At 68.2% G+C, this 82,820-nt stretch carries 91 protein-coding genes and 4 tRNA genes; 67 read left to right on the top strand and 28 right to left on the bottom strand.

The features are described from left to right. The first annotated feature begins 129 nt into the window (after positions 1-129). From P3H15_RS29255 to P3H15_RS29245, 3 genes are all read left to right on the top strand, one after another. Positions 130-885: a phosphoglyceromutase gene (locus tag P3H15_RS29255; protein WP_276140415.1), complete on the top strand. Its 756-nt coding sequence runs from the start codon at positions 130-132 to the stop codon at positions 883-885. A 149-nt stretch (positions 886-1,034) separates the two neighbouring features. Then, positions 1,035-2,243 (top strand): cell wall metabolism sensor histidine kinase WalK, encoded by a 1,209-nt coding sequence (locus P3H15_RS29250; RefSeq protein ID WP_095862546.1) that lies wholly within the window; start codon positions 1,035-1,037, stop codon positions 2,241-2,243. After that, positions 2,240-2,929 (top strand): response regulator transcription factor, encoded by a 690-nt coding sequence (locus P3H15_RS29245; protein WP_072939844.1) that lies wholly within the window; start codon positions 2,240-2,242, stop codon positions 2,927-2,929. Before P3H15_RS29250 ends, P3H15_RS29245 begins: the two co-directional genes overlap by 4 nt. 102 nt (positions 2,930-3,031) lie before the next feature. Here the strand turns inward: P3H15_RS29245 and P3H15_RS29240 are convergent, their stop codons facing one another. Both P3H15_RS29240 and P3H15_RS29235 read right to left on the bottom strand, forming a co-directional pair. Beyond that, positions 3,032-3,367: a hypothetical protein gene (locus P3H15_RS29240; protein ID WP_072939847.1), complete on the bottom strand. Its 336-nt coding sequence runs from the start codon at positions 3,365-3,367 to the stop codon at positions 3,032-3,034. A 69-nt stretch (positions 3,368-3,436) separates the two neighbouring features. Further along, positions 3,437-4,222, bottom strand: coding sequence for a hypothetical protein (locus tag P3H15_RS29235; RefSeq protein ID WP_095862547.1), 786 nt, complete (start codon positions 4,220-4,222; stop codon positions 3,437-3,439). 66 nt (positions 4,223-4,288) lie between these two features. Here P3H15_RS29235 and P3H15_RS29230 point away from each other — a divergent pair, with 66 nt between their 5' ends. The 10 genes from P3H15_RS29230 to P3H15_RS29185 all read left to right on the top strand — a co-directional run bounded on the left by P3H15_RS29230 (position 4,289) and on the right by P3H15_RS29185 (position 12,796). Continuing rightward, complete coding sequence (locus P3H15_RS29230) at positions 4,289-5,242, top strand: Ppx/GppA phosphatase family protein (protein WP_276140414.1); 954 nt, start codon at positions 4,289-4,291, stop codon at positions 5,240-5,242. Continuing rightward, on the top strand, positions 5,239-6,516 hold the full coding sequence (locus tag P3H15_RS29225; protein WP_276140413.1) for a hypothetical protein: 1,278 nt from the start codon (positions 5,239-5,241) through the stop codon (positions 6,514-6,516). The genes P3H15_RS29230 and P3H15_RS29225 overlap by 4 nt, the downstream gene beginning before the upstream one ends. Positions 6,517-6,523: 7 nt before the next feature. Continuing rightward, positions 6,524-7,465 carry a sugar phosphate isomerase/epimerase gene (locus P3H15_RS29220; RefSeq protein WP_276140412.1) on the top strand — a complete coding sequence of 314 codons (942 nt, stop codon included), beginning with the start codon at positions 6,524-6,526 and terminating at the stop codon, positions 7,463-7,465. 84 nt (positions 7,466-7,549) lie between these two features. Continuing rightward, on the top strand, positions 7,550-8,185 hold the full coding sequence (locus tag P3H15_RS29215) for a MerR family transcriptional regulator (protein ID WP_072939861.1): 636 nt from the start codon (positions 7,550-7,552) through the stop codon (positions 8,183-8,185). Then, positions 8,182-9,024 carry a thioesterase family protein gene (locus P3H15_RS29210; protein ID WP_276140411.1) on the top strand — a complete coding sequence of 281 codons (843 nt, stop codon included), beginning with the start codon at positions 8,182-8,184 and terminating at the stop codon, positions 9,022-9,024. The genes P3H15_RS29215 and P3H15_RS29210 overlap by 4 nt, the downstream gene beginning before the upstream one ends. 36 nt (positions 9,025-9,060) lie before the next feature. Continuing rightward, a complete protein-coding gene (gene proC / locus P3H15_RS29205; RefSeq protein WP_124395126.1) occupies positions 9,061-9,876 on the top strand; it encodes a pyrroline-5-carboxylate reductase in 816 nt (271 codons plus the stop codon). 125 nt (positions 9,877-10,001) lie between these two features. Then, the gene (locus P3H15_RS29200) at positions 10,002-10,238 is read left to right on the top strand and encodes a helix-turn-helix domain-containing protein (RefSeq protein ID WP_005258384.1); all 237 of its coding nucleotides are present in this window, start codon (positions 10,002-10,004) and stop codon (positions 10,236-10,238) included. A gap of 200 nt (positions 10,239-10,438) precedes the next feature. After that, positions 10,439-10,540, top strand: coding sequence for an AURKAIP1/COX24 domain-containing protein (locus tag P3H15_RS29195; RefSeq protein WP_003402602.1), 102 nt, complete (start codon positions 10,439-10,441; stop codon positions 10,538-10,540). Between the two features lie 196 nt (positions 10,541-10,736). Then, on the top strand, positions 10,737-11,780 hold the full coding sequence (locus P3H15_RS29190; protein ID WP_083395791.1) for an NAD-dependent epimerase/dehydratase family protein: 1,044 nt from the start codon (positions 10,737-10,739) through the stop codon (positions 11,778-11,780). Continuing rightward, positions 11,777-12,796, top strand: coding sequence for a lysophospholipid acyltransferase family protein (locus P3H15_RS29185; RefSeq protein ID WP_072939868.1), 1,020 nt, complete (start codon positions 11,777-11,779; stop codon positions 12,794-12,796). The genes P3H15_RS29190 and P3H15_RS29185 overlap by 4 nt, the downstream gene beginning before the upstream one ends. 15 nt (positions 12,797-12,811) lie before the next feature. Here the strand turns inward: P3H15_RS29185 and P3H15_RS29180 are convergent, their stop codons facing one another. Then, complete coding sequence (locus tag P3H15_RS29180; RefSeq protein WP_276140410.1) at positions 12,812-13,798, bottom strand: HAD family phosphatase; 987 nt, start codon at positions 13,796-13,798, stop codon at positions 12,812-12,814. A gap of 179 nt (positions 13,799-13,977) precedes the next feature. On the opposite strand from P3H15_RS29180, the gene P3H15_RS29175 reads away from it, so the two are divergent. The 9 genes from P3H15_RS29175 (at position 13,978) to P3H15_RS29135 (ending at position 22,025) form a co-directional block, all read left to right on the top strand. Continuing rightward, positions 13,978-14,238: a glutaredoxin family protein gene (locus P3H15_RS29175; RefSeq protein ID WP_276140409.1), complete on the top strand. Its 261-nt coding sequence runs from the start codon at positions 13,978-13,980 to the stop codon at positions 14,236-14,238. 140 nt (positions 14,239-14,378) lie between these two features. Next, positions 14,379-15,233, top strand: coding sequence for a redox-sensing transcriptional repressor Rex (locus P3H15_RS29170; protein WP_276140408.1), 855 nt, complete (start codon positions 14,379-14,381; stop codon positions 15,231-15,233). After that, positions 15,230-16,666 carry a glutamyl-tRNA reductase gene (locus tag P3H15_RS29165; RefSeq protein ID WP_276140407.1) on the top strand — a complete coding sequence of 479 codons (1,437 nt, stop codon included), beginning with the start codon at positions 15,230-15,232 and terminating at the stop codon, positions 16,664-16,666. Before P3H15_RS29170 ends, P3H15_RS29165 begins: the two co-directional genes overlap by 4 nt. Next, a complete protein-coding gene (gene hemC, locus P3H15_RS29160; RefSeq protein ID WP_276140406.1) occupies positions 16,663-17,628 on the top strand; it encodes a hydroxymethylbilane synthase in 966 nt (321 codons plus the stop codon). The genes P3H15_RS29165 and hemC overlap by 4 nt, the downstream gene beginning before the upstream one ends. Before the next feature lie 75 nt (positions 17,629-17,703). Continuing rightward, a complete protein-coding gene (locus P3H15_RS29155) occupies positions 17,704-19,269 on the top strand; it encodes a bifunctional uroporphyrinogen-III C-methyltransferase/uroporphyrinogen-III synthase (RefSeq protein WP_276140405.1) in 1,566 nt (521 codons plus the stop codon). A 78-nt stretch (positions 19,270-19,347) separates the two neighbouring features. Further along, positions 19,348-20,322 (top strand): porphobilinogen synthase, encoded by a 975-nt coding sequence (hemB, locus tag P3H15_RS29150; RefSeq protein ID WP_276140418.1) that lies wholly within the window; start codon positions 19,348-19,350, stop codon positions 20,320-20,322. A 28-nt stretch (positions 20,323-20,350) separates the two neighbouring features. Beyond that, positions 20,351-20,956, top strand: a complete 606-nt coding sequence (locus tag P3H15_RS29145; protein WP_276140404.1) for a hypothetical protein — start codon at positions 20,351-20,353, stop codon at positions 20,954-20,956. A gap of 254 nt (positions 20,957-21,210) precedes the next feature. Then, a complete protein-coding gene (locus P3H15_RS29140; protein WP_276140403.1) occupies positions 21,211-21,693 on the top strand; it encodes a hypothetical protein in 483 nt (160 codons plus the stop codon). After that, positions 21,690-22,025, top strand: coding sequence for a hypothetical protein (locus tag P3H15_RS29135; protein WP_276140402.1), 336 nt, complete (start codon positions 21,690-21,692; stop codon positions 22,023-22,025). Before P3H15_RS29140 ends, P3H15_RS29135 begins: the two co-directional genes overlap by 4 nt. On the opposite strand, the gene P3H15_RS29130 is transcribed toward P3H15_RS29135, so the two are convergent. Then, on the bottom strand, positions 21,957-23,903 hold the full coding sequence (locus P3H15_RS29130) for an acyl-CoA dehydrogenase (RefSeq protein ID WP_276140401.1): 1,947 nt from the start codon (positions 23,901-23,903) through the stop codon (positions 21,957-21,959). The genes P3H15_RS29135 and P3H15_RS29130 overlap by 69 nt on opposite strands. Positions 23,904-24,127: 224 nt before the next feature. Here P3H15_RS29130 and P3H15_RS29125 point away from each other — a divergent pair, with 224 nt between their 5' ends. Next, on the top strand, positions 24,128-24,436 hold the full coding sequence (locus P3H15_RS29125) for a DUF3099 domain-containing protein (RefSeq protein WP_276140400.1): 309 nt from the start codon (positions 24,128-24,130) through the stop codon (positions 24,434-24,436). A 7-nt stretch (positions 24,437-24,443) separates the two neighbouring features. On the opposite strand, the gene P3H15_RS29120 is transcribed toward P3H15_RS29125, so the two are convergent. Next, the gene (locus P3H15_RS29120) at positions 24,444-24,947 is read right to left on the bottom strand and encodes a DUF427 domain-containing protein (RefSeq protein WP_276140399.1); all 504 of its coding nucleotides are present in this window, start codon (positions 24,945-24,947) and stop codon (positions 24,444-24,446) included. 19 nt (positions 24,948-24,966) lie between these two features. Next, a complete protein-coding gene (locus tag P3H15_RS29115; RefSeq protein WP_276140398.1) occupies positions 24,967-25,809 on the bottom strand; it encodes an alpha/beta fold hydrolase in 843 nt (280 codons plus the stop codon). Positions 25,810-25,887: 78 nt separating this feature from the next. Between P3H15_RS29115 and P3H15_RS29110 the strand changes: the two genes are divergently transcribed. Further along, positions 25,888-26,343 (top strand): MarR family winged helix-turn-helix transcriptional regulator, encoded by a 456-nt coding sequence (locus P3H15_RS29110; RefSeq protein WP_276140397.1) that lies wholly within the window; start codon positions 25,888-25,890, stop codon positions 26,341-26,343. Here P3H15_RS29110 and P3H15_RS29105 read toward each other — a convergent pair. Beyond that, entirely contained in the window at positions 26,340-26,819 is a 480-nt protein-coding gene (locus P3H15_RS29105) for an Lrp/AsnC family transcriptional regulator (protein ID WP_276140396.1), read from the bottom strand. The genes P3H15_RS29110 and P3H15_RS29105 overlap by 4 nt on opposite strands. 115 nt (positions 26,820-26,934) lie before the next feature. Between P3H15_RS29105 and hppD the strand changes: the two genes are divergently transcribed. The 8 genes from hppD to P3H15_RS29065 all read left to right on the top strand — a co-directional run bounded on the left by hppD (position 26,935) and on the right by P3H15_RS29065 (position 35,830). Further along, entirely contained in the window at positions 26,935-28,143 is a 1,209-nt protein-coding gene (hppD, locus tag P3H15_RS29100) for a 4-hydroxyphenylpyruvate dioxygenase (protein ID WP_276140395.1), read from the top strand. 162 nt (positions 28,144-28,305) lie between these two features. Then, on the top strand, positions 28,306-29,631 hold the full coding sequence (gene hemL, locus P3H15_RS29095; RefSeq protein ID WP_276140394.1) for a glutamate-1-semialdehyde 2,1-aminomutase: 1,326 nt from the start codon (positions 28,306-28,308) through the stop codon (positions 29,629-29,631). A gap of 79 nt (positions 29,632-29,710) precedes the next feature. Next, the gene (locus P3H15_RS29090) at positions 29,711-30,370 is read left to right on the top strand and encodes a histidine phosphatase family protein (protein ID WP_043826371.1); all 660 of its coding nucleotides are present in this window, start codon (positions 29,711-29,713) and stop codon (positions 30,368-30,370) included. Next, on the top strand, positions 30,367-30,966 hold the full coding sequence (locus P3H15_RS29085; RefSeq protein WP_276140393.1) for a TlpA disulfide reductase family protein: 600 nt from the start codon (positions 30,367-30,369) through the stop codon (positions 30,964-30,966). The genes P3H15_RS29090 and P3H15_RS29085 overlap by 4 nt, the downstream gene beginning before the upstream one ends. After that, positions 30,963-31,793 (top strand): cytochrome c biogenesis CcdA family protein, encoded by an 831-nt coding sequence (locus tag P3H15_RS29080; RefSeq protein WP_276140392.1) that lies wholly within the window; start codon positions 30,963-30,965, stop codon positions 31,791-31,793. Before P3H15_RS29085 ends, P3H15_RS29080 begins: the two co-directional genes overlap by 4 nt. Continuing rightward, the gene (locus P3H15_RS29075; RefSeq protein WP_276140391.1) at positions 31,790-33,454 is read left to right on the top strand and encodes a cytochrome c biogenesis protein ResB; all 1,665 of its coding nucleotides are present in this window, start codon (positions 31,790-31,792) and stop codon (positions 33,452-33,454) included. The genes P3H15_RS29080 and P3H15_RS29075 overlap by 4 nt, the downstream gene beginning before the upstream one ends. Next, the gene (gene ccsB, locus P3H15_RS29070) at positions 33,451-34,428 is read left to right on the top strand and encodes a c-type cytochrome biogenesis protein CcsB (protein WP_276140390.1); all 978 of its coding nucleotides are present in this window, start codon (positions 33,451-33,453) and stop codon (positions 34,426-34,428) included. The genes P3H15_RS29075 and ccsB overlap by 4 nt, the downstream gene beginning before the upstream one ends. Positions 34,429-34,522: 94 nt before the next feature. Next, a complete protein-coding gene (locus P3H15_RS29065) occupies positions 34,523-35,830 on the top strand; it encodes a MinD/ParA family protein (RefSeq protein WP_276140389.1) in 1,308 nt (435 codons plus the stop codon). Between the two features lie 46 nt (positions 35,831-35,876). Here P3H15_RS29065 and P3H15_RS29060 read toward each other — a convergent pair whose 3' ends face one another. Together P3H15_RS29060 and P3H15_RS29055 are read right to left on the bottom strand one after the other, a co-directional pair. Further along, positions 35,877-36,080 (bottom strand): hypothetical protein, encoded by a 204-nt coding sequence (locus tag P3H15_RS29060; protein ID WP_072939927.1) that lies wholly within the window; start codon positions 36,078-36,080, stop codon positions 35,877-35,879. A 119-nt stretch (positions 36,081-36,199) separates the two neighbouring features. Continuing rightward, positions 36,200-36,433: a BldC family transcriptional regulator gene (locus P3H15_RS29055; RefSeq protein WP_124395103.1), complete on the bottom strand. Its 234-nt coding sequence runs from the start codon at positions 36,431-36,433 to the stop codon at positions 36,200-36,202. 187 nt (positions 36,434-36,620) lie between these two features. Between P3H15_RS29055 and P3H15_RS29050 the strand changes: the two genes are divergently transcribed. Both P3H15_RS29050 and P3H15_RS29045 read left to right on the top strand, forming a co-directional pair. Then, entirely contained in the window at positions 36,621-36,989 is a 369-nt protein-coding gene (locus P3H15_RS29050) for a DUF4229 domain-containing protein (protein WP_276140388.1), read from the top strand. After that, positions 36,986-38,095, top strand: coding sequence for a PLP-dependent cysteine synthase family protein (locus P3H15_RS29045; protein ID WP_276140387.1), 1,110 nt, complete (start codon positions 36,986-36,988; stop codon positions 38,093-38,095). Before P3H15_RS29050 ends, P3H15_RS29045 begins: the two co-directional genes overlap by 4 nt. On the opposite strand, the gene P3H15_RS29040 is transcribed toward P3H15_RS29045, so the two are convergent. Next, positions 38,083-38,628, bottom strand: a complete 546-nt coding sequence (locus P3H15_RS29040; RefSeq protein ID WP_276140386.1) for a GNAT family N-acetyltransferase — start codon at positions 38,626-38,628, stop codon at positions 38,083-38,085. The genes P3H15_RS29045 and P3H15_RS29040 overlap by 13 nt on opposite strands. 127 nt (positions 38,629-38,755) lie before the next feature. Between P3H15_RS29040 and P3H15_RS29035 the strand changes: the two genes are divergently transcribed. The 4 genes from P3H15_RS29035 to P3H15_RS29020 all read left to right on the top strand — a co-directional run bounded on the left by P3H15_RS29035 (position 38,756) and on the right by P3H15_RS29020 (position 40,790). Continuing rightward, positions 38,756-39,508 carry a 1-acyl-sn-glycerol-3-phosphate acyltransferase gene (locus P3H15_RS29035; protein ID WP_276140417.1) on the top strand — a complete coding sequence of 251 codons (753 nt, stop codon included), beginning with the start codon at positions 38,756-38,758 and terminating at the stop codon, positions 39,506-39,508. A 64-nt stretch (positions 39,509-39,572) separates the two neighbouring features. Beyond that, positions 39,573-39,788: a hypothetical protein gene (locus tag P3H15_RS29030; RefSeq protein ID WP_005258323.1), complete on the top strand. Its 216-nt coding sequence runs from the start codon at positions 39,573-39,575 to the stop codon at positions 39,786-39,788. A 6-nt stretch (positions 39,789-39,794) separates the two neighbouring features. Continuing rightward, positions 39,795-40,361, top strand: coding sequence for a Clp protease N-terminal domain-containing protein (locus P3H15_RS29025; protein ID WP_276140385.1), 567 nt, complete (start codon positions 39,795-39,797; stop codon positions 40,359-40,361). Positions 40,362-40,409: 48 nt separating this feature from the next. Beyond that, complete coding sequence (locus P3H15_RS29020) at positions 40,410-40,790, top strand: phage holin family protein (RefSeq protein WP_072939943.1); 381 nt, start codon at positions 40,410-40,412, stop codon at positions 40,788-40,790. Positions 40,791-40,800: 10 nt separating this feature from the next. Here the strand turns inward: P3H15_RS29020 and P3H15_RS29015 are convergent, their stop codons facing one another. Then, positions 40,801-41,670 carry a 1,4-dihydroxy-2-naphthoate polyprenyltransferase gene (locus P3H15_RS29015; protein WP_276140384.1) on the bottom strand — a complete coding sequence of 290 codons (870 nt, stop codon included), beginning with the start codon at positions 41,668-41,670 and terminating at the stop codon, positions 40,801-40,803. Positions 41,671-41,773: 103 nt separating this feature from the next. On the opposite strand from P3H15_RS29015, the gene P3H15_RS29010 reads away from it, so the two are divergent. Further along, positions 41,774-45,076 (top strand): BTAD domain-containing putative transcriptional regulator, encoded by a 3,303-nt coding sequence (locus tag P3H15_RS29010; protein ID WP_276140416.1) that lies wholly within the window; start codon positions 41,774-41,776, stop codon positions 45,074-45,076. On the opposite strand, the gene P3H15_RS29005 is transcribed toward P3H15_RS29010, so the two are convergent. Then, positions 45,032-45,775: an IclR family transcriptional regulator gene (locus P3H15_RS29005; RefSeq protein WP_276140383.1), complete on the bottom strand. Its 744-nt coding sequence runs from the start codon at positions 45,773-45,775 to the stop codon at positions 45,032-45,034. The two genes, P3H15_RS29010 and P3H15_RS29005, sit on opposite strands and share 45 nt — an antisense overlap. After that, positions 45,775-47,289, bottom strand: coding sequence for an APC family permease (locus P3H15_RS29000; protein ID WP_276140382.1), 1,515 nt, complete (start codon positions 47,287-47,289; stop codon positions 45,775-45,777). Before P3H15_RS29000 ends, P3H15_RS29005 begins: the two co-directional genes overlap by 1 nt. A 226-nt stretch (positions 47,290-47,515) precedes the next feature. Here P3H15_RS29000 and P3H15_RS28995 point away from each other — a divergent pair, with 226 nt between their 5' ends. Genes P3H15_RS28995 through tatA form a run of 3 tightly spaced genes read left to right on the top strand, consistent with a single transcriptional unit; the run spans position 47,516 to position 49,969 of the window. After that, entirely contained in the window at positions 47,516-49,096 is a 1,581-nt protein-coding gene (locus tag P3H15_RS28995) for an FAD-dependent oxidoreductase (RefSeq protein ID WP_276140381.1), read from the top strand. Between the two features lie 31 nt (positions 49,097-49,127). Next, entirely contained in the window at positions 49,128-49,802 is a 675-nt protein-coding gene (locus P3H15_RS28990) for a Rid family hydrolase (RefSeq protein WP_276140380.1), read from the top strand. Beyond that, positions 49,802-49,969 (top strand): Sec-independent protein translocase subunit TatA, encoded by a 168-nt coding sequence (tatA, locus tag P3H15_RS28985; RefSeq protein ID WP_012688899.1) that lies wholly within the window; start codon positions 49,802-49,804, stop codon positions 49,967-49,969. The genes P3H15_RS28990 and tatA overlap by 1 nt, the downstream gene beginning before the upstream one ends. 52 nt (positions 49,970-50,021) lie before the next feature. Here tatA and P3H15_RS28980 read toward each other — a convergent pair whose 3' ends face one another. Both P3H15_RS28980 and P3H15_RS28975 read right to left on the bottom strand, forming a co-directional pair. Further along, positions 50,022-50,852, bottom strand: coding sequence for an ABC transporter permease (locus P3H15_RS28980; protein WP_276140378.1), 831 nt, complete (start codon positions 50,850-50,852; stop codon positions 50,022-50,024). Further along, positions 50,849-51,841 carry an ATP-binding cassette domain-containing protein gene (locus tag P3H15_RS28975; RefSeq protein WP_276140377.1) on the bottom strand — a complete coding sequence of 331 codons (993 nt, stop codon included), beginning with the start codon at positions 51,839-51,841 and terminating at the stop codon, positions 50,849-50,851. Before P3H15_RS28975 ends, P3H15_RS28980 begins: the two co-directional genes overlap by 4 nt. A gap of 237 nt (positions 51,842-52,078) precedes the next feature. Between P3H15_RS28975 and P3H15_RS28970 the strand changes: the two genes are divergently transcribed. Next, the gene (locus tag P3H15_RS28970) at positions 52,079-52,876 is read left to right on the top strand and encodes a hypothetical protein (protein ID WP_346348808.1); all 798 of its coding nucleotides are present in this window, start codon (positions 52,079-52,081) and stop codon (positions 52,874-52,876) included. Positions 52,877-53,085: 209 nt separating this feature from the next. On the opposite strand, the gene menE is transcribed toward P3H15_RS28970, so the two are convergent. The 7 genes from menE to P3H15_RS28935 all read right to left on the bottom strand — a co-directional run bounded on the left by menE (position 53,086) and on the right by P3H15_RS28935 (position 57,407). After that, the gene (menE, locus tag P3H15_RS28965) at positions 53,086-54,231 is read right to left on the bottom strand and encodes an o-succinylbenzoate--CoA ligase (RefSeq protein WP_276140376.1); all 1,146 of its coding nucleotides are present in this window, start codon (positions 54,229-54,231) and stop codon (positions 53,086-53,088) included. Positions 54,232-54,291: 60 nt separating this feature from the next. Next, entirely contained in the window at positions 54,292-54,591 is a 300-nt protein-coding gene (locus P3H15_RS28960; protein ID WP_005252058.1) for a DUF3349 domain-containing protein, read from the bottom strand. Positions 54,592-54,593: 2 nt separating this feature from the next. Beyond that, positions 54,594-54,947, bottom strand: coding sequence for a DUF3349 domain-containing protein (locus P3H15_RS28955; RefSeq protein WP_276140375.1), 354 nt, complete (start codon positions 54,945-54,947; stop codon positions 54,594-54,596). Between the two features lie 46 nt (positions 54,948-54,993). Further along, positions 54,994-55,260, bottom strand: coding sequence for a hypothetical protein (locus tag P3H15_RS28950; RefSeq protein ID WP_276140374.1), 267 nt, complete (start codon positions 55,258-55,260; stop codon positions 54,994-54,996). Between the two features lie 10 nt (positions 55,261-55,270). Then, positions 55,271-56,479 carry an inorganic phosphate transporter gene (locus P3H15_RS28945; protein ID WP_276140373.1) on the bottom strand — a complete coding sequence of 403 codons (1,209 nt, stop codon included), beginning with the start codon at positions 56,477-56,479 and terminating at the stop codon, positions 55,271-55,273. 79 nt (positions 56,480-56,558) lie between these two features. After that, positions 56,559-56,954, bottom strand: a complete 396-nt coding sequence (locus P3H15_RS28940; RefSeq protein ID WP_276140372.1) for a VOC family protein — start codon at positions 56,952-56,954, stop codon at positions 56,559-56,561. 3 nt (positions 56,955-56,957) lie between these two features. Then, positions 56,958-57,407, bottom strand: a complete 450-nt coding sequence (locus P3H15_RS28935; RefSeq protein WP_072940431.1) for a hypothetical protein — start codon at positions 57,405-57,407, stop codon at positions 56,958-56,960. A gap of 153 nt (positions 57,408-57,560) precedes the next feature. Between P3H15_RS28935 and P3H15_RS28930 the strand changes: the two genes are divergently transcribed. Further along, positions 57,561-59,888, top strand: a complete 2,328-nt coding sequence (locus P3H15_RS28930) for an arylsulfatase (protein ID WP_276140371.1) — start codon at positions 57,561-57,563, stop codon at positions 59,886-59,888. Positions 59,889-59,946: 58 nt separating this feature from the next. On the opposite strand, the gene P3H15_RS28925 is transcribed toward P3H15_RS28930, so the two are convergent. Next, the gene (locus P3H15_RS28925) at positions 59,947-60,840 is read right to left on the bottom strand and encodes a 1,4-dihydroxy-2-naphthoyl-CoA synthase (protein ID WP_072939980.1); all 894 of its coding nucleotides are present in this window, start codon (positions 60,838-60,840) and stop codon (positions 59,947-59,949) included. A gap of 73 nt (positions 60,841-60,913) precedes the next feature. On the opposite strand from P3H15_RS28925, the gene P3H15_RS28920 reads away from it, so the two are divergent. From P3H15_RS28920 to P3H15_RS28910, 3 genes are read left to right on the top strand one after another with little or no spacing between them, the layout of a single operon-like run. Continuing rightward, positions 60,914-61,567, top strand: coding sequence for a PaaI family thioesterase (locus P3H15_RS28920; RefSeq protein ID WP_072939983.1), 654 nt, complete (start codon positions 60,914-60,916; stop codon positions 61,565-61,567). A 3-nt stretch (positions 61,568-61,570) separates the two neighbouring features. Beyond that, positions 61,571-62,572 carry an o-succinylbenzoate synthase gene (locus tag P3H15_RS28915; RefSeq protein ID WP_276140370.1) on the top strand — a complete coding sequence of 334 codons (1,002 nt, stop codon included), beginning with the start codon at positions 61,571-61,573 and terminating at the stop codon, positions 62,570-62,572. 45 nt (positions 62,573-62,617) lie between these two features. Continuing rightward, positions 62,618-63,064, top strand: coding sequence for a hypothetical protein (locus P3H15_RS28910; RefSeq protein WP_072939989.1), 447 nt, complete (start codon positions 62,618-62,620; stop codon positions 63,062-63,064). 54 nt (positions 63,065-63,118) lie between these two features. Here P3H15_RS28910 and P3H15_RS28905 read toward each other — a convergent pair whose 3' ends face one another. Continuing rightward, positions 63,119-63,946, bottom strand: coding sequence for a siderophore-interacting protein (locus P3H15_RS28905; protein WP_276140369.1), 828 nt, complete (start codon positions 63,944-63,946; stop codon positions 63,119-63,121). A 60-nt stretch (positions 63,947-64,006) separates the two neighbouring features. Next, positions 64,007-64,603 carry a flavin reductase family protein gene (locus tag P3H15_RS28900; protein ID WP_276140368.1) on the bottom strand — a complete coding sequence of 199 codons (597 nt, stop codon included), beginning with the start codon at positions 64,601-64,603 and terminating at the stop codon, positions 64,007-64,009. Between the two features lie 93 nt (positions 64,604-64,696). On the opposite strand from P3H15_RS28900, the gene menD reads away from it, so the two are divergent. The 5 genes from menD (at position 64,697) to P3H15_RS28875 (ending at position 70,171) form a co-directional block, all read left to right on the top strand. Continuing rightward, positions 64,697-66,322 carry a 2-succinyl-5-enolpyruvyl-6-hydroxy-3-cyclohexene-1-carboxylic-acid synthase gene (menD, locus tag P3H15_RS28895; RefSeq protein ID WP_276140367.1) on the top strand — a complete coding sequence of 542 codons (1,626 nt, stop codon included), beginning with the start codon at positions 64,697-64,699 and terminating at the stop codon, positions 66,320-66,322. Next, on the top strand, positions 66,319-66,759 hold the full coding sequence (locus P3H15_RS28890; RefSeq protein WP_276140366.1) for a DUF3592 domain-containing protein: 441 nt from the start codon (positions 66,319-66,321) through the stop codon (positions 66,757-66,759). The genes menD and P3H15_RS28890 overlap by 4 nt, the downstream gene beginning before the upstream one ends. 72 nt (positions 66,760-66,831) lie before the next feature. Continuing rightward, a complete protein-coding gene (locus P3H15_RS28885; protein ID WP_276140365.1) occupies positions 66,832-67,977 on the top strand; it encodes a glycosyltransferase family 1 protein in 1,146 nt (381 codons plus the stop codon). Between the two features lie 56 nt (positions 67,978-68,033). Further along, on the top strand, positions 68,034-69,410 hold the full coding sequence (locus P3H15_RS28880; RefSeq protein WP_276140364.1) for an NAD-dependent succinate-semialdehyde dehydrogenase: 1,377 nt from the start codon (positions 68,034-68,036) through the stop codon (positions 69,408-69,410). A 62-nt stretch (positions 69,411-69,472) separates the two neighbouring features. Next, the gene (locus P3H15_RS28875; RefSeq protein WP_009474673.1) at positions 69,473-70,171 is read left to right on the top strand and encodes a demethylmenaquinone methyltransferase; all 699 of its coding nucleotides are present in this window, start codon (positions 69,473-69,475) and stop codon (positions 70,169-70,171) included. Between the two features lie 3 nt (positions 70,172-70,174). Here P3H15_RS28875 and P3H15_RS28870 read toward each other — a convergent pair whose 3' ends face one another. Further along, entirely contained in the window at positions 70,175-71,437 is a 1,263-nt protein-coding gene (locus P3H15_RS28870) for a geranylgeranyl reductase family protein (RefSeq protein WP_276140363.1), read from the bottom strand. A gap of 129 nt (positions 71,438-71,566) precedes the next feature. Here P3H15_RS28870 and P3H15_RS28865 point away from each other — a divergent pair, with 129 nt between their 5' ends. Both P3H15_RS28865 and htpX read left to right on the top strand, forming a co-directional pair. Then, positions 71,567-72,622 carry a polyprenyl synthetase family protein gene (locus P3H15_RS28865; protein WP_276140362.1) on the top strand — a complete coding sequence of 352 codons (1,056 nt, stop codon included), beginning with the start codon at positions 71,567-71,569 and terminating at the stop codon, positions 72,620-72,622. Between the two features lie 143 nt (positions 72,623-72,765). Further along, positions 72,766-73,626, top strand: coding sequence for a zinc metalloprotease HtpX (gene htpX, locus P3H15_RS28860; RefSeq protein WP_276140361.1), 861 nt, complete (start codon positions 72,766-72,768; stop codon positions 73,624-73,626). Between the two features lie 68 nt (positions 73,627-73,694). Here htpX and P3H15_RS28855 read toward each other — a convergent pair whose 3' ends face one another. After that, complete coding sequence (locus tag P3H15_RS28855) at positions 73,695-74,186, bottom strand: YajQ family cyclic di-GMP-binding protein (protein WP_007298080.1); 492 nt, start codon at positions 74,184-74,186, stop codon at positions 73,695-73,697. Positions 74,187-74,385: 199 nt separating this feature from the next. On the opposite strand from P3H15_RS28855, the gene P3H15_RS28850 reads away from it, so the two are divergent. The 11 genes from P3H15_RS28850 (at position 74,386) to rplA (ending at position 79,267) form a co-directional block, all read left to right on the top strand. Then, positions 74,386-74,468: transfer RNA gene (locus P3H15_RS28850), tRNA-Tyr, on the top strand. Positions 74,469-74,705: 237 nt separating this feature from the next. Continuing rightward, a tRNA-Thr gene (locus tag P3H15_RS28845) sits at positions 74,706-74,778 on the top strand. A gap of 45 nt (positions 74,779-74,823) precedes the next feature. Beyond that, positions 74,824-74,896, top strand: a tRNA-Met gene (locus P3H15_RS28840). 61 nt (positions 74,897-74,957) lie between these two features. Next, a complete protein-coding gene (rpmG, locus tag P3H15_RS28835; protein ID WP_005252089.1) occupies positions 74,958-75,125 on the top strand; it encodes a 50S ribosomal protein L33 in 168 nt (55 codons plus the stop codon). 88 nt (positions 75,126-75,213) lie between these two features. Further along, positions 75,214-75,777: a (3R)-hydroxyacyl-ACP dehydratase subunit HadA gene (gene hadA, locus P3H15_RS28830; RefSeq protein WP_043824409.1), complete on the top strand. Its 564-nt coding sequence runs from the start codon at positions 75,214-75,216 to the stop codon at positions 75,775-75,777. Beyond that, complete coding sequence (gene hadB / locus P3H15_RS28825) at positions 75,764-76,189, top strand: (3R)-hydroxyacyl-ACP dehydratase subunit HadB (protein ID WP_005252091.1); 426 nt, start codon at positions 75,764-75,766, stop codon at positions 76,187-76,189. The genes hadA and hadB overlap by 14 nt, the downstream gene beginning before the upstream one ends. Positions 76,190-76,373: 184 nt before the next feature. Next, positions 76,374-76,446, top strand: a tRNA-Trp gene (locus tag P3H15_RS28820). A 31-nt stretch (positions 76,447-76,477) separates the two neighbouring features. After that, positions 76,478-76,930: a preprotein translocase subunit SecE gene (gene secE, locus P3H15_RS28815; protein WP_072940020.1), complete on the top strand. Its 453-nt coding sequence runs from the start codon at positions 76,478-76,480 to the stop codon at positions 76,928-76,930. Between the two features lie 58 nt (positions 76,931-76,988). After that, a complete protein-coding gene (nusG, locus tag P3H15_RS28810; protein ID WP_276140360.1) occupies positions 76,989-77,873 on the top strand; it encodes a transcription termination/antitermination protein NusG in 885 nt (294 codons plus the stop codon). Between the two features lie 59 nt (positions 77,874-77,932). Beyond that, the gene (gene rplK / locus P3H15_RS28805) at positions 77,933-78,367 is read left to right on the top strand and encodes a 50S ribosomal protein L11 (RefSeq protein WP_005252095.1); all 435 of its coding nucleotides are present in this window, start codon (positions 77,933-77,935) and stop codon (positions 78,365-78,367) included. Between the two features lie 183 nt (positions 78,368-78,550). Then, on the top strand, positions 78,551-79,267 hold the full coding sequence (gene rplA / locus P3H15_RS28800; RefSeq protein WP_005252097.1) for a 50S ribosomal protein L1: 717 nt from the start codon (positions 78,551-78,553) through the stop codon (positions 79,265-79,267). 66 nt (positions 79,268-79,333) lie between these two features. Here rplA and P3H15_RS28795 read toward each other — a convergent pair whose 3' ends face one another. Further along, positions 79,334-80,953: an MFS transporter gene (locus tag P3H15_RS28795; RefSeq protein ID WP_276140359.1), complete on the bottom strand. Its 1,620-nt coding sequence runs from the start codon at positions 80,951-80,953 to the stop codon at positions 79,334-79,336. Between the two features lie 463 nt (positions 80,954-81,416). On the opposite strand from P3H15_RS28795, the gene rplJ reads away from it, so the two are divergent. Together rplJ and rplL are read left to right on the top strand one after the other, a co-directional pair. Next, on the top strand, positions 81,417-81,977 hold the full coding sequence (gene rplJ, locus P3H15_RS28790; protein ID WP_005252102.1) for a 50S ribosomal protein L10: 561 nt from the start codon (positions 81,417-81,419) through the stop codon (positions 81,975-81,977). Positions 81,978-82,055: 78 nt separating this feature from the next. Then, positions 82,056-82,445: a 50S ribosomal protein L7/L12 gene (rplL, locus tag P3H15_RS28785; protein WP_012688867.1), complete on the top strand. Its 390-nt coding sequence runs from the start codon at positions 82,056-82,058 to the stop codon at positions 82,443-82,445. Positions 82,446-82,820 lie beyond the last annotated feature (375 nt).

Raw genomic sequence — 82,820 nt, 5'->3', positions numbered from 1 at the left:
TCGAGTTCATCGACCTCGTCCCCAAGTCCGCCGCAGGCAAAATCCTCCGCAAGGATCTCCGGGCCGGCGAGGCCCGCCGGAGCTGACGGCAGGGGTTCACGGCGCGAGGGTTCCGGCAGGCATGCCAGGATGAACGGCATGAGTACCGGAACCCTTGTGCTGCTCCGCCACGGCGAGAGCGAATGGAATGCGCTCAACTTGTTCACCGGCTGGGTGGACGTCCACCTGACCGATAAGGGCATCGCCGAGGGCAAGCGCGCCGGCGAATTGCTGCTCGAGCACAACCTGCTCCCCGACGTGCTGTACACGTCGCTGCTGCGCCGCGCCATCAGCACCGCCAACATCGCGCTCGACACGGCGGACCGGCACTGGATTCCCGTCATCCGCGACTGGCGTCTCAACGAGCGCCACTACGGCGCCCTGCAGGGACGCAACAAGGCGCAGGTCAAGGACAAGTACGGCGACGAGCAGTTCATGCTGTGGCGCCGCAGTTACGACACCCCGCCGCCGACGATCGAGCCGGGCAGTGAGTACAGCCAGGACACCGATCCCCGCTACGCGAACCTCGACGAGGTCCCGCTGACGGAGTGCCTGAAGGACGTCGTCGTCCGCCTGATCCCGTACTGGGAAGACACCATCTCGGCCGATCTGAAGGCCGGCAAGACCGTCCTGATCACCGCGCACGGCAACTCGCTGCGCGCCCTCGTCAAGCACCTCGACGGAATCTCCGACGAGGACATCGCCGGGCTGAACATCCCCACGGGCATCCCGCTGCGCTACGACCTGGACGAGAACCTGAAGCCGCTCAACCCCGGCGGCACCTACCTCGACCCTGAGGCCGCCGCCGCAGGCGCCGCCGCGGTCGCGAACCAGGGCGGGAAGTAACCCGTGCAACCGGCCGGACGTCCCGTTCGCGGGACGTCCGGCCAACAGCAGGTTAACTGCGGACGAAGACTCCGGTTGCCGCGTGTGACGTGCGCGGAAATGCCTGGACCCTGCGTAACCGGCCCGCCGCGCGAACGTACGATTCAGGCGTGAGTGTTGTTCAAGCCGTCCTGCTTGCCATCGTGGGCGGCTTCGTCGGTTACCTCGTCGGTGGCGTGCTGATCCCCATGCTGTCCACCCGGCAGGCGCAGCGAATGGAAGAAACGTCGGGGCTCACGATGTCACAGGTCCTCGACCTGATCGTGCTGGCATCCGAGAGCGGCATCGCCGTGGTCGACCAGTTCCACGACGTGGTCCTGTTCAACCCCCGCGCCGAAGAGCTGGGCCTGGTGCGGAACCGGCTCGTCGACGACCGTGCGTGGGTGGCGGCACTCCGCGTCCTCGAAACCGGCGAACCCGTCGAGGTCGACCTCAGCACCAAGAACCCGCAACGGGGACGCGACCGGATCGCGGTGCGCGGCACCGCACGACTGCTCAGCAAGGAAGACCACAACTTCGTGGTCCTGTTCGCGGACGACGACTCCGAGCAGGTGCGGATGGAAGCGACCCGCCGCGACTTCGTCGCCAACGTCAGCCACGAACTCAAGACCCCGGTCGGCGCGATGGGACTGCTCGCGGAGGCACTTCTCGAATCGGCGGACGACCCCGATTCGGTCCGGCACTTCGGCGAACGCGTGCTCGGTGAATCCGTCAGGCTCGGCAAGATGGTCACCGAACTGATCGCGCTGTCCCGGTTGCAGGGCGCCGAGAAGCTGCCCGACCTCGAGGCCGTCGCCGTCGACGAGGTGGTGGACGAGGCCCTGCAGCGTTGCAAGATCTCCGCGGAAGCCGCAGGCATCGCCGTCACCACGGACCACAACAGCGGCTACGAAGTGCTTGGCGACCGCGCGCTGCTCGTCACCGCGCTGTCCAACCTGGTGCAGAACGCCATCGCCTATTCGCCGAAGGGATCCCCGGTCTCGGTGAGCCGGTCCATCCGCGGCGACAACGTGGCGATCTCGGTGACCGACCGCGGCGAAGGCATCGCCAAGGCCGACCAGGAACGCGTCTTCGAACGTTTCTTCCGCGTCGACAAGGCGCGGGCCCGGGCGACCGGCGGAACGGGACTCGGCCTCGCGATCGTCAAGCACGTGGCCGCCAACCACAACGGATCGATCGACCTGTGGAGCAAGCCCGGAACGGGTTCGACGTTTACCCTGCAGATTCCTGCACACATCGAGACAGTAGAGACGAACGGCGGGGACGCCGACGGCGGAACTGTCGGGAGGAGAGAAACCGGTATGGAGGCCAAGCGATGACAAGTGTGCTGATCGTGGAAGACGAGGAGTCACTGGCCGACCCATTGGCCTTCCTGCTTCGCAAGGAAGGATTCGAGACGACGATCGTCGGCGACGGACCGTCCGCGCTCGCCGAGTTCGACCGGGCCGGCGCCGACATCGTCCTCCTCGACCTCATGCTGCCCGGCATGAGCGGCACGGACGTCTGCAAGCAACTCCGCAGCCGATCCGGTGTCCCCGTCATCATGGTGACGGCACGGGACAGCGAGATCGACAAGGTGGTGGGTCTCGAACTCGGCGCCGACGACTACGTGACCAAGCCGTATTCGGCGCGGGAACTGATCGCCCGCATCCGCGCGGTGCTGCGCCGGGGGGTCGACAGCGAACTCGACGTCGCGCAGGACTCGGCCGTCCTCGAGGCCGGACCGGTCCGGATGGACGTCGAACGGCACGTGGTCCAGGTGAACGGTGACGCCGTCACGCTGCCGCTCAAGGAGTTCGACCTCCTCGAGTATCTGCTGCGGAACTCGGGCCGGGTACTCACCCGCGGACAGTTGATCGACCGGGTGTGGGGCGCGGACTACGTCGGCGACACCAAGACCCTCGACGTCCACGTCAAGCGTCTGCGCTCGAAGATCGAGACCGACCCGGCGAAGCCGGAACACCTCGTCACCGTCCGCGGGCTGGGCTACAAACTGGAGGCGTGAGCGGACGCCGATCCGCCACGGTTGCGCACGAATTCGTCAGCCGCACAGGCAATTGCCGGTGCGGCTGACGAATTCGCGGGCGTGTGCCGGAACGGGCGACTGTCAGAACGGGTTGTACACCCAGACGCCGCGGAACGGCGCCGAGATGATCTGCGTGATCGCGTGCTCGCGGCCCTGGTCGTCGAACTGCCTGCAGTAGACCGCGACATAGTGTCCGTCGCCCTTGCACTCGATGACCCTGCCGGTTCCGTACGGGCTCAGGACGAGGGCCCGGTCAGCCTTGTCGCCGAAGGCGCCCGGATCGAACGGTGCGACGAAGTTCGCCGTCTTGTCGTAGAAGGTGTTCCAGTCCGGGGTCGGGTCGGCGGACGCCGTCGGCGCGAGAGCGAGCGTTGCGGCGGCGGTCAGCAGGGCACCGGTCAGAATTCGAGCGAACATGATCTCTCCCGTCGTCGCTTTGCCCGGAATGGGGCCGTGACGGCTAAATCGACCGGTGGGTCCGATCCGTTACCCGGCGGCCCTCTTCTGTGCGGCCACGGTCGCGGGATGCACGGCGACGAGTCCGAGGCCGGCCCTGCGCTTGCACAGCGTCGCCAATTCTGCGTACGCGGCCTTGCCGAGCAGCTCCGTCAGCTCCGGCGCGTACGACTGCCAGACGGCCTTGGCACCCACGTGGGCGTCGGGTGAGCCCGAGCAGTACCAGTCCAGGTCCGAGCCGCCCTCACCCCAGCCACGCCGGTCGTACTCGGTGATGGTGGTCTTGAGGATCTGCTCGCCGTCGGGGCGTTCCACCCACTCCTGGGTGCGGCGGATCGGAAGCTGCCAGCACACGTCGGGCTTGACCTCGAGCGGCTCGATCCCGCGCTCGAGCGCCATCGAGTGCAGCGCGCAACCGACGCCGCCCTCGAAGCCGGGGCGGTTCAGGAAGATGCAGGCTCCCTGATACCGGCGGGTGCGCAGCGCGGGCTCGTCCTCGAGGTCGTCCTCCTCGATGTACCCCTTCTTGCCGAGCCCCTTCTCCATGAACTGCCAGTTCTCGGGTGTGAGCAGCTTCACTGACTTGTTCAGCTTCTCCAAATCCTCCTCGTCGGAGAGGAACGCGCCGTGCGAACAGCAGCCGTCGTCCGGCCGGTCGCCGATGATGCCCTGGCAGGCCGGAGTGCCGAACACGCAGGTCCAGTGCGATAGCAGCCACGTCATGTCCGCGGCGATGAGGTGCTCGGCGTTGTCGGGGTCGGGAAATTCGACCCATTCGCGAGCGAAGTCGAGGGGTACTTCGGGGCTGGGTGTCATCTTGTGTGAACGCCCTGCTTTACGTGCTGTCACAAAGCCCGACGGTAGACCCAGTACCGTGTCAATGTGCGACTAGGGGTACTCGACGTCGGAAGCAACACCGTCCATCTTCTCGTAGTGGACGCCCACAGGGGCGGCCACCCCACACCGATGAGTTCGACCAAGTCGACTCTGAGGCTGGCGGAGAACACCGACGATCGGGGTGACATCACCGCTCAAGGTGCAGATCGCCTGGTCACGACGGTGGCAGACTTCTCCAGCATCGCGAGGACATCCGGGTGCGGTGAACTCATGGCGTTCGCGACGTCCGCCGTCCGCGACGCCAACAACTCGGACGACGTGCTCGCGCGCGTGCACGACGAGACCGGTGTGACGCTGGAGGTCCTGTCGGGTGTCGACGAGGCGCGGCTGACGTTCCTCGCCGTGCGCCGCTGGTTCGGGTGGAGCGCCGGCCGCATCCTGAACCTCGACATCGGCGGCGGATCCCTCGAGCTGACGACGGGCGGCGACGAGGACCCGGACGTCGCGCTGTCGCTGCAACTCGGCGCGGGACGGCTCACCCGGGACTGGCTCGAGGCCGACCCGCCGGGCAAGCGTCGCGTGGCGGTGCTGAGGGACTGGCTGGACGCCGAACTGACCGTCCCGTCGAAGGAACTGCGCTCGGCGGGGCAGTGGGACCGGGCCGTCGGCACGTCGAAGACGTTCCGCTCGCTGGCCCGGCTGACGGGCGCCGCACCGTCCGGCGCGGGCCCGCGGGTCAAGCGCACGCTCACCGCCAGCGGGCTCAGGCAACTCATAGCTTTCATTTCGCGGATGACGGCCTCGGACCGTGCAGAATTAGAAGGGGTGAGCTCCGACAGGTCGCAGCAGATCGTGGCCGGAGCACTCGTTGCGGAGGCCAGCATGAGAGCACTGGGCGTGGAGGAACTCGAAATCTGCCCCTGGGCTCTGCGCGAGGGATTGATCCTCCGCAAGCTCGATACGGAAATGGGCGGTGAATTGATGGTGGGTGCTCGATGACCGAGGACAGTCAGCAGATCTCTGTGTCAGAACTGCTCAAACGCAACGGGCAGCAGGTGGAGTCCCGGGGCGGGCGGCGTCGGCGCGGCGTCGCGGGAGGAATCTCCGTCGCCGAATTGACCGGGGAAATTCCGGTGGTCCGGGATCCGTCCGAATCGCGGGCCCTCGAATCCGAACCCGAACCGGAACCGGAAGCGCCCGAGCCGTCGCGCACACCCACGCCGACAGCACCGTCTGCGCCGGCAGCACCGTCGGCGAGGGCCGACGAGCGCACGCCCGCTTTCAAGGCTCCAGTCGACGACAGCGACGATGATGACGACGACGAGCCCATCGCCAGTCGCCCCGCCGGCCGTGGCCGGGCCGTGGTGTCGGGCGGGACGTCGCGCGATCACCAGGGAACCTGGGTCAGCCGGTCCGTCCGGAAGGAACCGCCCGCGCCGGAGGCCGCCGCCACGCCGGCTCCGACGGTGGCCGCCCCGGTCGTGAAGAAGCCCGAGCCGGCCCCGACCGTCGCCGCTCCGCGGGTGACACCGGCGCCGAAGGCCGAACCCCCGGCCAAGCCCGACGCAACGGCCAAGCCCGACACAACGGCCAAGGCCGAACCGGCCGCGAAGTCCGACGCACTGGCGAAGCCCGAGGCCCCGGCGAAACCCGGAACCCCGGCGAAGTCGGGTGCGGCAGCGAAGTCGGGTACGGCAGCGACGTCGAACGGCGCGTCGAAGTTCGCGAAGACGCCGAAGCCGGAGGCTCCCGCCAAGGCGAAGCCGGAACCCGCGCTGCTGTCCGGATCGACGCTGGCCGGCGACCTGATGCGCCAGTCCCGGGACTCGGAAGCGGCGAACGCTGCCGAGGAGACGGACCTCATCGAGGCCGCCACCGACGAGGCGGACACCGACCAGCGTGACGACACGCAGAAGTCCGAGACCCCGCGCCGGTCTCGCAAGGAGGCGAAGGCCGAGAAGGCCGAGGCTGCGAAAGCGGAGAAGGCAGGCAAGGACGAGGCCGGCGAGAATTCCACCCGTGAGTGGGCCGTTCTCATCGGCCAGGGTGTGGTGGCCGTGATCGCCGGGGCCCTGCTCTTCAAGGGTTTCGAGAAGCTGTGGGACGTCTTCCCGTGGGTCGCGCTGATTCTGGCGCTGCTCGTCATCGTGGGCCTGGTCGCCATGGTCCGCATCCTGCGCCGCACCGACGACATCACCAGCTTCGTGATCGCCGTCGTCGTCGGGATGATCGTCACTCTGGGGCCGTTAGCCTTCATGCTTGCGTCGGGCTGAGTTGCTCATGGTCGGGGACAGTGGGCACGAGCAGGTTCGACGGTCACCGCGTGGGCGGAAGGTACTGGTGGGCCTGTCGACGGCCTCGGTGTACCCGGAGAACACCGAGGCGGCCTTCCGGTACGCGGCCGACCTGGGATACGACGGCGTCGAACTGATGGTGTGGGCCGAATCGGTCAGCCAGGACGCCGCCGCCGTGGCCGGACTGGTGCGCAGGTACGCGATCCCGGTTCAGGCGATCCATGCGCCGTGCCTGCTCATCTCGCAGCGGGTGTGGGGCGCCGACCCCGTCGCGAAGCTGGAGCGTTCCGTCCGCACCGCCGAATCGCTCGGGGCGACGAGTGTCGTGGTGCACCCCCCGTTCCGCTGGCAGCGCCGGTACGCCGACGGCTTCGCCGATCAGGTGGCCGACCTGGAACGGCGCAGCGACGTGATCGTCGCGGTGGAGAACATGTTCCCGATGCGGGCGGACGGCTTCTTCGGCAGCAAGGAGAGATCCGCCGAGCGGTTGCGGCGGCGCGGCGGACCCGGGGCCGCGCTGTCGGCGTTCAGCCCGTCCTACGACCCCACCGATTCGGGGCACGCCCACTACACGCTCGACCTGTCGCACACGGCCACGGCCGGAATGGACGCGATGAAATTGGCGGAGCGGATGGGGGAGGGCCTCGCGCATCTCCACCTCGCCGACGGCCGGGGTGCGTCGATGGACGAGCACCTCATTCCCGGTCACGGCGCCCAGCCCTGCGCGCAGCTGTGCCGGCACCTGGCCGACACCGGGTTCGACGGGCAGGCCGTGATCGAGATCAACACGCAGAACGCCCGAACCCGCCGGGAACGGTCGTCGATGCTCGCGCAGGCGCTGGCCTTCGCCCGTGAACACCTCGAACCGGGACGCGCCGCGTCGGGGTCGCCACGCAGCCACTCCGGTGGCGATCACGAGGGCACCTGAGGCGTCTGCCGAGTTTCTCCTGGGGTAAGCTCGGGGTCACATTGGATAGTTTCAGTATCCAGTCTGGTCGTCGAAGGAGGGGCCGTGCGCGTTTCCGAGTTGGTCGCCCGTACCGGCGTTCCGCTCGCGACGGTGAAGTACTACCTGCGCGAAGGTCTGCTGATGCCCGGCGAGGCGACGAGCGCGACCCAGGCCCGGTACGGCGAGGAGCACGTGCAGCGCCTCGGCCTCGTCAAGGCGCTGGCCGGAGCAGGACTGCCGATTCCCCGCATCCGGGAGATACTCCGCCTCGTCGACCATCCCGACGGCTCACTGTTCGACGTGCTCGGCCAGGCCATCGCGCAACTCCCGCCCTACCTCGACACCCCCGCCGACGACGCCGACGAGTTCCCCCGGGCCCGCGCCGTCCTCGACAGGCTCGGGCAGGTCTACGACCCCCGGTACGTCGCGGTCGGTCAGCTCGAACGTGCCCTCGTGGCACTCGAGGAAGCCGGCATCCCGATGACCGAGGAGAGACTCGACGCCTACGGGCGCCACGTGCGCGGGATCGCCGAGATCGACATCGGGCTCATGCCCACCGCATCGGCCGAGGATGCGATCCGGTACGCGGTGCTGGGCACGGCCGTCTACGAACCGGTGATCGCCGCGATGCGCCGGCTCGCACACCAGGACGTCGCGCAGAAGCGTCTCAGGAACCCCGAAGAACAGGACCAGCAGTGAGCTCAACCCCCTTCCGTGATCTCAATGTCCTCACCGCTGCCGGTGACGGGACGTACCGGGCGTCGATCGACCCGATCTGGACCATCGGCCCCAAGGTGCACGGCGGTTCGATGATGTCGCTCTGCGCCGCCGCCGCCCGCAGGCGACTGCTCGACGAGACCGGCGATGCCGGGCTAGCCCGGGTGCAGCCCCTCGCGGTCGGGGCCAACTACCTGTCCGCCCCCGATCCGGGTGAGGTGACGCTGTCGACGACGGTGCGCAAGCAGGGCAAGCAGGTGTCGTTCGTCGACGTGGAGCTGACGCAGGGCGACCGCGTTGCCGTCCACGCGTCGGTCACGCTCGGCGTCCCCGACGTGGGGGAGCCGCAGTACAGCGGAGACCACGCCCTGGCGCAGCTCCCGGTGGAACCGCCCGCCGACGCCGTCGTGCTCACGGCCGACCACCCGATGGGGCAGATCGTCCACGTGGCCCAGGGCTGCGACATGCGGGTGGACGGGACGTCGGCGCATTTCCTGACCGGCAACCAGGGCGAACCCGAGGTCCGCATGTGGGTGCGACCGCGCGCGGGCGACGAGAGCGACCCGGACACGGCGGCGCTGTTCGCGATCATGACCGGCGACATCAGCGCCCCCGTGACGATGAACCGCGGCATGTTCGGCTGGGCGCCGACGGTCCAGCTGACCACCTACCTGCGCAGGCAGCCCGCGCCGGGCTGGCTGCGGGTGATGGCCAGCAGTACGGTGCTCGGCGGCGCATGGTTCGAGGAGGACCACACCGTCCTCGACTCCACCGGGGCGATCGTCGTGCAGAGCCGGCAACTGGCGATGATCCCCCGCTAGGAAGGCGCCGCAGAGCGTCGTGGCAGGCTGTTCGCCATGACGAGAATTGCGGTAATCGGAGGCGGCAAGATCGGCGAGGCCCTCATCTCGGGGCTTCTGCAGGCAGGTCACGCCGTCAAGGATCTGGTCGTGGCCGAGCAGCACCCGGCGCGCGCCGACGAGCTGGCCGCGGCGTACTCGGTCCGGGTCACCACCCCGTCCGACGCCGCCGAAGGCGCCGACGTCATCGTGATGGCCGTCAAGCCGGGAGACGTCGAGTCCGCGCTCACCGAGGTGTCCAAGGTGGAACTCGACGGCGAGCGCGAGCAGCTGCTCGTCTCGCTCGCTGCCGGTATCCCCACCGCCTTCTACGAGACGAGACTGCCCGCCGGGTTCCCCGTGGTCCGGGTCATGCCCAACACGCCCATGCTGGTCGGTGAGGGCGTCAGCGTGCTCGCGCCCGGCAGGCACGTGAAGAAGGAACACCTCGACCTGGTCCGCGGCGTCCTGTCGTCGGTCGGCAAAGTCGTCGTCGTCCCCGAATCGCAGATCGACGCCGTCACCGCCGTCTCCGGCTCCGGTCCGGCCTATTTCTTCCTGGTCGCCGAGGCCATGATCGACGCGGGCGTGGGGCTCGGGCTGACCCGGGCGACCGCGACCGAACTGGTCGTGCAGACCATGGTCGGCTCCGCGGCCATGCTGGACAGGTCGGGGGAGAGCGCGACCGAACTCCGTGCCGCCGTGACTTCGCCCGGCGGAACCACCGCGGCGGCAATCCGCCGTCTGGAGGGAAACGGTCTCCGTACAGCTTTTTTCGACGCCCTCGAAGCCGCGAAAATTCGTTCTGCCGAACTCGGCACGACGACCGAATGAATATTCGATTGCCCACACCCGTCGCAGTAACCCCATCCGTCCCGCTAAGCTCGAAGTAGCACGTGCGTGTCTGTTCCGCCGGAGGGGAAGCCGGCGGCGCGAGACGTGCCGGAGGTAAGTGGTTGATGACGTCTGCAAAAAAGCCGTCGAAGGGCTCGGCCCCGGACGGACAACCGGCACTGGCCGGAACGCAATTTCTCACCGTCGCCGAGGTAGCGACGCTGATGAGAGTGTCCAAGATGACTGTGTATCGGTTGGTGCACAGCGGCGAACTGCCCGCCGTCCGCGTGGGCCGCTCGTTCAGAGTGCATGCGAAAGCAGTGCACGACTACCTCGAAACCTCGTACTTCGACGCCGGTTGACCGATCGGCACGAAGAGGGTCACTTCGACCTCGTTTTCGGGGAGAGGACCCGCACCGGTACGATTAGCGACTGTCGTACCAGCCAGCTGGTGTCGTAAGGCGCTGAGCTAGTTAAAACGAGGCCCAGGCGCCAGAGTGGCGCGAGCGTACGTGATCGGCGTGCGCAGGAACGCTAGAGAAGAACGTGAGGGACACCCGCTATGGGTTCAGTGATCAAGAAGCGACGCAAGCGCATGTCGAAGAAGAAGCACCGTAAGCTGCTTCGCCGCACCCGAGTGCAGCGCAGGAAACTCGGTAAGTAAAGAGTTGCGTCTGGATGCCCGTCACCTCGGTGGCGGGCATCCTTCGTTTCACGGCGGCCTCCGCATCTCGAGCGCCCGACCAATTGTCGTTGTGCGGAGCGCCATCCCCTTCCTGCACGTATCGTTGACGTCACTCGCTACGTGATCGGGGGTCTTAGTGGTTGTGAGTGACGAAGACAGTACTACGCGGACGGCGGTGCCGCGCGTCGTGCTGGTCACTGGGGCCAGCAGGTTTCTGGGTGGATATCTGGTCACCCGGCTCGCTCAGAATCCTGCCATCGAGCGGGTGATCGCGGTGGACGCGGTGTCGCCGAGCAAGGACATGTTGCGCCGCATGGGCCGCGCCGAGTTCGTGCGCGCCGACATCCGGAATCCCCTGATCGGCAAGGTTATTCGTAATGCCGAGGTCGACACCGTCGTGCACGCGTCGACGCTGGCGCGCCCGCCGAAGTCTGGTAGTCGCGCGGCCATGAAGGACATGAACGTCATCGGCGCGATGCAGTTGTTCGCCGTCTGCCAGAAGGCTCCGAGCGTCCGTAAGGTCGTGTTGCGTTCGGCCTCCGTGGTCTACGGCTGCAGCGCCAAGGACCCGGCCAAGTTCACCGAGGAGATGAGCGCCCGGCGCCGCCCGGCGGGCGCGTACGCGCGGGACTGCATCGAGATCGAGGGGTATCTGCGCGGAATGGGGCGCAGGCGCCCCGACATCGGCGTGTCGATCGTCCGCCTCGCACCGCTGGTCGGGCCGCGACTCAACGCGACGGTCGCGCAGTACCTCACCTCACCGGTCGTGCCGACCATTCTCGGGCGGGACGCACGCCTGCAGGTCCTGCACGAAGAGGACGCGCTGGCCGCGCTGGAACGGGCCACGGTGTCGGGTCCGGCGGGCACGTTCAACGTCGCGGGCGACGGCGTCGTCATGATGTCGCAGGCCATCCGCCGCGCCGGGCGGATCGAGGTCCCGATGCCGTTCGGGTTGTTCCGCAACCTCGGACGTGCGCTGATGGGGCCGGTGATGCGGTCGTACACCACCGAGCAACTCGAGTACTTCCATTTCGGTTGCGGACTGGACACCACGCGCATGCGAACCGAACTATCCTTCGAGCCACGGTGGACCTCGATGCAGGCGCTCGACGACTTCGCTCGTGCTGCCGGCGTCAAGGCGATCATCAAGAACGAATGGGTCGACGCAGCAGAGAACGCACTACTCGCTCTTACCGGCACGGCGAAAGGGGAGAGGTGAACGAAGTGGCGAAGGTCATTCCGTTGCACGGTGCGACAGCCGCGCGCGGGACCGCTATCGGACGTTCGAGGCGTGAGCAGAGCGAGAGCAGACATCCGTCCGCGATGCCGCCGCCCTCCGTGATCACCCCACCCCAGCCCGTCACCGAGTCCTCGGCCGTCGACGCCGTCCGCCACGCCCTGGCCGAGCAGATCGTCAATACCGCCGAGTTCGTGCGCCGCCGGCTCTCGGGCGACTATCACGTCGACGACTTCGGCTACGACCCCCACTTCGCCGAGAACGTGTGGCTCCCCATCCTGCGTCCGCTGTTCGACAAATGGTTCCGCGTCGAGGTCAGCGGTCTGGAGAACATTCCATCGACCGGTGGTGCGCTGGTGGTCGCCAACCATGCCGGTGTGCTGCCCATCGACGGCCTGATGACCTCGGTCGCCGTTCACGACCATCACCCCGCGCATCGGCCGCTGCGGATGCTGGCCGCCGATCTCGCGTTCGAGATGCCGCTCGTCGGTGGTGTCGCACGCAAGGCCGGGCACACGCTCGCGTGCCACCCGGACGCCGTGCGCCTGCTGCAGGACGGGGAGGTCGCGGCCGTGTTCCCCGAAGGTTTCAAGGGTATCGGCAAACCGTTCAGCGAACGGTACAAGTTGCAGCGGTTCGGCCGCGGTGGCTTCGTGTCCGCCGCCATGCGGACCGGTGCGCCGATCATTCCGTGCTCGATCGTGGGGTCCGAGGAGATCTACCCGAAGATCGGTGAACTCGGGACGCTCGCCCGACTGCTGGGGATGCCGTACTTCCCGGTGACCCCGCTGTTCCCGCACTTCGGACCGCTCGGCCTCGTGCCGCTGCCGTCGAAGTGGTACATCGAGTTCGGCAAGCCGATCGTCACCGACACGTACGACGCGTCGGCGGCCGACGACCCGATGGAACTGTTCGAGGTCACCGACCACGTCCGGGAGACCATCCAGCAGACGCTGTACCGGCTCCTCGCGAAGCGCCGGAACGTGTTCCTGGGCTGAGCCGCGGCGGGCGGCTCAGGCCGCCTTTTCGCGGCGGCGCGCGACGACGGCGGCGAGTGCGCCGCCTGCCGCGCCGAGGAGCAGCGCGGTGGGGACGCCGATCTTGGCGGCCTTGCGTCCGGTCCGGAAGTCGCGGATCTCCCAGCCCCGGTTCTTGGCGAGCTCACGCAGATCGGTGTCGGGGTTGATCGCGACTGCGGTCCCGACGAGCGACAGCATCGGCACGTCGTTGTGGCTGTCCGAGTAGGCGGTGCAGCGCTTGAGGTTGAGGCCCTCGCGGACCGCGAGGGCACGCACGGCGTGCGCCTTGCCGAGGCCGTGCAGGATGTCGCCGACCAGACGTCCGGTGAACATCCCGTCCTCGCTCTCGGCGACCGTGCCGAGGGCACCGGTGAGGCCGAGGCGTTTCGCGATGACCTGCGCCAGTTCCACCGGGGTCGCGGTGACGAGCCACACCTGCTGTCCGGCGTCGAGGTGCATCTGCGCCAGCGCCCGGGTGCCGGGCCAGATCTTGTCGGCGATCACCTCGTCGTAGATCTCCTCACCGAGCCGGGCGAGTTCGGCCGTCGACCGTCCGGAGACGAACGACAGGGCCTTCTCGCGGCCGGAGGCGACGTCGTCGCTGCTCTCCTTGCCGGTGACGCGGAACTTGACCTGCTTCCACGCGAAGTCGACGAGGTCGGACGTCTTCAGATACTTGCGGGCGGCGAGCCCGCGCGCGAAGTGGATGATCGAGGCGCCCTGGACCATCGTGTTGTCGACGTCGAAGAACGCGGCGGCCGTCAGGTCGAGGGGAACGTCGTGTTCGACCAGTTCGGTGTCCTCGCCGGACGCGACGTGAAGTGCGAGGGCCGCGTCGGCGCTCGCCTCACCTGCGACGTTGGCACGTACCTCGGCTTCGCTGGGTCCCAGCGGATTCCTGAACTGGCGTCGGCCCGGGAGGATGATCCCCGCCAGACCTGAACCGAAACCCGAGCCGTTCGGTAGTGATCGCGCAGGCACTCGCACCTCCCGTATCGCAGAAGCCTCTGGGAGCAGCCTATCCCCCGAATCGGGGACGGGGCGGGTGGATGGCCCCGCGGGGGTAACTGTGTGACGTTCATCTCCGAGCCGATTGGCGTCCGCGGACCCCGAAACGGCACAGTGACTCCACCGGAGGCGTCGAAAGGAAGTGGCGGGTCATGAGCGCGGGTGTACACGAGGTGACGCTTCTCACGAGGGCGGGGTGCGGTGCGTGCGCGCCGGCCCGCGAGCGGTTGCTGGTTCTGTGCGAGGAGTTCGGGCTGGAACTGACGTGCATAGACGTCGACGAGGCGGCGGCCACGGACCCCGAAATCCGGGCCGAATTCGGCGACCGATTGCCGGTGGTGTTGCTCGACGGACGTGAGCACAGTTACTGGGAGGTCGACGAAGAGCGCCTTCGCTCGGATTTGCGCAAGTAAGGGAACCCTAAAAGTGGGATCTTCCGATGCCGTGCAGGTAGGACCGCATGTCGCGCAGTCGCAGCGACTTTGTGCATGGGTTCACAAGCAGTTACCGTGGTGTGAACAATTCCCCGGAGCATCGTGAAGAACGGCATCGAATGCCGGTCGGACGAGGAGCCAACGACGTGACCGAAACGCACCAGACGCATGGGTCTGTGGCCCCTGGCGTCACGGGGGCGGTCGGGCAGTCTGTGGTCGGGTCGCCGGCCCCCTCGGTCACCGGCGCGGCCCCGCTCGCCGAATCGCGGGACATCCCCCAGGCTACGGTGACGCGCCTCGCGACGTACCTGCGGGTCCTCGGAGTGCTGACCGAACGCGGCACGATCATCGTCTCGAGCGAGGAACTCGCCGCCGCCTCCGGTGTCGGCTCCGCGAAGCTTCGCAAGGACCTTTCCTTCCTGGGCCCGAACGGTGTGCGGGGCGTCGGTTACGACGTGACGCGCCTGCGGGCCCGCATCGAGCGGGCGCTCGGCCTGGACCGCGGACACAAGGTGGTGCTCGTCGGCGTCGGGAATCTCGGCCAGGCGCTCGCCGGCTACGGCGGTTTCGGCCGGCGCGGGTTCTCCATGGTCGGACTGTTCGACGCCGACCCGGCGCGGGTCGGTGCGCCGGTGGGCGACCTCACCGTGCGGCACGTCGACGAACTCGAGCGGGCCTGCGCCGAACTCGAGGCCACCATCGGAGTCATCTCGACCCCCGACGAGGCGGCGCAGGAAGTCGCCGACCGCCTCGTGCGCGCCGGACTGCGCTGCATCCTCAGCTTCTCGCCCACCTCCCTCGACGTCCCCGATCACGTCGAGATGCGCCGCGTCGACCTCGCGGTCGAAATGCAGGTCCTGTCGTTCAACAGCGCACGCAACACGGAATCGGTACCCACCGCTCCCCGCGTCCGCATCGGACATTCGGCTGTCCCGTCCACCGCACCAAGAAACGGATCAGTGATCGCGCCGTGAGTGTTCTGCTTGTCGGGGTCTCGCACAGGACGGCCCCGGTGCCGGTTCTCGAGCGGGTTGCTGTCACCGACACCGATCGCCCGAAGCTGACGGACAAGCTTCTGGCGTCGTCGCACATCTCGGAGGCGATGATCGTCTCCACCTGCAACCGGGTGGAGATCTACGCCGTCGTCGATGCGTTCCACGGTGCGCTGGCCGAGGTCGGCGAACTGCTCGCCGACCATTCGGGGCTCGATCTGACCGATCTGCACCGGCACGCGTACGTCCGCTACAGCGAGGCTGCGGCGGAGCACCTGTTCGCCGTGGCCAGTGGTCTCGACTCGATGGTGATCGGCGAGCAGCAGATCCTGGGGCAGATCCGGACCGCGTACGCGTCCTCCGACGCCCAGCAGGCCGCGGGCCGCACGCTGCACGAACTCGCACAACAGGCGCTGCGCGTCGGCAAGCGGGTGCACTCGGAGACCGGTATCGACTCCGCGGGCGCGTCCGTCGTGTCCGTGGCCCTCGACCGCGCCGCCGGCATCGTCGGCGCAGGCGGACTGACCGGACGGACCGCCGTCGTGGTCGGCGCCGGATCGATGGGCGGGCTGTCGGTCGCACACCTCACGCGTGCCGGGATCGGCCGCATCGTCGTCGTGAACCGCACCAAGGAGCGCGCCGAACACCTCGCCGACACGGCCCGGTCCAACGGCGTCGCGGCGGAGGCCCTCGAACTGGCCGAACTCGCGGACGCGATGGCCCAGGCGGATGTCCTCGTGACCTGTACCGGCGCGGTCGGCGCCGTCGTCACGCTCGCGGACACCCACCGCGCGCTGGCGCAGCCCGGCCGCGCTCCCGAACGCCCCCTCGTCATCTGCGACCTCGGACTGCCGCGCGACGTCGAACCCGCCGTGTCCGGTCTGCCCGGGGTCACTGTCCTCGACATGGAATCGCTGCAGCGCGATCCCGCCGCGGGCGCGGCCGCATCCGACGCCGACGCCGCCCGGACGATCGTCGCCGCCGAACTCGCCAACTACCTCGCAGGCCAGCGGCTGGCGGAGGTCACGCCGACCGTCACCGCCCTGCGCCAGCGTGCGGCGGACGTGGTCGAGGCGGAGCTCATGCGACTGGATTCGCGTCTGCCCGGACTCGACGATCCCGAGCGCGACGAGGTCGCCCGCACGGTGCGGCGAGTGGTCGACAAGCTCCTGCACGCGCCCACCGTCCGCGTGAAGCAACTCGCCTCCGCGCCCGGTGGCGACTCGTACGCCGCCGCTCTGCGCGAATTGTTCGAACTCAGCCCCGGATCCGTCGAGGCCGTAGCGAAGCCCACCGAACTCGGTGGCGCCGACCTGGGTGCCATCGACATCACCGACGGCTTCATCGCAGGCCAGGACCCGCGCCTGCGCCGCTTCGTCGCAGACGACAACCATGGGAAGGAATCGCAGGCATGAGCGCCGTCGGCACCCGTACGCTGCGGATCGGAACCCGTGGGAGTGAGCTCGCGACCACCCAGGCCGGAACCGTGCGCGACGCACTGATCTCGGCCGGGCACGACGCCGAACTCGTCATCATCAAGACCAAGGGCGACCAGTCCATGGAATCGGTGGAGAAGATCGGTGTCGGCGTCTTCACCGCCGAACTCCGGGAAGCGCTCGCCGACGGCCGGGTCGACGTGGCCGTCCACTCCTACAAGGACCTGCCGACCGCCCGCGACGAGCGGTTCACGATCGCGGCCATTCCGCCGCGCGAGGATCCCCGCGACGCGCTCGTGGCCCGCGACGGACTGGTCCTCGGTGAGCTGCCCGCCGGTTCGAAGGTCGGCACGTCCGCACCTCGGCGCACGTCGCAGTTGCGGGCGCTGGGCCTCGGCCTCGACATCCAGCCGCTGCGCGGCAACCTGCAGCGGCGCCTCGGCAAGGTCGAATCCGGCGAACTCGACGCCGTGATCCTGGCCCGGGCAGGCCTGGCGCGGATCGGGCGACTGGACCTGATCACCGAGTCCCTCGAACCGGTCCAGATGCTGCCCGCACCCGCGCAGGGCGCGCTCGCCGTCGAATGCCTGTCGGTGAACGCGGCACTCGTGGCGATCCTGTCCGAACTCGACGACCCGAACAGCCGCGCCGCCGTCACAGCGGAACGCGCACTGCTCGCGGAACTCGAGGCCGGCTGCACCGCGCCCGTCGGCGCCATCGCCGAGGTCGTCGAATCCCTCGACGACGACGGCCGCGTCTTCGACGAACTGTCCGTCCGGGGCTGCGCCGCCGCCATCGACGGTTCCGACGTCATACGCACGGGGGCCGTGGGCTCCCCGGAGAACGCCGAAGAACTCGGCCGCTCCGTCGCGCGGGAGCTTCTCGAGCTCGGTGCGCGGGAGCTGATGAATGTCACCGAGGCCGGTGATGCCGATGTTTGATGTGCGAAGGCCGACTGATCGGCCGATCCGCTTCCTGTACCCATCTCGACACATGATCGCACTGGAGAATTACCGATGAGCCGAGTCCGTAAGAACACCCCCGGACGAATCCTGTTCGTGGGATCCGGACCGGGCGATCCGGCACTGCTCACCGTGCACGCACGGGACGTCCTTGCCGCAGCCACCCTCGCCTTCACCGACCCCGACGTCGACAAGGGCGTCACCGTTCTGGTGGGCACCGACCTGGGCGTCGACGCCGAGACCGGTGAGCCGCTCGCCGAGGTCCGTCCCGCACTGGGCGAGCCGGCGGAGGTCGCGAAGACCCTCGTCCAGGAGGCGAAGAACGGCCACGACGTCGTGCGTCTGGTGTCCGGCGACCCGCTGACCACCGACTCCGTGATCGCCGAGGTCACCGCCGTCGCCCGCACCCAGGTGCAGTTCGAGGTCCTGCCGGGCCTGCCGTCCGCGTCCGCCGTCCCCTCCTACGCCGGTATGGCGCTGGGGTCGGGACACACCGAGGCCGACGTCCGCGGCGAGGTCGACTGGGCAGCCCTGGCCGCGGCACCCGGACCGCTGGTCCTGCACGCCACGTCGGGCCACCTCGCCGAGACGGCGAGCGCCCTCGTCGAGCACGGCCTGGCCCCGCAGACCCCGGCCGCCATCACCGTCCGCGGCACCACCCGGCAGCAGCGCACCGTGGAAGCCACGCTGGCGACGCTGAACGAGGCCGGTTCGGAACTGGTCGGTTCGCTGGTCGTCACGGTCGGCAAGGTCGTCGCCCAGCGCAACAAGATGTCCTGGTGGGAGTCGCGCGCGCTGTACGGCTGGAAGGTCCTGGTGCCGCGCACCAAGGATCAGGCAGGCGAGATGAGCGACCGCCTCGTCACGCACGGCGCCATTCCGATCGAGGTGCCCACCATCGCCGTCGAGCCGCCCCGCAGCCCGGCGCAGATGGAACGGTCCGTGAAGGGCCTCGTCGACGGTCGCTACCAGTGGGTGGTCTTCACCTCCACCAACGCGGTGCGTGCGGTGTGGGAGAAGTTCGAGGAGTTCGGGCTCGACGCCCGCGCGTTCTCCGGCGTCAAGATCGCCTGCATCGGCGAGGCCACCGCCGCCAAGGTGCGCTCGTTCGGAATTAACCCCGAACTCGTGCCGTCCGGTGAGCAGTCGAGCGAAGGCCTTCTGGCCGAATTCGCCCCGTACGACGATGTTTTCGACCCGGTCAACCGGGTTCTGCTGCCCCGCGCCGACATCGCCACCGAGACGCTCGCCGAGGGCCTGCGCGAACGCGGCTGGGAAATCGACGACGTCACCGCGTACCGCACCGTCCGGGCTGCGCCGCCGCCGGCCGAGACCCGCGAGATGATCAAGACCGGTGGGTTCGACGCCGTCTGCTTCACCTCGTCCTCGACGGTCCGCAACCTCGTCGGTATCGCCGGAAAGCCGCACGCGCGCACCCTCGTCGCCTGCATCGGTCCGAAGACTGCCGAGACGGCCATCGAGTTCGGCCTGCGCGTGGACGTGCAGCCGGAGACCGCTCAGGTCGGCCCGCTGGTGGAGGCTCTCGCAGAGCACGCCGCGCGCCTGCGCGCCGAGGGCGCACTGCCCCCGCCGCGCAAGAAGTCCCGCGCTCGGCGATAGGCGCTACGCGCCTGTGAGTGGTTGAGGAGTCCAGAGACTCCTCAACCACTCACAGGCCCGACGAAGGAGGGCATGTCCGTGTTTCCGACCCACCGCCCGCGACGGCTCCGCCGGACGCCGGCGCTGCGCCGGCTCGTGGCCGAGACTTCGCTCGAGCCACGGCATCTCGTGTTGCCGATGTTCGTCGCGGACGGGATCGACGAGCCTCGTGAGATCTCGTCGATGCCCGGTGTGTTCCAGCACACCCCCGACTCGCTGCGGCGGGCGGCCACGGAAGCGGCCGCGGCGGGGCTCGGCGGGCTCATGCTCTTCGGGGTGCCGCGTCCCGACGACAAGGATGCCGAGGGTTCGGGTGCGTCCGATCCGGACGGTATTCTGAACCGCGGATTGCGCTGGCTCGCAGACGAAGTCGGCGACGCGACGGTGATCATGGCGGACACCTGCCTGGACGAGTTCACCGACCATGGCCATTGCGGTGTTCTCGACGCGAACGGTGCGGTGGACAACGATCTCACGCTGCAGCGGTACGTCGACATGGCGCTCGCGCAGGCCGAGGCCGGTGCGCATCTGCTCGGGCCGAGCGGAATGATGGACGGCCAGGTCGGCGCCATCCGGAAGGCGCTCGACGGCGAGGGTTACACCGACGTCGGTCAGCTCGCGTACTCGGCGAAGTACGCCTCCGCGTTCTACGGGCCGTTCCGTGAGGCGGTCGGTTCGTCGTTGCAGGGCGATCGCCGTACGTACCAACAGGATTCGGCGAACCGCCGCGAATCGTTGCGTGAGGTGGACCTCGACGTGGACGAGGGTGCCGACATGGTGATGGTGAAGCCGGCGATGTCGTACCTGGACATCCTGCGCGAGACGGCGGACCGCTCTCCGGTGCCCGTTGCGGCGTATCAGATCTCGGGTGAGTACTCGATGATCACGGCCGCCGCGCAGAACGGCTGGATCGACAGGGACGCCGCGATCCTCGAATCGCTCACGAGCATCCGCCGCGCGGGCGCCGACGTCGTGCTGACCTACTGGGCGACCGAAGCGGCGGGCTGGTTGTGATCGTCTCGCAGGCGGATACGGTGGTGCCATGACCCAGCAGTGGCCACCGACACCGCCGCACCAGGCCCCGCATCAGCAGAGCCCGTCCCCGCACGATTTCCCGTACCCCCCGCCGGTGCCGCAGCCGAAGCCCGAACGTCCGGCACCGGTCGACGTCGGCACCGCGGCCCAGTTGCTGTGGGCGGTGGCTGTGCTCGGTCTGGTCCAGGCGCTGGGCGCGATGGTTCTCGTGGTGGGGGAGAAGTCGACGTTCGTCGACGAACTTATGAAGAACCCCAGCTTCACGTCCGGCGAGGTCGACATGACCCGCGACGGTGTGGAGAAGCTGTTCTACGTGGGTATCGGGTTCACGGTCGTCCTCATCCTGATCCTCACCGGGCTCTTCCTCCTGTTCGTGCACTTCATGCGGAAGGGCCGGAACTGGGCCAGGATGCTGATCACCATCGCGTGCGTGATGATGGTGGTGTGGACGATCCCGGTGCTCTTCGGTATCGGATCGGACGGAAGCGGTTCCGCGCTCGCACTCGGCGGCGTGCAGATCCTGCAGGCTGTGGTGGCGGTCGGCGCCGTCGTGCTGATGCACCGGAAGGATTCCAACAGCTACTTCCTGAGGTTGCCCCCCTCCGCCGAGTAGCTTCGATTTGCTCGTGAAATATAAAGATGTACCGTGAAGTACGTCACAAGGGTAGAACGGCAGACTTCATTTCGACCGAAGGACTTTTCTCCATGCGCGCTGACGATCGAGCACACGGGTCTCGCAAAGAAGCAATGATGTTCGCGATCATCGTGGCCTTCGTGCTATTGACTCTGTTGCTCGTCGTGATCCCCGGCGTGCTCTCCTGACGAGCCCCACGTTCCTCGCGGACCGCGATGTCGCAGGATGAGCGTGTGAGCGAAACTGCCGTCTTGTTCAGTGAGCCGGGCGCGCGCTGGCGGATGGTGGCGTTCGGTCCGGTGTTCTGCCTGATCGCCTTGATCATCGAACTTCTGACCGGCCCCGTCGTGCACTGGTTCGCGCTGTCGCTGTTTGCGGTGCTGCTCAGCAGTTTCGTCTACGTGCAGGTGGTGGCCGCGCGCAGGCATGCGAGCGTCGAACTCACGACGTCGTCGTTGCGGCAGGGCACCGAAGACCTGCCGATCACGGAGATTCTGAAGATCATGCCCCCCGCCGACCCCGAGTCGTACGAGCAGCAGCCGTGGGAAACCGCCCGGAGTCTGGGCGAACTGTCCGCGGTTCCGCGACGCCGGAAGGGCATCGGACTGCGACTGCGGGGCGGCGCTCTCGTGCAGGCGTGGGCGAAGGACGACGTGGCACTGCGCGCGCAACTCGAATCGCTGCTCGCGAAGTCGGCGGGAGGATCTGCCGAATGAACCGCCGGACCGTGACGGCGGCAGCGGAGTGGCTCGGCGCCGTGGCCGCCCTCGCCGTCGCGGTGTGGTGCTGGAACCACGCCCGGGTCACATCGGAATTCGGTCCCGTCGCGCCGGGTGCGCCCTCGTTCGAGGGCACCGCGTATTCGGGGTCGTGGATCGCCGTCGCCGCCGCACTGGTGGCGGTCGCCGGACTGCTGGTGATCGATTCGGTGCGCCGCTTACGACCCGGCCCGGCGGGCGAACCCGCCGAGCCGGCCCCGTCACCGGAAGATCTGGGTCATACGGACGGTGTCGGTCCCGGGACCGTCGAGCATCGCGGAGCCGAGTAGCGCCTCGGGAACCCCGAGCCCCTCGATGAGCGTCTGCGCGTGCGGCCGCAACGACCGGCACCGCTCGTTGATTCCCCGCTGCACCGCCTTCGACCGCTCCACCGACAGTTGCCGGTGTTCCATGAACCACGCCTTGTCCTCCTCGATCACGCTCAGCGCGTAGAGGTCGCAGACATCGCTCAGCAGGTCGCGGGCCTCGTCGTCCTCGCACTCGTCGATGCCGGCGACGAACGCCTCGAGCACGATCCGGTCGATGTGAGCCTGCGCGGCGTGCAGCACATGATCCTGCACGAAATTGAAGGCGTCGAACGGGTTCTCCTCGCGCTTCTGCGCACCCTGCAGGCGGCGGGCGGCGGTCGACAACAGGTACTCCTCCCGATCCTCGAACATCGTGAGCTGGGTGCCGCGATTGAAGAGGCTGCCGTCCTCCTCGTTGTCCTGCCTCGTGTCGAGGATCGTCTGGATGATCTGCTGTGCGGCGGTGCGCTTCTTGACGACGTCGGAGACCGTCGTGGCCGCGAACCGCATCCATTCGACGGGGCTCATGCCGCGCACCTCGTCGGCGTACGACGTGAGCAGTTCCTTGGCCACCAGCTGAGTCAGGACGTGGTTGTCGCCCTCGAACGTGGTGAACACGTCGGTGTCCGCCTTCAGTGCCGTGAGCCGGTTCTCGGCCATGTACCCGGCGCCGCCGCACGCTTCCCGGGCCTCCTGGATCGCGCGGGTGGCGTGCCACGTGTTCGCCGCCTTGAGCCCGGCGGCGCGGCCCTCGAGTTCGCGCTGTTCCTGGGGGTCGGCGTCGTCACGGCTCTGGATCTCGTGCATCGTGGCGACGAGTTCGTTCTGGGCGAATTGCAGTGCGTAGGAGCGTGCGATCAGCGGGAACAGCCTGCGCTGGTGCACGAGATAGTCCATGAGCAGCACTTCGTCCTCGGCCTGAGGCGCATTGAACTGCCTGCGCTGCAAGGCATAACGGGTCGCGATCGACAGCGCGACACGGGCGGCGGCGCCCGCGGACCCGCCGACGGTGACGCGTCCGCGCACGAGAGTACCCACCATCGTGAAGAAGCGGCGGTTCGCGTTGTCGATCGGCGACGTGTACGTGCCGTCCGGTTCGACGTCGGCGTACTTGTTGAGCAGGTTCTCCCGCGGAATTCTCACCTGGTCGAACGTGATCCGGCCGTTGTCGACCCCGGGGAGGCCACCCTTGTAGCCGCAGTCCGACGTGTGGACGCCGGGGAGGTCGTTGCCGTCCTCGTCCCGGATCGGCATCACGAAACAGTGCACGCCCCGGGACTCGCCGCCCGTGATCAACTGCGCGAACACCGCGGCCGTCGTCGCGTGCTGCGCCGCGCCGCCGATGTAGTCCTTGCGCGAGGACGGTGTGGGGGAGTGGACGACGAATTCGCCCGTGTCCGGGTCGTACGTGGCGGTGGTCTCGAGTGCCTGCACGTCGCTGCCGTGACCCGTCTCCGTCATCGCGAAACAACCCAGCAGATCCAGGTCGACGAGACGCTTCACGTACGCCTCGTGATGGCGCGCCGTGCCGAGATTCTCGATCGCGCCGCCGAAAAGTCCCCACTGCACGCCGGCCTTGACCATCAGCGACAGGTCGGACATCGCCAGCATCTCGATGCTCGTGACGGCGGCGCCGGCGTCACCGGTGCCGCCGTGATCCTCCGCGAATCCGGCGGCCGCGTAGCCGTTGCTCGCGAGCAGGCGCAACTGCGCCAGCGTCTTGGCGCGGGCCTCGTCGAGGTCGGGGGTGTAGTGCGGTGCGAAGTCGGGGGTGCCGGACAATTCCGACCTGACGCGTTCGCGTACCTCCCGCCAGCGTCCGTCGAGTGTGCTTCTCAGGTGGTCAGCTGTGGTGGCCATGACTCGACACTAGCCGTCGCTGTGACGCGCGCGGTGTCGGTCGCGGAACCGGCGATACCGATCCCGCCGAGAAGCATTCTTGCTCTACGCATCTGCGGTCGCCCAGGAGTGGGACACCTACGATGTCGCACCCTTCGATTTGTACAACGTGATCTGGCGGATCCAGCACTGGATTCGCAGCGGCATTCGCGACTGACCGGGACGGTACCGGGTACTCCCGTGCGGTGAGCTTTTCCCACGCACTACGGTCCGCCGTCACAGGTGCAGGCGCTCGGTGGGCCTCCGCGCCGAGTGGCACCGCACGCCACCCGATCAGCATCACCACGGCGTCGGTATCACTCGAGGAACAGCATCGGTTACGCGTGCGCAGGCACGTGATCGTGTCGGTCGGCAGGCTTCTCGCGTTCGTGCTGTCGGCGGTGGTCTACGGACTGACCGGCAACCCGTGGCCGGCGGTGGCGATCATCGGTGTGTCGATTCCGTTGCCGTGGTTCGTCGCCCTGATCGTCGACGACCTGCCGCCGTGGGGGTAGGTCGGGATCACCAGAAACGACTGCCGGGCCCGCCCTTGTAGGGGCCGACCACCCGATCGGTGATCCAGCCGCCGTAGAACCCTCCCGCCTGGGGTCGCACCCGTTCGCCGTCGACGAAACAGCCGTCCATCGGCCCGGGCGTGACCGCCACGTGGCCGAGAAGGAGGCCGTAGCCGGCAACCGGCCGCGGATAGTGCCACGCCGCACGTTCGGCGACGTGTCCGCCCGCGACGACGTCGAAATAGTCCGCCCGCCCCTTCCACTCGCACACCGTGCTCCCGGCGACCGGCCGCAGGACGCCGTCGGCGAAGCACGACCGTGGCAGGTAGTACGTCGGCGGATGGCTCGTCTCGAGCACTCGCAGCGGGGTGCGGGTGCGCGCGACGAGTTGTCCGCCGAACCACACCTCCACCAGCTCGTCGCTCCGCCGGACCGCGGGCGGTCGCGGGTAGTCCCACACCGACTCCTGTCCCGGACCGACGGGGTCCGGCACCGGACGGCCGCTCGTCATGGGAGGTCCGCCGACGTGATCACGGCGCGGCCAGGTATCGCACCGGGTCGCGCCAGAACGCGGTGATCACGTCGGCGAGGGTGGCCGGATCCGCGATCAGCGGTGTGACGTGGCCGGCGCCGTCCACCGCGGTGGCCGCGGCGTGCGGCATCGTCGCCGCGGCGGCACGTGCCTGCTCGAGGGAGATCATCGTGTCTGCGCGGGGGACGATCATCAGCGTCGGTGCACCGATCCGGGGGAGAAGCGGGTCCAGCCCCTCGCGGTGCAGCATGATCGACTGCATCGCCTCGTGCATGCCACGGCGCGGCGCCTGCCGGAAGGTCCGGGAGACGGCCTGGAACTGTTGCGGGTGCGCCCGTGAAAGCTCTTTGCCGAGAAGGACGTTGATCACCGCGGTCGTGAGCGGTGGAATCGGCCCGGTGATGCGGTAGACCCACACCATCGGCACGATCCTGGTGCGTTCTCGTCGGGTGAGGGCCTGGGTCGGTGTCCCGATCGTCACGACGGTGCGGCACCGGTCGGGACTGTGGGCGGCCGCGACGAGTCCGACGTGTCCACCCCAGGCGTTGCCCACCCAGTCGACGGGTTCGGTGACGTCGAGCGCGTCGAGGACGGCGACGGCCGCCGCGGCGCACTCCTCCAGCGTGAACCGTCGCTGCACGGCGGTGCTCTCTCCGTGGCCGGGTCCGTCGATCGAGATCAGCCGCCGATCCGTGACCAGGTGGCTGCGGAGGGGAGCCCACGTCGTCGAGTCGACGAAAAGGCTGTGCCAGAGCACGGCCGGCGGTCCGCTGCCGGTGACGTGGACGGCGAGGTTCCCGACGCTCGTCGGGATCGTGCGGGTGATCGTTCGTGTGTCCATGGGATGCCCCAGGTGAGTGACGTTTCGAGAATTGCTTCGGAAACCGAAACTTCGGTAACCGTAGTATTCTCCTGTGTCATGGAACGGTCAAGAGGTCTGCCGACCGATCGGCCGGCGGTGGGACAGTTGCTGGTCCGTCTGCTGCACGAGTTCCGCCGGGAGTTGAGCGAGCCCATGGCGGAGCGCGGGTACGGCGACATCCGGCCGCCGCATCTGCAGATCTTCGGCAACATCGGGGACGGGCGGCGGCTGACCGAGATCGCCGCCCGGGCCGAACTGAGTCTGTCCGCCGCGTCCGAACTGATCAACGATCTCGAGGAACTCGGGTACGTCGAGCGGGTGCCGGACACGCGGGATCGGCGGGCGAAACTCGTCGTCCCGACCACGCGGGGGCGACAGGCGCTGCAGGACGCCTCGATACGGGTCGCCGAGATCGAGCGCCACTGGGGCGGCCTCGTCGGCCGCGACCGTTTCGACGACGCCTGTTACCTGCTCAGTGCACTGCTGGACGAGCTGGGTTCCGAGGATCCCTAGGCGCGCGGCGGTGGGACCGCGGCGCGGACGAGCTGGTCGTGACGCAGCGCGATCTGGGTCTGCGTCGCGATGACCGTCGACGAACGAAGGACGTTGTGCCCGTCGACGATCGAGTTGATCACCCGCTGCAGGTCGGCGTGGGTGCGGGCCACCACCCGGACCAGGACGTCGCCGGCGCCGGTGATCGTGTGCGCTTCCAGCACTTCGGGGATGGCGCTCAGATGCTCGACGACGGCGGCGTGCCCGTTGCCCTGGGCGATCTCGAGGGTGGCGAACGCGACCACCGGAAACCCCAGCGCCTCCGGGTCGAGGGTCGGTGCCGAACTGGTGATCACGCCGGTGCGTTCGAGCCGGTCGAGTCGCGCCTGAACCGTGCCGCGCGCCACCCCCAGGCGTCGCGACGCCTCGAGTACCCCGACCTTCGGCTCGGCGTGGAGGAGGTCGAGCAGTGCGGCGTCGAGTTGATCGATGTGCATGGCGTCCCTGGTCAATATGTAGGGTCGATCCGTATTTTTATCCAGCATTCTGTACAGAGTGAACAGCGTCAAGTAGCACCGTTGCGCAGAAATGTGTGCTGGATCACAGTGGGGTATGACAATCGCCGACATCCGCCTGACGCCACACGAAGTGGCCGCACATCTGGAGACCGACGAACTCCGGCAGCTGGTCGGGCTCGTCGAACACGACGACGCGTCGGACCCTTTTCCCGTGGTCGCGATGGACGCCGTCGTGTTCGTGTGCGGCAACGCGACGCAGAGCATGCAGTACTTCGTCTCCACCTGGGGCATGACCCTCGTCGCCTATGCCGGGCCGGAGACCGGGCAGCGCTCGCACAAGTCGTTCGTCCTCGAATCCGGAACGGCGCGGTTCGTGCTGCACGGCGCCGTGGACCCGAAGAGCCCGCTCGCCGACCACCACCGGGCCCACGGCGACGGCGTGGTGGACCTGGCCATGGAGGTGCTCGACGTCGACCGCTGCATCGCGCACGCACGCTCCCAGGGGGCCACCATCCTCGAGGAACCGCGCGACGTCACGGATCGGCACGGCACCGTGCGGCTCGCGGCGATCGCCACCTACGGCAGCACCCGGCACACCCTCGTCGACCGCAGCCGGTACGACGGCCCCTACCTACCGGGATTCGTCTCGCGCTCGAGCGGTTACGCGGCGCGGCCGGGGAAACCGGCTCGCCTGTTCCAGGCGCTCGACCACGCGGTCGGCAACGTCGAGATGGGCCGGATGGATCACTGGGTGCGGTTCTACAACCGGGTCATGGGATTCACGAACATGGCCGAATTCGTCGGTGACGACATCGCCACCGAGTACTCGGCGCTCATGTCGAAGGTCGTGGCGAACGGCAACCACCGGGTGAAGTTCCCGCTCAACGAACCGGCGGTGGGGAAGAAGAAGTCGCAGATCGACGAATACCTCGAGTTCTACGGTGAGCCGGGCTGCCAGCATCTGGCCCTCGCCACCGGCGACATCCTCGCGACCGTGGACGCGTTGCGCGCGGAGGGCGTCGAGTTCCTGGCCACCCCCGACGCCTATTACGAGGATCCGCAACTCCGGGCCCGCATCGGCACGGTGCGGGTGCCGGTGGAGGAACTGCAGAAACGCGGAATCCTCGTCGACCGTGACGAGGACGGGTACCTCCTGCAGGTCTTCACCAAACCGCTCGGTGACCGGCCGACGGTGTTCTTCGAGGTGATCGAACGGCACGGATCGCTGGGGTTCGGGGCAGGCAACTTCCGGGCCCTCTTCGAATCCATCGAGCGCGAACAGGCGGCCCGCGGCAATCTGTGAGCTCCGGTCGGCACGCAGTGCATCATCGACGGATGGCGATGCGGGCGATGTTCGCCTCGCTCGTCCCGGAACGTCCCGGCGGGACGGATCGGGCAGAGTGATCCTGGCCACCCACTACACCCTGTCGTTGGCAAATTCGACAGAACTGGGACACTGGAGGCCGTGACTGTTTCCTCCGGTGACCCCGACGTGCACGCTTCCCGCTCCGCCCAGCTCTTCGAGAGGGCTGATCTGGTCATTCCCGGCGGTGTCAACTCCCCGGTGCGGGCGTTCCACTCGGTCGGCGGCACCCCGCGGTTCATCAGGGAAGCGTCCGGCTACACGCTCACCGACGTCGACGGCAACGACTACGTCGACCTCATCTGCTCCTGGGGACCGATGATCCTCGGGCACGCGCACCCCGCCGTCGTCGAGGCCGTGCAGAAGGCGGCCACCACCGGCCTGTCGTTCGGCGCTCCCACCGAGGGTGAGATCGAACTGGCCGAGGAGATCGTCCGCCGCGTCGCACCGGTGGAGAAGGTGCGGCTGGTCAACTCCGGCACCGAGGCCACCATGAGCGCCGTCCGCCTCGCCCGCGGATTCACCGGCCGGACCAAGGTCCTCAAGTTCTCCGGCTGCTACCACGGACACGTCGACGCGCTGCTCGCCGACGCCGGTTCGGGACTGGCCACGTTCGGGCTCCCCACGTCGCCCGGCGTGACCGGCGCGCAGGCCGAGGACACCATCGTCGTGCCCTACAACGATCTCGACGCCGTCGCCCAGGCCTTCGCCGCGAACGAGGGCCAGATCGCGTGCGTCATCACCGAGGCCGCCGCGGGCAACATGGGCGCGGTGGCGCCGCAGCCCGGATTCAACGAGGGCCTGCGGACGCTGACCCGCGACAACGGCGCACTGCTCATCATGGACGAGGTGATGACCGGATTCCGGGTCAGCTCCGCAGGCTGGTACGGGCTCGACGGCGTCGCCGGCGACCTCTACACGTTCGGCAAGGTGATGAGCGGCGGTCTGCCCGCCGCCGCGTTCGGTGGCCGCGCCGACGTCATGGCCCACCTCGCCCCCGCCGGACCCGTCTACCAGGCAGGCACCCTGTCCGGGAACCCGGTCGCCGTCGCCGCCGGGCTCGCCAGCCTGCGCGCCGCGGACCAGGGTGTGTACGACGCCCTCGAGCGCAACAGCGCCACCCTGCGGACGCTGCTGTCCGACGCACTGACCGCGGCGAGCGTGCCGCACCGCGTGCAGACCGCGGGCACCATGCTCAGCGTGTTCTTCAGCGAAGACCCGGTGACCGACTACGCCGAGGCCAAGGCCGCGCAGACCTGGCGTTTCCCGGCCTTCTTCCACGGACTGCTCTCCCGCGGGGTGTACCCGCCGCCCAGCGCGTTCGAGGCGTGGTTCGTCTCCGCCGCCATGGACGACACCGCATTCTCGATCATCGCCGACGCCCTGCCGCACGCCGCGAAGGCTGCCGCCGCGGCCGTCCAGCCCTGACGAGACTTCCCCTCCGGGGGCCGGCGGCCCCGCCGCCGACACCCACCTGACCTCCCGCCCCGACCCGAGGAACCGCAACGTGACCGAAGCCGATCATCCCGACCACACACAGACCCGCACCATCGTGCACGTGCTCCGGCACGGCGAGGTGCACAACCCGCGAGGGATCCTCTACGGCAGGCTCCCCGGGTTCCGGCTGTCGGTGACGGGTGAGGCGCAGGCCCGCGCGGTGGCGTCGGTGCTGGCCAAGCACGACATCACACACGTCGTGTCCTCACCGCTGCAGCGGGCTCAGGAGACGGCCGCCCCGATCGCCGACGCACACGGCGTCGACATCGCGACGGACGAGAACCTCATCGAGGCCGGCAACGAATTCGAGGGACTCAAGGTCTCCGTCGGCGACGGCGCGCTGTCCCGTCCCCGGCACTGGTGGAAACTGCGCGACCCGTTCACACCGTCCTGGGGCGAGCCGTACCTGCAGATCGCGCACCGCATGCTGGCTGCCGTCAACACCGCCCGCGTGTCGGCGGTCGGACACGAGGCTGTCGTCGTCAGCCACCAGCTCCCCGTCTGGACCCTCCGCCGGTTTCTGCAGGGCGAGCGGCTGTGGCACGATCCGCGCCACCGGCAGTGCGGTCTCGCGTCGCTGACGTCGCTCGTCTACGAAGGCGACACCCTCATCGACATCGTGTACTCGGAGCCCGCGGGCGCGTCGGATCCGAGGGTGACCGGGGCATGAACCGAGGGCGCTTCGCCGGGGTTCTCGCGGTGATCTGTACGGCCGCGGTGTCGCTGTCGGCGTGTGCGTCCGGCGACGACGCCGTGGCCCAGGGCGGCACGTTCGACTTCGTGTCGCCGGGCGGTCAGACGGAGATCTTCTACGACCCGCCTGCCGACCGCGGCACCATCGGCACGGTGTCCGGACCCGATCTGATGACCGAGGGTAAGACCACCTCGATCGACGATTTCGAGGGTCAGGTCGTCGTCCTCAACGTGTGGGGGCAGTGGTGCGGCCCGTGCCGGGGTGAGGCGAACGACCTCGAGCAGGTGTACGAGGAGACCAAGGATCAGGGCGTGTCGTTCCTCGGGATCAACGTGCGGGACAACCAGCAGGACAAGGCGCAGGACTTCGTGATCGACAACAAGGTGTCGTACCCGTCGATCTACGACCCCGCCATGCGGACGATGATCGCACTGGGCCAGAACTACCCCACGAGCGTCATCCCCACCACGATCGTGCTCGACCGGGAACACCGCGTGGCCGCGGTGTTCCTGAAGGAACTGCTCGCCGAGGACCTGAAGCCGGTGGTCGAACGGGTGGCACAGGAATCGTGAACACCAGCACCGCCCTTCTCGCCGGCGGCGTCGGCGACGCCTTCCAGTCCACCGCGGCCACCGGGCCGCTGCTGCTCGCGCTCGGCGCGTGCGTCCTCGCCGGTCTGGTGTCGTTCGCGTCGCCGTGCGTCGTGCCGCTCGTCCCCGGTTACCTGTCCTACCTCGCGGGTGTCGTCGGAGCGGACGCCCCGGCCGTCACCGCGGAGGAGGCAGCCACCCGGACGAAGACCGTGTCGGACGGACGGTTGCGGGTCGCGGGCGCCGCGGCCCTGTTCGTCGCCGGTTTCACCGTGGTGTTCGTGCTGGCCACCGCATCGGTGTTCGGCGCCATCTCGGCCCTCGCGATCAACCGCGACGTCCTGATGCGGGTCGGCGGGGTGGTCACCATCGCCATGGGCCTGGTGTTCATCGGTCTGATCCCGGCCCTGCAGCGGGACACCCGGCTCGAGCCGCGGCGCATCTCCAGCCTGGCCGGGGCCCCGCTGCTCGGTGCCGTCTTCGCGCTGGGCTGGACACCCTGCCTCGGCCCGACCCTGGCGGGCGTCATCTCCCTCGCCGCGGGCACCGACGGTGCCACCGCGGCCCGCGGAGTGGCCCTGATCGTCGCGTACTGCCTCGGCCTCGGGTTGCCGTTCGTGATCCTGGCGCTCGGATCGTCCCGCGCGCTGCGCGGCGTCGGCTGGCTGCGCCGCAACGCGCGCACGATTCAAATCTTCGGCGGAATCATGCTGGTGGCCGTGGGCGTCGCCCTCGTCACCGGCGCGTGGGACCAGTTCGTCGGCTGGGTTCGCGACGCCTTCATCTCGGAAGTGACCCTCCCCATATGAGCGACATCCAGACCCCCGAGGCCCCGGAAGCCGCACCGGTGCCCCGTCAATCGTTGCCGGGCCGCGCGTTCGCGCTGGTCCGCAACACGTGGCGCGGCCTCACGTCCATGCGCACGGCGCTGGTGCTGCTGTTCCTGCTCGCCCTCGCCGCGATTCCGGGCGCGCTGCTGCCGCAGCGCAGCCTCAACGCGGGCAAGGTCGACGAGTACATCGCGAACCGGCCCACCCTCGGTCCGTGGATGGACAAGCTCGAACTGTTCGACGTGTTCGGCAGTTTCTGGTTCACCGCGATCTACGTCCTGCTCTTCATCTCCCTCGTCGGCTGTATCCTGCCGCGCTGCGTCGACCACGCCAAGGCGCTGCGCACCCGTCCGGTGCCCGCCCCGCGGAACCTCGCGCGACTTCCGCACCACCACGAGGACCGGGTCGACGAGACACCGGAGGAACTCGCCGCGCGCATCCGCACCCACCTGAAGGGGTGGCGGGTCGAGACCCGCGCGGGCGGGGAACGCGCCGCCCACGACGGCGAGATCACCATCTCCGCGGAGAAGGGGTACTTCCGCGAACTCGGCAACCTCGTCTTCCACCTGTCGCTCGTCGCGCTGCTCGTCGCGATCGCCGTCGGCAAGCTGTTCGGCTACGAGGGCAACGTGATCGTCGTCGCCAACAACGGTCCGGGGTTCTGCACCACGTCGCCCGCGGTGTTCGACTCGTTCAAGGCGGGCAACACCCAGGACGGCACCGGCATGACGCCGCTGTGCATCAAGGTGAAGGATTTCGCCGCCGACTACCTCGACAGCGGCCAGGCCGAGATGTTCACGTCCAACATCGCCTACCAGGCCGGCGACGACCTCGAGACGAACACCTGGCGGGACGGGCAGTTGCAGGTCAACCATCCGCTGCGTGTCGAGGGTGACCGCGTCTATCTACAGGGACACGGGTACGCGCCGACGTTCACCGTCACGTTCCCGAACGGGGAAACCCGCACCGAGACGCTGCAGTGGCGTCCCGACGACGCGACGACGTTCCTGAGCAGCGGCGCGATGCGGTTCGACCCGCCCGGCGGCATGTACACCGACACCGACGAGCGCCGGAAGAATCAGATCGCGATCGAGGGGCTGTTCGCCCCGACCGCGCTGCTGCACGGCAACCTGCTGGCGTCGAGTTTCCCGGCGATGAACGACCCGGCCGTCGCCATCGACATCTACAAGGGCGACACCGGCCTCGACACCGGCAACCCGCAGTCGCTGTTCTCGCTCAACACGGAACTGATCAATCAGGGCCGGCTCGTGAAGCAGGACCGGGTGAACCTGAAGCCGGGGGAGAGCTCGACCCTGTCCGACGGCACTCAGGTGCGGTTCGACGGCGCCGTGGACTTCGTGAACCTGCAGGTGTCGCACGACCCGGCGCAGCAGTGGGTGCTGGTGTCGGCCCTGACGATGATGGCGGGACTGCTCGTCTCGCTGCTGGTCAAGCGCCGCCGGATCTGGGCCCGCATCTACCCCGCGGACGCCGCCGAGCCGGGGCCACGACGTACTGTAGTAGAGCTTGGTGGACTCGCCCGGACCGATCAGGCCGGCTGGGGCGACGAGTTCGGCCGGCTCTGCACCCGTCTGCTCACGGACGACACGAAGCCTGACGCGCAGGAGAGCCAACGATGACGACCAACGAGACACTGGCGCAATACAGCGACTGGGCCTTCCGATCAGCCTTCACCGTGCTGGTGCTGGCGCTCGTGCTGCTCATCGTGCAGTACGCGTCCACCCGGGCGCAGGCCGTGCAGGACCGGGAACTCGTGGCGGCCGGATCCGGCGCGCGTGCGCCCGAAGCGCCCGACGTCCCCGGTCGGGTGGTCGAGCAGCCGAAGAAGCCCCTGTCCGAGCGTTTCGGCGGCATGGGCGCCGCCGTGCTCGTCGTCGGCACGGTACTGATCTTCGCGTCGATCGTGCTGCGCGGATTCGCGACCGAGCGGTTCCCGCTCGGGAACATGTACGAGTTCGTGACCATGGCCTGCGCGGCCGCGCTCGTCGTCGGTCTCGCGCTGCTGTCGAAGCCGGCGTACCGGTCGATGTGGGTGTTCCTCCTCGTTCCCGTCCTGATCCTGATGTTCCTCGCCGCCACCGTGCTGTACGCGGACGCGGCACCCGTCGTGCCCGCGCTGCGGTCGTACTGGCTGCCGATCCACGTCACCATCGTGAGCGTCGGTTCCGGTGTGTTCCTCGTGTCGGGCATCGCGAGCCTGTTGTTCCTGCTGCGCATGCGGTACCCGCACGGTGAGGAGGGGACGAGCGTGTTCGCGCGGATCGCGGAGCGGTTGCCGGACGCGCAGACCCTGGACCGCCTGGCATACAAGACCACCATCATCGGGTTCCCGCTGTTCGGCGCCGGAGTCATCCTCGGCGCGATCTGGGCCGAGGCCGCGTGGGGCCGATTCTGGGGCTGGGACCCCAAGGAGACGGTGTCGTTCATCGCCTGGGTGATCTACGCCGCCTACCTGCACGCCCGCGCGACGTCCGGATGGCGCGACACCAAGGCCGCCTGGATCAACGTGGCGGGCTTCGTCGCAATGCTGTTCAACCTGTTCATCATCAACATGGTGGTGTCGGGATTGCACTCGTACGCGGGCCTGAACTGACGGTCGCCACCGACTGATATCCTTCCGCCGCGACGTCTCCGACCGGTGAGATCCGGTGGGGACGATGGAGACTTCACGAGGGGGACGTTCAGCCATGTCCGAAAACAACGCCGGCGTGTGGGAGCCGGTGCGGCCTGCATCGAATCCGCCCGCGGACGGCACCGGGTCGACCGTCGCCTGGAACGCCGCGCGGCAGGCCCCGTACGTTCAGCCGCAGGGTCCCAATCCGTTCGCACAGCCTGCCGCCCAGGCCCCCGCCGCACCCGCGCGGCCGCAGACCCAGGCCGCCCCGCAGCAGGCCCCCGCCGTACAGCAGGCTCCGGCACCCCAACCGGCGGCGTTCACGCCCCCGCCGCAGCCGCCGGTCCAGCACACACCCCCGCCGCAGCCGGGTGCGTTCGCGCCCCAGCAGCCCGCGAATCGTCCGCACAACACGAACGCCGATCAGCAGTACGCGGTGTCCGCCCGTGACCTGTCGACGTCGCTGCTCCTCAAGCAGGTCAAGCCCGCCCCCACCACCGGGTGGCGCAAGGCGCTGTACCGACTGTCCGGCCGCTACGTCAACGTCGGGAACAGCGCGAAGGAACAGCGCCGGATCGAGCTGACCAAGCAGGTCAACCAGCCGCTGCAGGGCTGCTACAAGATCGCGCTGCTCAGCCTCAAGGGCGGGGTCGGCAAGACCACGACCACCGCGACCCTCGGCTCCACGTTCGCATCACTGCGCGGCGACCGCGTCATCGCCGTCGACGCCAACCCCGACCGCGGCACGCTGAGTCAGAAGATTCCGCTCGAGACCCCCGCGACGGTGCGGAACTTGCTGCGCGACGAGAAGAGCATCGAAAAGTACAGCGACGTCCGCAGTTACACGTCGCAGAGCCGGCACCGGCTCGAGGTGCTCGCGTCCGACAGCGACCCGGCAGTCTCCGAGGCGTTCAGCGCCGACGACTACTCGCGGACCGTCACGATGCTCGAGAAGTTCTACAGCATCGTCCTCACCGACTGCGGCACCGGACTGATGCACTCCGCGATGCAGACCATCCTCGAAGAGGCCGACGCGCTCGTGGTGGTCAGTTCGGGATCCGTCGACGGCGCCCGCAGCGCCTCCGCCACACTCGACTGGCTCGACGCCCACGGATACCGCGAACTCGTGGCCCGGTCGGTGGCCGTCGTCAATGCGGTGCGCCCCAGGTCGGGCAAAGTGGATCTGCCGAAGGTCGTCGAGCACTTCGAGCAGCGATGCCGCCTCGTGCGGCTGATTCCGTTCGACCCGCACCTCGAAGAGGGTGCCGAGATCGACCTCGAGCGGCTGCGTCCGCAGACGCGCAACGCACTCCTCGAACTGGCCGCCGCGGTGGCCTCCGACTTCCCGGCGTCGAGTTTCGCGCTACAGGACCGTCGCTGAGACAGTGACGCCGATGGTGCCGGCCCAACCGGCACCCGGCTGTTGCTCATCCGGCCGGGTCCGCCGGACCGGCATCGGGTTCGTCGGACTTCTTCCGACGCGTCTCCCGATCTACCTTCCACAGGAAATCCGGATCGTCGTCCGGTCCCTGCACCCGCGTGCTCAGCACGGGCCTCGTGTTCGGGCCGAACGCCTTCCACATCAGGACCGCCACCGTCACGAGCCCGATGAGTGCCAACAGATAGATCACCGCGCACCTCCTTACACCGCTCGAGGGTAGCCGGTATTCCTCGAGCGTAGCCGCGTCGGCGGCAGAGGGCATCTACCCGGGTCGCGGGGCGTCCGGGCAGTGCGGTCGCGGTCGGGGCCCTACGGTCGGCCTGCGCCCGCCTCCGTCGTGAGGGAGCGGAGCAGCTGCATGACCTCGGCCTCGCGGAAGCGGCGGTGCCCGCCGGGGGTGCGCAGCGATCCGAGCCGCCCCGCGTGCGCCCAACGCGTCACGGTCTTCGGGTCGACATGGAACAGGGCAGCCACCTGGCCCGGGGTCATGAGGGCTTCGTTGGATCCGCTGAATCCGGGTCCGTTGTAGGTGGGTGCGCTCATCGACGATCCTCCACTGCTTTCGACTGATCTGTGCTGAAGCCGGCCGCTGTTGCGACTGATCTCGGTCATCGTGACATCCGAGACCCCGGGTACTCGAACGATCTAATGTTGGTAAAGGGGAGGTAATAGACAAATCGGATAAGTCGGACGTGTGAGGAGCCCCCTCGCCGGTGGGTAACCTGGGAGCGTGAGCGAGTCATCCGAGAAGCCAGAAGACCAGGTCGAGCCCGCAGATTCGAGCGCGAAAGCGAAGCAGGACGGGCGGGTGACCAAGGGGCAGCTGGCGCGCGACGTCGCGATCTATTCGATCGCCCGGCTGCTGCTGGTCGTCGTCATCGGCGCCGTCATCCTCGGGGTGGCCGCAGTCGTCGGGGTCGCAGTGCCGCTTCTCGTCGCCGCGATCTTCGCGGTGCTCATCGCGCTCCCGCTGTCGCTGCTGCTGTTCGCGAAACTCCGCAAGCGGGTCAACGAGGGGATCGCCACATTCGACGCGCAGCGCCGCGCCGACCAGGCCGACCTGCGTGCCCGGCTCCGCGGTGAGGGCACGTCCCGGTGACGGTCGACGACTGCGTCGTCATCGACCGGAGCGTGTCGCGGGACTGGGTGGACAACGCCGTCCGCCTCATCGACGCGGACGCGCAGCGCAGCGCCGACACGCACCTGCTGCGGTACCCGCTGCCCGTCGACTGGGGTGTGCAGCTCTATCTGAAGGACGAGTCGACCCACATCACGGGCAGCCTCAAGCACCGGCTGGCTCGGTCGCTGTTCCTGTACGCGATCTGCAACGGCTGGATCACCGAGGGGACCACGGTCATCGAGGCGTCGTCGGGATCGACGGCCGTCAGTGAGGCGTACTTCGCGAAGATGCTAGGGCTCGACTTCGTGGCCGTCATGCCGCGCAGCACGAGCGGCGCGAAGATCGCCCTCATCGAGGCGCAGGGCGGTCGCTGCCACTTCATCGACCACCCGCCGGAGATCTACAGCGAGGCCCGTCGGCTCGCCGCGGAGACGAACGGTCACTTCATGGACCAGTTCACGCACGCGGAACGGGCCACCGACTGGCGCGGCAACAACAACATCGCCGAGTCGATCTACCAGCAGATGATTCAGGAAGAGCACCCGGTGCCCGAGTGGCTGGTCATGAGCGCCGGGACCGGCGGCACCAGCGCGACGCTGGGCCGGTACATCCGGTACCGCAGGCACGCGACCCGCCTTCTCGTCGTGGACCCCGAGAACTCCGCGTTCTTCGGCGGATACGAGAGCAACTCCTGCGAATACGCGACGGGAATGCCCTCGCGGATCGAGGGCATCGGCCGGCCGCGGGTGGAGCCGTCCTTCGTCGGGCAGGTCATCGATCGCATGATGCGGGTGCCCGACGCCGCGTCCATCGCGACGGCCCGGCACGCCAGTTCGGTGCTGGGCCGCCGGGTCGGCGGGTCCACGGGCACGAACCTGTGGGGCGCGTTCACCGTCGTCGCGGAGATGCTCGCGGCCGGACGGTCGGGCAGTGTCGTCACCGTCCTGTGCGACGGCGGCGAACGATACGCCGACACCTACTTCGACGACGACTGGGTGGCAGGCGAGGGCATCGACCTCTCAGGCCCGACCGCGGTGCTCGACCGGTTTGCGGCGACGGGGGAGTGGCCCGGTCAGCCCGGCTGAGGCGCGGTGGCGGCGGTGCGCACCGGCGCGGTCACCGCGCGGGACATCGTGACCCGCGGCCACGCGGCCAGACCGTGCCGGGCCTCGTCGTCGCGGATGCGTGACAGGCCCGGAGTGAGGTCGGTCTCCGGCAGGGGGCGGAAACCTAGCCGCTCGTAATAGGGGGCGTTCCACGGGACGTCGACGAACGTGGTGAGAGTGAGGGCGGGCAGTCCGCGGACGGCCGCCCACGACGAGATCTCGTCGAGCAGCAGGGCGCCGAGGCCCTGGCGGGCATGGCCGGGGTGGACCGACACCTGCTCGATGTGCGCGCCGCCGTCGACGACGGCGACGAGTGCGTAGGCGACCGGGGCATTGTCTGCGTCGACCGCGACCCAGATGCATTCCAGCTGCAGGTATTCGGTCAGCTCGTCGAGTGAGAACGGGGGATCGTCGGCGACGGCGTCCATGCCGATGTCGCGAAACGGCGCACCCGCCGCGATTTCGATGTCTTGCAGAGCGGGCAGGTCGGTGGAAATGGCCGGGCGGATCACAGGTCTTTTGTACCCGAAATCGTGCTGTTCGCACAGTTTCCCTGCACTTTCCCGATACCTACTCCTTCGTAGGCTACGCAACCGTAGGTTGGTAGCCTGGCGTGAGGACGACGGAGCGGGGATGCGCATGAACAAGCCCGAGGTGACTCTCGAGAACTACGAAGCGGTGTACGCGTACTACCGCGACCACCGGCAGAATCGGGTGCTCGCCAAGCTGGCGTACGCGTCGCTGTACGCGAAGTACCGGCCGCGGATCGTCTACGCGGACGACGCGAAGGCGCAGCTCGCCGGGCTGGTGAAGTCCGGCAGGGTGCTGATCGTCGCCGCCAATCACGTGACCCACAGCGATCAGTACACGCTCGCGGCGACGGCCTGGAACACGCCGTTGCGCCGCGCGATCGGACGCACCCGGGTGCTCGCGAAAGACGAATTGTTCGTCGACCCCGACCTGCACAAGAAGGTCGACATGATGGGCGGTATCCCGGTGTTCCGCAGCAAGAACTACGGTCTCCGGGCGGTCGCCGATGCGGGGAGGCTCATGATGGACATCTCCGCCGAACGGCTCTGCCGCGGCGACAACCTGGCGATCTTTCCCGAGGGCACGTGCAACGAGGACGATCCGACCCGGTTGCAGCACATCAACAGCGGCATCGGTCACATCGCGAAACGTGCGGCGGATCGCGGAGTCTCGCCCGTGCTGCTGTCCATCGGCATCAGTTACGGGCCGGACGCCCACGGGGCCGACCCCGAGAACGTGAAGTCGGCCAGCGTGTTCGTGTCGGAGCCGGTATTCGACCTTCCGGCGAAGCCGATGGACATCGCACACGTCGTGCAGAAGGACCTGCAGATCGCCGTCGACGGGGCGGTCGCCGCGTACTGACGGCCTTCCCGAAATCTGTCAATCAGGGTTGACACCCGATCGGTGTCAACCTAAATTGACATGCATGACCGAAGCAACCACGCTCGCCGCAGCGGCGGGCAGCCCCGACCCCGCCGAGGGGTTGCGGGCAGTGCGTGCGCTGCGGCGTCTCCTCGAACGGCTGGAGGCCATCCAGGTCGCCAACGCCCGCGCCCAGGGCTGGTCCTGGCAGGCGATCGCCGACTCCCTCGAGGTGAGCAGGCAGGCCGTCCACCAGAAACACAACCGGAGAGGGAGGTAACGGCGCATGTTCGAACGATTCTCGACGGACGCCCGGGCCGTGGTGATCGGCGCGCAGCAGGAAGCGCGCGACGTGAAGTCACCGCAGATCGGGCCCGAACACCTCGTGCTCGCCCTGCTGTCCGTGAAAACCGAACCCGTCCACGGCATCCTCGCCGACGCCGGCATCGAGGAGGACACCGCGCGATCGACCGTCGCGGCCCACGGCACCGCCCTGAGTGACGCCGACGCGGAAGCACTCGAATCGATCGGGATCGACCTCGACGCCGTGCGGCAGAGTCTCGAGCAGAACTTCGGCAAGGGCGTGCTCGATCCGGAACAGCCCTCGGAGAAGCGCGGCTGGTTCGGCCGGAAGTCGGGACATGTCGGGTTCACCCGCGACGCGAAGAAGGCGATCGAACTCTCACTGCGGGAGGCGCTGGCGCGCAAGGACGATCACATCGGCGCCGAGCACATCTTCCTCGGAGTGCTGCGCGTCGCCGAGGGCACGACGAAGGAGATCCTCGAGGTCCGGGTCGGGGTCGGCGAACTCCGCCGCCGCGTGCACGCGGCGCTCGACGACCGTGCTGCCTGACCGGTCGCCCGGTTCCCGTTTGTCCGATCGGTGTGCCAGCATGCACGCATGACCTTCTTGGTACGCCTCGTCATCAACGCGTTCGCGATCTGGCTGGCGGCAGCCTGGGTGTCGGGTATCGACATCTCCAGTTCGGGCAACGGAACCGGCTGGGACATCGTGGTGCTGCTCGGCATCGCGCTGGTGTTCACCGTCGTCAACATCTTCGTCAAGCCGCTGGTGAAGTTGCTGTCGCTGCCGCTGCTGATCCTGACGCTCGGCCTGTTCACCCTGGTGATCAATGCCCTGATGCTGCTGCTCACCGCGTGGCTGAGCTCCCAGACCGAGTACGGCCTGACCGTCGACGGCTTCTGGACGGCCGTGTGGGGCGGTCTGATCATCTCGATCGTCAACTTCGTCCTCGGCATCCTGCTGCCGGACGGCGACTGACCGGGGCCGCTCAGGCGGCCGACAGGGCCACGGCGGTGGCGGCGCCCCAGACCAGCATCGCCAGCCCCGAATCCCGCAGCGCGGGAATTAGTGCGAGGCCCAGGCCGCCCGAGCGGACGGGGGCGTTCGCCCGGACGGCGAGGGGCAGCGCGAGCAGTCCGACGAGCGCCCACGGGGTGCGCAGCACCAGGACCAGGGTCACGACGAACGGGACCGTCAGCGTGACCAGGTGCAGGATGCGGGTACGCGAGTCGCCGAGCCGGACGGCGAGCGTGCGTTTGCCGGATTCGGTGTCGGTGGGAATGTCCCGCAGATTGTTGGCGACGAGAACCGCGCTCGAGAACGACCCGACGGCGACCGCGGACACCACCCCGGCCCAATCGATCGTCTCGGCCTGCACGTACTGGGTGCCCAGGACGGCGACGAGACCGAAGAACACGAAGACGGCGACCTCGCCGAAGCCGCTGTACCCGTACGGCTTCGTGCCGCCCGTGTAGAACCAGGCGCCCACGATGCACAGGGCGCCGATCAGCACGAGCCACCACGCGGTGGTGACGGCGAGGACGAGGCCGGCCACCGCGGCGACCGCGAAGCAGGCGATGGCCGCCGCCTTCACCGCCGCCGGTTTCACCAGCTTGGACCCGACGAGCCGCAGCGGTCCGACGCGCTCGTCGTCGGTGCCGCGAATTCCGTCCGAGTAGTCGTTGGCGAAATTGACTCCCACGATCAACGCGAGAGAGACCACCAGTGCCAGTACCGCCTTCCACCACACCGCGCCGCCGAGCGATGCCGCGGCGCCGGTGCCCACGAGCACCGGGGCGATCGCGTTCGGGAGGGTGCGCGGACGAGCGCCTTCGATCCATTGAGCAGCCGTTGCCATGCACCGATCTTTGCACCGAGCGAGAAGGCGCCCGCATCCACACCGAACTTCGAGAAGTTCGCGTCCGCTCGGTGCAATACCATCGAACGCGGTGGACCAGCAGATGAGCGTGGACGAGACGGTGGCACCGGCAAGCGCACCGATCCAGGTCGCCTTGTTGGGTGAGGTATCGACGCGGCGATCGGGCGCGCTCGCACCGCTCCCCGGCACCCGCGCGCGCAGCCTGCTCGTTGCCCTCGCCCGCGATCCCGGCCGGAGCCGGTCCGCGCAGGCCCTCATCGACGAGGTGTGGGGCGAGGATCCGCCGCGGTCCCCGATGAACGCGCTGCACACCCAGGTCTCCCGGCTGCGGGCGGCGTTGCCGGACGGGGCGCTGGAGATCGGCCCGGCCGGATACCGGCTGGCGGTGTCCCGGGACGCCGTCGACCTGACCCGCGCGGAAGACGTGGCCCGCCGACTACAGGGCCGGGGTCACGTCGGCGGCGCCGGGCCGGACGAGATCCGCGACGCGCTCGCGCTGTGGCGGGGCGACCCGGGCGCCGACCTGCCCGAGGGTGCGGCCGCAACGGAACTCGCAGCGGACGCCGCGGTGATCCGGGGCCGGCTCGAGGCCGCGGACCGGGCGGCGCTGGTGGAGGCCGGAGACTGGGCGACCGCTCTGCCGAAGGCGCAGGCCCACGTGGCAGCCGAGCCCCTCGACGAGCGGGCGCACGCCGACCTCATGCGCGTGCTCACCGGGCTCGGGCGCGACAACGAGGCACTGGATGTGTTCGCGACCTTCCGCAGGCGGCTGGTGGATCGGCTGGGAGCAGACCCGTCGCCCGCCCTCGTCGCCCTGCACGCCGAGATCCTGCGCGGCGACGGCGCACCCGAGTCGGACGGCAGGCGGCCCGCGGCGCCGGACCGCACGGCGATCGGCCTCCGGGCAGCACCGAACGCCTTGCTGGGGCGTGACACCGACGTGGTGGAGATCGAGGGACTGCTCACGTCCTCGCGTGTCGTGACCATCCTCGGACCGGGCGGTGCGGGCAAGACCCGGCTCGCGCACGAACTGGGTGCGCGGGCCGCCGCGCGGACGTCCGTGGCCCTGGTGGAACTCGCGTCGCTGCGCAGCAGTGAGGACGTCGTCGCGGCGATCAGCAGCACCCTCGGCCTCAGCGAAATCGACATCGCGCCGGGACGGCTCACCCTCGGCCGCATCCATTCCGCGCGGGAAAAGCTCCGGGAAGCGCTGTCGGCGGGACCCATGCTCCTGATTCTCGACAACTGTGAGCACGTCGTCGGGGCCTGCTCCGAGATCGTGGCCGACCTGGTGGCCGCGGGCGATCAGCTGACCGTCCTCGCGACCAGCCGATCACCGCTCATGCTCGCGTCCGAGGCGGTGTACCCGCTGCCGCCGCTGGCGATCGACGACGACGATGCGCCCGCCGTGCAACTGTTCACGGCCCGGGCCCGCGCCGTACGGCCCACGGCGCGTCTCGACCCGGAGACCGTGCGCAGTGTCTGCCGCACCCTCGACGGCCTTCCACTCGCAATCGAACTGGCCGCTGCGCGGGTGCGCAGCATGAGCGTCGAGGACATCGGACGAAGGCTCGAGCACCGGTTCGCGCTGCTGCGCTCGCACGACCCGACGTCGCCCGAACGGCACCGCACCCTGCACGCCGTCATCGACTGGAGCTGGCAGCTTCTGGGCGAGCAGCAGCAGATCGCGCTGCGCAGGCTCTGCCGGTTCCCGGCCGGTTTCACCCTCGACGCCGCCCGGACGATCGCGGAATGGGACGGCGTCGACGATGTCGTGGAGGCCGTCGAGGGCCTCGTCAACCAGTCGCTGCTGTCGGTGTCGGAGACGTCGGACACGCTGCGCTACTACATGCTCGAGACGGTGCGGGAGTACGGCGAGGAGCGACTCGCCGAGGCTGCCGAGGAGCCGGAAGTGTTTGCCCGCCAGCGAGTGTGGGCACACGCGTTCGCGTCGGAGGCGCTGGTGCGGTGCCGTGCCGACCAGGTCGCGCTCGCCGACGACATCGACGCCGACCACGACAACTTCCTCGCCGTGCTCCGGTGGGCTGTGGAACGCGGCGACGCCGAGACGGTTGCGATCGTGTTCCCGGTGCTCGGTGGCCTGTGGGCCATCCGGGGCGCGCACTCGGAGGTGATGAACTGGACGCCGCGGATCCTCGCGGCAACGGAAGACGCGGATCTGAGCGACGTCGACTCGGAATTGGTGGCGTACACGTTCCTGCTCGCGGCGATGCATCTGGTGTTCGGCGGTCAGGCCCGCACCCTCGCCCGCACCCGGACGCGTTTGCGGCACCTCCTCCGCGGACGCGCCGATCTGCCGCCGGTCTCCTCCTTCGCGGTGAATGTCATCCTGTCCCTGGGTTCGGGGCGGCGGCACGCCAGGGCGGTCGCGGAAGGGGTGCGCTCGCACGATCGGGAAACCCATGCGGCGGCGCTGGCAGCGCGAGCCAGCATGCGGGAGAACCTCGGCGATTTCCGCGGTGCCGTGCGCGACGCGCGGGCCGTCTCCGAACTGTGCGCCGCGATCGGTGACGTGTGGGGCACGGCGATGGCGGCACAGTTCCTCGGCTCGCTGTACAGCCAGTCCGGACGTTACCGGGACGCGGTGGGGCTGTATCAGGTCGCGGTCGAGAAGTTGCGGACACTGGGCGCGCAGGAGGAGGCGAATCAGCTGTGGGGTTTCCAGGCCTCCGCGCTGATCGCGGACGGCGACGTGGAGGCGGGCCGGAAGGTGCTGGCCGAGACCCTGCTCGAGCATCGCGGTCCCGGCGCGGGGACGGACGACCAGCAGGACGAGTGGCGGATAGCAGCCATCGGCAGTCTCGCGGAAGCCGATCTGGCGGACGGCGACGTCGAACGGGGGCTTGCCCGATACCGGGAGGCGCTGGACCTGATGTACCCCCGGATCACGGCCGCACCCTATGCCGATCCGTACGGACTGGTGCTGGCGGCCTCGGTGGTGTCCGCCCACGTGCTGCACGGCCGGTCCGAGATGATGGTGGACGTCGTTCCACAGCTCGCGGACTGGGCACGGTCCCGGCTGGGTGTGGGCGCATATCCGGATCTGCCGGTCACCGGCGCCGTCGCGGCGGGCATCGGATGTTTCGAGATCGCGCGCGGTGACGCCGAATGCGGTCTCGCGCTGCTGGCGTTGTCCGTCCCGGCGCGCGCCCGGCAGGACAGCGTCTCGCTGCAACACCACCGGCACGTCGCGTTCGCACTCGAGAACGTCGAGGCGGACCGCTGGACGTCGGCGCAGGCGAGGTTCGGCGCGTGGTCACGTCGCGCGGTGCACGCCGAGATTCTGGAAGTGCTCGCCGCCGTGAGTCGCGACCTCGCGTCAGGCGGGCACCCGGCCGCCGACCCGCGCCGCGCAGGAGCGTAGGAGGTCGGTCAGCTCCGGGTCGTCGACCGCCAGCCGTCCCGTCTTCCCGATCGCCGCGAGGCAACCGGTCACCGCGTTCTGCGCGTCGTGCACCGGGACGGCGACGGCGCTGCGGCCGACGCGCACCTCGTCGACCTCGCGGGCCGAACCGGTGTGCCGGACGGCGTCGAGTTCGCCCCGCAGCGCGCCGAGGTCGGTGATGGTCGACGACGTCACCCGGCGCAGGCTCGGCGGGACCAGTTCGGGACGGGACGCGAGGAGGACCTTGCCGATCGCGGACGCGTGCAGGTGCGCGGCGATCGTGTTCTCGCCGCTGAGTTCGTGGTCGGGATCGCGGTCGACGAATCGCACCCGGCTACCCGCGAACGACGCCAAATGGATCCCGAAACGCACCTGTTCCCGCAGTTCTTCGAGCACGGCGTGATGGTCGACCGGGTCCGGCGCCACATCCGCCCCCGCCAGCTGCCGGGTCCGGCGGCCCAGCGCGAACCCGGACAGATCGGCGATCCGCACCAGATAGCCGTCGGCGGTCAAAAGATTGAGCAGCCGGTACGCCGTGGCCGGGGGGATCCCCGCGTGCGCGGCGATGTCTTTCGCCGTCGCCCCGGACCCGAGTTGCGCCACCGCCTCGAGCAGGGCGAGCGCTTTCTGCACGGCGCGTGGTTCGTGGCCCGCGATCTCCCCGGCTCGGGCGCCCATCACCGGGACCCGGGCGTGCGTCCAGCCGCCGTCAACGCGAGGTTCCCGGCGGCATCCGTCGCGAACACCCCGGCCCCCGGCAGCACGTCGTCCGTTTCCGCGGTGTCGAACACCCCCACCGACCGCAGACTCGCCGGGTGGCGCCACCTCAGATACAACTGCCACGCCGAACCCGACAGCAACAGGGCCAGCACCACGGCGGGAACCATCGTGAAACCGTGGGCCACGTTCACGAACAGCATGTAGGCCAGCACGATTCCGCCGGCGGCGCTGCCCGCGACTCCGGCCGCCAGGACGAGGGGAGTGTGCTCCCCGATCCGGCTGAGGAACCGCACCGACGCCACCGCCACCAGCACGTACGCCGCGACCACCGCCGTCCTGGCGATCAATTGCACGTGAGAAAACCCGGCCGACTTGCCGACGAGGCCGAACGTCGCGGCACCCGCGCACACGACGCACACGACGACGGCCAGAGCCGCGTACGGGGTGCGGTAACCGCGGTGCACCTGGGCGAACAGGCGTGGGACGACGGTTTCGATCCCCATCGAATACAGCAGGCGCGACGCGGCATTCGACGACGCCATCGCGGACGCCAGCCACGACGTGCCCAACCCGAGGTTCAGGGCGATCACCACGGCCGGGTCGACCCCGGTAGCGGTGCCGTGGAGATATGCGTTCACCAGCGTGTCGGCGCGACCCGACCAGGCGGCCCACGCCGAGAAGATGAACAGGCCGCCACAGATCATCGGCGTGAGCATCACGGTGCGGGTCACGGTGGCGAGCGGCCGCTTGGCCTCCGGGCCGAAGAACGTGGCGCTCTCGAACCCGGCCAGCGCGAACACCGCGGCCAGCGTCATGAGCAGCGGCCCGTACGCCGAATCGGACGGCGGCACCGCGGCGTGCTGGCCGCCCGCGCCGGTCACGATCATCAGGCCGGCGATGAACAGCAACGAGCACGACTCGACGGCGAGGATCGCGAGAGCCGCGAACCGCACCCCACGGACCAGGCAGCCGAGGATCACGATCGCGATCCCCGCGTACACGAGGAGGCGCTCGGAAGGTTCGCGCAATTCCAGCCCGAAGAAGCCGAGCGTCGCGATCACGGCCTGTCCGCCGTGATACAGCGTCATCACCGCACTGCCGACGTACTTGGTCAGCATCGCGACGCCCGCTGTCAGCGCGGCCCGGGTGCCGAGGCCCTGGAACACGAAACTGTAGAGACCGCCCGCGGCCGCCATGCGCCGCGTGAACTGCGAGACGCACACCGCGATCAAGGACACCACCACCGTCGCGACGACGATCGTGATCAGACCGCTCAGCAGCATCTGGTGGGTGAACATGGTGACGGGCAGCACCACCATCGACACTGCAGGCGCCGTCGTCGCGACCGACTGGGCGAGAACCTCGACGCCCGACAGTTGTCGCCTGCCGAGCGCACGCAGAGGCGACAGGGCCGCACGTGCGGGCTCGCCGGCGGCGAACGAACGCGCGATGGCGTCGGAAAGGGCTGACATGCGCGTGAAACTAGCCGGGTCGTGTTGCCGGAAAGTTTCGGTTGCGGGTCGAACGCTGACTCGGGAGTGAGAACGGCTCGCGCCCGTTCTCGCTCGCCGGCCTCAGACTGTTTCGGCGTCGACAACTTCCCGACTCGCTTGCCTCCCAGGATGAATCCGGACAAGTTACCCGGGTCGCCGGGCGCAAGAATGGGAGCGCGAATTGGCATTCACACGTAGATCTTTCATGAAGGGCCTCGGGGCTACCGGGGGCGCGGGCCTCGCGTACGGCGCGATGTCGACGCTCGGGCTCGCACCGTCGACCGCCGCTCCCGCCCGCGCCTTCCAGCCGCTTGCGGCCGGCGACCTCATCGGCAAGGTGAAGGGCAGCCACTCCGTGGTCGTGCTCGGCGGCGGCCCCGCCGGTCTGTGTTCGGCATTCGAACTGCAGAAGGCCGGATACACGGTGACGGTCCTCGAGGCCCGCACCCGGCCCGGCGGCCGCGTCTGGACCGCCCGGGGCGGCACCGAGGAGACCGACCTGAACGGCGAGACCCAGAAGTGCACGTTCTCGGACGGCCACTTCTACAACGTCGGCGCCACCCGCATCCCGCAGAGCCACATCACACTCGACTACTGCCGCGAACTCGGCGTCGAGATCCAGGGCTTCGGCAACCAGAACGCCAACACGTTCGTGAACTACGCGAGCGACACGTCCCTGTCGGGACAGTCCGTCACCTACCGGGCGGCGAAGGCCGACACGTTCGGTTACATGTCGGAACTGCTGAAGAAGGCCACCGATCAGGGCGCCCTGGACCAGATGCTGACCCGGGAGGACAAGGACGCGCTGTCGGAGTTCCTCAGCGACTTCGGCGACCTGTCCGACGACGGCCGCTACCTCGGATCATCCCGCCGCGGTTACGATTCCGAGCCCGGAGCCGGCCTGAACTTCGGCACCGAGAAGAAGCCGTTCGCGATGCAGGAAGTGATCCGCAGCGGCATCGGCCGCAACTTCAGCTTCGACTTCGGCTACGACCAGGCGATGATGATGTTCACCCCGGTCGGCGGGATGGACCGGATCTACTATGCGTTTCAAGACCGGATCGGCACCGACAACATCGTCTTCGGCGCCGAGGTCACGTCGATGAAGAACGTGTCCGGCGGTGTCACCGTCGAATACACCGCAGGGGGCGCGCGGAAGTCGATCACCGCCGATTACGCGATCTGCACCATCCCGCCGCACCTCGTCGGCCGACTGCAGAACAACCTGCCCGCCAACGTGCTCACCGCGCTGAAGGCGGCGAAACCGTCCTCGTCGGGAAAGCTCGGCATCGAGTACTCGCGCCGGTGGTGGGAGACGGAGGACCGCATCTATGGCGGCGCGTCCAACACCGACAAGGACATCTCGCAGATCATGTTCCCGTACGACCACTACAACTCCGACCGAGGAGTGGTCGTCGCCTACTACAGCAGCGGCAAGCGGCAGGAGGCGTTCGAGTCCCTCACCCACCGCCAGCGGCTCGCCAAGGCGATCGCGGAGGGCTCGGAGATCCACGGCGAGAAGTACACCCGCGACATCTCCTCGTCGTTCTCGGGGAGCTGGCGGCGCACCAAGTACTCCGAGAGTGCCTGGGCCAACTGGGCGGGCAGCGGCGGCTCGCACGGCGGTGCCGCCACACCCGAGTACGAGAAGCTGCTCGAACCCGTCGACAAGATCTATTTCGCCGGCGACCACCTGTCCAACGCCATCGCCTGGCAGCACGGCGCCCTGACGTCCGCCCGCGACGTCGTCACCCACATCCACGAGCGCGTGGCCCAGGAAGCGTGACCCTTTCCCCCCGAACCAGGAGTTGTGCACTGTGAAGTCTTTTCGTACCAAGGCCGTAATTGCCGCGATCGCCGCATCCGCTCTGATCGCTGGAGCGACGTCGTGCTCCTCCGACGAAGCGGCAGCGGAAGCGCCCGGCAGCACGTTCGTCTCCAAGTCCGTTCTCGAAGCTGGGGAGGCGAATCCGATGATCGCGCAGGGTGTCGCGATCGGCGGCGGCACCGCCGTCTACAAGTCGAGTGGCATCGGCCCGGGCGCGTCCAACAAGGCCGCACCCGAGGGCACCCCCGAGTCGTACATCGACACCGACGTGTTCGCCGGTGGCGCACTCCCGGCCGGCGTCACCATCACCGAGGCGCAGGGCATCAACGCGCTGAAGCGGATTCGCGACAATCTCGAGGCGCAGGGCCTCACGCTCGAGGACGTCGTGACCATGCGGGTGTTCCTCGACAACGCCCCCGGCACCGACCGCGCCGACTACGCCGGGTGGAACCGCGCCTACCGGCAGTTCTTCGCGAACACCAACCTCGACACCGGCGACACCGAACTCGTCCCGCTCGGCACCGCCGAACCGGCCGCCCCGATGGAACGGAACTCCGCACGGCCCAGCCGGTTCGCGCTCGAGGTCGCGAGCCTGCCCGCCGCCGGCTGGCTCGTCGAGGTCGAGGTGGACGCCGTGTACCCCGACGGTGAGGAGCCGCAGTAGTGGGGGCGCTGAGCCCGAGCCACTGGGCGATCATCGCGGTGGTGCTCGTGGTGCTGTTCGGGTCGAAGAAGCTCCCGGACGCCGCCCGCGGCCTGGGACGGTCGATGCGGATCCTCAAGACCGAGGTGGGGGAGTTGCAGGCGGACGCCCCCGAACCGGAGAAATAAGCGAAGCGAGCCGGTGGACCCCGCGTCCACCGGCTCGCTCGTTCTCGAGGTGTCAGGCCTTACGCATGTACGTCCGGACCGTCAGCGGTGCCATGATCGCGACGATCACGGCGGCGCCGAGCAGCGACCACACGACGTGCACACCGAAGTGGCCGTCGTTGACGAGTTCCCGCACCGCGGTCACGACGTGCGACACGGGATTGACGTTCACGAACGCCTGCATCCAACCCGGCATCGTGTTCGCAGGCACGAACGCGTTGGACATGAACGTCAGCGGGAACAGGATGAGCATCGAAATGCCCTGCACCGAGGATGCTTTGCTCATGAGGACGCCCATCAGGGCGAAGATCCAGCTGATCGAGAAGGCGCAGACGACGACGAGCGCACCGGCCGACACCACTCCGACGACACCGCCGCCCGGCCGGTATCCCATCGCGATACCGACAGTGAACGTGATGGTCGTGGCGATGCCGTACCGCACGACGTCGGCGAGGAGGGCGCCGGACAGCGGCGCGATGCGGGCGATCGGCAGCGACTTGAAGCGGTCGAAAACGCCCTTGTCCATGTCTTCCCGCAACTGGGTGCCGGTCACGATCGACGTGGTGATCACCGTCTGAACCAGGATGCCGGGGATGATGATCGGCAGATACGACGCCACGTCGCCGGAGATGGCGCCACCGAAGATGTACGTGAACATCAATGTGAAGATGATCGGCTGGACGACGACGTCGAACAGTTGCTCCGGGTTGTGCTTGATCTTGAGCAGTCCCCGATACGCCATGGTCAGCGTGTTGGCGACGGACTGTTCGAGGCTGATCCGGTTCCGGGCCTCCGGAATCGGTTGCGGGCCCGCGTGTGCGCGGGATTCGAGGGTGGTGGTCATGCGACGCTCCGTTCGGTATCGGCGTCGGCGGCAGTGTCTTCTGCGCCGTGGCCGGTGATGGTGAGGAAGACCTCGTCGAGACTCGGCTTCTGGACGGTGATCTCGTCGACGGCGATCCCGTGGTCGCGCAACCGGATCAGGAGTTCCACGGTGAGCGACGGATCGGTCATCGGTGCGGTGAGGCGGCCGATCTCCGGTGTGATCGCCACATCCGCGCCGAGGGTGTGTGCGATCACCGAACGCGCGTCGTCGATCTGTCCGCGATCGGCCAGCGTCAACTGCAGCGACGAGACGCCGACGGACGCCTTCAACTCGTCGGCCGTGCCGTCCGCGATCACCTTCCCGCGGTCGATGACGGCGATCCGATCCGCCAGCTGGTCCGCCTCGTCGAGGTACTGCGTGGTGAGCAGCACCGTCGACCCGTCCGCGACCAGTCGGCGGATGGTGTCCCACATCTGCGCACGCGTCCGGGGGTCCAGGCCCGTCGTCGGCTCGTCGAGGAACAACAGCGGCGGATGGGCGATCAGGCTGGCCGCCAGGTCGAGGCGACGTCGCATGCCGCCGGAGAAATTCTTCAGCGGCTTCGTCGCCGCCTCGGTGAGGTCGAACTCCTCGAGCAGTTCCGTGCACTTGCGTCGTGCGTCGCCCCGGCTCAGTCCGAGCAACCGGGCGAAGATCACCAGATTCTCGACCGCCGACAGGTCCTCGTCGACCGACGCGTACTGGCCCGTGACACCGACCAGCGAGCGCACCGCATTCGGTTCGCGCACCACGTCGTGGCCGAAGATCCGGGCCTCGCCGCCGTCCGGGCGCAACAGCGTCGCAAGCATCCGCACCGTGGTGGTCTTGCCTGCGCCGTTCGGGCCGAGCACTCCGTACACCGACCCGGTCGGCACGGACAGGCTCACGCCGTCGACGGCGCGCTGGCGGCCGAAGAGCTTCACGAGCCCGTCGGCCTCGATGGCTGGGGGAGTTGCAGTGAGGTTCATGCCCTAGACGATGCAGCCCCCCACTTGCAGCGGGCTTGCACGCCTCTTGCACGGGCCCGCGAACGGCCTCTCAGGGCGGATTCACAGGCATTTGCCGGAATCAGCCGCAATTGCGTGCGCATCTGACGCATCGGTGTGCGGCTGTGGAATTCCACAGCCTCTCGGTTATCCACAGGCCGACTGTTTCCCCTGGTCGGAGACGGCGACCGGCGTCGAGCACCGGGCACGATGCTCGATATGAGAGCACAGGACCTGATCTTTCGCCGTCATGCACTGGCCGACGGAATGACCGACCCGGAACTGCGACGCGCCAGGACGACGGGACAACTGGTTTCCGTGGCTGCGGGCGCCTACCTGGACGGCGACCACTCGGCAGCACTGGACCCGGGCGGGATGCACCGCGCACGGGTCGCGGCGGCCGTGGTGGCGCACGGTGGTGGGATAGTGGTCAGCCATGCGTCCGCCGCCGTCCTCCACGGACTCGACGTCGGTGCGGTGAACCTCGACCGGGTGCATCTGAGCCGGGAGCGACGATCGGGCGGGCGACGTACCGCGACGCTGCACATGCATATCGCTCCGCTCGGCCGTGACGACGTCACCGAGATCGACGGCGTTGCGGTGACGTCGCTCGCCCGGACCGTGGCGGACGTCGCGCGTTCGGAACTTCTGGACGAGGCCGTCGTGATCGGCGACTCCGCCCTGCGCCGCGGCGTCGTGTCGATCGACGATGTCCGGGCGGTACTGGACCGTCACGGCCGGCGGAAAGGCATCGGGGCGGCGCGACGCGCGGTGGCACTGTTCGATGGACGCAGCGAGAGTCCGGGCGAGTCGCTCAGCCGACTCAGGATGCGCGAATGCGGGATGCCGGCGCCCGACCTGCAGCACGAAGTGCGCACCGACGGCGGCGCGTTCGTCGGCCGCGTCGACTTCTTCTGGGAGCGCTGGGGAGTAGTCGGCGAGTTCGACGGCATGGGCAAGTACCGATTCGGCTCCGGGCAGGCGGGCGACATCGTGGCAAGGGAGAAGTTGCGGTAGGACGCGATACGGGACACGGGCCTCGAGGTGATCCGGTGGGTATGGGCGGACCTCGGACGGTTCGACGCCGTGAAGACGCGATTCGAGCGCGCGTGTGCCCGCTCCCGGCGCCGGTGAGCCGTCGATTCCCACCGAATTGCCGGAAGCACACGCAATTGCGCGGGAATCCGACGAATCGGTGTGCAACTCCGCGCGCACGGGCGAACCCGCTAGCCGAACCGCGCTTCCAGCGCGCGCCGGTCGACCTTGCCGGGACCGCGGAGGGGGAGGGCGTCGACGAGGTGGAGTTCGCGGGGGGCGGCGGTGGAGTCGAGGGTGCGTTCGACGAAGGTGCGGAGTTCGGCGAGTGTCGGTGCGGTGCCGGGTTCGGCGACGACGACGGCGGCGACGCGGCGTCCCAGTCGTTCGTCGGGGAGTCCGATCACCGCGCATTCCCGGACCGCGGGGTGCGCGACGAGGGCCGCCTCGACCACCTGCGGGACGACGGTGAGACCGCCGGTGGAGATGGCCTCGTCGAGTCGGCCGGAGATGGCGAGGACGCCGTCGGTGACGGTGCCTGCGTCGTCGGTGCGGAACCAGCCGGGCTCCGCGAACGCCGGATGGTCGGGGAGTCCGCGGTACCCGGAGGCCAGCATGGGGCCGCCGAGGAGGACGCGGCCGTCGCCGTCGATTCGCACGCGGGCGCCGTCGAGGGGCACCCCGTCGTACACGCACCCACCGCACGTCTCGCTCATTCCATACGTTCGGACGACGGTGATCCCGGCGTCGACGGCACGTCGCAGGACCGGGGCGGGGGTCGCGGCGCCACCGAGGAGGACGGCGTCGAGCGCGGCCAGCGACGTCACGGCTTCGGGGTGGTCGAGCGCCTTGACCAGCTGGGTCGGGACGAGCGAGGTGTAGCGGCGGGGTCCGGACATCGACTCGACGGCGTCCGGCAGCGCGCCGGGGTCGAAGCCGTCGGACACGTCGATCACCACCGGGTCGGAGCCTGCGAGGACACTGCGCAGCAACACCTGCATGCCCGCGATGTGGTGGGCGGGAAGGGTCAGCAGCCAGGCGCCCGGGCCGCCGAGCCGCGCGTGCGTCGCCTCACCGCTGGCACGGAGGGCAGCCGCGGACAGCATCGCCCCCTTCGGCACGCCCGTCGTCCCGGACGTCGCGACCACGAGTGCGACACCGTCGTCGATCGGGTCCCCGGGCCGCAATGCGTCCGTCAGCCGCCGGGTCTCCCGCTCGTCCGCGGCGGGCACGGGAAGCGCGGCGGGCGCGGTCCCGTCGAGGATCGCCGACAGTTGCGGCAGGATGCCGAGAGCCCCGTCACCAGGTGGGACCGGCAGGACCCGCAATTCGCTCACTGGGCAGGCCCGGCAAGCGGCCAGCGCATCACTGGGCCGGCCCGGCAAGCGGCCAGCGCATCACTGGGCCGGCCCGGCAAGCGGCCAGCCGCCCGCGGCGAGGTTGCTGCGCACCCGGTCGACATCCGATTCCAGCGGCAACTCGTCGGTGACCTTGGTGATGAGCACCTGGATGTCGGTCTTCTCGATGGGCAGGTCGCCCTCCTCGACGAGGGCGTCGGCGACGGCATCCACCTCGTCTTCCGACAGGCGGCGGGTGAGCAGCGCGAACAACGGAATGTAGTCCTGCTCGGGCACGCCGTTCGGGTAGCCGGCACGTAGCCAGCCGATGATGGAGGAGAGAAACGGTGGAAGGCTCATGGCTAGCCTGCGTCGCGGGTTTCTTCCGTGTCGCCGGTGTCGGCGCCGCCCTCGGCGTCGGTACCGACCGGCCAGCCCCCGGCCTCGAGGTTCTCCGTCACCCGGGCAACGTCCTCCTCGGACGGTTCCTCGTGGGTGATCTCGCTGATGAGGCGTCGAATATTGTCGTAGTCGACGTGGCGTTGCGGCGTCTCGTGGGCGGTTTCGATCGACAGCGCGACGACCTGTTCGATTTCCTCGTCGGTGAGACGGCGACGCAGCACGGCCAGCAACGCGAAATGGTCCTTCGCCGGGATTCCCTCGGGGTACCCGGCGCGTAGCCAGTCGAGCACGGAGCTGAGTGAGTTCTTGGGCACGCGTTCGGCCTCTTTCGTCGATGGAACGGGGACTCGTGGTCGCCGCTCAGAAGATGTGGATACCGAAGCTGCTGGCCAGGAAGTCCTTCATCAACAGAAGTATCCCAGTGATGATCGCGATCAGCACCACGGCGAAGCAGGCCCAGGCGCCGATCCGGCCTGCGACGGTCGGCTGCGAGGTGCCCTCGGCGGTGTCCGCGCCGCCGAGCGACCGCAGTCCGAGCGCGAAGATCGCGGGCAGACCGGCGCCGAACAGCAGACCGACGAGGACGACCTGCCAGAGCGAGTGAACGGTGGTGGTCAGCAGTGTCATGGGAGCCCCCTCAGCGGTTCGCGGCGGGACCGGCGGAGTCCGCGGTCTCGGCCACTTCCGGTTCGGTGGGTTCGGCGGGAGCGTGGGCTTCGCCCGACTCCCACTCGGCGTTCACGTTGCCGGACGTCACCGGTTGCAGGCGGGAGCGCAGGTACATGAACCCGGCGAGCAGGATCAGGGCGGCGAACACGACCAGAACGCCTGGCAGACCGCCGATCAGGTGGGCGACGACCCAGCACACCGCGCCGACGATCGCCGCCGACGGCAGCGTGACCAGCCACGCGACGGCCATGCGTCCGGCGATGCCCCAGCGGACCTCGGCGCCCTTGCGTCCGAGTCCGGTGCCGAGGATGGATCCGGTCGCGACGTGGGTGGTGGACAGCGGCAGTCCGAGGTGGCTGGACGTGAGGATGATGGCGGCGGACGAGGACTCCGCGGCCATGCCCTGCGGAGCGGCGATCTCCACGAGTCCCTTGCCGAGGGTGCGGATGATGCGCCAGCCACCGAGGTACGTCCCGAGGGCGATGGCGATCGCGCAACTGAGCTTCACCCAGAACGGCATCTCGTCGTCGGCGGACAGGCTTCCGTGCGCGACCAGTGCGAGGAAGATCACGCCCATCGTCTTCTGGGCGTCGTTGGTTCCGTGGGCCAGCGACACGAGGGAAGCGGAACCGATCTGGCCGATGCGGAACCCGTGCTCCTTGGTGTCCTCCCGGACGCCCGAGGTGATCCGGTAGACCAGCTTGGTGCCCGCGGTGGCGACCAGCGCCGCGACCACGGGGGCGAGAACGGCGGGAACGACGACCTTGCTGAGCACCCCGCCCCACTCGACACCGCTCATGCCGATGGACGCGATGGCCGCACCGATCAGACCGCCGAACAGTGCGTGCGAAGAGCTGGACGGCAGGCCGAGCAGCCACGTCGCGAGATTCCAGATGATGCCGCCGACCAGGCCCGCGAACACGATGAGCAGCAGATCCTCGCCGCCCACTTCTCCCAGGTTCACCACGCCCTTCGCGACTGTCGCCGCAACCTCCACGGACAGGAACGCGCCGACGAGATTCAACGATGCGGAGAGCGCGACAGCGACCTTGGGTCGCAGAGCTCCCGTCGCGATCGAGGTGGCCATTGCATTGCCGGTGTCGTGAAATCCGTTCGTGAAATCGAAAGCGAGGGCGGTGACGACTACCACCAGGAGAACTACGAGCTCTGCGGTCACACCCAGATTGTGCGGATTTCAACTGAAAAAGTACAGCTGACGTCAGGCGCACAGAATCACTCCTGCGTATGGCCTTTCGTCAGTTCTCACTCCTCGGGCGGGTGTCGCGGCGGATGGGGTGATCCTCCGGAACCTGCACCAGCACGATCGGGATGCCGTCGGGGTCCGCGATCCACATCTCGAACAGCCCCCACGGTTCCTGCCGGGCCTCGCGGTCGATCTTCACCCCCGCGAGGACCAGCTCGGTCTGGACCGCGGTGAGGTCACGAACCTGCAGCCAGAGGGCGCCGTCGAAGGACGTCGACTCACCCGTTCCGCCGTGCGCGGCAACCTCGATCAGGCCCTGACCGGCGAAGAACACGGTGCCCCCCGGGTATTCGCGGGCGGTGGCCAGCCCGAGGATGTCGCGGTAGAAGCTCAGCGTCGTCGCGTAGTCGCGCGGCCGCAGAATCGTCCTGCTGCTGAGGATTTCCACCCGTCACCCTCCTTCGCCGGGGCGGGCTTCGTGTCCCGTCCGGCCGTGTGTGCGTCGATCTTCCTTCATCTCTGCCTCGAACAGGTGCCGTCGTCCGTCCGCGAGTTCGTGACGTGCGCCACGTTCGTGCTCGCGCAGCGGCGACCAGTACTGGTCGTCGAACTCCTCGACGATCTGGAATGTCCACCGGCCCTCGACCACGTTTCGGCCGACGAGCTCGGACTGCACCCGGTCCGCGACATCGGTGTGACCCGCGTCCCGCAGTGCGTCGACGGCCTCACCGAGCTGGAGATCGGCGTGGCCGATCAGCTGATGGAACGAGTAGAGGTGGCCGCGGGCGCGTTCGACTGTTTCGAGGGCCTCGGACAACTTCCCGAGCGCGGCGACGGTGTCGTCACTCACTCCGGGCGGGCGGCGATGTTCCGGCGCGGGGAGCTCGCGGTCGATGCTCATGTGGGTCAGTGTGCCCGAATCGGGCACGCCGCGCCCCCACTCCTGCCGACGCGGCGAATCCGGGCGCGTAATTCACCCTCCGAGGGTCTACTCCCACCCGCTCGCCCGGTGCTGGACTGGATTGACGGCTGTGGACGACGAGGGGATTGGGCCATGAGTTCGAGCGTGACAGGGAAGCCGATACCGGGTGGCGAGGCGTTACCGTTCCCGCCGACGCCGTCGGGAAGCATCGCGGGCCGGACCATGCAGGAGTCGGTGTACAGCCCGAGTCCCAAGGAGCGGCGCCTCCACGACGACGCCCCGAACATTCTGATCGTCCTCATCGACGACGCCGGGCCGGGCCTGCCGAGCGGGCTCGGAGGTGAGGTGAACACGCCGACGCTCGACGCGATGCTGCAGGACGGTGTCGGCTACAACCGATTCCATACGACCGCAATGTGTTCGCCGACCCGTGCGTCGCTGCTGACCGGGCGCAACCATCACCGCGTCGGGAACGGGCAGATCGCGGAGCTGGCCAACGACTGGGACGGCTACTCCGGCCACATCCCGCGGTCGAGCGCGACGGGGGCCGAGGTGCTGCGCCAGTACGGCTACAGCACCGCCGCATTCGGGAAATGGCACAACACTCCCGCCGAGGAGACCACCGCAGCAGGTCCGTTCGACAACTGGCCGACCGGTCTCGGGTTCGAGTACTTCTACGGTTTTCTCGCCGGCGAGGCGTCGCAGTACGAACCGAACCTGGTGCGGAACACGACGGTGGTGCTGCCCCCGAAGACCCCGGAGCAGGGCTATCACCTCAGCGAGGATCTCGCGGACGACGCGATCGCCTGGCTGCGCAGGCACAAGGCGTTCGAGGCGGACAAGCCGTTCTTCATGTACTGGGCCAGTGGCTGCCTGCACGGACCGCACCACATCATGAAGCCGTGGGCCGACAAGTACGCCGGGAAGTTCGACGACGGCTGGGACGCGTACCGGGAGCGGGTCTTCACCAGGGCGAAGGAGAAGGGCTGGATTCCCCCCGAGGCGGAGCTGACCGACCGCGACCCGACCATGGCGGCGTGGGACGACATCCCCGAGGACGAGAAACCGTTCCAGCGCCGGCTGATGGAGGTGGCCGCCGGGTACGCCGAGCACTGTGACGTCCAGGTGGGCAGGCTGTTCGACGAACTGGACCGCCTGGGGTACCGGGACGACACCCTGGTCCTGTACATATGGGGCGACAACGGCTCGTCCGGTGAGGGCCAGAACGGCACGATCAGCGAACTGTTGGCGCAGAACGGCATTCCGACCACCCCGGCGCAGCACATCGCTGCGCTCGAGGAGCTCGGTGGCCTCGACGTCCTGGGATCGCCGAAGACCGACAACATGTATCACGCGGGCTGGGCGTGGGCGGGCAGCGCACCGTACAAGGGGATGAAACTGCTGGCCTCCCATCTCGGTGGCACCCGCAACCCGATGGTCGCCCGGTGGCCGGCGAAGGTGACACCGGACCCGGCACCCCGCACGCATTTCCTGCACTGCAACGATGTGATGCCGACGCTGTTCGACATCGTCGGGATCACTCCGCCGCGGACGGTGAACGGTGTTCCGCAGGACCCGATCGACGGCGCCGACTTCGCGCAGACGCTCGTCGACCGCGATGCCTCCGGCGGGAAGCTCACCCAGTACTTCGAGATCATGGGCAGCCGGGCGATCTACCACGACGGCTGGATGGCATCCGCGTTCGGGCCGCGCGCACCCTGGGCGGCGGGTATGCCGGGCGGCATCCGCGACTGGAGTCCGGACGACGACGTGTGGGAGCTCTACAACCTGGACGAGGACTGGACCCAGAACCGGGATCTCGCCGAGCAGCATCCGGAGAAGTTGGCGCAACTGCGGGAACTGTTCGCGATCGAGGCAGCGAAGAACAATGCGCTCCCCGTCGGTGGCGGGCTGTGGGTGGTCGCACTGCATCCCGAGCAGCGGATCACGACGCCGTACACGAGCTGGGAGTTCTCCGGCGACACGATCCGCATGCCCGAGTTCTGCGCTCCCGGTCTGGGCAACAAGAACAACCGGGTCACCCTCGACCTCACCGCGCCGGAGAGCCCGAGCGGAGTGCTGTACGCACTGGGAAGCAACGCGGGCGGGCTGACGTGCTTCGTCGACGACGGCTACCTCTGTTACGAATACAACCTGTTCATCCTGATGCGGACGAAGATTCGTTCGACCGTGCCGCTCCCGCCGGGCACGCGAAAGGTGGAGGTGGTCACGGAATTCGTGGAGGCGAGGCCCGGTGGCCCGCTGAACGTGAAGCTCTGCGTCGACGGCAGTGTCGTCGGGGAGGGGCAGGTGCCGGTGAGTGTGCCGTTGCTGTTCACAGCCAACGACTGCCTCGACGTCGGCACCTGCCTCGGTTCCCCGGTGTCGCTGGACTACTACGACCGGGCGCCGTTCCCGTTCAACGGCACGATCGACCGCATGTCGGTCGAGTACACGTAGATGCGGGTCACGTCAGAAATTAGATGCGGGTCGCGTCAGAAATTAGACGTGGGTCGCGTCAGAAGTACCAGGGGTACGGCTTCCAGTCGGGTTCGCGCTTCTCGAGGAAGGAGTCGCGGCCCTCGACCGCCTCGTCGGTCATGTACGCCATGCGGGTTGCCTCGCCGGCGAACAATTGCTGCCCGACGAGGCCGTCGTCCTGCAGGTTGAACGCGTATTTGAGCATGCGCTGCGCCTGCGGGGACTTGCCGTTGATCTTGGTGGCCCAGTCGATCGCGACGTCCTCGAGTTCGGCATGGTCGACGACCTTGTTGACGGCGCCCATCTGATGCATTTCCTCCGCGGTGTACGTCTCACCGAGGAAGAAGATTTCGCGGGCGAACTTCTGGCCGACCATTTTGGCGAGGTAGGCGCTGCCGTAGCCGCCGTCGAAGCTGCCGACGTCGGCGTCGGTCTGCTTGAACCGGGCGTGTTCGCGGCTGGCGAGCGTCAGGTCGCACACGACGTGCAGGCTGTGACCGCCGCCCGCGGCCCAGCCGTTGACGAGGCAGATGACGACCTTCGGCATGAACCGGATCAGTCGCTGGACCTCGAGGATGTGGAGTCGTCCCGCGCGCGCCTTGTCGACGGTGTCCGCGGTTTCGCCTTCCGCATACTGGTATCCGCTGCGTCCGCGGATGCGCTGGTCGCCGCCGGAGCAGAACGCCCAGCCCTCGTCCTTGGGGCTCGGGCCGTTGCCGGTGAGCAACACGGCACCCACGTCGGACGTCATCCGGGCGTGGTCGAGCGCCCGGTACAACTCGTCGACGGTGTGCGGGCGGAAGGCGTTGCGTACTTCGGGACGGTCGAACGCCACCCGGACGATTCCCTGGGTGACATGCCGGTGGTACGTGATGTCGGTCAGGTTCTCGAAACCGGGAACCGGTCGCCAGTGCTGCGGGTTGAAAGTCACGGCTCCGAGGTTATCGGGTGCCGTTGGCGGGTGTCCGCGCGCGCAGGAGTTTGCCCGGGTTTACCGTGCAGGTATGAGCGAACAGGCTGCGGACGTCACCCGTCTCGATTACGACGGCGACGACGAGTACGAGCACCACGGCGGGTTCCCCAAGTACGAGCCTGTGACGCCCGGTCCCGACTGGGCCCGGTTCGTCGACGGAATGCGCACGTTGCAGGACCTCGCGGTGTCCGTGGACGCCCCGGACGACGTGCTCGCCGCGGCCGCGGACCAGGTGGAGAAACTGGCCGAACTGCTCGGGCCGCACGTCGCGCCCGAGGGGCGGTCGCCGGCGGGCCGCACGATCGAACTGCCCGGCAGGGGGAGTCTCCTTCTGCCGCCGTGGAACATCGAGAAGTTCGGGCCCGACGGGGTGCGAAGCACCGGAATGTTCCGCCGCTACCACCTCGGGGGGAACGGCGCCGCGCACGGCGGCACGCTGCCGCTGCTGTTCGACGACCTGATGGGCATGATCGTCCACGCGTACGGCCGGCCCATCAGCCGCACCGCGTACCTCCACGTCGACTACCGCGCGATCACACCGCTGAACACCACGCTCGCCATCGAAGGGAAGGTGGATCGCGTCGACGGGCGCAAGACGTACATCACCGCCCGGATGACACACGGTGAGACGCTCCTTGCCGAATGCGAGGCGCTCATGCTGGTGCTCCTGCCCGGGCAGCCCTGACCCGTGACGTCCCTGCCCTCGCTCGGGGAGGTTCTGGCCGACGCGGTCGTGGTGAGTCTGCCCATGCGCGTGCGGTTCCGCGGCATCACGACGCGAGAAGCAGTGCTGCTGCGCGGTCCCGCGGGATGGGGCGAGTTCGCACCGTTTCCCGAATACGCGGACGACGAGGCGGCGCACTGGTTGCAGTCGGCGATCGAGGACGCCTGGTTCGGACCGCCGCCCGCGGTGCGAACGCGGGTGCCGATCAACGCGACCGTCCCCGCCGTCGACGCCGCTCGGGTGCCCGATGTGCTCGCGCGGTACCCCGGCGCACGGACCGCGAAAGTGAAAGTGGCCGAAGGCGGTCAGACCCTCGACGACGACGTCGCGCGGGTGCGGGCGGTCCGCGCGCTCGTCCCGAACGTGCGTGTCGACGCCAACGGCGGCTGGTCGGTCGACGAGGCCGAGGCTGCGCTGCGGGCACTGACCGCCGACGGTCCGCTCGAATACGCCGAGCAGCCGTGCGCGAGCGTGCCCGAGCTGGTGGAGGTCCGCAGGCGGATGCCCGACGTTCGGGTGGCCGCCGACGAGAGTATCCGGCGGGCCGAGGATCCGCTGAAGGTCGTGCGGGCAGGCGGCGCGGACGTGGCCGTCGTGAAGGTCGCCCCGCTCGGCGGGATGCGGCGACTGCTGTCGCTCGCCGACGAGTTGTCCTCGCACGGTGTGCCGGTGGTCGTGTCGAGCGCCCTGGACACCGCCGTCGGCATCGCTGCCGGTGTCGCCGCCGCCGCGGCCCTCCCGGAGTTGGAGTTCGCGTGCGGCCTCGGTACCGGGGGACTGTTCGAGGCGGACGTGGCCCGCTCCCGTGAACCCGTCGACGGCGAACTCGCCGTCGAGGCGGTGGCACCCGACGTCGACCGTGTCACGGCTCTCGCCGCGTCGGAGGAGCGTTCACGCTGGTGGATCGAGCGGGCGCGCCGGTGCCATGGCCTGCTCGAACAACGCGGTGGTCGGTTTTTCGTATAGTGTCTGGCCGGACCTGATCGCTCAGTCAATACGGAGGCATTGAAAGTGGTTGCAGCTCTGAACGAAACCCTGCTCGACGAGTCGCGCGTTCCTGCGGTCGTCGCAGACGTCCAGGCTCTCATCGACGCGGAGGTTTCGGACAAGTCGGGGGCCTCGGGACTGGCACTCAAGGGTGGATACGGCGCCGTCAAGAAGGTGGGACCGTCGATCGTGCCGGACGCCATCGAGGGTCTGCTGCCGGCGTTCGTCACCAAGCTCGAGCCGTACTGGCAGTCGTTCACCGCCAGCGGTGAGGCCGGATTCTCCGAGTACCTGGTCGCACGCAGCGACGAGGTCGCGGACTCGCTGCTCGGTGTGACCGACGAGCGCATCGAGGGCAGCGACCGCGGCGCTGTCAAGAAGGTGTACTCGTCGCTGCGCCCGTCGGCGAAGAAGAATGTGATCGAGGCACTTCCGCGTCTGGGCGCCCTCGTCCAGAAGCACGCCAACTGAGAACCCAGGTGAGTGGCAAAGCGTGCCCCGGCACTCTTTGCCACTCACCTGTGGTCAGTTGGCCGCGTGACCGAAGCGCCAGTACCCGGTGAACGAGATGTTCGACTTCGGGATGCGGCGCTCGTTCACGAGGTGGCGCCGTAACGCCGTCGTCAGCTCGCTCTCGCCTGCGACGAACGTGTAGGAGGGCCCGGCGGGCAATTCCGCCTGCTTCACCGTGTTCAGTGCGAGCACCCCCGGTCGGGCGTCGGCGTCCTCGCGGACCAGCCAGTGCACGTTCACGCCGTCACCCACCGAAACGTTTTGAGCGTCTTCGGCATCGGGAATCTCGACGAAAACCTCGGCCCGCAGGTCCTGTGGTGCCGAACGCAGGGTCCCGACGATTGCGGGAAGCGCGCTCTCGTCCCCGACCAGCAGCTGCCACTCGGCGTCCGGAGTCGGGTTGTAGATCAGGCCCTCGTCGAGGATCGCCACCTCGTCACCGGCCGCGGCCGCGTTCGCCCACGCCGATGCGGGACCGAGGTCGCCGTGCGAGGCGAAGTCGATGTCGATCTCGGTGACGTCGCCGAACGCTCCCGACCCTGCGACGCGGAGCTCGCGGACCGTGTAGTTGCGCACCACCGGCCGGGTGTCCTTGGACATCAGCTTGTACTGGGCGTACCAGAGGTTGCTCGCGCTGGTCGGTAGCCGCAGGGTGCTCTGACCCCGCTGGGGGATGAACATCCGGAACCACTGGTCGAAGCCCATGGGGCTGACGGAGTCGAGTTCCTCACCCGCGATGGTGACGCGGACGAAGTTCGGGCTGATCTGCTTGCCGGCGACCACTCGTGCGGACGCGATCCGGCGACTCTGAGGTTTGACGAACTTGCTGCGCTGGGCCATGTCGTGGGTAGCTCCCCCGGTTGCGGTGCGGTTATCAGGTAAGCCTAACCAATTGATCCGTCATTCGGGGCGGTGCGGGCGGTCCAGCATCACGACCTTCGGCGGCAGACCCCACTCGTTGCGGCCGAGGCGGCTGAGCGGAGCGAGTTCGGTGAAGTCCGGAAGCCCGTCGTCGGCGAGTGCCTCGGGACGCACCGCGATCGTGACGACGTCGCCCATCACCACGAACGAGTCGCCGACCGGGGTCACCCCGTGCAGGGTGCATTCGATGGCGACCGGCGAACCCGCGACCCGGACCGGCCGGACCCGCTCGCTGGGCTCGGTCTCGATGCCCAGCGCCGCGAACTCGTCGACATCACTGTGGTAGGTGGCGGAACTGGCGTTGACCGCCGCCACCAGGGGCTCCGTCGCCAGGTTGATCACGAACTCACCCGTCGCCTCGATGTTCCGGAGGCTGTCCTTGCGGGTGACGGACGTGAACTGAACCACCGGCGGCTGCGTGCTGGACACCGAGAAGAAGCTGTACGGGGCCAGGTTGGCCACCCCGTCTGCCGAGACCGTGGACACCCACGCGATCGGTCGCGGCACCACCGAGGCGGTCAGCACCTGGTAGATGCGGCGTGGAGGTAGCTCGGCGGGATCGAAGAGAGTGCGCATGCCCACATGGTGTCAGCGCCCGGAATGTGGCCGTGAACTCACCCGGCCAGGTCGCCGGACGGGGGTGCCGGAGTATCTGACACTCTTGATGGCGTGAACCCGTCCACTGCTCAAGCCACCGCGGTCGTCGACGAACTGGTCCGCGGGGGAGTACGCGAGGTCGTGCTCTGCCCGGGTTCGCGGAATGCGCCGCTGGCGTTCGCGCTGCAGGCCGCCGACCTCGAGGGCCGTCTGCGTCTGCACATGCGCATCGACGAGCGCACCGCGGGATTCCTCGCCCTCGGCCTGGCCGTGGCAGGCAAGCGTCCCGTTCCGATCGTCATGACGTCCGGCACCGCGGTCGCCAATCTCGGTCCCGCCGTCCTCGAGGCCAACTACGCCCGGGTGCCGCTCGTCGTGCTCAGCGCCAACCGCCCGTACGAGATGCTCGGCACCGGCGCCAACCAGACCATCGAGCAACTCGGCCTGTTCGGAAGCCAGGTGCGCGCGACCGTCAGCCTCGGCCTGGCCGAGGACGACGCCGCGCAGAACAGCCAGTGGCGTTCGGCGGTCTGCCGGGTCCTCGCCGCGGCGCGCGGCACGAGGTCGGGCAACGCCGGGCCCGTGCACTTCGACATCCCGCTCCGGGAACCGCTCGTCCCCGACGTCCACGCGCAGGGCCCCATTCCGCAGGGACGGCCGGGTGGGGCGGCGTGGACCACCACCCAGCACGCGACGCTCGACGTGGCGATGGACCTCGACATCACCGCGGACACCATCGTGATCTCCGGGCACGGATCGGCGCTGCGGCCGGAACTCGCCGGACTTCCGACGGTCGCCGAGCCGACCGCGCCCCTGCACGGCATCCCGGTGCATCCGATGGCGCTGCCGCAGCTCAAGCCGCGGCAGGCCGTCATCACCGGACGCCCCACCCTGCACCGGTCCGTGTCGAAGGTCCTCGCCGATCCGGCGGTGGCCGTCTACGCGCTCACGACCGGCCCCCGCTGGCCCGACGTGTCCGGGAACGTGCTGGCCACCGGAACCCGCGCGGTGGTGACCGGTGAACCCGACCGGGCCTGGATCAACCGGTGCCGCACGCTGTCCGAGCACACCGACAAGGCGGTGCGCGCGCAACTCGCCGCCCACCCGAAGGCGACGGGCCTCCATGTGGCCGCTGCCGTCATGGACGCGCTGACCGACGGCGACCAGTTGCTGCTCGGCGCGTCCAACCCCGTCAGGGACGCCGCATTGGTCAGCTATCCGGCGCCGAAGGTCCGGGTGCTGTCCAACCGGGGTGTCGCCGGCATCGACGGCACCGTGTCCGCCGCCGTCGGGGCGGCGCTCGCCTACGAGGAGGGACGCACGGTGGCCCTGCTCGGCGACCTCACGTTCCTGCACGACGCGTCCGGGCTGCTCATCGGCTCGGGCGAACCGCGGCCCCGGGACCTGACGATCGTCGTCGCCAACGACGACGGCGGCGGGATCTTCGAATTGCTCGAACAGGGCGATCCGCAGTACGCCGGGGTGTTCGAGCGGGTCTTCGGCACTCCGCACGGGATGGATCTCGCCGCACTCTGCGCCGCCTACCGGGTGGAGCATCACCTGGTGGGGGTGGGTGAGCTGTCGACGCGGCTGAGCACGCCCGACGCGCCCGGCGACCGCGGAATCCGGGTGCTCGAGGTGACCACCGAACGTTCCGGGCTGCGCGAACTGCACGCCGCGGTGCGGGCACAACTGTGAATGCCCGGGTGACGCGGCGGGTCCGGCGCGGGGTGCTGGTAGCGGCGATCGGCATCTCGATCCTGGCCGTGCTCCTCGTCCTCGCCGCCTGGCGCAACGACCACACCATCCAATCCGACCGCGGCGTGGCCACGGCGGAGGTGCTGTCGGCGGGGTCGTTGCGGTCGGCCATCAGCTTCGTCACCCCGGACGGCGTGACGCACAACCCCGAACTCGGTGTGTTGTACCCGACCAACCTCACGGTGGGTCAGCGGATCGACGTCGAGTACGCGCGCAGCGACCCCGACCTGGTGCGCGTGTCCGGGCGCGACGCCAGCGTGGCCGTGATCCCCGCCGGTTCGCTGATCGTGGTGACGTGGCTGATCGCGGGACCGGTGCTCTGGTATCTCCGGCGCCGCGAGATCCCGGCGGAGTCCGCGCCGGCAGTGTCATCCTGAATTTCCCGGAACTTCGCGCGACGGTCACGTCGATCTCGCTGCTGTGACCACGAGCACTGCCACGCTGAGCGCGTGAGAGTAGCCATCGTCGCGGAATCGTTTCTTCCCAACATGAACGGTGTGACCAACTCGGTGCTGCGGGTCCTCGACCATCTGCAGCGCACCGGACACCAGGCGATGGTCGTCGCCCCGGACACGGTGGGATCGCAGGCACCGGCGCCGGCCGATCACGACGGTGTGCCCGTCCACCGGGTGCCCGCGGTGATGGTCCCCAGGGTCAGTTCGCTGCCGGTGGGTCTGCCGCAACCCGGGCTCACCGCCGCGCTGCGGGCGTTCGACCCCGACGTCGTGCACCTGGCATCGCCGTTCCTCCTCGGGGCGGGCGGGCTCGGTGCGGCGCACCGGCTCGACGTCCCCACGGTCGCGGTGTACCAGACGGACGTGGCGGGGTTCGCCGAAAGCTACGGCCTCGGCATCACCAGCCGGGCGGCGTGGGCCTGGACGCGGCGCATCCACCGGGGCTGCACGCGCACCCTCGCGCCGTCCACGTCGGCGGTCGAGGCCCTGGCCGAGCAGCGGATTCCGAGGGTCCACCGCTGGGCGCGCGGTGTGGAGACCACTCGATTCGCGCCGTCCCGCCGCAGCACCGGCCTGCGCGACGCCTGGCTGGACGGCTCCGACCGGCTGGTCGTCGGTTTCGTGGGCAGGCTCGCGCCCGAGAAACACGTCGAGCGGCTGGCCGCGCTGGCGGGCGACCAGCGGGTCCGGCTGGTGATCGTCGGCGACGGTCCCGAGCGGAGCCGCCTGCAGCGGTTGATGCCCGACGCGGTCTTCACCGGCCAACTCGGCGGTGCGGAGCTCGCCGAGGCCTACGCGAGCCTGGACGTCTTCGTCCACCCCGGCGAGCACGAGACGTTCTGCCAGGCGGTGCAGGAGGCACTGTCCAGCGGGGTGCCGGTGATCGGACCGGACGCCGGTGGACCCCGCGATCTCGTCGCGCACTGCCGCAACGGCTATCTGCTCCCGGTCGACCGGTTCGGTGAACTGCTGCCGAGCGCCGTCGACGCGCTGCGCGACCGTCGCATGCGGGCCCGCTTCGGGGAGGCCGCCCGGCAGTCGGTGCTGCACCGCACGTGGCCCGCGATCTGCGACGAGCTGCTGGGCCACTATGCGGCGGTCGCCGGCGGTCAGGGCTTTCGCGAAACCCGAGCCGCCTGACCGGCGGCTCGGCGTCGGCGGGGAATTCGAGCGACCGGCTCGTCGTTGGCCGGGGTATGGCGAAGTACAAGACTGTCAATCCCGCGACCGGTGACACCGTCCGGGAATTCGAGACCTTGGACGATGCGGGAGTGGAGTCGGCGCTCGCACGCGCCCACAGCGGATACCTGAGCTGGCGGACGATACCCGCTGAGGAACGAGCCAGGATTCTGGGCCGGACCGCGGACCTCTACGCCGAGCGCGAGGACGAACTGGCGCGGATGATCGCGCTCGAGATGGGCAAGCCCGTCCGGGAGGCCAAAGGCGAGGTCAAGCTGTCCTCGGCGATCTACCGCTACTACGCCGACAACGGTCCCGCACTGCTGGAGGCGGAACGGCTCGACGTGCCCGGCGCCGACGAATCCGTCGTCTACCGCAGGCCGATCGGTGCGCTCGTCGGCGTGATGCCGTGGAACTACCCGTACTACCAGGTCGCCCGCTTCGCGGCCCCGAACCTCGTGCTCGGCAACACCGTGCTGCTCAAGCACGCCCCGAACTGTCCGCAGTCGGCGCTGCTGATGGAGGAGATCTTCCGGCAGGCCGGCCTCCCCGAGGACGCGTACGTCAACGTGTTCGCCACCAACGAGCAGATCGCCGACATGATCGCGGATCCGCGTGTCCAGGGCGTCTCCCTCACCGGCAGTGAACGGGCCGGGATCAGCGTCGCCGAGACGGCGGGCCGCAACCTCAAGAAGGTCGTCCTCGAACTCGGCGGTTCCGACGTGTTCGTCGTCCTCGACACCGAGGACATGGACGCCACTGTCAAGACGGCGACCCGGGCCCGCCTGTCCAACGCCGGCCAGGCCTGCAACTCGCCGAAGCGGTTCATCGTGACGGAACCGAACTACGACGAGTTCGTCGCGAAACTCGCCGAGTCGTTCAAGGCCACACCGACGGGCGATCCGCTCGACGCCAAGACCGTCCTCGGGCCGCTGTCGTCGCAGACCGCGGCGGATTCCCTCATCGAGCAGATCGAGGACGCCGTCGCCAAGGGCGCGACGCTCCTCGCGGGCGGGAAGAAGATCGACGGTCCCGGCTCGTACGTCGAACCGACGCTGCTCGTCGACGTGACCCCCGAGATGCGCGCATACAGCGAGGAACTGTTCGGGCCGGTCGGCGTCGTCTACAAGGTCGCCACCGCCGACGAGGCCGTCGAACTCGCCAACTCCTCCGCCTACGGTCTCAGCGGGTCGGTGTGGAGCAGCGACCTCGACGGGGCCCGCGAGGTGGCCGACCGGCTCGACGTCGGAATGGCGTACGTCAACGAGCACGGCACGACGCTCCCCGGCTTGCCGTTCGGCGGCGTCAAACGCTCCGGCGTCGGCCGTGAACTCGGTCCGTGGGGAATGGACGAGTTCGTCAACAAGAAGCTGGTCCGCGTCTCGAAGAAGTGACCACCCCGCCACCGTGCCCGGCGCCGACGGCGGTGCCGGGCACGGTTGGTAGCGTTTCGGGCGTGGCAACTACACACGGTTCGCGGGCGTCGCTCGAAAAGGATCCGCACGAGGTCGCGTCGATGTTCGACGGCGTCGCGAAGCGCTACGACCTCACCAACACGATCCTGTCGTTCGGCCAGGATCGAAGCTGGCGCAAGGCGACGCGCTCGGCTCTGGCCCTGAAGCCGGGGGAACGGGTTCTCGACCTCGCCGCCGGGACCGGGGTGTCGACCGTCGAACTCGGACGGTCGGGCGCCTGGTGCGTGGCCACCGATTTCTCCAAGGGGATGCTGCAGGCAGGCAGCGGCCGCCACGTGCCGATGGTCGCGGGCGACGCGATGCATCTGCCCTACGCCGACGCCGTGTTCGACGCCGCCACCATCTCCTTCGGGCTGCGCAACGTCTCCGATTTCGACGCCGGCCTCCGCGAGATCGCCCGGGTCACCAAGCCCGGTGGGCGTCTCGTCGTGAGCGAGTTCTCGACGCCGGTGTTCGGGCCGTTCCGCACGGTCTACATGGAGTACCTGATGAGGGCGCTGCCGCGGGTCGCGCGCGCCGTCAGTAGCAACCCCGACGCCTACGTGTACCTCGCCGAGTCCATCCGCGCCTGGCCCACCCAGCAGGAACTCGCGCTGCGCATCGAGGCGGCCGGGTGGCGGAACGTGCAGTGGCGCAACCTCACCGGCGGAGTGGTCGCGCTGCACCGCGCCACCCGCTGACCGTCAGTCGAACAGCGGTCGCGAGTCGACCTTCTGCGACACCAGGCCGGAGGCCCGCCACGCGCGGGCGGTGAGGTCGCTGTCTTCCTCGGTGACGAGGTTGCCCATCACGCGCACCGCGACGGTCATCAGCGCGCGGGACCGCATCGCCACGGGGCCGGACGCGGGCAGGACCCGCGGCACGGTCAGGAGTCCGGCTAGGCGCCGTGCCACGGAGAACGCCCGGCCGTACCGCTCCCGCAGGATCGACGGCCACAGCCGCGTCAGGTCGTCGTCGTCGAGGACCTCCGCGACGAGGCGCCCGCCTTCGAGCCCGTAGTCGATGCCCTCGCCGTTCAGCGGATTCACGCACGCCGCGGCGTCGCCGATGATCGCCCAGTTCCGGCCCGCGATGTGCGACACTGCTCCGCCCATCGGCAGCAACGCCGACGCGACGGCCCGCAGTTCCCCGTCCCAGTTCCACTCTTCGCGGCGCTGCGCCGTGTACAGGTCCAGGAGGGGGCGAAGCGCGCCCGGGGCCGGACGTTTGGCGGTGGCCAGGGTGCCGACGCCGATGTTCACCTCGCCGGTGCCCAGGGGGAACACCCAGCCGTAGCCCGACTGCAGCGTCCCGGCGGCGTCCCGCAGTTCGAGGTGGGACGTGATCCACGGGTCGGCGCTGCGGTCGGTGGCGATGTAGGCGCGCGCGGCCACACCGTACGCCGTGTCCCGGTGCCATTCGCGACCCAGCTGCTTGCCGAGGGTGGAGCGAACGCCGTCGGCGACGATCAGCGTCCGGCAGCCGACGGTGTGGGTTCCGTCGGCGGTTCTCAGGGTCACCGCCGTCACCCGGTCACCGCGGCGTTCGACGCCGATTGCCTTGGCGCCCTGCACCATGACGGCGCCGGCGTCGACGGCGGTCTCGCGGATCCGGTCGTCCAGCTCGGTGCGGGCCACGGCGCTGCCGACGGCCGGGAACGACCTGCCGGGCCACTCGAGTTCGAGCTCCTGCCCGAACCCGCTGAGCCTCAGCCCGCGATTGGTGCCCTTCGACCGCACCCAGTCGCCGAGGCCGAGATGATCGAGCTCGGCGACGGCGCGGGGGGTGAGTCCGTCGCCACACGTCTTGTCGCGGGGAAACACCGCCGCGTCGGCGAGGACCACGTCACGCCCTGCGCGCGCCGCCCAGGCGGCGGCCGAGGACCCGGCCGGACCAGCACCGATGACGAGGACGTCGGTGGCGGTGGGAAGCGGGAATCCCGCGGGCGACTGTTCTGCTGCGACCACGCCTACATCCTGTCAGGCTTCGCTACACGACCGCGGCGAGGCCGACGGGCGGCGGAACCGCTAGGTTCACTACCGTGGTAGCCGAGCCGCCACCGACGGCGCGGAGCCGCGCCGTCACTGACGACAGGAATGGGTACTGAGAACGTGAGCACCGAGGGCGCAGCACACACCGCTGCCGACGCTGTAGTGGGCACTACGGTCGCCGGGATCGATCTCGGCGACCCGCAGCTCGCCGCCACGGTCCGTGAAGGACTGAAGCAAGTCGAGGAACTGCTGGTCAGTGAACTCTCCGACGGGGAGGATTTTCTGACGGAGGCGGCATTGCATCTCGCAAAGGCGGGAGGCAAGCGTTTCCGCCCCCTCTTCACGGTGCTCACCGCCCAGCTCGGACCGAAGGCCTCCGACCCGTCGGTGGTCACGGCGGCCACCGTCGTCGAACTGGTCCACCTCGCCACCCTGTACCACGATGACGTGATGGACGAGGCCTCGATGCGCCGCGGTGCGCCCAGCGCGAACTCGCGGTGGGGCAACAGTGTCGCCATCCTCGCCGGCGACTACCTGTTCGCCCACGCGTCGCGTCTCGTGTCGACCCTCGGCCCCGAGGCGGTGCGCATCATCGCCGAGACGTTCGCCGAACTCGTGACCGGCCAGATGCGCGAGACGATCGGGCTCCGCGGCGAGCAGGATCCGGTCGAGCACTACCTCAAGGTGGTCTGGGAGAAGACCGGTTCGCTGATCGCGGCGTCCGGGCGCTTTGGCGGCACGTTCTCCGGTGCGGACGCCGACCACGTGAAGCGGCTCGAACGGCTCGGTGACGCCGTGGGCACCGCCTTCCAGATCTCCGACGACATCATCGACATCTCGTCGGTCTCCGCGCAGTCCGGCAAGACCCCCGGAACCGACCTGCGCGAGGGCGTGCACACGCTGCCCGTCCTGTACGCGCTGCGCGACGAGGGGCCCGAGGCCGACCGCCTGCGCGTGCTCCTCGACGGCCCCGTCACCAACGACGACGACGTCGCGGAGGCGCTCGCCCTCCTCGAACGCTCACCCGGCATGGCCGCCGCCAAGGCGAAGCTCGAGGAGTTCGCGGTCCAGGCCCGCGCCCAGCTCGCCGAACTGCCGCAGGGCCCGGCCAACGACGCCCTCGTGAAGCTCGTCGATTACACGATCGAGCGCGTCGGCTGAGCCGTATCGTCAGTACCCGGACTCGTCTTCACCCGATCTCGTTCGCCGAACGGGAACCGTCCCGCCACCGTGTTTCGTTGAATGGTCAAGATCTCGAAACAAGGACGACCGTGATCGGGTGACAACGACAAGGAAGGCGTGACGTGCGCTACGCAAACGGGGCGAAGACTCTGGTTCTGTTGGTCGGCATGTCGGCGCTGATCGTGTTCATCGGCGCCCTGTTCCGGAACCCGACCATCCTGCTGCTGGCCATCGTGTTCGCGGTCGGCATGAACGCGTACGTGTACTTCAACAGCGACAAGCTGGCGCTCAAGGCCATGCATGCCCAGCCGATCACCGAGGTGCAGGCGCCGGTCATCTACCGCATCGTCCGGGAACTGGCGACCACCGCGCACCAGCCGATGCCGCGGCTCTACATCAGCCCCACCAGCGCGCCCAACGCGTTCGCCACCGGGCGCAGCCCCCGCCACGCGGCGGTCTGCTGCACCAGCGGCATCCTGCAGATCCTCGACGAGCGGGAGCTCCGGGCCGTGCTCGGGCACGAGCTGTCGCACGTCTACAACCGCGACATCCTGATCTCGTCGGTCGCAGGCGCGATGGCGGCCGTCGTGTCGGGACTCGCGAACTTCGCCATGTTCGCCAACATGTTCGGCGGCCGCGGCGGGGGACAGGGCGCGAACCCGATCGCGCTGCTCCTGGTGTCGCTGCTGGGGCCCATCGCCGCGACCGTCGTCAAGCTCGCGGTCTCGCGGTCCCGGGAGTTCCAGGCCGACCAGTCGGGCGCCGAACTCACGGGCGACCCCCTGGCGCTGGCGTCGGCGCTACGGAAGCTGGAACGTGGCACGCAGGCCGCGCCGCTGCCGCCGGAGCCTCAGCTCGCCGCGCAGTCGCACCTGATGATCGCCAACCCGTTCCGCACCGGCGAGAAGATGAGCCGGATGTTCTCCACCCACCCGCCGATGGCCGAGCGGATCGAGCGTCTCGAGCGCATGGCAGGCAGGTAGGCGGCTTCGCCGCCCGTGAGTGGTTGACGAGTCCCTGCACTCGTCAACCACTCACGGGCGCGGCGCGCCTACCGGTAGTTCACGAACTGCAGCGCGATCCCGAAGTCCTCACCCTTCAGCAGGGAGATGACGGCCTGCAGGTCGTCGCGCTTCTTGCTGCTCACGCGCAGCTCGTCACCCTGGATCTGCGCCTTGACGCCCTTGGGGCCCTCGTCGCGGATCTTCTTGGTGATCTTCTTGGCGTTCTCCGTGGTAATGCCCTGGACGAGGCTGCCGGACAGCTTGTAGATCTTCCCGGACTGCGCCGGCTCGCCCGCGTCGAACGCCTTCAGGGAGATGTCACGCCGGATCAGCTTCTCCTTGAAGACGTCCAGGGCGGCGAGCAGTCGCTCCTCCGTGTCGGCCGTCAGGGTGATGGTTTCCTCGCCTGACCATTCGATCGATGCTCCCGTGTTCCGGAAGTCGAACCGGGTCGACAGTTCCTTGCCGGCCTGATGCAGGGCGTTGTCCACCTCTTGACGCTCGACCTTGCTCACCACATCGAAGGACGAATCAGCCACTTCACACTCCCGGTTTCGTCTAGTTCTCCCCGCCGCGACCCGGCCGGGGACCCGCCGAATGCCGGCGAGCAGATTCGACGCTATCGGTTCGCAACCGCCCGTATCCACCCGGTTTGCAAAACGGGGGGCCGTTCGTTGTATTCTTCTTTTCGCAGCGGAGAGCGATTTCCCACAGATTTCGCGCTCCTCGTGCAACCCCGGCAGATTGCCCGAGCGGCCAATGGGAGCGGACTGTAAATCCGTCGGCTTATGCCTACGTAGGTTCGAATCCTACATCTGCCACACACAGAACCCCGGTGAGCGACAGCTCACCGGGGTTCTGTCGTTCGTGGGTGAGACCGGGCCGTTGGTGGGTGAGACGGGTACCGGGCCCGCCAACCCGGCCCGGACCGGGCCGGAGACGCGTAGTGTCGGGTGCAGCGACTTACGAAAGCCGCTGACCAGCCAATTTGTTTCTGGTCGGAACTTCTGTGTAATCTCGTCAAGGCTTCAGCGCGCAGCGATGTGCGAGCGAAGCACGCCCCCTTAGCTCAGTCGGCAGAGCGTTTCCATGGTAAGGAAAAGGTCAACGGTTCGATTCCGTTAGGGGGCTCGCTGGATTGAAGTGGAGCGCCTGGTGCGCGACACTCGACACCGAGGCGGTGTAGCTCAGTTGGTAGAGCAAACGACTCATAATCGTTGCGTCGCCGGTTCAAGTCCGGTCACCGCTACACAATATGCATGATCCACCCTGATTGTTCGTAATCAGATTCACCCGAAAGAAGGCATCCCGTGGCCTCCTCGACTGACGTTCGGCCCAAGATCACTTTGGCCTGCGAGGTATGCAAGCACCGCAACTACATCACCAAGAAGAATCGGCGTAACGACCCCGATCGCCTGGAGATCAAGAAGTTCTGCCCGAACTGCGGAACTCACCAGTCGCATCGCGAGTCCAAGTAACACGGTCCGGACAAGGACTGCGTTCGCGAAGGGAGTCCTCTAGGCTGCCCTCACGCGCTGACGTCAAGGGTAGAAGAGGTTCTTTCGCGTGACTGACACTGTGACAGAGACAGAGGCCTACGTGCCCGCGGCTGTTCCTGCTGATCCTGCCGCGCACGCACTGGCGATGGTCGGGCACCACTACCGGGTCGACGACTTCTACGAGGTCGGACGCGAGAAGGTGCGCGAGTACGCGCGTGCCGTGCAGGACTGGCACCCCGCTCACCACGACGAGGAAGCCGCCAAGGGCCTCGGCTACGACGGTCTCCTCGCTCCTCTGACGTTCATCTCGCTCGTCGGCATCATCGCTCAGGGACGCCTCTTCAAGGAGATCGTCACCGGCTACGACCCGAGTCAGATCCTCCAGACCGACCAGCGACTCGAGTTCCACAAGCCGATCAAGGTCGGCGACCGGCTGGTCTGTGACGTCTACCTGGAGTCGTTCCGCCAGATGGGTGGCAGCGACATCATCGTCACCAAGAACATCGTCACCGATCAGTACGACGAACTCGTCCAGACCACGTGGACGACGCTGGTCGCGCGTACCGGTGGCGAGGTCGACGAGAACATCGCTCACGCAGTCAAGGACGTGATCATGCATGGCGCTTCGTAAGTTCGAGGACGTCTCGGTGGGTGAGGAACTCCCCGAGCGCATCGTGAAGCTCACGCGTGGCGACCTCGTCAACTACGCGGGCGTGTCCGGCGATCCGAACCCGATCCACTGGAGCGACGAGGTCGTCAAGCTCGCCGGTCTGGACAACGTGATCGCGCACGGAATGCTCACCATGGGTCTCGGCGGCGGTTTCGTCACGTCGTGGCTCGGCGATCCGGGTGCGGTCAAGGAATACAACGTTCGTTTCACGAGCTCGGTCTACGTCCGTGAGGACGAGGCCGCGCAGGTCGAGTACACCGGTAAGGTGAAGTCGCTCGACGAAGAAAGCAAGACAGCAGTAGTCGCGATCGTGGCGCGTTCCGAGGGAAAGAAGATCTTCGGTCGCGCCACCGCAACGGTCCGTCTGGCCTGACAGCCGGGTGGATTGGGTTTGTTCCGGGGCTTTGAAGTACACTGAGATTTCTGGGATTACTCAGCGCTGCGCGCTGCCCTACGGTGCTCTACGGCCGGCAAGGGTGGCGCGCGTGTCATGTAATCACAGAGAGGTCGGTCAAGAATTGGTCCGAGGCTAGATTCGGACCAGCTCTCCCGGCCAAAGGGGCGTAGCTCAACTGGCAGAGCAGCGGTCTCCAAAACCGCAGGTTGCAGGTTCAAGTCCTGTCGCCCCTGCCCCCGGATGCCAGCGACTGAGAGGAACGACGTGAGCGAGGAGCGCGCCAAGCGCGACGGCGACACTTCAGGGTCCACGCGCCCGGACGGTGCCGACGACACCGCGGCCGACGCCACCACCACGCGTTCCGCCACTCCCTCGGGAAAGCCCAGCGGTAAGCGCCAGGGCCGTCGTTCTCCGGCAGGCACCGAGGTCGCCGCGAGTTCCGTGAAGGCACCGGAACAGTCGAAGTCGGACACGACCACCAAGGTCAAGCCGGCGAAGAAGGATCGCGCCGACAAGCCGCGCAAGGAAAACATCTTCAAGCGCCTGCGCCGGTTCTTCCGCGAGGTCATCGCCGAGCTGCGCAAGGTCATCTGGCCCAATCGCAAGCAGATGATCACCTACACCAGCGTCGTCCTGGCATTCGTGGTGTTCATGGTGACGTTCATCGGCGTGTTGGATCTGGCGGTCATCAAGGGCGTCACCTGGTTGTTCGGTTGACGGAATCCGCCCCGGTGGATCCGAAGTATGTGAGTGACGAGAGGAAGCGAGTGCCCCAGTGAGCACCCCCGAGAACGACACGAATGAGGCCTTGGCCGAAGAGCGTGTTTCTGCCGAGGCGGCAGCCGAAGTGGATGTCGAGGCTGCCGACGAGGGCACCGAAGCCGCGGAATTCTTCGGTGACGACGTCGCCGACGACGCCCCGGCCGACGAGATCATCGAGGACGAGGCGCCTGCCGACGAGGCTGAAGCCGACGAAGAAGCTGAAGCCGACACGGAGGCCGTGACCGCTGAAGAGGCTGTGACCGCCGAAGAGCCCGAGGATCCCGTTGCGGAACTCAAGGCCGCGCTGCGTCGCGCACCCGGTGACTGGTACGTCATTCACTCCTACGCGGGCTACGAGAACAAGGTCAAGGCCAACCTCGAGACCCGTGTCCAGAACCTCGACGTCGGCGACTACATCTTCCAGGTGGAAGTTCCCACCGAAGAGGTCACCGAGATCAAGAACGGACAGCGCAAGCAGGTCAACCGCAAGGTTCTGCCCGGCTACATCCTCGTCCGCATGGACCTCAACGACGAGTCCTGGGGAGCCGTGCGCAACACGCCCGGCGTCACCGGATTCGTCGGTGCGACGTCGCGTCCGTCCCCGCTGACCCTCAACGAGGTGATCAAGTTCCTGCTCCCGCAGCAGGAGCAGAAGAAGCAGGCCGCCGCGGCGACCGTCTCGGCCGGCGAGACCGGCGGAGAGACCTTCGCGAAGCCGCTCATCGAGGTCGACTTCGAGGTCGGCGAGTCGGTCACCGTCATGGACGGCCCGTTCGCCACGCTGCCCGCCAGCATCAGCGAGGTCAACGCCGAGCAGCAGAAGCTCAAGGTCCTGGTCTCGATCTTCGGTCGCGAGACCCCGGTCGAGTTGTCCTTCACGCAGGTCGCGAAGATCTAGCGCCACATACTTGCACTGCAGTAGCAAGAAACACACCCAGCAAGAATTAGGAAATCGAGATGCCCCCCAAGAAGAAGAAGCTCGCAGGGCTCATCAAGCTTCAGATCCAGGCCGGTCAGGCTAACCCTGCACCGCCCGTGGGTCCCGCGCTTGGTCAGCACGGCGTGAACATCATGGAGTTCTGCAAGGCCTACAACGCGGCGACTGAGTCCCAGCGCGGCAACGTGGTGCCGGTCGAGATCTCGGTCTACGAAGACCGGACCTTCGATTTCAAGCTGAAGACCCCTCCGGCTGCCAAGCTGCTGCTCAAGGCTGCAGGCGTGCAGAAGGGCTCCGGCGAGCCGCACAAGACCAAGGTCGCTTCCGTGACCATGGATCAGGTGCGCGAAATCGCGAAGACCAAGCAGGAAGACCTCAACGCGAACGACATCGAGCAGGCCGCGAAGATCATCGCCGGCACCGCACGCTCGATGGGTATCACGGTCGACGGCTGAGTCAGCCCTGATCGATTGACGGCACCGCCGTCGAGGATCGATTGACGGCACCGCCGTCGAGGATCGATTGACGGCACCGCCGTCGAAGAAAGCGTGGGAGGGCCGGCCAGGCCCAGACCACTACTGAACCATTCACCACCGCAGACAAGACACACACTGCGGTGAGAAGTTAGGACAGAAGAAATGGCAAAGCGCAGCAAGGCGTATCTCGCCGCCGCTGAGAAGATCGACTTCGACAAGCTGTACAGCCCGCTGCAGGCTGCGAAGCTGGCGAAGGAGACGTCGTCGAGCAAGATGGATGCGACCGTCGAGGTTGCAGTCCGTCTGGGCGTCGACCCCCGCAAGGCGGACCAGATGGTTCGCGGCACGGTCAACCTGCCGCACGGCACCGGTAAGACCGCCCGCGTCATCGTGTTCGCAGTCGGAGAGAAGGCCGCCGAGGCCGAGGCAGCTGGAGCCGACGCCGTCGGCGCCGAGGACCTCATCGAGCGGATCCAGGGTGGATGGCTCGATTTCGACGCCGCTATCGCGACTCCCGATCAGATGGCCAAGGTCGGCCGCATCGCCCGCGTCCTCGGACCGCGTGGCCTGATGCCGAACCCGAAGACCGGCACCGTGACGGCTGACGTCACGAAGGCCGTCGCGGACATCAAGGGCGGAAAGATCAACTTCCGCGTCGACAAGCAGGCCAACCTGCACTTCGTGATCGGCAAGGCATCGTTCGACGACGCCAAGCTGGTGGAGAACTACGGCGCCGCGCTGGACGAGATCCTGCGTGCGAAGCCGTCCTCCGCGAAGGGCCGCTACGTCAAGAAGGTCACCGTTTCGACCACCACCGGCCCGGGCATCCCGGTGGACCCGAACCGCACCCGCAACCTTCTCGAGGATGCCGACGCGTAAGTCTCGCTACACACAGTTCGGCCGGTACGGAAATCTTCCGTACCGGCCGAACTGCTTTTTCCGGGTTCAGTTCTCGTCGGCGGTCTCCGGCTCGGTCTTCTTCCGCCACGCCAGCATCACGGAGTCCGTGCGGGCAGGCGCCCAGGGCATGAAGATCGCGACGACGACCGCGCAGACCACGACGGCGCCCGCCGCGACGAGCGATGCGGTGTGCGAACCCTGCAGGACCGTTGTCTTCATGGTGAGGATGAGATTCTCACGCTGCTGCTCGAGGAACGGCGGGATCTCGCGCTTGCGGATCTCGAGCACACTCAGGACCGTGGCGCCCGCGAAACCCTTCTCGTCGTCGTTCATCAATGCGGCCGGAATGCGGTCGAGCAGTGGACTCATCGTCGTCGCGTAGTACGACGCGACGATCGATCCGAGCACGGCGACCCCGAGCGTTCCTCCGATTTCCCTGGTCGTGTCGTTCACGGCCGACCCCGCTCCGGCCTCGTCGAGTGGCAGCGACGCCATGATCGACTCGGTTGCCGGCCCCTGCACGATGGCCAGGCCCAGCGCCATCGACACCATCGACGGGAGCACGTCCGTCAGGTAACTGCTGTCGACGGCAACCTGACCCCCGAGGTACAGACCGACCCCGGTCAGGAGGAGACCGAACACGATCACCGGGGTGGTCCCGACCCGCTGCGCCAGCAGTGTGGCGATCGGGGCGCCGACCGCCACCGACACCGCGAACGGCAGCGAGGCGACACCGAACTCGAACGGCGTGTACTCGCGGACACCCTGGAAGTACTGCGTGATGAGGAACAGGAAACCGAACATCGAGAAGTATCCGATGGCGATCGCGAGGGCGGGCAGGGAGAACCGTCGGTTGCGGAACAGTCGCAAGTCGAGAACGGGGTTGTCGGTGCGCAACTCCCAGAAGACGAATCCGGTCAGTACCGCGATCGACAGCGCGACGGAGCCTGCGGTGACGGCCGACGTCCACCCGTGGTGAGGGGCTTCGATGATCGCCCACACGAGGACGGTGATGCCGGTGATCGAGGCTGCGATGCCGAGGAGGTCCATGCGCCCGATGACGGAGGCACGCGATTCCGGCACCGACATGAGCGTCGCAATCGCCGCGACTACTGCGATCGGCACATTGATCCAGAAGACGGAGTGCCAGCTGAAGTGCTCGAGCAGCCACCCACCGGCCATCGGGCCGATAGCGATCGCGAATCCGGCCATCGCGGTCCAGGCGGCGATGGCGAGCGCTCGTTCCCGCACGTCGGTGAAGATGTTGATGACGAGGGCGAGGGTCGCGGGGAAGACGGCGGCGGCGAAGACACCCATCGCGGCGCGGGCCGCGATAACCTGGCCCAGACTCTCGGCGTTGGCGCCCGCGATCGACATGACGGCGACGCCGATCAGGCCGATGACCATGACGCGTCGGCGCCCGTAGCGGTCGCCGAGGTTGCCGAACGCCAGGAGCAGGCCGGCGAACGTCAGTGTGTAGGCGTCGACGACCCATTGCAGGCCGCTGACGCTGGTGCGGAGTTCGACGCCGATCGAGGGGAGAGCGACGTTGACGATGGTGTTGTCGAGCACGACCAGCAGTTCGGCCAGGCAGATCACGGCGAGCGCGAGGAAGCGGCGCGTCCGGGACCCGGTCACGACGGCTCGGGCTTCGAGGATTGTCATGAGAAAAAGCTAACTCATACCTGTTACGTGACGTAACAGATAATTGGCCGCAGTGTGGGTCCGATGGGTCACAGCTCCGCCCGGAAGGTGATGCCGGTCACGCCTCGACGCCAGGACCCGGCTGCGATTTGGCGGTTGAGCAGGGCATGCCGTAATCTGTCCTGCGGAGTTCGATGCACTATTCGAGCTTCACCCCAAATCATGTTCTACCCAAGACCGTTGGTGATCGCTCCCGCAAGGGTGTGATTGAAAGTCCGGGAATGTCCGGCGGCCCACGCAGGAGGACGAGGTAGGGGGATGCGTTTCGGTCGTGGGCTCGCGCCTTGGCCGAATGGCTTCCTTTCACGCCCCGTGTGCCCTGCACCGGGGCGTTTTGCATGTCGTGGATTGTGCGCTCCGGGATACCTGGCGGTGCGCAGCGGTTCCGAAGTGGGATAACGACTGTCATGAGAGGAGGCGAAGTATGGCAAAGCCTGAGAAGGTTTCCGCAGTTGCGGAGATCACCGAGCAGTTCAAGGGTTCGACCGCTGCTGTGATCACGGAATACCGTGGTCTGACGGTGGGCAACATCACGACACTGCGACGCGCTCTCGGAGAAGGTGCCACCTACTCCGTCGCCAAGAACACCCTGGTCAAGCGTGCCGCTGCTGAGGCGGGCGTCGAGGGCCTTGATGACCTTTTCGTCGGTCCGACCGCCATTGCATTCATCAAGGGCGAGCCCGTCGATGCTGCGAAGGCTCTGAAGAACTTCGCTAAGGACAACAAGGCGCTCATCATCAAGGGCGGCTACATGGACGGCGCTGCGCTGTCCGTGGACGAGGTCAACAAGATCGCGGACCTCGAGTCCCGCGAGATCCTGTTGGCCAAGCTTGCCGGCGCGATGAAGGGCAACTTGGCAAAGGCCGCAGGCCTGTTCAACGCTCCTGCTTCGCAGGTGGCCCGTCTGGCCGCTGCTCTGCAGGAAAAGAAGGCCGCAGAAGGCGGAGCTGCCGAAGCTCCCGCCGAGGCTGCAGCCGAAAGCTGATCCGCACCCGCGCATCACTGCTATAACCCCGCCCGGTCGCGGATCAGCGACATGGGACTTACAGGAAGGACCGCCACAATGGCGAAGCTCAGCACCGAAGAGTTGTTGGACCAGTTCAAGGAGCTCACCCTCCTCGAGCTCTCGGAGTTCGTCAAGGCATTCGAGGAGACCTTCGAGGTCACCGCGGCTGCTCCGGTTGCCGTTGCTGCTGCCGGTGCCCCGGCTGCTGCCGGCGCCGACGCTGCCGAGGAGCAGGACGAGTTCGACGTCGTCCTCGAGTCGGCCGGCGACAAGAAGATCCAGGTCATCAAGGTCGTCCGTGAGGTCGTTTCCGGCCTCGGCCTGAAGGAAGCCAAGGACCTCGTCGAGGGTGCTCCGAAGGCCATCCTGGAGAAGGTTGCCAAGGACGCGGCCGACGCCGCCAAGGAGAAGCTCGAGGCTGCCGGCGCGAAGATCACCGTCAAGTAAAACGGTCTCCCGCGCTGCTCACTGAGCAGACGAAGAGGGCCACTCCCCATCCGTGGGGAGTGGCCCTCTTTTTTGCGTCCGCAGGGGCTTCGGAGTGTCGAGATTCCTGGCCGAAAGCTGGACGTGCGACCAAAAATTTCGCTACCGTTATCCCAGTTCAGGCATGTTGTTTTGCATAGTGGGACCCGCTGTTGGCATGCTTCCTTACTCATGAGTAGCATCCCTTGTCACAGGTAACACGTCGATGCGATAGAGTGACGCAACCCACACGGGGTGAGTGCATCGAGCGGTCGCGGAGGTAATGGTGGGAGTCGAGGTAGCCGTCGAGGGACTGACCAAGTCGTTCGGCTCGCAGAGGATCTGGCAGGACGTCAC

Origin of the sequence: Rhodococcus sp. T2V (genome assembly GCF_029269925.1) — a bacterium.
In the GTDB taxonomy this organism is placed as follows: Bacteria; Actinomycetota; Actinomycetes; order Mycobacteriales; family Mycobacteriaceae; genus Rhodococcus_F; species Rhodococcus_F koreensis.
This window is presented reverse-complemented; position numbering and strand designations above follow the sequence as displayed.

Bases quoted from the DNA above. Each gene is read 5' to 3' on its own strand.
- P3H15_RS29255 (WP_276140415.1), top strand. From the start codon at position 130: ATGAACGGCATGAGTACCGGAACCCTTGTGCTGCTCCGCCACGGCGAG.
- P3H15_RS29245 (WP_072939844.1), top strand. From the start codon at position 2,240: ATGACAAGTGTGCTGATCGTGGAAGACGAGGAGTCACTGGCCGACCCA.
- P3H15_RS29240 (WP_072939847.1), bottom strand. From the start codon at position 3,367: ATGTTCGCTCGAATTCTGACCGGTGCCCTGCTGACCGCCGCCGCAACG.
- P3H15_RS29235 (WP_095862547.1), bottom strand. From the start codon at position 4,222: ATGACACCCAGCCCCGAAGTACCCCTCGACTTCGCTCGCGAATGGGTC.
- P3H15_RS29225 (WP_276140413.1), top strand. From the start codon at position 5,239: ATGACCGAGGACAGTCAGCAGATCTCTGTGTCAGAACTGCTCAAACGC.
- P3H15_RS29220 (WP_276140412.1), top strand. From the start codon at position 6,524: ATGGTCGGGGACAGTGGGCACGAGCAGGTTCGACGGTCACCGCGTGGG.
- proC (WP_124395126.1), top strand. From the start codon at position 9,061: ATGACGAGAATTGCGGTAATCGGAGGCGGCAAGATCGGCGAGGCCCTC.
- P3H15_RS29200 (WP_005258384.1), top strand. From the start codon at position 10,002: ATGACGTCTGCAAAAAAGCCGTCGAAGGGCTCGGCCCCGGACGGACAA.
- P3H15_RS29195 (WP_003402602.1), top strand. From the start codon at position 10,439: ATGGGTTCAGTGATCAAGAAGCGACGCAAGCGCATGTCGAAGAAGAAG.
- P3H15_RS29175 (WP_276140409.1), top strand. From the start codon at position 13,978: ATGAGCGCGGGTGTACACGAGGTGACGCTTCTCACGAGGGCGGGGTGC.
- P3H15_RS29170 (WP_276140408.1), top strand. From the start codon at position 14,379: ATGCCGGTCGGACGAGGAGCCAACGACGTGACCGAAACGCACCAGACG.
- hemC (WP_276140406.1), top strand. From the start codon at position 16,663: ATGAGCGCCGTCGGCACCCGTACGCTGCGGATCGGAACCCGTGGGAGT.
- P3H15_RS29155 (WP_276140405.1), top strand. From the start codon at position 17,704: ATGAGCCGAGTCCGTAAGAACACCCCCGGACGAATCCTGTTCGTGGGA.
- P3H15_RS29145 (WP_276140404.1), top strand. From the start codon at position 20,351: ATGACCCAGCAGTGGCCACCGACACCGCCGCACCAGGCCCCGCATCAG.
- P3H15_RS29135 (WP_276140402.1), top strand. From the start codon at position 21,690: ATGAACCGCCGGACCGTGACGGCGGCAGCGGAGTGGCTCGGCGCCGTG.
- P3H15_RS29130 (WP_276140401.1), bottom strand. From the start codon at position 23,903: ATGGCCACCACAGCTGACCACCTGAGAAGCACACTCGACGGACGCTGG.
- P3H15_RS29120 (WP_276140399.1), bottom strand. From the start codon at position 24,947: ATGACGAGCGGCCGTCCGGTGCCGGACCCCGTCGGTCCGGGACAGGAG.
- P3H15_RS29115 (WP_276140398.1), bottom strand. From the start codon at position 25,809: ATGGACACACGAACGATCACCCGCACGATCCCGACGAGCGTCGGGAAC.
- P3H15_RS29110 (WP_276140397.1), top strand. From the start codon at position 25,888: ATGGAACGGTCAAGAGGTCTGCCGACCGATCGGCCGGCGGTGGGACAG.
- P3H15_RS29105 (WP_276140396.1), bottom strand. From the start codon at position 26,819: ATGCACATCGATCAACTCGACGCCGCACTGCTCGACCTCCTCCACGCC.
- hppD (WP_276140395.1), top strand. From the start codon at position 26,935: ATGACAATCGCCGACATCCGCCTGACGCCACACGAAGTGGCCGCACAT.
- P3H15_RS29085 (WP_276140393.1), top strand. From the start codon at position 30,367: ATGAACCGAGGGCGCTTCGCCGGGGTTCTCGCGGTGATCTGTACGGCC.
- P3H15_RS29075 (WP_276140391.1), top strand. From the start codon at position 31,790: ATGAGCGACATCCAGACCCCCGAGGCCCCGGAAGCCGCACCGGTGCCC.
- ccsB (WP_276140390.1), top strand. From the start codon at position 33,451: ATGACGACCAACGAGACACTGGCGCAATACAGCGACTGGGCCTTCCGA.
- P3H15_RS29065 (WP_276140389.1), top strand. From the start codon at position 34,523: ATGTCCGAAAACAACGCCGGCGTGTGGGAGCCGGTGCGGCCTGCATCG.
- P3H15_RS29055 (WP_124395103.1), bottom strand. From the start codon at position 36,433: ATGAGCGCACCCACCTACAACGGACCCGGATTCAGCGGATCCAACGAA.
- P3H15_RS29035 (WP_276140417.1), top strand. From the start codon at position 38,756: ATGAACAAGCCCGAGGTGACTCTCGAGAACTACGAAGCGGTGTACGCG.
- P3H15_RS29030 (WP_005258323.1), top strand. From the start codon at position 39,573: ATGACCGAAGCAACCACGCTCGCCGCAGCGGCGGGCAGCCCCGACCCC.
- P3H15_RS29025 (WP_276140385.1), top strand. From the start codon at position 39,795: ATGTTCGAACGATTCTCGACGGACGCCCGGGCCGTGGTGATCGGCGCG.
- P3H15_RS29020 (WP_072939943.1), top strand. From the start codon at position 40,410: ATGACCTTCTTGGTACGCCTCGTCATCAACGCGTTCGCGATCTGGCTG.
- P3H15_RS29015 (WP_276140384.1), bottom strand. From the start codon at position 41,670: ATGGCAACGGCTGCTCAATGGATCGAAGGCGCTCGTCCGCGCACCCTC.
- P3H15_RS29010 (WP_276140416.1), top strand. From the start codon at position 41,774: ATGAGCGTGGACGAGACGGTGGCACCGGCAAGCGCACCGATCCAGGTC.
- P3H15_RS29005 (WP_276140383.1), bottom strand. From the start codon at position 45,775: ATGGGCGCCCGAGCCGGGGAGATCGCGGGCCACGAACCACGCGCCGTG.
- P3H15_RS29000 (WP_276140382.1), bottom strand. From the start codon at position 47,289: ATGTCAGCCCTTTCCGACGCCATCGCGCGTTCGTTCGCCGCCGGCGAG.
- P3H15_RS28995 (WP_276140381.1), top strand. From the start codon at position 47,516: ATGAAGGGCCTCGGGGCTACCGGGGGCGCGGGCCTCGCGTACGGCGCG.
- P3H15_RS28980 (WP_276140378.1), bottom strand. From the start codon at position 50,852: ATGACCACCACCCTCGAATCCCGCGCACACGCGGGCCCGCAACCGATT.
- P3H15_RS28975 (WP_276140377.1), bottom strand. From the start codon at position 51,841: ATGAACCTCACTGCAACTCCCCCAGCCATCGAGGCCGACGGGCTCGTG.
- P3H15_RS28970 (WP_346348808.1), top strand. From the start codon at position 52,079: ATGAGAGCACAGGACCTGATCTTTCGCCGTCATGCACTGGCCGACGGA.
- P3H15_RS28960 (WP_005252058.1), bottom strand. From the start codon at position 54,591: ATGAGCCTTCCACCGTTTCTCTCCTCCATCATCGGCTGGCTACGTGCC.
- P3H15_RS28950 (WP_276140374.1), bottom strand. From the start codon at position 55,260: ATGACACTGCTGACCACCACCGTTCACTCGCTCTGGCAGGTCGTCCTC.
- P3H15_RS28935 (WP_072940431.1), bottom strand. From the start codon at position 57,407: ATGAGCATCGACCGCGAGCTCCCCGCGCCGGAACATCGCCGCCCGCCC.
- P3H15_RS28930 (WP_276140371.1), top strand. From the start codon at position 57,561: ATGAGTTCGAGCGTGACAGGGAAGCCGATACCGGGTGGCGAGGCGTTA.
- P3H15_RS28920 (WP_072939983.1), top strand. From the start codon at position 60,914: ATGAGCGAACAGGCTGCGGACGTCACCCGTCTCGATTACGACGGCGAC.
- P3H15_RS28905 (WP_276140369.1), bottom strand. From the start codon at position 63,946: ATGGCCCAGCGCAGCAAGTTCGTCAAACCTCAGAGTCGCCGGATCGCG.
- P3H15_RS28900 (WP_276140368.1), bottom strand. From the start codon at position 64,603: ATGCGCACTCTCTTCGATCCCGCCGAGCTACCTCCACGCCGCATCTAC.
- P3H15_RS28880 (WP_276140364.1), top strand. From the start codon at position 68,034: ATGGCGAAGTACAAGACTGTCAATCCCGCGACCGGTGACACCGTCCGG.
- P3H15_RS28865 (WP_276140362.1), top strand. From the start codon at position 71,567: ATGGGTACTGAGAACGTGAGCACCGAGGGCGCAGCACACACCGCTGCC.
- hadB (WP_005252091.1), top strand. From the start codon at position 75,764: ATGGCGCTTCGTAAGTTCGAGGACGTCTCGGTGGGTGAGGAACTCCCC.
- rplK (WP_005252095.1), top strand. From the start codon at position 77,933: ATGCCCCCCAAGAAGAAGAAGCTCGCAGGGCTCATCAAGCTTCAGATC.
- rplA (WP_005252097.1), top strand. From the start codon at position 78,551: ATGGCAAAGCGCAGCAAGGCGTATCTCGCCGCCGCTGAGAAGATCGAC.
- P3H15_RS28795 (WP_276140359.1), bottom strand. From the start codon at position 80,953: ATGACAATCCTCGAAGCCCGAGCCGTCGTGACCGGGTCCCGGACGCGC.
- rplJ (WP_005252102.1), top strand. From the start codon at position 81,417: ATGGCAAAGCCTGAGAAGGTTTCCGCAGTTGCGGAGATCACCGAGCAG.
- rplL (WP_012688867.1), top strand. From the start codon at position 82,056: ATGGCGAAGCTCAGCACCGAAGAGTTGTTGGACCAGTTCAAGGAGCTC.